Consider the following 115,343-nt stretch of genomic DNA (forward strand, 5'->3'; position numbering starts at 1 on the left):
CAAGATTTTTGGATAACAATTTAAAAAATAATCTTTCGAAAAAATAGGAGAGAAGCTTTCAGCGTAAGTTCGGAAAATATGTTGCACACAACGTTATGAGGCTTGCTCTCAGTGGCGTTGAACCAACACCAAGCCATTACAAATATAACAAAACATTCCATTCAGCAGCGGATTTTCCGTAGGAAAATCCGGAAGTAGCCATTGAAGCAAACCGCTGTTAGTGGCTGGCTTTTAATATTGGATTTACAATTTCTAATATTTTTCCAGTTCCAATTATATTTGAGCCTTCTCGAAAATCAAATTCCAAATTCTCGAATAGTTGACCTTTAAAATATTCCGTCGCGATGATTTTAATTTCCGCTCTGACACTTTCTCCAGGGAATACCTTTTCTTGATCAATAAAAGTTTGAAAACCACACGTCAACATATTGTCAAATGGAAATTTTATATCTGGTCTATATCCAGAATATATTGCAGTTTTTCGACCCCCTTCTTCAGCAGTTCTGTATTTCAAGATTGCTATAAAATCAGGTTTGATTTTTACGCTTAAGTTGTCTAATTCCGGACTCGCATTTACTCTTGACATAAACCAAACCGTTCCTTTAGTTCTCCATATTTTATTTGCGAAAAGTATTCCTATAACAACTCCAACAAAACATATGCAAAGTGCAATTATTAAATTAGTCAAGTTTTGATTTCGGAAATAAATGAAAGCTCCAATTCCACTACAAATCAGAGTAGGCGATGCAACAATTTGCAACCATCCAATTACTTCAGTTATATTTTCAAAAACTTTAAAAATTTTCATTTGTGCGATTTTTGTTAAGCTTGCCACTAACTAGTAAATATCATCAAATATATGCAACTTTTTTTAACTTTAAAAACTATTCTTCAAGTTTTTTCTTACCTTTTATATCAACCATGCGATCTAGCGGACTCTGTATCCTATCAACAGCTGTTTTCGTTAAATGCGTATAAACAGTCGTAGTTTTTATACTCGAATGCCCCAAAAATTGCTGAATGTAGCGGATATCCGTGCCGTTTTCTAATAAATGAGTCGCAAAACTATGACGCAAAGTATGCACCGTAGCCTTCTTCTCTAAACCCGATAACTTTATAGCATTGCGCATCACCTGTTGCACACTTCCAGTGCTGTAAGGATCGCCCGCAAACTGACCTTCAAAAACATAATGTTTACCCTTGTAAAGTTCTCTATATAGCTGCAAAGAAGTAACAATAGAGTAGGGCAACATCACCATTCTATCTTTCTTGCCCTTAGCATTCTTAACATGAATCTTGTGTTCCTCAAATAAAATATCACTCCATTTCAAACTCACAATCTCACTCACACGCAACCCAGCTCCATAACCTATCAACAACAAAAGCTTGTGTTTCGGATTATCTACAACTTTAAAAATCTGCAAACACTCCTCCATAGTCAATACAACAGGCAACTTTTTCTCCTTCTTTGGTCGTGGAAGCACAAAACTATAGTCAATTTTTCCTAAAACTTGCTGATAATAAAATTGAACCCCATTCACCATACTATGTCCACTCGTAGCAGATAAACCGCGCTCCATTAAAGATCCTAAAAAACGAATAATTTCCTCTCTATTTATATCCTCAGGATTTCGATATTCAAAATATCGTAAAAATTGAACAAAAGCACCACAATACGTTCGCAATGTCGAACTACTGTAATTTAAAGCTAACAAAGTGTCAATCATCTTGCCCAGATAAATTTGAGCTTGCTCTGGAACCAAATCCAGTAAGCTTCTTTTCGTTTTAGATAAATCCAATTGTTTTTTATTGGGCAAATTTCGTTTATCCAAATAGTTTTTTGGAAGTAAAGACTCTATTGTAATGCCAGATGATTCAAATTGCAAAAACAACGAATCCATAACAACTGGTGCGGCAGGAAGCAAATAACAATCTTTTATTTTGCTGTAGCGCGCCATTGAAAAACGTTTTAATTTTTCATGAACCACTACCATTTTAGGAACATAAACTTCCATCCAAGAAACCGCTTCTGTGTGAGGTAAAACCTTAATTTTTCCTTTAAAAGCTATGGAATTCTTGTCAAAATAATCCGTTCCAAAAAAAGAAGCAATACCTAAAACAGTTTCCACTTGTTGTTTTACAATTTCATGTTTAAAAACCAAATAAGTCTTGTAATTTCCGTTCCAATAAACTCCTTTAATTTTCAGAAGTTGTTTGCTAATTTCATGATGAAAACGCATTTTAAAAACCCAATATTTACCAATGCTTGGCAACAATTGTAACTTCAATTTATCCGAAGTCATTTGTGTTTGTTTATGTTCAGGATTACTCAAAGAAGAGTCTAACTGAAGAGCGCTTGAAGAAGCTATGGGTGAAAGGTCACGGTTATCAATACCGGTCACCAAAGAAGCATTAGAAGATTCAGTAACAACAACCAAATCAGGAAAATGTGAACGTAATGCATGATAAGATGCTTTGGAATAATCTAAATACCAACACTTACGAGAACCGCTGTAAGTAGCGCCCAATCGTTTTAAAATGGCAATAATTTCAAAATCCTTCTCAAAAAACACCCCAATGCGATAAGCATCATGGTGAAAAATCTTTTCAATACGTATACTTTTCATGGCAAATACTAAATTTAAATGGCTTATAATCAACAAATATAAATAAAAATAAAAACATTTGATTTAATTAATGATAAAAAAGATACTAAGTAGATACTAGGTATATAATGGGTACATGGTGAATGTCAGAAGTATGTTTTAGTCTTATAAAACTGAAAGAAACAAAAAAAGCACCTCGTTAAAGGTGCTTTTGTGGGGAGAGCAGGATTCGAACCTGCGAAGATGTAATCAGCGGATTTACAGTCCGCCCTCGTTGGCCGCTTGAGTATCTCCCCAAGCCATCTTGCTTATTTGTCTAAGCGGTTGCAAATATAGAATTGTTTTTTATTCCTGCAAAGGAATTTTATACTATTTTACCGACTATTTTATAACGTTCTGTAAATGAAAAACATAAAAAAATTTCCCTAAGGAGATTTTTTTAAATATATTTTAAAGTAGGATTATTTTATTGCTAAAAGTTCTTTTACTTTAGCACGTAAAGCATCGCCTCTAAGGTCTTTTGCTACAATAACTCCTTTTGCATCTAAAATAAAAGTAGCAGGAATTGATTGAACATTATATTGTTTAGCAATAGGATCTTCCCAAAATTTAAGGTTAGAAACATGTGGCCATACTAAACCATCTTTTGCAATAGCGTCTTTCCATTTTGTTGCATCTTTATCTAAAGAAACTCCAATGATGTTTAATCCTTGAGGATGGAATTCATTGTATAAAGCTACTACATTAGGATTTTCAGCTCTACATGGTCCACACCAAGATGCCCAAAAATCAATGATAGTTACTTTTCCTAAAGATTCTTTTAAAGAAATCGTTTTTCCATCAGGTGATGGTGCAGAGAAGTTAGGAGCTGGTTTTCCAACTACAACCGCATTAAGAGCATCTAAAGCAGTTTTGATTTTTTTTCCGCTTTTTGTGTCTTGAATTTCTTTGCTTAGTCCGTTGAAATATGTTTTTACCTCTTCAGGAGTTAAATATTGTCTCATTAAAAAGTTTTCTAACAATAATACAGATAAATAAGCGTCTGGATTTTCTTTAATGAACTTTTTAGAATAGTCATTCATTTCGTTTTGAAATTTCTTGTATTCTTTTAATAGTTTATTAATGGTAACAGTGTCTTTGCTCATTTGTGCTTTTTGCATAGCAGGACCATTGTCTTTCTCAAATTTTACTACTTTTTCAGAGATAGCTCTAGTTTCTAAATTAAAGGTATGGAACTTTTCGTTATTAGGAGTTCCACCTAAAGTAGATTTGTGTAATGAATCTTTAACAATGTTGATTTCAATTTTACCTTCTTCTAAAATAATAGGTAAATTAATTTCTTCGTTTTCAATTCTAATAAATCCTATATCAATACCGTCAGTAATTCCTTTTAATTCAAATTTACCGTCTTTAACAACAGCAGTATCTTTAGCTAAAGATCCAGTTTCAGTTTGGATTTCTACAAAAACTTTTTTCCCATTTTCTACACCATTTGCAGTTCCAGAGATAAGAAATTCATTGTCTTTTAGGTTGTTGCATGCTACTATCAAAAGAGTAGATGCGATAATAAATACGATTTTTTTCATTATTGTTAGTTAAATTTTGGCAAATGTATTTAAAATAAATCAGTTACAAAACATAAAATAATGTTAGAACAAGAATAAAAACTTGGTTTCAAAGTTTTGTTAATCAAAAATATAGTTGTAATTTTGCGCACCTTTTGGCGGATAGCGTTTCCATTAGGTATCAATCATTTAAGTAAAACACTGCTGTTGTTTTCTAATTCGCATTAAGAAACGCTAGAAGCACGGCATACAAATTTTTAATCAGCATGTCTGAAATTAACAAAACACAAGAAGAGTTTTTAGCGAATTTTAACTGGCACAACTATGCAGAAGGTATTGATGCAGTTGACGAGAAAAACTTACAAGAATTTGAAGATCTAGTAACTAAAACTTTCATTTCTACAGGAGATGAGGAAGTAGTAGAAGGAGTTGTTGTAAGAATTACTGATAGAGATGCTATCGTTGATATCAACGCTAAATCTGAAGGTGTTATTTCTTTAAACGAATTCCGTTACAATCCTAACTTAAAAGTTGGTGATAAAGTAGAAGTATTAATCGACGTTCGTGAAGACAAAACAGGTCAGTTAGTATTATCTCACAGAAAAGCTAGAACTATCAAAGCATGGGATAGAGTTATTGCAGCTAACGAAACAGGAGAAATCGTTAACGGTTTCGTAAAATGTAGAACTAAAGGTGGTATGATCGTTGACGTATTCGGAATCGAAGCATTCTTACCAGGTTCTCAAATTGATGTAAAACCAATCCGTGATTACGATCAATATGTGAACAAAACTATGGAATTCAAAGTAGTTAAAATTAACCACGAATTCAAAAACGTAGTAGTATCTCACAAAGCACTTATCGAAGCTGATATCGAAGTTCAGAAAAAAGAAATTATCGGTCAGTTAGAAAAAGGTCAAGTATTAGAAGGTGTTGTTAAAAACATTACTTCTTATGGTGTATTTATCGACTTAGGAGGTGTAGACGGATTAATCCACATCACTGACTTATCTTGGTCAAGAATCAACCACCCATCTGAAGTATTAGAATTAGACCAAAAATTAAACGTTGTAATCCTTGATTTCGATGATGAGAAAACAAGAATTCAATTAGGTTTAAAACAATTACACGCTCATCCATGGGATGCTTTAGGAGCTGAATTAAAAGTAGGTGATAAAGTAAAAGGTAAAGTAGTTGTTTTAGCTGATTACGGTGCTTTCATCGAAGTTGCTGAAGGTGTTGAAGGTTTAATCCACGTTTCTGAAATGTCTTGGTCTACTCACTTAAGATCAGCTCAAGATTTCATGAAAATTGGTGATGAGGTAGAGGCAGTTATCTTAACTCTTGATAGAGATGAAAGAAAAATGTCTTTAGGAATCAAACAAATGACGCAAGATCCATGGACAGATATCACTGCTAAATACCCAGTAGGTTCTAAACACACTGGAATCGTTAGAAACTTTACTAACTTCGGAATTTTCGTTGAGTTAGAAGAAGGTATCGACGGTTTAGTATATATCTCTGATTTATCTTGGACTAAGAAAATCAAACACCCATCTGAATTTGTAAACGTAGGTGATAAATTAGACGTAGTTGTTTTAGAGTTAGACGTTGAAGGTCGTAAATTATCTTTAGGTCACAAACAAACAACTCCAAATCCTTGGGATAAGTATGAAGATGCTTTCGCTGTTGGAACTATCCACAACGGAACAATTTCAGAAATTGTTGACAAAGGAGCTACTGTAGAATTTGGTGACGATATCGTTGCTTTCATTCCTACACGTCACTTAGAAAAAGAAGACGGTAAAAAATTGAAAAAAGGAGATACTGCTGACTTTAAAGTTATTGAGTTCAATAAAGAATTCAAAAGAGTAGTAGCATCTCATACAGCTATCTTCAGAGAAGAAGAAGAGAAAAACGTTAAAACTGCAGTTGAAACTACATCAAATAGTACAGCTCAGACATCTACTTTAGGTGATAACAACGATATTCTTGCGGAATTAAAAGCTAAAATGGAAAAAGGAGGTAAATAATCTCACTTTTTTGTCACACTGAGCTTGCCGAAGTGTTATAAATCAATCCCGAAAGCAATTTCGGGATTTTTTATTGCTAAAAGGTGTGCGTTAATCTAATTGTTTAAAAAACGCATTGCAGTTTATTTTTTGTTGTAAAAAAAATTGTTAAAACATTTTTTTTTTTTTTCTTTACTAAAAATTTATACAAATGAAAAAATTGTACTTCTTTCTGTTTTTAGCTTTATTAGGTAGCATTACATTAGGGTATGCGCAACAAACCTACGTGCCAGACGACAACTTTGAACACTATTTAGAAACAACTGCTGGTATGGGTAATGGTATTGCTAATGATAATTATGTTACTACTGCTAATATTAACACGAAACTCTATTTAAATGTTAATAACAAAAATATTGCTGACTTAACAGGTATTGAAGATTTTGTGGCATTAACATCTTTAGATTGCCAAAATAATCAATTAACAAGTTTAGATGTATCTCAAAATGTCAATTTGGAATACTTACATTGTGGTTTTAATCAATTAACAAGTTTAGATGTATCTCAAAATGTTAATTTGGAATACTTACATTGTGGTTTTAATCAATTAACAAGTTTAGATGTATCTCAAAATGTTAATTTGGAATACTTAAATTGTGATGGTAATCAGTTAACAAGTTTAGATCTTTCACAAAATACTGCTTTAATAGATGTTTATTGCAATGCTAATCAATTAACAAGTATAGATATTTCACAAAGTAACGCTTTAATACGATTTTATTGTTATGATAATCAATTAACAGGTTTAGATGTTACACAAAATACAGCATTAGAAAAATTATGGTGCTTTGAAAATCAATTAACAAGTTTAGATGTATCTCAAAATGTCAATTTGGAATACTTAAATTGTGGTTTTAATCAATTAACAAGTTTAGATGTATCTCAAAATACCGCTTTGATAGAATTTGATTGTTATTATAATCAATTAACTAACTTAGATGTTTCTCAAAGTTTAGCTTTAGTTAATTTAAAGTGTGATTTTAATCAATTAACCAATTTAGATGTTTCTCAAAATTCTAATTTAACTTGGTTAGATTGCAATAATAATTCTTTAGAAGCTATAAATATTAAAAACAGAACTTATTTGTATACATTAGATTTTTCTAACAATCCAAATTTACAATATGTTTGTGCCGATGAAACAGATATTAATCAGGTACAACTAAAGATAAATGCGTATGGTTATAGTGCTACGTGTCATGTGAATAGTTATTGTTCTTTTACGCCTGGCGGAGCTTTTTATGAGATTACAGGAAACACAAAATTTGATTTCAATACAAATGGTTGTGACGCTACAGATACTAATTCTAATTTGAAATTTAATATTACTAATGGTAGTGTTGTGGGTTCTATAATTTCTAACCAAACTGGTAACTATTATATTCCTGTGCAATTAGGAAACCACACGGTAACTCCAAATCTTGAAAATCCTAACTATTTCAATATTTCACCTACGAGTTTTTCTGTAGACTTCCCTACGCAGGCTAGTCCGTTTACGCAAGATTTTTGTGTTACTGCTAATGGTATAAAATCGGATTTAGAAGTTATTTTAGTACCAATTACTCCAGCTCGTCCTGGTTTTGACGCTATTTATAAATTAGTATATAGAAATAAAGGAAATCAAATTGAAAACGGTTCTGTAAGCTTATCTTTTGATAATGCTGTTTTAGATTTCGTTGTTTCTTATCCTGTTTATTATGGTTTTACATGGAATTATTCTAATTTACAACCTTTTGAAACTAGAGAGATTATCTTAACTTTCAATGTGAATTCACCAACAGAAATACCAGCTGTAAATAACGGAGATGTTTTAAATTTTACGGCAACTATTAGTTCTGTAAATACAGATGAAACGCCTGCGGACAACACTTTTACATTAGACCAAACCGTCGTAGGTTCTTATGATCCAAACGATAAAACGTGTTTGCAAGGCGAAACAATTGAACCAAGCGAAGTAGGAAAGTACGTGCATTATGTAATTCGTTTTGAAAACACAGGAACTTTCCCTGCAGAAAATATTGTGGTAAAAGACATGATTGATTTAACCAAGTTTGATATTACTACTTTAGTTCCATTAAAAAGCAGTCATGATTTTTTCACTAGAATTAGTGGAAACAAAGTAGAGTTCATTTTTGAAAACATCAATTTAGATTTCAATGATGCAACAAATGATGGTTATGTAGCTTTTAAAATTAAAACGAAACCAACTTTAGTTTTAGGTAATACTTTTACTAACAATGCTAATATTTATTTTGACTATAATTTCCCAATTACAACAAACACTTATACAACTACTATTGCTGCTTTAAATACTCAAGATTTTGATTTTGGAAATTATTTTACCTTGTATCCAAATCCAGCAAAAGACCTTTTGCATATTCAACCAAAACAAGATTTAAATATAAAATCTGTTGAAATCTACAATCAATTAGGACAAATTGTTTTGGCAGTTACTAATACTGTAAATACAGTTGATGTAGCTAATTTAGCTTTAGGTACATATTTTGTAAAAGTAAATACCGAAAAAGGTAGTGCCAATGCGAAGTTTGTAAAAGAGTAACAATTTTGTCATGCTGAATTAGTTTCAGTATCTATAAACTAATCCCGAAAGAAATTTCGGGATTTTTTATTGTGTATTATATTTGTTTATCGTAATATTGCAATATAATAATTTAAAAAATCATGGGAGCTTCAAAATCTGATTCTTTTTCAATAGAGCAAAACGAAATGGCAACTTTGTTCAAAGCCTTGTCGCATCCTGCTCGTATAGCAATTGTAGACTATTTATTAACTGTGGATACTTGTATTTGTGGTGATATTGTAAACGAATTACCATTAGCACAGCCTACGATTTCGCAACACTTGAAAGAATTAAAAAACGCTAACATCATCAAAGGGACTATCGAGGGAACCGCAATCTGTTATTGTATCAATCCAGATACCATTGATAAAATTGAAAATCACTTTGGTATGATTCGTCATAAGTTAAAAAACAAATGTTGTTAGCTAATCACTTTTTACTAATCACTAATTACTAAAAAAATGAAATTATCAGAAATCAAAACCCAATTAAAAAAGCTTTCTCAAATAGCTTTTCAATTGCCAAATGGCGATTTAGTACCAAATCATTTTCATGTAACGGAAGTAGGTAAAATCACCAAACATTTCATCGATTGTGGTGGAGTTGTTCGTACAGAAGAAGTCGCAAACTTCCAACTTTGGGAAGCAAACGATTACGATCATAGATTACATCCTGAGAAATTGGTTCACATTATAGAGTTATCAGAAACTAAATTGCAAATTCCAGATTTAGAAATTGAAGTCGAATATCAAATGAAGGAAACTATCGGAAAATTCAGTTTAGATTTCGACGGAACCAACTTCCAGTTAAAGTCAAAATTAACCGATTGCTTAGCAAAAGACAATTGCGGCATTCCACTAGAAAAATTGAAAGTAAAAATAGGCGAGTGGAAACCGAAAGAAACTTCTTGTTGTACACCAGATTCAGGTTGTTGTTAATTTTTTAATTTAAAAAGGGCTAATCACTAATTACTTTTCACCATTCACTCAAATAATTATGTTAGAAAATTTATCAAAAACTATCGAAATTATCAAGAATATTTCAGTTTCAGAAGAACGAAAAGAAGTTTTAAAACCATTAGCTGATTATATTCAAAAGAAAGTTAATACTAACGAAGAAATTCGATTGAACTTCATTTGTACGCACAATTCCAGAAGAAGTCATTTGTCTCAAATTTGGGCACAAGTGATGGCATTTCAATTCGGAATCAAGAATGTTTTTTGCTATTCTGGCGGAACGGAAGCAACAGCAATGTTTCCAAAAGTGGGTGAAACGTTAATGAATCAAGGATTTCAAATTCAAAAAATCAGTAACGAACAAAATCCAGTTTACGCTGTGAAATTTGATGACAATCAACACCCAATCATCTGTTTTTCAAAAGCGTATTTCGATGATTTTAATCCGAAAACTAACTTTGGAGCCATCATGACGTGTAATAATGCTGATGAAGGTTGTCCAATGGTTTTTGGTGCAGAAGCCAGATTCCCAATCAAATATGACGATCCAAAAGCCTTTGATGGAACCGAATTAATGAACGAAAAATACGCTGAAAGAAGTTTACAAATTGCTAGTGAAATGTATTTTGTGTTTTCTCAAATAAAATAATACTATGAAAAAACGATTAGGATTTTTAGACCGTTATTTAACCCTTTGGATTTTTTTAGCGATGTTAATTGGAGTAGGAATAGGCTATTTTATTCCCAATTCTGCTGATTTTATCAATTCCTTTTCTTCTGGAACTACGAATGTTCCGTTGGCGATTGGATTGATTTTAATGATGTATCCACCCTTAACCAAAATCGATTTTTCTAAAGTGCCTCAAATGTTTGAAAAACCTAAGTTATTATCGGCTTCGTTTTTCATCACTTGGATCGTAGGGCCGTTTTTAATGTTTTCATTAGCGACTTTTTTCCTGAAAGATTATCCAGAATATATGATGGGATTAATCATCATCGGAATTGCACCTTGTATTGCCATGGTAATCGTTTGGAATGAATTAGCCGAAGGAAATCGTGAATTAACAGCAGGTTTAATCGGAATTAACAGTTTGTTGCAAGTGTTTTTCTTTAGTTTGTATGCTTATTTTTATTTGGAAGTCATGTTACCTTTATTCGGAATTAAAGGTTTAGAATTAAATATCACTATTTCAGAAATCGCTCAAACGGTTGGAATTTATCTCGGAATTCCGTTTGCAATGGCTGTAATAAGTCGTTATGCGATTAAAAAGTATATGGGTGATAAATTTTTTAATCAAAAGTTTATTCCTTTTGTTTCTCCAATTACACTTATAGCACTTTTATTTACTATTGTAGTCATGTTCAGCTTAAAAGGCGAAATGATTGTCGATTTACCAATAGACGTGGTTCGTATTGCCATTCCATTAGTGATTTTCTTTACTATTATGTTTTTCTTGATGTTTTTTGTTGCCAAGAAAATCGGTGCTAATTATCGTGATGCTGTGGCATTATCGTTTACAGCTTCGGGAAATAATTTTGAATTAGCCATCGCTGTTTCCATAGGTGTTTTCGGAATTAATAGCGGACAAGCGTTTGCTGGCGTTATCGGACCTTTAGTGGAAGTTCCTGCTTTGATAATTTTAGTAAATGTCGCCTTTTGGTTGAGAAAGAAATATTACAAATAAAAAAAACGCTCTAATTTAGAGCGTTTTTCGTTTTATTCTTTAATTACTTTTATCGTTTTCTGTTCCAAATCATTTTCTAATACAATTAAGTAAATTCCGCTCTCTAAACTAGCTAAATCTAAAGTATTAGAGGTTGAGTTTTCAAAAGTTTTAGTATCGATTAATTGCCCCAATACACTATAAATACTTGCTTTGGTTAAACTGATATTATCTAAATGTAAAATATCTTTAACTGGATTTGGATAATAGTTAAATGAAGTAAAACTGTTATCTCCAGTACTTAAAGTAGTAGTAATATTAAATTGATATGGTGTTTGGTAGTTGGTATTTGTTGGACTTGTACTCGTTAATCTCAAGAAGTAATCTCCCGGAGTAAGAGTTCTCGTAAAACTTAAAGTGTTTCCGCTATTATTTTGAGAAGCTCCAACAGCTGTTCCTGCGGAGTTTAAAATAGTTCCATTCATAGAAGAAGTTACAATACTAGTAACTGAAACCACTGCGTTTACATTATCAGTTACAGTAAATTTAAAGAAATCATTATCTGCACCTGTTGGGTTTTGAACGGTTGTATAACCAATGTAATCTTTGTTTGTGCTTATTCCGTATGCTAATTCTTTTACATTTGGTTCGTCTAAACCTTGCATTTGTTGGTAGTAATATCCGGGTAATTCAGTATGATTTTCAATAAAATCAAATCCCGATACATAATAAAATAATTTTGCTGGATATGTTAAGCTTGGATAATAATGGTTAAAGTTTGAAGATGGTTCAGAAACAACACCATCTGTTGTACCACCTGTAATTCTTCCAATGACACATGCGAAATCAATTAAATTGTCAATTGATTTTTGGTTTAAACCTTGAACGTTTTCTCCGATAATTCCATTGCAATTAACATCATAATTGTAAAAGTCATCTCCAGTTAAATGTTCGTTCATATTGGAAGAATTGTTAACTTCCATTCCTCCGAATAAAAATCTACCTTGATCACCACTGTAATAATAAGTTGTTTTTAAATCACGAATTGCCTCAGAACGTGTTTGAATTCCTCCAAACCAACCTAGTCCGCTATCACTTGCATTACTTCCTCCGTGTGGAGTTCCTAAAGTTAATAATTTAGCTACGTGATGTTGGTTGTCCGCTTGCCAATTGTAGGAGTTTTGAATGTATTCTCTTGAAGCCAAACCGCCCATACTATGTCCAACTAAAATCACTTTATCTTTTCCTGTAACTTCCATTACTCTTTGAACAGCAACTTTAACAGCAGCACCTTGTTTGGCAACGGCTGATTGATTACTCAAAACGGTTGTTCCAACAGCGCCATTTGGATTCACATTAAAATTCACATAATAATAATCACCATTTTGAACAAACGATTCAAATGCCGCTATATCTGCTCCGGCAGTAGGAAAAAAGTTTTTATTTGTGGTAGCATTGTTGTTGTCAGCGTTCAAGCAAAAGTCAAATCTACCCCCAAAAGCAAATGAGTATTGAGTATCGTAATAATCTGTAGCATCGTTCCAAGTTTCAGAACTCGAATTTAATCCGTGGATAAAAATAATTGGATAAGGTAATTTGCTTTCAAAAACGCGATTCGTTGTATTTTGAATTGGAGTTTTTAGTGGAAATATACTATCGTTTCGATATTCAAAATATTCAAATTCAGCTGGTCTTGGTTTGAATTCGACTCTTTGAGCTTGTGAAAAGCTTATTGATGAAATAAATAAAAAGGCAAATGATGCGACAAGAGTAATTTTATTCATACACACTATTTTTAATTTAATAATGTGCAATATATAAATAAATTGTTAAATTACTATGAATGCATATAATTTTTGTGTGATTTGAATATTAAAATGAAAAAAGCTCTATGTTTATCACATAAAGCTTAATATATTCATTCTTTTGAAATAGTATTATTTGTCTATCGAACCTAAAACTCGCTTCATAAAATCGTTTAAAGCGGTTTTTTTATCAGCTCCTTTTTTGATGGCTTGATGTACTTCAAGTGCACCATACATATTAGAAATTAATTCGGCAATTACATCTAATTCTTCATCTTTTAAAGAAGAAACTTCGCAAAGGTTTTCTAGAACTTCGATAGTTTCCACTAAATAATCTTGATCGTTATCCTCAATAAATTGAGTTAACTGTTTTATTACGGGTAATTTCATATTTATTTTTGTTTCAAGTTTAAGGTTTCAGGTTGTTTTTAGTTGTATCTACAAACTTGAAACATAAAACTTTTAATTAAATTACTTCATTAATCAATTCTGCTAAAACTTCAGCTTTATTAGTTTGTGTTTGATTAACTAATACACCATTTTTGAAAGTAGCAAACGTAGGTAAATTATCCACTTTTGCTAATTTTCTTGATTCTGGAAATTTTTCTGCATCAACCATTATGAAAGGAATTGATTCGTTTTGTGAAGCCATCATTTTGAATTTTGGTTTCATAATACGACAATTTCCACACCATGAAGCTGAGTATTGAACCACAACAGTTTCATTGTTTGCAATTACTTCCGCTAAATTATCTTGTTCTATTTCTGTAAACATAATTTGTAAATTTCAATTACAAGGGCAAGAACAAGTTCAAATCATTAATATAAAATTTGAACTTGAACTTGAGCTTGAATTTGTTATTGAATTAGTGAGAAGCTAAATAAGCAGCAGTACTGTTTCTATCAGCACTCATTGCTTCTTTTCCTTCTTCCCAGTTAGCTGGACAAACTTCACCTTTAGTTTGAACGTGAGTGTAAGCATCAATTAATCTTAAATACTCGTTTACGTTTCTTCCTAATGGCATATCGTTTACGCTTTCGTGGAATACTTTTCCATCTTCGTCAATTAAATAAGTAGCTCTGAAAGTAACGTTTGAACCTTCTAAGATTTCGTCATTTAAATCTTCGTTGTAAACCCATTCTGCATCTAAAATATCTAAAGCAGCAGCTAAGTTTCTTGTTGTATCAGCTAAAAGTGGGTAAGTTACTCCTTCGATTCCACCGTTATCTTTAGCTGTATTTAACCAAGCAAAGTGTACTTCGTTTGTATCACATGAAGCACCAATTACCATTGTGTTTCTTTTTTCAAATTCTTGTAAAGCAGCTTGAAAAGCGTGTAATTCTGTTGGGCATACGAAAGTAAAATCTTTTGGATACCAAAATAAGATTACTTTTTTCTTGTTGTTAGCCGCTTCTTCTAAAACGTTGATTCTTAAATTATCTCCCATGAAAGAGATTGCGTCTACTGTAATGTTTGGGAATTTTTTTCCAACTAATGCCATGATTTTGTATTTAAAATTATTGTTATTTTTCTGAGTGCGAAATTACAAATAGAAACAACAAAAAAACATGATATTTATTATATTTTTAGATATTGTGATAGATAAAAATTATGGAAGATTTTTCCATCAAAATTTAAAGTAATGAAATAAAAAAACCACCTGAAATTAGGTGGTTTTATTGAGCTTTATTTTGAAATTATTTCAAATCAAATCGGTCAGCGTTCATTACTTTTGTCCAAACGTTAATGAAATCATTTACGAATTTCTCTTTGTTGTCGTCTTGTGCATACACTTCTGCATAAGCACGAAGAATTGAATTTGAACCAAAGATTAAATCTACACGAGTTGCTGTCCATTTAGTAGCACCTGTTTTTCTGTTTACGATGTTGTAAAGATTATCTCCAACAGGTTTCCAAGAATAGTTCATATCGGTTAAGTTCACGAAGAAATCATTCGTAAGAACACCTTCTTTATCAGTGAAGACGCCATGTTTGGTTCCTCCAAAATTAGTTCCTAAAACACGCATTCCTCCAATTAAAGCCGTCATTTCTGTAGCGGTTAAACCTAAAAGTTGCGCTTTGTCCAACATTAATTCTTCTGGTTCCACAACATATTTCGCTTTCATGAAGTTTCTGAAAGCATCGTTTGTTGGTTCTAATACTTCGAATGATTCTGCATCTGTCATTTCTTGTGAAGCATCGCCTCTTCCGGCATGGAATGGAACTTTAACGTTAAATCCGCCTTCTTTTGCAGCTTGTTCGATTGCAGCACTTCCTCCTAAAACGATTAAATCGGCTAAGCTTACTTTTTTCGATAAACCAGCTTGGATTTCGACTAATTTATTTAAGACTTTTTGCAATCTTTCAGGTTCGTTGGCTACCCAATTTCTTTGTGGTTCCAATCGGATTCTTGCACCATTCGCACCACCTCTAAAATCGGAACCTCTAAAAGTTCTTGCGCTATCCCAAGCGGTATTGATTAATTCCGTTCTAGTTAATCCAGAATTTAATAATTTTATTTTTAAATCTTCGATTTCTGAATCTGATAAGGTGTAATCTGCTGTTGGAATAGGATCTTGCCAAATCAATTCTTCTTTTGGAGCATCGGCACCTAAATAGCGAGAACTTGGACCTAAATCTCTGTGTGTTAATTTGAACCAAGCTCTTGCGAAGACATCTGAAAAATAAGCAGGATCTTTGTAAAAACGCTCTGAAATTTCTCGGTATGCAGGGTCCATTTTCATCGCCATATCCGCATCTGTCATAATCGGATTTCTTTTTACTGAAGGATTATGTGCGTCGATTGGTTTGTCTTCTTCTTTAATATTAATTGGTTCCCATTGATTAGCACCAGCCGGACTTTTCTTTAATTCCCAATCGTAGTTTAATAATAAATGGAAATATTCGTTGTCCCAACGCGTTGGATGCGTTGTCCAAGAACCTTCTAAACCACTAGTAACGGCATTTGCACCGCCACCTTTTGGGTTTAACCAACCAAAACCTTGATTTTCAATTGGACCTGCTTCTGGTTCTGGACCTAATGTTGAGGCATCACCATTTCCGTGAGCTTTTCCAACGGTGTGACCTCCAGCTGTTAAGGCTACGGTTTCTTCATCATTCATCGCCATTCTTTGGAAGGTAACGCGAACGTCATGAGCTGTTTTTAATGGGTCAGGTTGTCCGTCAACGCCTTCTGGGTTTACGTAGATTAATCCCATCATTACTGCTGCTAACGGATTTTCTAAATCTCTTTCTCCTGAATATCTTGTGCCTTTACTTCCTGATTTAGCTAACCATTCTCTTTCTGCTCCCCAATAAATATCTTTTTCAGGGTGCCAAATATCTTCACGACCACCAGCGAATCCGAACGTTTTTAATCCCATCGATTCGTAGGCCATATTTCCGGCTAAAATCATTAAATCTGCCCAAGAAATTTTATTTCCATATTTCTTTTTGATTGGCCATAATAATCTTCGTGCTTTATCTAAATTTCCATTATCAGGCCAGCTATTTAAAGGAGCAAATCTCAAATTTCCCGTTCCAGAACCACCACGACCATCTGAAATTCTATAGGTTCCAGCAGAATGCCAAGCCATACGGATAAAAAGTCCACCATAGTGTCCCCAATCGGCTGGCCACCAATCTTGGCTTTCGGTCATTAAGTTTTTTAAATCGGACTTTAAGGCTTCTAAGTCTAGTTTTTTGAATTCCTCAGCATAATTGAAGTTTTCTCCTAATGGATTGGTTTTGGTATCATGTTGGTGCAAAATATCCAAATTCAATGATTTTGGCCACCAATCATGATTTTTAACACCATCACTTAATCCTTTTTGGTTTTGATGAAATGGGCATTTGCTAATGTCGTTTGAGTTTTCCATATTCAATAATTTTAATTTATGTTTGTAAGTGTTTGTTTTTTAATTTTTTACACTTGCTAATTTACGAATAAAAAAACCACTACCTTGTTAAAGTAATGGTTAAATTTTATTTAAGTATAAATTAAAATTATAGTAAATCTATTCTTTGATAGTATTAACTAATTGTTTAATTTTAATATTGAAAGCTGCGAAAATTAACGTCATAAATGGACTCAAAATATTAAAGAAGGCATAAGGTAAATAATCAAGAGTTGAAACACCAAGAGTTCCCGCTTGATAAGCACCACATGTATTCCATGGTACTAATACTGATGTTACCGTTCCAGTATCTTCCAATGTTCTACTTAAGTTTTCTGGAGCTAAACCTTTATCTTTGTATGCTTTGGCAAACATTTTTCCAGGAACTACAATCGCTAAATATTGGTCTGAAGCCGTAATGTTTAATGCTAAACAACTTCCCACAGTAGAAGCGAATAATCCAAAAGTTGAGTGTGCTAATTTTAGCAAGGATTCGCTAATTCTTGATAAAGCTCCAATGGCATCCATAATTCCTCCAAAAACCATAGCGCATAAAATCAACCAAATAGTAGGTAGCATTTTACCCATTCCACCAGAAGTAAATAAATCAGCAAGTGTTTTGTTTTCTGTAGGAACAATAACTTCAGTAGTTATGGCTTGCATTACACCTTTATAAGCCGATTTAAAAGTCATGTTTTCTGCACCTGTGATTCCGTTTACAATTTCAGGTTGAAAAATGATTGCAAAAATTCCAGCTAATAATGTTCCAACTAAAAGTGCAACTAAAGGTTCTGTTTTTTTAACGATTAATCCAATAACTATAATTGGAACTAAAAATAACCAAGGCGTTACGTTAAAACTTGTTGTTATTGAATTTAATAAATCATCTGTATTTGCTTCTCCTGTAACTTCTACAGAAAGTCCTAAAATGATGAATAGTATTAAAGTTATGATGTAAGTAGGTACCGTCGTTAAACTCATGTACTTGATGTGGGTAAACAAATCTGTTCCCGCCATAGCAGGAGCAAGGTTGGTTGTATCTGACATTGGCGATAATTTATCACCAAAATAAGCACCTGAAATTACAGCACCAGCCACCATACCAAGTTCAAAACCTAAAGCACCACCAATTCCAATTAAAGCAATACCTACTGTTGCTGAAGTTGTCCAAGAACTCCCCGTTGCAATAGAAATTACCGAGCAAATAATCAAAGTAGCCGGTAAAAACACAGCCGGACTCAAAATTTGTAAACCATAATAAATCATGGAAGGAATAATACCACTTACCATCCAAGTTCCCGCTAAAGCACCTACCATTAATAAAATTAAGATAGCTCCTGCAGTAGATTTGATGTTATTAGCTACTTCATCTAGCATTTTATGGAACGGAACTTTTGTAAAATATCCCATAATAGCCGCAACCCCACCACCAAGTAAAAGAATAAACTGATTACTTCCTCCTAAAGCATTATCATCGGGTCCGTTATAAGCAAAAAGCACATTGTAAGCAAGTATTCCAATTAGAGCGAAAACGGGAATTAAGGCTTCCCAAAGTTTTAACTCTCTGTTTTTTATGATTTTAGTATCCATTTAGTTTTGTTTGAGGTTGCAATATAGAAAAATGCTTTATATTTTGAAAACTTCTTAAAAAAGAAATCCGCTGATAATTCAACGGATTCGCTTTTTATTTTGTGAAAATTTATTTTTTCAAGTGTAAATCAAAGTAATCTGCAATTTTAGCATACATGTGAATGCGATCTCTTCCACCTACATTATGTTCGTGGTTTGGATATAAGAAATAATCTACTTGTTTTCCTGCTTTGATGCAAGCTTCAATAAAATTCATACTGTGTTGTTGTACTACCACAGGGTCTTGTGCTCCGTGAATAACCAACAATCTTCCTTTTAAATCTTTCGCTTTGTTTAATAAAGACGTTTTTTCATATCCTTCTGGATTTTCTTGTGGTGTATCCATATAGCGTTCTCCGTACATGATTTCGTAGTATTTCCAATCAATTACTGGACCACCTGCAACACCCACTTTAAATACGTCTGAATGATTCGTCATTAAAGAAGTCGTCATGAAACCACCATAACTCCATCCAAAAACTCCGATTTTATCAGCATCAACAAATGATTTTGATTTTAAGAATTCAATTCCTTTCATTTGATCTGCCATTTCGTTTACGCCTAAATTTCTATGCGTAACCTCACAGAATTTTTTCCCACGAGAATCACTTCCTCTATTATCTAACGTAAATACTACGTATCCTTTTTGAGCCATGTAAATATCGAAGAATCCAGCACCGCCTAACCAACGATTGTTCACTAATTGCGCATGAGAACCTCCGTAAACATAAACCATTACGGGATATTTTTTCGTAGCATCAAAGTTGCCTGGATAAATTAATCTTCCATTTAGCGGTGTTTTACCGTCAGGAGAAGTTAAGGTTACGAATTCAATTTTAGGTAAATCAATTTTTCCTGTGAAAGGATTTTCGGCTTTAACTAAAGAAGTATTCGCCATTTTATTTTTGATGTTTAAAATCGAAATTTCGTTTGGAGTAGTTAAGTTGCTGTATTGGTCTAAAATCATCGTTCCATCTGAAGAAACAGAAGCTGTGTGCGTTCCAGGAACAGTCGTTAATTGGATTGTTTTTCCTGATTTTAAATCCACTTGAAACAATTGGCGGTCTAATCCATTATTTGTTGTTCCAATGTAGTTTATTTTTGTGTTGGTAGCATCAAAACCTAATACATCTTTTACTACAACATCATTAAAACCTAAGTTTTTCAATAGTTTTCCATCGGTATTGTACAAATACATTTGGTTGAAACCAAAGAAATCCGTTTGGTAAATAAATTGAGTTGGGTTATTTGGAACAAAAGTTAATGCATGTTGTGGTTCTACCCAAGTAGCAGCTTTTTCCATAAACAACGTTTTAACAAAAGCACCTGTTGCCACATCATATTTGTTGAATTTCAAAAAATTTTGTTCACGATTTAAAATTCCAATGAAAATATGTTTTCCTGTTGGTTCCCAAGACACCATAGTTAAATATTGGTCTTTTGGTTCACCTGTTTGAATCGTTACTTTTTTACCCGAAGCTACATCATAAATTACCAAAGTGACATTCTCGCTAGTCATTCCAGCCATTGGATATTTGATGTCTTTGTTGATTGCTTCGCGCTCATTCCAATTTGTCAAAGGATAATTAGCTACCATAGTTTCATCTTTGCGATAGTAAGCCAATTGAGTTCCTTTTTCATTCCACCACATTCCTCTGTCGATACCAAATTCTTGACGGTGAACATAATCAGAACCGTTTACAATTGCTTTATTTTCGTCGTTGGTAACTTCAATAACTTGTCCCGATGGAGTTGTAATTCGAATGTTATTATCTTGTAACCAAGCTATATTATTATTAGAAGCGAATTTAGCTTGAGATCCTTCAATCGCATAACTAATCACAGAAGTAATTTGCTTTGAAACTACATCATAAGTTACTTTGTAATTGTTTTTCTTACCCGCAACTTCCGTTTCAAATGTATTTACAGTTTTCCAATTAATTGAAAATGGAAACGTTCTAATCGTAAACTCATCATTTGAAATTTTCGATTTCAAAGCGGTTTCAAATTCAGCTTTTGTAGCTAAAGTTGAAGCCGTCCAACCGTTTGCAGCACTTTTTTCAACTAGTGAAGAAAAGTCAGTGCTTAAATAGGTGATGGATTTTGAATCTTTACGCCATTGTTGGGCAGTTTGTGTTGTTGGAGCATATTTTCTTGGTCCTAAAACGGTTTCTTCAATGGTTAAATTTTGCGCAACAGCAAAACTTCCAACCAATAGAAAACTTAAAATATATTTTTTCATTACAGGTAAATTAATTGTGTATTAGAGTTCAAAGTTACGTATTTGTTACAAAAAAATCCGATTCATTGCTAAATCGGATTTGTTACATTTATTTCGATGGAATTATAAAATCCTTAATTCTACCATACATTGTTTCATCATTTCGTAGGTTCTTTCGATATCGTTATCTAAACCTATTGAAAAACGAATTAAACCATCAGTTAAGCCCATTTCTGCTTGTTCTTCTAAAGGAATTTCTGATGAAGTTGAAGTTCCAGGTGCACTGAATAATGTTTTGTAAAAACCTAAACTTACAGCTAGGTAACCTAAGTTTCTTTCTTGCATTAATTCCATTAAAGCGTTGGCTTTGTCTAAACTTCCTACGTCAATCGTCATCATTCCTCCAAAACCATATTCTGGATTAATCATGGTTTTGTAAATTTCATGACTTGGGTGACTTGCTAAACCTGGATAAACGGTTTTAATTCCGTCAGCTTCAAATTTGTTTGCCAAATACATTGCATTGTGGCTGTGTTGTTTCATTCTGATGTGTAACGTTCTTAAGTTTTTCATCACAGAAGCCGAACGCAAACTGTCCATTGTTGGACCTAAAAGCATACTTGCTCCGTCGTTTACATTTTTCAAGCTGTTGATGAATTCTTGAGAAGCACATGTTACACCACCAACCGTATCGCTACTTCCGTTGATGTATTTTGTTAAAGAATGAATTACAATGTCAGCACCTAATTTCGCTGGAGCAACTGATAAAGGTGAAAACGTATTGTCAACTACTAATTTGATATTGTGTTTTTTAGCAATTTTAGCCAATGAAGCAATATCCGCAACTTCCAACAAAGGATTACTTACTGTTTCGCAGTATAAAACTTTTGTATTTGGAGTAATAGCCGCTTCAACTACGTCTAATTTTGTAATGTCAACAAATGTAGTTTTGATACCCATTCTTGGAACGAAATTTTTCAAGAAGGCATACGTTCCGCCGTAAATAGTTCTACTTGACACGATATGGTCACCATTTCCACATAATTGCAAAAGAGTAGGAGTGATAGCACCCATTCCAGAAGCAGCTACATTTGCCGATTCTGTTCCTTCCATTGCTGCTAGTGCTTTATCTAAATATAAATTACTTGGCGATGAATGACGCGAATATAAATAACAACCTTCAGCATTACCTTCAAAGGTATCAAACATGGTTTTTGCTGAAAGAAATGTGTATGTTGAACTATCTGAAATCGATGGATTTACACCACCAAATTCTCCGAAATATTGTAAATCTTGAATACGATCTGCCGGATTAAATTTTTCCATAATTTTAAAGTTTAGTTGTTTATTTTAAATCAAAAATATAATTTGACAAACTATTATTCAATACTTGAAATTAAAATTAGATTTTTATTCTAAATTTAGTTAAAGTTGTAGTTTTTATTTCTGTTATTTATTCGTTTTAGTTACATTTGCTGACAACTAAAAAACAAACAACACAACTAACCAATGGACGCAATCGACAAAAAACTTTTAGGTTTTCTGCAAGAAGACTCTAAAAGGACAACTAAGGAGCTTTCCCTATTATTAAATCTTTCCGTAACCGCTGTTTACGAACGTATTAAAAAATTAGAGCGTGAAGGAGTTATTACCAAATACGTAGCGCTTTTAGACCGAGTTAAGTTAGACAAATCTTTCGTAGTTTTTTGCCACATCAAGTTAAATCAACACACTAAAGATTTTATTACCACTTTTGAAAACGAAGTAGTGAAATTAACTGAAGTTTCAGAATGCTATCACGTAAGTGGCGATTATGATTATATTTTAAAAGTGAACGTTAAGGATATGGAAGAATATCGTGAGTTCATGGTTACGAAACTTACCGGTTTGCAACATATCGGAAGTACACACAGTTCTTTTATGATTGGAGAAGTAAAATATACAACCGCTTTTACTTTAAACTAAGCTATAATAATTTACCAAAAAAGTAACAAATAATTAATTCAAAAAGCGTTACTTTTGTATCCGAATTTAAGTCAAACAACAAACTTTATATAAAATCATGAGTCAATTTGATGTAACCATTATAGGTTCTGGACCTGGAGGATATGTTTCAGCTATCCGTTGTGCCCAATTAGGTTTTAAAACTGCTATTATTGAAAAATATTCAACTCTTGGAGGAACGTGTTTAAATGTAGGATGTATTCCATCTAAAGCGTTATTGGCTTCTTCACATCATTACGAAGAGTTACAACATTTTGCTGACCACGGAATTGAAGTTTCTGGTGATGTAAAAGTGAATTTAGAAAAAATGATTGCTCGCAAACAAGCGGTTGTTGATCAAACTTCAGGTGGTGTGAAATTCTTAATGGATAAAAACAATATTACCGTTTTTAACGGAGTGGGTTCATTTGAAAGCGCTACTTCTGTAAAAGTTACTAAAGAAGATGGTTCTTCGGAAATCATCGAATCAAAAAATATTATTATTGCTACAGGTTCTAAACCTTCAAGCTTACCATTTATCAAATTAGATAAAGAAAGAATCATCACGTCTACTGAAGCTTTGAAACTGAAAGAAGTTCCAAAACACTTAGTAATTATCGGTGGTGGTGTTATCGGAATCGAATTAGGTCAAGTTTATTTACGTTTAGGAGCGCAAGTTTCTGTAGTAGAATTCATGGACAGAATTATTCCTGGAATGGACGCTGCTTTATCAAAAGAATTGACTAAAGTATTGAAAAAACAAGGAATGAAATTCTACACGTCTCACAAAGTACAATCGGTTGAAAGAGCTGGAGATGTGGTAACTGTAAAAGCAGAAAATGCTAAAGGAGAAATCATCACGTTAGAAGGTGATTATTCATTAGTTTCTGTAGGTCGTCGTCCTTATACAGATGGATTAAACGCTGAAAAAGCAGGAGTAAAAGTTGCCGATAGAGGTCAAATTGAAGTAAACGATCATTTACAAACTTCAGCTTCAAATGTTTATGCAATTGGTGATGTAGTTCGTGGAGCTATGTTAGCACACAAAGCGGAAGAAGAAGGAGTAATGGTAGCTGAAATCTTAGCAGGTCAAAAACCTCATATCGATTATAATCTAATTCCTGGTGTAGTGTACACTTGGCCAGAAGTTGCCGCTGTTGGAAAAACAGAAGAGCAATTAAAAGCAGAAGGTGTAGCGTACAAAGCAGGAAGTTTCCCATTCAAAGCTTTAGGAAGAGCAAGAGCAGGTGGAGACACTGACGGATTTGTAAAAATCTTAGCCGATGCAAAAACAGATGAAGTTCTTGGAGTTCACATGATTGGAGCAAGATGTGCCGATTTAATCGCAGAAGCTGTTACAGCTATGGAATTCAGAGCAAGTGCAGAAGATATTTCAAGAATGTCTCACGCACACCCAACATTTGCAGAAGCTATCAAAGAAGCCGCATTAGCAGCTACTGATAACAGAGCATTACACGTGTAAATAGAAAAGTTATTATATCAAAAATCCCAAATTCAATTGAGTTTGGGATTTTTTTATTTGAAGTTTTTAATATTATGGTTTTACAATTTCTTTAAAACCATCCCAATTAGCATAAATTAAAAACACATTAGCAAATAAAATTGCTACAGCCATTGGAATATCGGTACCTGTTACAACTACGTGAATTAGAAAAATATTGATGCTTATGGGTAACAAAATGATAGTTCCTAATCGAACAAATTTACCACTTACTAATATTAATCCTGCTATTAATTCAATAGCTTTTGCTACAGGAAAAATGTATTTTGAAGCCATAAAACCAGCCATTAGCGTGGCTAAATCTCCTGTTGGTTCTGGTTGCTCAGGACCAAGTTTGAAAAAATAAGAAATAGAAGCAAAAAGCATCATAGCTCCTAAAAGTACTCGAACAATAATAGTTGCAATTTTCATAATTTAAATAGTTTTTGGTTAGTTATTTCAAAGATAATGAAATTATTAAACAAAAAACCATCAGTTTCCCGATGGCTTATTTCTTACTTTTTTAAAAACTTTTTATATCCCAAAAATCCTAAAAACCCAATTAAGGCAAATGGCCAAAGCACCACTACAAATGAAATAATATGTTCTAACATAAACCAACCCGTTTTTACACTATCCCAAATTTGTAAGCCAATATTTGGTCGGTAAGCGTTGATGCTTTTTTCATTAGCTACCATTTCTTGTTTGATGCTTTCGTCTTGGTAAATGTTTAGCGTTAAAGTACTAAAATTTACTTGATCTTGTAACGATAAATTCTGCAATTTTGAAGCGTCATTTTGTTCTTTTTTAGCATCTAACGTTTCTTCTGCTTTTACCACTTGATTTAGTTTCTTTCCCTTCGAATCAATTGCATTTGCCAAACGTTTTTCAGATGAATTGCTTCTTTTTTGCGCTAATTCATTGGATAACATTTGTAACGAAACATCATCCGCTTTAATGATGCGATAATCTAAAAAATGAATTTGTTTCGCAATAGTTTTAATCACCGTATCCATTTTCGTATTTGGAACACGAATCGTTATGTTGTTATCTACTTTATATTTTGTAGTTACTAAAGTACTATCCTGACTCACTTTGGTTCGGTCTTCACTGTGAATGTTGCTTTGAAGATTGGTATAGGTTACAAATCCACCAAATTTCGTAGTTGCATCTTCAATCGCATAAGTCGATTTTGCAACATTCTTGACTTTAAATTTTACATCGGCGGTTCGAACAAATTTTCGATTGCTGTTTTTGTTTTCAACGGCTGCGGAAGAAGAAATAACGCTTGTGCTATCAGTTACAGCATTTTCTGAATAATCTGCTGATTCTTCTGCAACTCTCTCTTTACAAGATAAGACCATGCCAAGAGCTAGCAAAGTCAATACGATTTTGGTGTTTTTGTTCATAAAAATTCATTTTTAAAGTTATTGATTAATTGTTTTTAATACGTGTAGTTTTAGAATCAATACAAATGAATTTTTAATTAGGTTAGTTGTTGAGGCAAGAATAAAAACCGTGCCAAATTTTAACATTTGCCCCATTTTTCAACAACTATTTTTTTGTTGTACTTTTACGAAGTAAATTTTCCAATTTGAGAACAGTAATTACAAAAGATATTTCCCAGTTTTCCGACTTTAAAAACCAACTTTTGAATTGGGCGAACCAACACAGAGAAGTCGTTTTTTTAGATTCGAATGCCTATCATCAAAAGTATTCGAGTTACGATGCGGTTTTGGCGGTAGATGCTTTTACTTCGATTAAAACCGATTATGAAAATGCGTTTCAAGATTTGTATCAGTACCAAAGTCAAACGAAAGATTGGTTGTTTGGTTACTTATCCTACGATTTGAAAAACGATACCGAAGCTTTACATTCCAACAATTTCGACGGATTAGATTTTCCCGATTTGTTTTTCTTCCAACCCAAAAAGTTATTTTTAATCAAAGAAAATGAACTCGAAATTCAATATTTACGATTATGCGATGACGAAATAGATTCAGATTTCGAAGAAATCCTTTCAATAACAACCAACACCCATCACCCATCATCCATCACTATAAAACAACGCATCTCAAAAGAAAATTATCTTTCCAAAGTTTCCAAAATGCTCGAACACATTCATCGTGGCGACATTTACGAAGCCAATTTTTGTATGGAATTCTATGCTGAAAATGCTCAAATCGAACCTTTGGAAATCTATCAAAAACTAAATGCGATTTCAGAACCACCTTTTGCAGTGTATTTCAAAAATAATTTTCAGTATTTGCTTTCCGCTTCACCAGAACGATATTTACGAAAAGATGGAAATAAAGTCATTTCCCAACCTATAAAAGGAACAGCAAGAAGAAGTTTTGATATAGAACAAGACGAACAATTAAAATCAGATTTAGCTCAAAACGAAAAAGAGCGTTCAGAAAACATCATGATTGTCGATTTAGTTCGAAACGATTTATCGCACACAGCCACAAAAGGAAGCGTTCAAGTAGAAGAATTATGTGAGATTTATACGTTTAAGCAAGTGCATCAAATGATTTCGACTATTGTTTCGGAAGTAGAAAATACCACTTCACCCATTGAAATTCTAAGAACCACTTTTCCTATGGGAAGCATGACAGGAGCACCAAAGATTTCGGCCATGCAAATCATTGAAACATTAGAAGAAACCAAACGCGGTTTATACAGTGGAGCAGTAGGTTATTTTAATCCAAATGGCGATTTCGATTTTAATGTCGTGATTCGAAGTATTTTGTACAATTCGAAAAATCAATATTTATCTTTTTCTGTCGGAAGTGCTATAACTTCTCAGTCTATATCTGAAAATGAGTACGAAGAATGTTTGTTGAAAGCAAAAGCAATGTTTGAGGTGCTGCAATCCAAATAATTCCTTATTTTTGGTCATGCTAATAAAATTCCAAAACCATATCGAACAAAATTTTTCCCAGCTAAAAGACAAGAAATTGCTCTTAGCGGTTAGTGGTGGAATTGATAGTATGGTTTTACTGGATTTGTTTTATAAGTTGAGGTTTGATATTTGCGTAGTACATTGCAATTTTCAACTTCGTGGAATAGAGAGTAATGGAGATGAAATGTTAGTAAGGGAAACTTGCCAAGACAGCTATATTCCTTATTTTATTGAGTCGTTTGATACGCTCGAATTTGCTAAAGAAAACAAACTTTCCATTCAATTAGCCGCTCGAAAGTTACGTTATGATTGGTTTCAAAAACTTTTATCTGAAAACCAATTGGATTATTTGGTTACAGCACATCATTTGGATGACAATGTCGAAACGTTTTTAATCAATTTTACTAGAGGAACAGGTTTAGAAGGGTTGACAGGAATTCCAGCTCAAAATGGAAACATTATTCGCCCGTTGTTGCCGTTTTCAAGAGAAGAAATTGAAAATTATGCATTAGAAAATAAAATCCAATGGAGAGAAGATTCGAGTAATACATCAGACAAGTATTTTAGAAATAAATTGCGTCATGACATTGTACCTATTTTAAAAGAATTGAATACGGGATTTTTAGATTCGTTTAAAAATACTTTACATCATTTGCAACAAGCGGAGTCTTTAGTTAGCGATGCTTCAAAATTGGTTTTTGAAAAAGTAGTTGAAGAGAAGAAAAATCAATTAGAGATTCATCTAAAACCGCTGCTTCAATTCCAAAATTACAAAGCGTATTTATATCAATGGCTTAAAAATTATGGATTTTCGGCTTGGAATGATATTTATGATTTGGTCAAAGCACAATCAGGAAAGCAAGTGTTTTCCGAAACGCATGTTTTATTGAAAGACCGAGAGAAATTAATCCTTTCCGAAAAAAAATCAACAGATAAATCAGAAGTTTTCATCATTGAATCGTTGGATAGTAAAGTTAATATTCCCTTAAAACTTAGGTTTTGTAAAACAGTTAACATTTTTGAAACAGATTCCAATTGTATATTTGTAGATGAAAATAAGATCAAATTTCCATTAACAATTAGAAAATGGCGAGAGGGAGATTATTTTTATCCTTCAGGAATGAACGGAAAAAAGAAATTGAGTAAGTATTTCAAAGACGAGAAATATTCGCTTTTAGATAAAGAAAATCAATGGTTGTTATGTTCGGAAGACCAAATTGTTTGGGTAATAGGAAAACGAGCAGATAACAGATTTATAAGTAAAGAAACAACACATAACAGTATAAAAATCGTATTAGAAGAATGAGAAAATATTTTGCCTTAATCGCCTTAATTTTTGGATTTTTTGGAAATGCACAAATTATAAATCCGGTACAATGGAAAACTAAAGTAGTTCAAAAATCGGCTACCGAATTTGAATTGGTCATGGATGCTACTATCGAAAACGAGTGGCACATGTATTCGCAGTTTACTCCAGAAAACGGACCACTTCCAACGGTTTTTGATTACAAAAACGCAAAAGGAAACTTCGATTTAGTTGGAAAAACCAAAGAAAGTCCATATAAAAAAGTTTATAACGATATTTTTGAAGTAGACGAATATTACTTTGCAAAAACGGCTCAGTTCAAGCAAATCATAAAAGTTACCAATCCAAAAGTAAAAGAAGTAAAAGTTTATGTGGAATACCAAGTTTGTAAAGAACAATGTATTCAGCAAGATGCTACGTTTACGTTTAAATTGCCAGAAATTAAGGTGGAAGAAGTTACTTCAACGAATGTAGTTTCTAATGATACAACTTCTGTTAGTGCCGATACAACATTGATTACAGCTACAGATTCTGAAAAAGCTACAAAAGAAATTGTTCCGACTTCAACTTCAAACGAAGAAGAGAAAAGCTTGTGGGGAATTTTCATTTTAGCCTTTTTAGGTGGATTTGCTGCTTTACTTACGCCTTGTGTGTTTCCAATGATACCAATGACGGTAAGTTTCTTTACAAAACAAAGTAAAACCAAAGCAGCAGGAATTCGTAATGCTTTTATTTATGGAATTTCTATCATTGTTATTTATGTAGGTTTAGGAATGATAATAACGGCTATTTTTGGAATAGATTCATTAAATGCTTTATCTACAAATGTTTGGTTTAACTTGATATTTTTTGTAATTCTAATCGTTTTTGCGGCTTCATTTTTAGGAGCATTTGAAATCGTTTTACCCAATTCATTTTTAAATAAAATAGACAGACAAGCTGATAGAGGTGGAATCATCGGAATCTTCTTCATGGCGTTAGCCTTAGCTGTTGTTTCTTTTTCATGTACTGGACCAATTGTAGGATCATTATTAGGAGAATCAGCAAGACAAGGTGGAATAGGACCAATAGTTGGAATGTTAGGATTCTCTTCTGCAATTGCTTTGCCTTTTATGTTGTTTGCTATGTTTCCAGGTTGGATGAATTCGTTACCAAAATCAGGTGGATGGTTAAATACGGTTAAAGTTTCATTAGGATTCTTAGAATTGGCTTTTGCTTTTAAATTTTTATCTAATGCTGATTTAGTTTTACAAACGCATTTATTAGAAAGAGAAGTCTTTTTAGCCATTTGGATTGCTGTTTTTGGAGCTTGGGCATTATATCTTTTCGGAAAATTAATTTTGCCTCACGATAGTCCAATGATTCATATTTCTGTAGGTAGATTATTCATAGCTTTATTTGTTACCACATTCACTATTTACTTAATTCCAGGTTTATGGGGAGCGCCATTAAAAATATTGAGCGGATTTACACCACCTATGACTTACAGTGAAAGTCCGTATGGAGTTGGTTATCAAAATACAGTAAGCTCTGGAGTTTCTTCTGAATCTGCTTTACCAGAAAATGCGCATATTGGACCATTAGGAATAACAGCATTTCATGACTATGAAGAAGGTTTAGCTTATGCAAAAAAAGTAAACAAACCTGTTTTATTAGATTTCACTGGACATGCATGTGCGAATTGTAGAAAAATGGAAGAAAATGTGTGGTCTGATGCTGAAATTTTAAAAATCTTAAAAAATGAGATTGTACTGATTTCGTTATACGGTGATGACCAACGTGAATTACCAAAAGAAGAACAATACGTTTCAAAATCAGGAAGTGAAGTGACTACCATTGGGAAAAAATGGAGAGAATATCAAATTGAACGATATAACATTAATGCCCAACCTTATTATGTTGTTTTAGATGCTGATGGAAAAGATATTTCTAAACCTGTTGGTTACACGCCAGATGTTGAGGAATATAAAACTTGGTTACAGGATGGTGTGACGGCTTTTAAAAAATAATTTTTCAATAAAAAATCCCAATCAAACGATTGGGATTTTTTTATTCATAGTAACTAAAAGATATTTATCAATAATACGAATTATTTTATCAATCGCATTTCTAAATATTTATTCGTAAAACCAAGTTTTTCATATAAAGCTTTTGCAGGATTATTGGGTTCAACGTGAAGTGCAATATTTCCTTCAACAGAAGAAATGGCTTTTTCCATAAGTTTTTTTCCATAGCCTTTTCCTCTTTGTGAATTATTAATGGCAATATAAACCAATATATTTTCAGGAATATAATCTTTCATCCCTGTATTATTTAGGATAACAATTCCAACAATTTTATCTTCATCAGTACCAATGATAATTTGTCCGCCTTTATTTGGATTTAGAACATAATCTATACATTTTTGAATGTCTTCTTCGGTATCTCCAAACTCTTCAAGATGCGTATGTAAAAAGTGGGTAATTGTTTTGTTAGTAAACTTTTCCGAAGTACCTGTAGTTGCATTGATATATGTGAAATTCATAAATAAAACTTTAATAGTAAATACAAAGTACAAAAGTATTGAATTGCCAACAGATTGTCTAATTCATAAAAAAGTTATTTTTTTCAATACTTTTTCTATATTTGTATCAGTATAAGCCATTTAAAAAGTATAAGCCATGTTAGTAAAAGTATTCGGAAGTGCCGTTTTTGGCGTTGAGGCCACCACAATCACAGTAGAAGTAAACACAGAGAAAGGAATCGGTTATCATTTAGTTGGGCTTCCCGATTCGGCCATAAAAGAAAGCAGTTTTCGTATTGCTGCAGCACTTAAAAACAATTCCTATCAATTTCCCGGTAAAAAAATCATTGTAAATATGGCGCCTGCCGATTTACGAAAAGAAGGTTCGGCTTATGATTTAACGATAGCGGTTGGAATTTTAGCTGCTTCTTCTCAAATTACCTCAAAAGAAATCGAAAATTACATCATCATGGGCGAATTATCGCTTGATGGAACTTTGCAACCTATAAAAGGAGCTTTATCTATCGCTATTAAAGCCAAAGAAGAAGGTTTTAAAGGGATTATGATACCAATCCAAAACGTTAAAGATATTGCAATTTCTTAATTAAGGGAATAAAAAAATTATTCTATTGAAATTAATTGAGGTTCAATATTAACACCTTCTGATGAAATATTCTTGATGATTTCATCTATTGCACTGATTACTTTTCCATAATTTTCAACATTGAATTCACCAGATAGATTTAAGTTATTAATAATTTTTTGTCCAGTTATACCAATTACATCAATACTAAATTGAGCTTCAGCTTCTTTATAATTTACAGCGGCTGCAAGTTTTGGTAATGAAGAGATATCAACCTTTTTCTTTTTTGAAGTTATTTTCATTTTTAAATCTATTCCAACACCCCAAATTACTTTTTTAAGTTTACCATCTATTATACAGCTTCCTTTTTTATATTGAACAAATTTATAATTAACAATTGTATTTGAATTTTCTGAATTAACATTTGCTAAAAATAAATTTCCATCAGCTTCTACAAGTTTGTTACTTGAAACATAAAATACTTTGTAGCCACCCGTTAGTTCTTCTAATCGTGTTGGCGAATTTTCACAAATTTCAGATTTTACATTTATACCCTTAATTTCTTCCAATTCATTATATGTATCTAAGAAAAAACTTTTACTTATACCAGATAAGTTATTTGAAGTATTTTCATAAATATCTATTTGAGATGATGGAGAACCAACTTCCATCGAATTTTTTTGTATAGCCTTATATAAATCATTTAAAATATTTTTTTCATTTTCCAATTGTATTATTTGACTTTTAATAATACTGGTTTGTTGTTGACATTCTGATAACTTATCTTTTAATTCTAAATTCTCAGCAATAAGTTGTTTTTTGGTTTGAGAAAAAATTAATACAGAAAAGATAAACATTAAAAAAGTAAAATATTTTTTCATAACAGTTTGATTTAGTATTGGTTTGTAATGTAAATTTAGTTTATTTTTAATTATTAACAATTTAAAATTCAAGTTTTTAATTAGATAACTTTGTAAAATCAAATTAAAAAAATGTACGCTTTAATCGATTGTAATAACTTTTATGCATCTTGTGAAAGGGTTTTTCAACCTCACTTGAATGGTAAACCTATTGTTGTTTTAAGTAACAATGATGGGTGTGTTGTTGCACGTTCCAATGAATCAAAAGCATTAGGTGTTAAGATGGGTGTACCATTATTTGAAATTAAAGATTTGGTTCAGCAACATAACATAAATGTTTTTTCAAGTAACTATGAATTGTATGGTGATTTATCCAATAGGGTTATGACCATATTACAGACCTATTCACCAGATTCAGAAGTTTATTCAATAGATGAATGTTTCTTAAAGTTTGATGGGTTTAAATACTTCAATTATCAAACAATGGGATTGGATATGATTAAAAAGGTAGGTAAGTGGTTAGGTATTCCAATTAGTGTTGGATATGCACCAACTAAAGCATTAGCCAAAATAGCAAATAAGATTGCTAAGAAGTACCCAGAAAGAACCCAATCTTGTTACATTATTGATGATGAAGAAAAAAGAATTAAGGCTTTAAAATGGACTGCAATTGAAGATGTTTGGGGTATTGGTAGACAGCACGCAAAACGATTAAAAGCACTTCAAATAAACAATGCTTATCAGTTTACCCAAATGGATGATGCTTGGGTTCGTAAAAATATGACCGTTGTTGGTTTAAGACTGAAGCACGATTTAATGGGTATTCCTTCAATTGAACTTGAAGATATCCAACCAAAGAAAAATATAGCTTGTACCAGAAGCTTTGAAAAAATGTATAATAACATCAATGATATAGCAGAAAGGGTATCAACATTTTCAGCAGTACTGGGTGAAAAGCTACGTAAACAGAATAGTCATTGTAATATGATAACGGTGTTTATTACCAGTAATTATTTCAGAAAGGATTTGCAACAACATAGAGCCTTTTTAAACATCAAAACTGATTTTCCTACTAACAGCACATTTGAAATCAATAGACTTGTTCAAATGGGTTTAAAATCGATTTATAAAGAGGGTATTTATTATAAAAAGGCTGGTGTAATTGTTGGTTGTTTAACTCCAGCTGAATCACATCAGCTTAAAATCTTTGGTGGTGAGAATCCAAAGCATATTGATATAATGAAATCATTGGATTCTTTGAATAAACGTTATGGAAATAAAGTAAAATTTGGGCGTAATGACCTTCAAAGAAGGCATAAAATGAAGCAAGAAAGGCTTTCACCTTGTTATACTACTAGATTAGAAGATATTATAACCATTAAATTGAAGTAGAATGTGTTTTTATATGCAATTAAGATTTCCTTTTAAGGATGTTGAAGATAGATTTGATGCTGAAATTGATGATGATACAGCTTATTTACAATCAGAAGATATAAATGGTTTCACTTATCCCAATGTTCCAATCATTTTAAATGAAAATCCAAAACAAATAAGAACTGATTATTCTTGGGGTTTAGTTCCAGAGTGGTCAAAGAATACTGATTTCAGAAAGAATACTTTAATTGGTAGGGTAGAATCTATTGAAGAAAAACCAACATTTGCTGAAGTAACACATAATAGATGTTTGGTAATTAGTTCTGGCTTTTATGAGTGGCGTTGGTTGGATGAAAAAGGTAAGAATAAAGAAAAGTATCTTATAATCAATCAAGAAAGTGAAATATTTACATTCGCTGGTTTGTATTCAACTTGGAAAAATCCAGCTAATGATGAGGTTTTAAATAGCTTTTGTATTATGACTACAGAAGCAAATAAAACAATGGAATACATTCATAACTACAAGAAACGGATGCCAATTATCTTGAACAAAAAAGATGAGAATGATTGGTTAACTGGTAAGTTGGATTTTAAGGATATTACTTATCCAAAGTACGATACACTTTTATATGCAATGCAAGTAGGTTAGTAAAGAAATACTTCAACATCTTTACCATCATTTCTTACATCTTTAATTTCGTTTTCATTGATGGCTTTGGTTAGGATTTCAATTACTTCTTGATTATCAGCTTCAAAATTTGGTTCATCTGAAGATTCCAAATCAAAATGAAAAGTGTGAAATGAATGATTATTAAAATCTTGTTCCATTTCTTCATCCATATAATCAGCTTGGTTATCTAGTTCACCACCAAAATATTCAATTTCAAAAGGATTGTTATTGATTAAATAAATCAACCTTTCTTTTGTAATTGCTGTTAAAGTATCAAAATTATTGAACTTCAAAATCACTGTGTATGTTATTGTTAACTTTGCTGTCATATATCAAAGATAATAAAAAAGCTAATCTAAGGATTAGCTTTTTATATTATTCGAATATTTTTTCAACTTCATTTGCTCTAAATAATTTTGTCACGTGTACTGTTTTATCAAAATAACTACAAGCAATATCACCATTAACAAAACCTTGTCTGTTATACAATTCATTTAATTTTATCGGACTATTACTGTCTTGAATTTGTCCTACAACCCAAGTTATAGTCATTTCAATATCAGATAGTTTGTGTTTTACAACATTTCCAACACTTAAATTTTGATTTTTAACTGGAATACGGTTTTGTAAATTGTCAATTAATGTATTAGCTGGTAAAGTTAGTTTTTCTTCATTATTTTTATTAAAATATTTTATTGAAATATCACCAACAATATAATTAGGTCTATCCATTAGGATTTTATTAATATCGATTGGAGAATTGTTTGGTGTTACACCAACTAACCAAGTAATCATTAATTTTGGACTACCAGACTTTAGAAACACAACTTCATCTACATTCATTTTTTTAATTTTTTTTTAGTTAATAGAAAACAAATTTATGTAAGATATTTAATTCAAACTAAATTGTTTTGAAAAATTAACTTTTATCTTAAAATATTAACTAATTGATTATTGATTTTGAAATTACAAAATGATTGATTTTTAAATTCTTCAGTAACATCATCCAATGATTTGAAATGATTTTTCATTATTCCAATCACCATCCCAAATTTTACCATATCAAGATATGAACCATACTTAATTATCATTCTTCGTTCATATTCATCAATGCTTATTTCTTTATTGTTTTCTTCGATTTCAGCCACTTTAATTGGTTCTTTGATATCAATGCTGTAATCGAAATTTAAACCCTCAAAATAAGATTCAATTAGCTTAATAACTTCAACTTTGTTTTCTTCTTTAACAATTAAACTATCGTGTTTAGTTAAAGCAAATAATTTCTTTTTTTTCAGTTGGTTATAAATATTATCAATAAACATTGTTGATTCTTTACGTTGCATTTTAATTGCAAACATTGCATCACCATTTTCCTTTTTGTAGTTATCAATAAATTCAATTACACTTGGAAATAATTCTTTCAATTTAGCTTTGTTTTTGGTTCTATTCTTATGGCTACTGAATAGGATTTCAAACGCTACATTTTTACCTTCTTTTCTTGTGTTTAAGGCAAGTTTATCTTGAATGTATTCATATAGATTACCAGAAGCTGTTAAGCTTTTAAATAGCTTAAAATCGGGTGTATTTAATTTATCTTGTAGCATCAATGAAAGGATTGCAAACTGGCTGTTTTTTAAATCAATTTGAATCAAATCATTCTGGTTACAAATTTCATCTACAAGTTCAGAACACATATTAGTAAAGTTAGTATCAAGTCTTCTATTGGTATCATTTCTTTTTGCTCTTAGATTTCCATTTTGAAGATTTAATAAAGCTTCACCATACATTATTCTAATCATTTCTTTTTTCTTTGATATAAATGAATCTGGTTGTTCAATAACAAATCTTTTACCATCTTTTATTAAATTCATTTTCATTTCTTTTGCCTTTTGAATAGCATCACTTCTTTTTATCCACATTCCAGATTTATTTAAAGTTAGGTAGAATGATTCATCAAGAATATCTTCATTCATAGCAAAAGCATCAATGGTTATTTCATTGATTCTTCTTTCAATAATTTCTTCAAGTTTTGAATAATCTATTGTTAAGCTTTCAAAATCATTTTTGAAGTAATTTAAGTATAGATTATCTTCTTTAGATTCTTTTATAATATCTCTGAAAGCTACTATTGATAAGGGTTTAGAGTGATTATCACCACATAGTATAATATCTATATTATTATGATTATAATATAAATTATTAATAGAATAATTATAACAAGTATTAGTAATATCAGAATAATAATTACTTCTAATAACTATACCAGAATCTAATAATGGTTGTAACCAATTTAGATATTTATTATCATTAAATGATTTCTTTATGTATTCAACTGGAATTGCTGTTTCTTCAAATAAATCTTTATAATCAATGAAATTATTTCTTTGAATAATTCCAATGAATTTGAAACAGTAAGATTGATAATCTTTTGATAAGTTTAATTTTCTAACATCTTCAACAAGTGCTGTTGGTAGTTTTAAGTAAGAGGTTGTTTTTCTTTTGTGTACTGTTTGTACATTGTTTTTCTTTTTCAAGTTTAAGTTAATATTTTGCCTTTCGTTATTTTGCCTTTTGATTCACTTCGGTGGCAAAACCTATGGGAGCAACCCCATAGGATACCGAAGGCAAACTATTTATTTAATAGCTTACATTTATAAATATGTTAGAATTATAAAAAGTTATATTTTTTATTAAAAAAATATTTATATGATATAATTTAAGATATTATATCAAGAAGTAAACAGTATTTAAACCTTTTTTATACTTATAATGCAAAGATACGATTTTAACAAATCGGTTGCAAGTAAACTACATTACTATTTTTAGTATTTCTTCAATTATTTATTTATCTAAATATCTTCTTATCTCTTATCAATAAAGGCTTTATAAGTATTGTCACCACATAGTATAATATCTAATATTATGTAATTATTTAATAATAAATTATAAGAATATTATAGAATAATTATTGGTATTACCTAAGAATAATTAGGTGCTATTTACAAATGATATCACCACCAGTATAATTTCTATGTATGAACATAGGAAAGATATATATAAGTGGTGAAATAGGTGTGGATTGCACTTTATTAGATGTTATCAAACAAGTAAAAGCACAACCAAATTCAGATTCATTTGTTGTTAAAATTGATTCTGTTGGTGGTTTTGTTGATGCTGGTACTGATATCTACAATTATTTAAGAAACTTAAAGAAACCAATCACCACAATTACTACAAAAGCTTATTCAATTGCATCAGTAATTTTTATGGCGGGTGATACAAGAATTATCCCAGAAGGTGCAGAAAACGCTTTTATGATTCATTTGCCTTGGATGGAAGCGGTTGGTGATACAAGTGCTTTGGCTTATTACTTAGATGAGTTAAAAACGGTTGAAAATGACTTAGTAAAGTTCTATTCAAAATTACTTGATATTGATTCTGATACAATCCATTCATTACTTAGAAATGAAACATACTTAAATGCTACTCAAGCATTAGAATTAGGAATTGCAACACAACTACAAAAGCCACAAATGGCTGTTGCAAAATTACATAACATAGAAGAAAAAGAAGAAGAAGGTTTAATGAAGAAATTGAACAAAAAACTTGATAGCATAATGAATATGCTAACTGGTAAAATCAAAGCTGAATTGATTCTTCAAGATGGTACTGGTATGGAAATTATATTTCCAGAATTATCAGAAGGTGATATGCCAGAAGTTGGTGAAAAAGCAACTGTTGATGGTAAAGAAGCTAATGGTGAATTCTTAATGCCAGATGGTTCAACAATGGTATTTGAAAAAGGTTTGTTAACTGAAATCAAACCAGAAGAATCAGATGCTTCAGAAGATGATACAGCACCACTTGATGCTGAATTATCAAGTATTTTATCAGAAGATGGAAATTCAACTTACTTTTTTGAAGGAACAATGTTAACTGTTGGTGGTGCTGTTTATGCTGATGCAGAAAAGACCTTTTTACCAGTTGGTGAATATCCACTTGAAACCAATTTAATATTGGTTGTTGTTGAAGATGGTGTTGTTGCTGAATTAAAAGAAAAAGAAGGTGATGATACATCAGAATCAGTTGAAGATTTAAAAGCTGAAATAGCTGATTTAAAGGCACAATTAAGTGAATTAACATCAAATGAAGAAGTAAATACATTGCTTGAAGTAATGCAAGCTATGGCTGAAAAAACTAATGAAATGGAATCAAAATACATTGCATTAGCAAAGCAAATTGGTAGTGATTTTTCAACTGAAAATAAGGGTAACAACCCATCTATCAAAGCTCAAAATGAAAACTTATCAAGAGCTTATCAAATTTTGAACTCAAAGTTCTAATTACATAACACAACTATAAAAAGAAAAACAAAAAATGGCATATAATGTAAATGCTTTAACGGATTACGTTAACGAACAAAAATTACCTATCATCAAAAGTTCTTTGATGGATAGCAAAACAATGAGTTTATTTTCTGGTAATATCCAAGTTGGTATTAAACACGCAGAAGCTTTAAACTTAATGAGTGTTGACCCAAAATTACAAGATGATTCAGTTGGTAGTTCTACTGATGGAAATTCAGATGTAAAATTCACACAAAGAATTCTTCAAGTTGCACCAATTGCAGTAAGAGAGTTTTTAGACCCTAAAGTGTTAAACACTAAATGGATGAACTCACAAATCAATGCTGGTTCTAAAGATGATGCTTTAGTATTTGAGCAAGATTTAATGACTGAAATCACATCAAAAGTTGCTATTAAGAATGAGAAGGCTTTATGGCAAGGTGATACAGCATCATTAAATGATGATTTAAACAAATTCAATGGTTTCTTAAAAGTTATTGATGCTGAAACTGGTACTACAGTTGTTACAGCTTCAACATTTACTTCAGCAACAGCATTAGGTTTAATAGATATGGTTTATTCAGAAATTCCAATGGATATCTTAAACCAAGCTGATACAGCAATCTTTATGGGTTGGGATTATTTCAGAATCTATACAACTGCATTAAAGAATGCAAACTTATTCCACTATGGTGTTGATGCTGTTGATGGTGAAATTGTGGTACCTGGTACTAACATTAAAATCTATGCATTAAACGGATTAAATGGTTCAAAAAGAATTGTATCTGGTAGAATTTCAAACTTCTATATCGGTACAGATTTACTTGATGAAGCTGATACAGCAGAAGCAATTTACTTACCACAAATTGAAAGAGTTAAAGTAAAAGTAGCTTTCAAATTAGGTACTCAAATAGCATTACCAGAAGAATTGGTAGTATTACAAGTAGCATAATAATTTCTTTAAAGAATTGGGTGGTTGAATAGTCAGCCATCCAAGGCTTTAAACCAAAAATAACAAGATTATTAATTTAAAAATATAAATGTGTGTAAACAAATTAACAGCTAATATTTCTTATGATTGTTCAAGTGCAAACCGTGCTAAAAGCGGTTTAGAAACTAAAGCAGTTATTATAAATGTTGCTGATTTAGATAGAACATCAATTACTGAAACTGGTTCAACAGTTACTAACTTATCATTGAATTCTGGTGCTACTGGTTTTTCAATTAGTTGGATAAAACAATTGGGTTCAACTGGTTCAGAAGTTGCATTAAATGATTCTGGTGTTGATACTTTTTCACATTCATTCGCTTGTAGAGTGTTTGGGCAAAGTGCAGAAGATGCAGAAAGAATAAAAGAACTTTTAGAAGGTGAATTTGTGGTTGTTGTAGAAACAAAATTCAAAGGAACTTCAAATGCTGATGCTTATAAAGTTTTCGGTTTAGAAAATGGTTTAAAAATGGCTGAAGGTTCATTTACTTCTTTAGAAAATGATGGTTCATTCATTTTCACTTTAAAATCACAAGAAGGTTTTGGTGAATCTTATCCTTACAAGATTTACTTAGAAACTGATTATGCTACAACTAAAGCTAAAGTTGATTCATTATTTGCATAATTAGGTTTACAAAATAGGGTTCTAACAGTATAATTAAGGTAGATGGTTTAAAAAGCTATCTACCTTAATTTTTTATAAAAACAATAGAATATGAATAAAGAAAGATTAGAAGAATTACTTCAAATTGGATATGAACAGATAATGAATGATGAATCATTAAGAAATGAAATGATGGATTATTACAAGTTCTTATTTCCAAATTCTGGTTGTTCAAATTGCAAGAATAAGCATAAGAAATATTTTGATAAACTTCAATCTGAAGGGGTTGAATTACTTAAACCACAAGTTGAAAATAGTGGTTTCAAATTAAGAAATAATATTGGTGTATTAGGCATCAATTTCGGGGGTGGTAAATCAATAACAATTGATAATGCACCAGATGAATTATGTATTGAATTTCTAAAAGCAAATCCAAATAGAATATCACTATTTGAAGTATATCCAGAAAATTGGGTTGAATTAATCAATAACGAAAATGATAATGCTGATGAGGAATAATGAAGATAAGATTAATTGATGTTGATAATAGATTATCAATAAAATACAACAAGGTTGAAGGTATTTATAATTGGGGTGCTGATAATGCTTATCCGAGCCTTGTTAAGAGTTTAACCAATTCAAGTGTTACAGCAAAACAATGTGTTGATATTAATTCAAAATACATTTATGGTAAAGGGTTTGAATTCGCTAAAGAGAATGCACCAATTATCAATAAGAAAGGATTAACAATCAATCAACTTTATAGAATTGTTTCAAGGGAGTTTTCGGAACAAAACAACATCTTTTTACACATTAATTACAATGCACTTTATGAAGTTATTTCAGTTGATTTAATAAGTAGTGAACAAGTTAGAATTGGTTCAACTGATTCAACTGGTTACAATGGTAAATTCATTGTTTATGATAACTGGGATAAATCAAAAGGTAAGAAGATTGAAAAAAAAGATTTCAAGATAATTGACCGTTTCAATCCAAATCCAGCAATAATTGAAAAACAAGTTGAAAGTGCTGGTGGATGGTCAAAGTATAAAGGTCAAATCTTACATATCAATAGTGATTTCAGTTCAACTTATTCACTTTCTGATATTGATTCAGTTTTATATGATGCTGATTCAGAATATCAAGCATCAGTATTTAAAAATAGTGGTTTAAGAAAAGGTTTCTTTGGTGCAAAACTATTTGTAACTAAACCATTTCAAGATGATTATGAAAGAAATGATTTTGTTAATACAATCAATGATTTAAAAGGTTCAGATAATTCATCTGGGGTTCTTTTGTTGGAAGCAAATCTTGAATCTGATAATCTAGCTGAACATATTTTGATACAAAATATTGATTCAAATATTGATGATAAGAAGTTTGAAAGTACTGAACAATCAACAGCAAGAAATATTAGAAAAGCTTATGGTATTCCTTCAATTTTAATTGATAATTCTGATAATTCAATATTTGGTAATTCTGGTGAATTGCTTGTTCAAGCTAAATTTATGCATTGGGAAAATAAACAAGAAGAAAGAAGTATTATATCAGATGCATTTAAAGCTGTTTTCAGCAAGTTTCACGAACCAATTAACCCAAATAATAACTGGAATATAATTCCATTGGTAGAACCAAAAAAAACAACAAATGAATAAGATTATAACTGCAACCGAAATCAAAAATTATAAAGATATCGGTAATAAAGTCGATGAAAATAAAATCAATCCAATCATTGAACAAGCACAGTTAACTGAATTGAAAGATGTATTGGGTTCAGAATTTTATTTTGATGTGTTGAACAATCTTAATAATCCAATTTATCAAGATTTGCTTTCTGGTTCAACTTTTACATACAATGATATTGTATATCATCAAGATGGATTAAAGGCTTTAACAGCTGATTATTTTATGGCAAAGTATGTAATGCAAATAAACACAAATATTACACCATTTGGAGCAACCATAAAGCAATCAAATGATAGTGTTCCAGCAGAAAGAAATTCATTAAAGGATATTTCAACAATGCAAATGCAGTTGGCTGGTTCAAGATGGGAACAAATCAAAAAATACTTAGATGCAAATAAAGAAATATTTCCAAAATGGAAATCATTAAACTGCACATCATCACCATCTGGTGAAAGAATAATGAGAATTAGAAAGATATAATTAATGCACATAATTAATAATATAAATGCAAAGACTTTTTCACACAATGGTAGAAACTATGTGAAGAATTTCATTGTTATCAAACAAGGTGAAAATAACATTGCAATTCATAATGCTTATGATACCAAGTTTCAATTGGTAGGTAGTACCCATTTTAGCCAGTTTCAAGTTAATGGCGTTGTTTATACTAGTCAAGCTGATTTGATGGCTAATTTGGTTAATATTCTATTCGTTAAAAATTTGGGTGCTGGTGCTATTTCAAACACATCTGAATTAATTAATGATGGTGCTGATGGAATTAACCCATTTGTTACAACAGCTGATTTACCAAGTGCTAATAAAATACTTAACCAAACTGGTTATAACTTATCTGGTGAAACATTAACCATAAACGCTGATTGGGTTTGGTTGATTGCAAATCAACAATACACAAATGATGATGTTGTTGAAATCAATGTTCCTTTGGCATCATCTGGAATGACCAGAATTGATTTAATTGTTGCTGATAACAACAATACATTTCAAAGAATTGCTGGAACAGAAGCGGTTGATAATGCAATTGCGCCACCAGTACCAAATAACACAATTCAAGCAACATTAATTGTTGTTACTGATGGTATTATTGAAGTTGAACCAACACCAACTGGTGATTTGTATCTTGAAAAAGCTGATGAAACAATTGCTTATATTGGTTCTTCTTCTGGAATTATTACAATTTTTAAACTTAAAAACTATACAAATTACATTATCAAAGATTCATCATCAGTAACACAAATTAATTCAGCTGGATTTGTATCACCAGTTTTCAGTTACATAGGTAAAAGAATCAGAATAACAAACCAACAATCTACACCAATTGTTTTTAAACACAATTTTGGTGCTGGTGAATTGAAGTTTGATTTGATTAATGATAATGATTTTATCCTTGGTACAGATGAAACAATAAATTTCATTATTCAAGATGATTATACATTATTGCACGTTGCAGAAATCAATATTAATAGTTTATCTACACCAACTTTACAAGAAGTTACTGATGCTGGTAATACAACATCAAATGTTATTGTAGGTAATAATGGATTTACAACTTCTGACGCACATTCAAATTTTGAAATTGCTACAAATTATACAACTGGAACAAGACAGTTAAATTTTTATATAGAAGGTGATGAAGTTGATTTTCCAACTTCAACTTCAGCACAAATATCAACTAATCTTGATAATGGAACTATTATAACAAGTACGGTAAGTGGTAATACAACTGGTTTCTTTGTTAATGGTTTTGACCAAGGTGTTACAATTGGTGGTACTTCTGGAAAATTCGCATTATTAAAGACTGGTTTAATATCTGGTGGTACAAAAAGTTTTGAATTTCCTAATCAATCTGGAACGTTGGCTTTAACAAGTGATTTATCTTCAGCTACAACATCAGTTTGGAAAAAGTCGGGATTAATAAATAATGCTAATTTAGTTAATGAAAAAATATATAGACAGAATAGTGCTGGTTTAATTGGTAGTATAGTGAGTTTTGGTACCGCACCAACACAAAGTGACCTTGATAATGAGATATTAGGTTCACAATTTGGACATATTTTTGGTGGTGGAACTGTACCATTTATTCAGTTATTAGGTAATGGTGGAAATGGTTCAGCTGGACCAAATCAATTTATATCAAGAATGGCTGGAGCTCCAACAACAATGCAGCAAATGACATTCTCAGCAATAAAATCAACAAATTATGATGCTTGGGGTGATGCTGGTAGATTATTATGGAGATTCCAAGATGGTTATTTATATCCACAAGCTAAATTTGATATTGGAACTGATTATGTAAGATTGCATTCATATCCATCAACTAGAAATGATACTGGTGATACAATGAATAATGTTTTATTCACTAATTCAAATGGTACTTTAAGAAGTAAATCAGTAGCACAATCACCTTTCATAAACAAACATACTGGTACAACTTATACAACTAATGCTTTGCTTACAGTAACACAAGCAGAATATGATGCAATTGTAACAAAAGACCCAACAACAATCTATTTTATAATTTAATGAAACTTGGAAATTTAAATATAAACAATGTGAAATTAGGTAATACCCAAATACAGAAAGCATATTTGGGTAATAACCTTGTGTGGGAATATTTCAATAAAATATCAAACAGTGATGGTGTTTATTCATATACTAAATTAAATCAAAATTACTTAGGTAATTGTGTTAGAATTAGAAATGAATTTAACAATAATGAACAAGATTTTGGTTTTAGTGGTGATACTGTAGATATTAACGCAATAAAAACATTCTTAGGTAAAAATCAAATACCATATAGTGAAGATTTCACACACGCATCTTGGAATTATATTAGTAATATAACTAGAACAGCTAATGTTGCAATTGACCCATTAAGCGGTTCAACAGCTGATAAATTAATTCCAACATCTAATGGTAATTATATTGGTGTAAATAATACAGTTTCACCGCAAATTAAAGGTAAAGAAATAACTATTTCTGTTTATGCCAAAGCTGGTGAAATGGATGAAATTTGGGTTGGGGGTATTTTTGGTAATGAAGCTTCAAGATTTAATTTAACATCTGGTACTATAGTAAGCGATGGTTCAAATGTTACTTCATCTTCAATTGAAAATATTTCAAATGGTTGGTATAGATGTATTGTTACTTATATTTTTCAAAATACTATTGGTAATAATTATTTATACACTGGTTTTAGGGTTGCAACATCAAGTGCAAATGGTTCAGATGGTTTATTTGTTTGGGGCGCACAACTTGAAGTTGATGGACTAACAGCATATCAATCAACAAATGGTTCAAGATATGGTGTTGGTAGAATAGTTAAAATGTATGACCAATCTAAAAAGAATTTAATTGAAGTTTCAGAACCAACATCAACAATTGGTTTGGCTGGTAATGTTACTTATGAATCATTTAGTGGGTGGACTGGATTGCCATTTACCAATTGTGTAAGATTTAATGATGGTTCAACAAGCCGTTTTATTTATAATGGTAATGTTGGTGTACAAGGTCAACCATTAACTTATTCATTTTATATAATAATGGATGATTTATCTGAACCTCAAATTGGTGAACCAAATGATTCAAATGCTGATTTTATTATTTTTAATTCACTTAATAATAATACAAGTCGTCCAACCAGCACTAAAACTGATTTAGGTAATGGTGTTTGGAGAATTGAAGCCTATCGTTCAAATTGGGAATATGGTAATACTGGTATAGTTAAATATAACACACAATCCCCTAAAGGTTTTAGAGTAACTGGATTTCAATGTGAAGTTGGTTCAACAGCTACTACATACCAACAAACAAAAGGTGCATTTAAACAAACCACAGCAAATTCACAACCTTATCTTGTTTGGGATAATGATGATAATTGTTATTCTGGTTTTTTTGCTCACGATTTAAGGCTTTTAAATTACAGTGGTTTAACTGGTACAACTGGTTACACTATTTATAATGAGGTTCTTAACAACCAAACAACAACTAGTAGTGCAAAAGGTATTGTAACAATATTTGGTGGTGTAATTGGTGATGTAAATTATTTATCAAGACATAGAGTTTCATCAACAAATTTAATTTTAACTGAAACAAGATTTGGCGGTTCAATTACTAGTGCTATTTCATCACCCACATCATCATTTAATTTAAATGTTATTAATAAGATTGCTTCTACATTTCAAACTGATAATGTTAAAAGTTATTTAAATGGTGTTTCAAGTGGTAGTGATATTTCAGCTGGCGTAACTAATTCTTCAAATATTATTTTAGGTGCATTTAATTTAACAACAGAACCATTTAATGGTTTTATAAAAGAAACTATTATCTATACTGAACCAAAAAATAATGATTTTTTAGAAACTATAACAACTTAATTATGTGGTATAAGGGTACGCAACAAGAATGTATTGATTACAATCAACTAGTTATTGAAAATGAAAATTATCAAGAAGGTACAGATAATTGGAGTGATATATATTATAATGAAATAACTGATGAATATTTTATATCAGTTAATTTTAAATATCCATCAAGTATGGAAATAGTTTTTCAAATTAATGGCTAATCAGTAAAATCTGAATTAATAGCAAAACCAATAACAAAAAATAAATATACTTATGAGAATTAATGAACACCGAAATATCTTACTATTCATTAACATTTTTAAAACTAGCTTTAATAAGCACAATCACATTCCTATCACCAATTAAAGGATTTTTAATAATCATTTCTTTGGCAGTCGGATTTGATACTTTATTTGCCATTTACACAACAATCAAGTTAAATGGATGGAAATCATACCAATCAACAAAACTATTCAATATAGTGGTTAAAACGTTCTTCTATATGGGAACAATTGTTTTTGCTTATTTGATTGATTACTTTATGATTGAAAAAAATTTAATCTGGGGTATTCCAAATTTAATAACCAAAATAACCACAATGCTATGGATTTATATTGAAATGAAAAGCTGGGATGAAACATCACAAAAATTGGGTAATCCACCATTTTTAACCATTGTGAATAACATCATCAAAAAAGCAAAAACTTTCAAAAAAGACCTTAACGAATTAAAAAAAGATGAATAATAAAAACCACCAATTTAGGTGGTTTTTTTTTAAGGCTATTTACAAAACACCTTATTACCAGTATAATTAAGAAAATAACATAAATGTAAAATAAAACTTTAATGAATGAAAATAATGGTGTAGGAAGTGGTAACTGGTCAAAAATGGAAAAATGGGTGGAGAAACTTGAAAATGTTCTTAATAATGAAAACATCATATTCTTAACTGATAATGATTTGATTTTCTTAGTTAATAAAGAATTATCAAAAAAAGATAGAATAACAAGGCAAACATTTCATAATTGGAAAAATGGAAAATTTGGTGCTTTGGATAAAGAAATTGGTGAACAATTTGTTGAAATGGTTCACGGTGCAATGATAACACAAAAGAACAATTTATTAGATAAGCTACTTAATACCAATGATAAGAATTGGACAAAAATGGCTTGGATTCTTGAAAGAAGATTTGAAGAATGGAATCTTAAACATATAAGTGAAAGTGTAAACAAAAATGAAAAAACTGTTGTAAATATTGTTGCTGGTAGTAATGAACAAAAAGCATTGATTGATTCAATTATAAATGGAATACCACAAATTGAAGCAAAGGATGTGTTGTATTACGAAGTACCACCAACACCAATTGAGTTAAAAAAAGAAGATACAAACAACCCAAATAACGAGAATGAAAACTTGCCATTCTAATGTTTTCACCTACAACTGCATTTTCAAAAATTGGGGGAATGCAAGCACCAATAAGAGTGGTGCAAGGTGGTACAAGTGCTGGTAAAACTTATTCAATACTTCAGTACTTAATTCTTTATGGTTTAAACCGTAATCTTCACATTTCAATAGTTGCTGAAAGCATCCCAGTACTTAAAAGAGGTGCTTATAAAGATTTCATTGATATCATCACAAAAATGGGATTATATGATGAATCTAAACACAATAAAACAGATAGAATATATCAGTTGAATGATACAATATTTGAATTCTTTTCAGCTGATGACCATTCAAAATTAAGAGGTTCAAGAAGGGATATTTTGTTTGTCAATGAAGCAAACAATGTTTCATTTGAAGCATTCCAAGAATTAAATATTCGTACAAAACAATTCACATTTCTTGATTATAATCCAACTTCACCATTTTGGGCGCATTCTGAATTAATAGGTAAAGAAGGTGTTGATTTTCTAATTGTAACCTTTAAGGATAATGAATTTCTTGATATCAAGATTAAAGAAGAAATTCAAAGCTGGGAACAAAAGGCACAAAAATCTGATTATTGGTTAAACCGTTGGAAGGTTATGGGATTGGGTCAATTGGGTGTTCAATCTGGTGCAATCTTCAATGATTGGAAGGAAATAGAATCATTGCCCGAAAATGCTGAATTAATTGGTAGTGGTCTGGATTTTGGTTTTACTAATGACCCCACTTCATTAATTTCAGTTTATAGATATGATGGTGAAATAATTGTTGATGAAGTGATTTATCAGAAGGGATTATTGAATAGTCAGATTGCAAATCTAATAAAACAATCACCAGCAAGATTTGGAATTATATATGCTGATTCAGCTGAACCAAAATCAATTGCTGAACTTAAAAGTTATGGTTTAAATGTTTTACCAGTTGTAAAAGGAAAAGATAGTATCAATTATGGTATTCAGTTAATCCAGCAACAACCATTTAAAGTTACTTCAAGAAGTTTAAACCTTATCAAAGAACTTCAAAATTATGTATGGATGAAGGATAAGGAAGGTAAAGAATTGGGTATTCCAATAGATAATTATAACCACGCATTGGATGCATTAAGATATTTATTTTTAATGAAATTCAGTAAGAAAAGCAAACATTTTGGTTTGAAATGGAGAAGATAACGAATTATAAATTTAAGGATTTTATTCAATTAGATGATGTGAATTTGATTGATGAATATATGATGATTTTGGAGTATCTAAAACCAATAACTGAAATTAAAAATCCAAAGTATAATAAGTTTAAATGGTGGTCAAAAGAACCTATTAAAATACAATTACCTTCATTTATGATGCTAACCTTTAGTGAAGTTATTGAAATTAGAGATTCATTTAATAATGCTTCAATTGATTCAATTTTAGATGTAATGGTGATTGTAACCAAACTTGAAAAAAGATACATTGAAAGGTTTACAATAACGCAATTCTACGGTATAATTAATTACATCAAAGAACAATTAGAATTCATTACCAATATCGAAATGAATGAATTAAATGATGATGAAGAAGATATTGATTTGATTACAGTTAATGCAAATGAAAGAATGGCAAAATTTGGGGTGATTAACACAATTGATTCATTAGCAAATGGTGATTTAACCAAATGGGATGATATTCAAAAAATGCAATATTCAGTAGTTTTTACCAAACTTAAAATGGATAAAGAAAAGAATAAAATACAGAAAGAAATTTCTGAATTACAGAAAAAAAGATTGAAAAATTAATGTATGAATTTTTAAAGAATTTAGCTGAAGATAATGATTGGGTGTTTGAATATTCAAGAAGTGATTATCAAAATCTATATGATGAAATGACCAATGATAAAATCCATTTGTTTGTTGACCCAATAACAACTTCATCATCATTTAGTGATTCTGGATTTGAAGAAAAATCAAGCTATGGTAAATTAATGATATTGGTTTCTTCTGATGTGGATGAGGACTATAAACAAAAATATGATAACCATATAAAACCAATAATTGATGGTGCTTTACAAGTTTTAAAAGATACACTTGTTTGTGCTGATGCTAATATTCAGAAGTTTGAAACTATTGAAGTAATTAACTTATTTGATTTCAATCTTGATGGTGTTCTTGTGAATTATAATGTGATTTTAAATGATTAATTCAAAGAATGTTTGATGATAATGATAGAATTATAAAAGAAGAATTTGAAGCCATTAAAGCTGATATAATAGCACTTTATAATGCTGGTGGTAAAAGAACATCTGGTGAGTTTGAAAACGGCTTACAAGTCGATTATAGAACTGATGGTGCAACCTTATCTGGTTATGTTTATTTGGCTGGTAGAATAGCTGGAAAACAACCACCAACAAAAGCAATTGAAGATTGGTTAATTCAAAAGGGTATTCAACCAATTGAAGAAAAAATGAAGATAAGCACACTTGCTTATTTGATAGCTCGCAAGATAGGGCAAAAGGGTACAAAAAAAGAAAATCATCAATATGTTTATGATGAGGTAATAACACCAGAAAGAATACAATCTATACTGGATAGAATAACAAAGATTAATGTTACAGCTTTCATTAATGAAGTAACGGTAGCAATAGAAAAATTAGTAACCAATAAATGATAATTTTTAATAGTGATTTACTATCAACATATAACCCAGCTTATAATGATTCAATTGTAAATTTTGAATCAACAATGACTGGAATCACAAATTGTTCAATTACAATTGGAACAAATGATTTTGTGGTTTACCCATTTAACAATGTTTTTAAATTCAATTTTAAACCAGTTGTTACAACTCTTATCAATCAAAATGGTTTTAAAGATTCCATTTTACCAGATTTATCTGGTGGTGATTTTATCTATAATGATGCTTCATTACAACTTACAATTACACCAGAATTTTTTGTTTATAATGCAACAACTGGTGAAACAATAAACAAAGAATATAAGTTCTTAAAATGTGTTGAACAACTACCATTTTACAATCAAAAAGTAATGGCTGGTAATGATATCAAAGTATTACTACCATCATCAAATGGTGTAGATTATCATCTAACTTACTTTGAAGGTTATCCAGCTGATTTTGCAATTCAAGGTTTAGAAACTGGTTATACTTATTCAATCAAAAATTCAAACACTGGAATTGTTTCAGATACTTATACAGCAACAACTGCTGATGTGAAAAGAATCTTTTTATCTGATGGTGGTAATGATACAACGATTGATGGAACATTAATAACAACAAGTAATTTAAACAATCTTGAATTATGGGTTAATGGATTTTTCAAATGCAATATCAAGGTTAAAAAAATAGAATCAAGATGTGGTGTTTATTTGAAATGGTTTAATTCAAATGGTGGGTATTCATATTGGTTATTTGATAGATATTTCAATGAAGTGATTAAAACCAAAGATTTGGATGATATTCAAGGTGTTTGGGATAATCTTCAAAATATTACTTCAACATCAGAATCATTGGGTAAAACTGCAACTGGAACACTTCAAGTGAATACACAATATACAACACAAGAAAAAGAATATTTATTGGATTTACTAAAATCACCAAAGGTTGAAATGTACATTAATCAAGAACCATTTATTCAAGTGGATGCATTCAATTTTATTGGGGTTAAAGTTAGTGATGCTTCAACAACTTATAATTCCAAATCAAGAAATAACAAATTAAGGGTAACAGTAGAATTACCAAGTATTAACACCATAACTTATTAATGAATGAAGAAAGATTATACATTAACGGTCAAGAACTAAAATTAAAGCCTTCAGCACCGCTTGCATATACTTTGCAAGTGAATGATATTTCTGGTGTGGCTAATCGTCAAGCTTCATTTACAAGAACTATTTCAATCCCTAAATGTCCAGAAAATAACATAGCAATGAATTTTCTGGGTGTTGCTGGAAATCAATCTATATCACCATACATAAAGAATAAAATCAATTACTACGTTGGTAATGATTGTGTGATTTATGAAGGCTGGGGTGTTATCAGTGAAACAACAGATGATGATTATAAATTGAATATTTATGATGGTGTTATTGACCTTTTCAAAGCAATTGAAAATAAAACACTTGACCAGTTAAATTTAACTGAAATCAATCACGATAAATCACTTTCTGGTGTAACATACACTTGGAATAATGATTTAAACTACAAGTACATTCTTGCTGATTATAATGGTAAATTAAAATATAGTGGTGATACAATCAACATTGATTATTTAGTACCATCAGTTAAAGTAAGCTATTTGTGGGATAAGACATTTTCAAATTATGGAATGACTTATGAAGGTAGTGTTTTTTCTGGTGCTGATTTTCAAAATCTTTGGATGACTTATCCCAAGGGAACATTTACACTTTTACCAGAAGTAGGATTTTTTGAAAGTTCAGATATTAATTTCTCAACCAATGCTGGTGCTGATTCAAAAAGAAGATTCATAACTTATAATACATTTTCAACATCATCTGGTACTACTGTAATTAATAACGTTCACGTTCAAGTACCAGTTGATGGTAATTACAGAATAAAAATATCTGGAAATTTTAAATATAGAAGTAATCCATCAACAGTTAAGTGTTATACAAAATTGCATATTGCGTATAATAAACAGCCAACTACAAACCCCGATACAGTAGGTTTAGGAGCAAGTACTGAATTAAGTTCATTCCAAAATTATGGAACTGCATTTGATTACAATTTCATTAAACCCTTAACAGCTGGTGAAACATTTTGTTTAATTGTTCAAGGTAATGCACCATTGGTATCAGATGATGGTTCAGAATTAAGTATAGAAGTTACAAAGATTGATAATTTAGCTATTGATTTCAATGAAGCATTAAGCCAGTTCAAAGTAACTGATTTCTTGAAAGAAATACTTTGGCGTTATTCACTAACTATTTTCAAAGATAAATACACCAATAACTACAAATTTTTAACCCTTGATGAAAGGATTGCAACGGCTGATAAAGTTGATTGGAGTGATAAATTTCAAAGGGTAAAAAGTGAAAAATATATCTATGGTGACTATGCACAAAAGAATAATCTTAAGCATAAGTATAATGATGAGAATTCAAATTATAATGATGGTTCAATATTCGTTTTAAATGAAAATTTGGATGATGAAAAGAATATAATTGAATCCAAAATATATACACCAGAAAAAGAATTAAATGCAACGGAACTACCATTTCAAAGCCACGTTTATAAATTATGGAATAAAGAAATAAATGAAAATGAAGGTGTTCAAGAAGTTGAATATAAGGTGCTTGATAAAAGATTTTACTTTTTAAAAGCTCAAGATTATACTTTTTCATCACCAGTTACAATTGGAAGTGAAGCATTAATTCAAGCAACCACAGCAACCACAGCACCAATTGAATCTTATTCTGGTGTAAGTTATAATGAAGTAGTGACAAATTACTATGGTCAAATTGGAAATATAATTTCAACCGCAAATATCACAACTGCTGAATTTAATTTAACCAGTACAGATATAGCAACCTTTGATTTTAAAAAGCAATATTACATTGAACAACTTGGTAGTTATTATTTAGTTAATAAAATCAATAACTGGACACCTAACAAATTGGTTGAAGTTGAACTTATCAAAATCGATAATGATTTACCAAGACCAGATTTAACACCACCAACAACAGAAGAATTATATATCACAATAACTGGACAAACTATAACAAATGCTGATGCTTGGACAAGAATAATAAATATCTTCTTTGAAACAAACATAACCACACCATATTTACAAGCGGTAATTAATGATGGTTCACCAGTAACAATTCTAAATAGTTCACCTTATTCATTATTGGATATAATCAATCCATTAGGTGGTACAACTACATTGAAATTACAATCAATGGATGGAACTGTTATATCTAATACCACAAGTTGGTGGGGTTAATAAAAACAAACAATAACATAAAAAGATAATACTATGAAATAAGAATGGCTAAAAAGGTTGAAATTCTTGATTTGGATATAAACACTTCAGCATTGATTGCTAAAATGACCCAAACAAGAACTGAAATTGATAGATTAAAATCTTCACAAAAAGCACTTGCTGAACAAGGAAAACAAAATACTGATGCTTTTTCAAAAAATGAAGTTGAACTTAAAAGACTTCAATCAAGTTATACACAACAAAAAAATGTAGTTGAACAATTAACCAGTTCAACCAACAAATTTTCAACTGCAACAGAAGCAATATCATCAGCACTTCAAACTGAAATCAATTCAATAAGTTCAGCAAGAAATAACAATACCCAATTATTAAGATTAAGAAATGAACTTAATCTTGCAACAGAAGAAGGTGTAAAAGCACTTAATGATATCAATGCAAAACTTAATGAAAACAATGAATTCATTAAACAAAATGCATCAGCATATGAACAACAAAAAATAAACATTGGTAACTACAAAGAATCTATTTCTGAAGCATTGGGTGAACTTAATTTATTCAATGGTGGAATAGGTGGTTTTATCCAGCGTTCACAAGAAGCTGGTGGTGTTGGTAATCTATTAAAAACATCACTTGCTGGTGCTGGTCAAGGTTTTATGGGATTAACTAAAGCATCACTTTCATTCATTGCAACACCAATTGGTGCTGTATTAGCTGTTTTAGTTGGTGCATTTGCACTTATCCAATCAGCAATGAAAAGAAATGAAGAAGCAACAAATAAATTGAAAGTTGCATTCGCTTCAGTTACTGGAATAATTAACAGCGTTTTAAAAGCACTTCAGCCATTGGGTGAATTCATTATTGATGGTATTGTAATGGGATTTGAATTAGCTGGTGAAGTTGCTGAAAAAACTATGGGTTTAATTGCTGATGGTTTAGATATGTTAGGTTTTGAAAGTGCATCAAAAGGTGTTAAAGAATTTACCAATGAAATTAAAGCTGGAGTTAAAGAAGCACAAGATTTGGCAAAGGCTGAACAAATACTTGAAGCTTCACAACGTAAATCAAGATTAACACAATTACAATATCAAAAAGATGCTGAAAAGTTCCGTCAAATTAGAGATGATGAAACCAAATCAATTGGTGAAAGAATTAAAGCAAATGATGATTTAGGTAAAGTTCTAAAGCAACAATTGAAAGATGAACTTGCAATTGCTAACCAAGCTTTAATTGTTGCTAATCTTAGAATAAAAGCTGAAGGTAGAACAAAAGAAACACTTGATGCACAAGCACAAGCTTTAACTGAAATTGCTGATATACAAGAAAGGATTACTGGTCAAGAATCTGAACAATTAGTAAATAGGGTAGCACTTCAAAAAGAAGCCAACGATAAAGCAAAAGAATTAAATCAAAAAAGAATTGATGAAGCAATAAGACAAAGCAAGGCTGAAATTGATTTATACATAGCCCAATCTGGAGTTAAAAAGAAATTACTTGAAGATGAATTGAAGTTTGAAGAAGGGTTAATGAAAAAGAAGTTAGCCTTAAATGAACAAGAATATAAGGCTGGTAAAAAATCTAAAACAGAATATGAAGCTGAAAAGTTAAATATCCAAAATGAATATTTAGGTAAACAAGCTAATTTATTAGTTGCTAATGCTGATAGAGAACTTCAAATATTTAAAGAAAATATTCAAAAGAAAATAGCAGAAGAAGGTTTCTTTTCACAAGCAAGACTTGAAGAAACTATTAAACTGAATAATGAATTAGCACAAAAAGAAAGGGATAATTTTCTTCTTAAACTTCAACAAGGTGTAATTAATCAAACTGAATACAATGATGCAATTAACAAGGTTAATGAAGAAAATAGAATTGCAAATGAAGATGCTGAAAAAGTAAGAAAGGAAGCCAAAAAAGAGCAAGAAGCAATTGACCTTGAAAATAAACGTGCATCAGAAGAATTAAGCTATTCAGAAGCAGTTGAATTAGAACTTCAAAGAAATGAAGAAGCAAGATTAAGAGAGGTTGAACAAGCAGAAAAAACTGGTGCATCGGTTGCTTTAATTAATGCAAAGTATAAGCAGTTTGAAACCGATATCAACAAGAAAGCCGAGATGGCAAAACTTGCAATGGCTGAATCAACACTTGGTAGATTAGCTGAATTATTAGGTGAAAATACAGCAATGGGTAAAGCGGCTGCACTTGCTATGGCTACAATAAATATGTACCAAGGGGTTACAGCAGAATTAGCAACCAAAGCCGTAACACCTTACGAAATTGGTTTAAAGATAGCAAACGTTGCAATTGTAACTGCAACTGGTTTAAAGAACATTCAAAAGATAGCTTCAACCAAAACACCAAAATTTGCTGATGGTGGTGAAGTTCCAACGCTTCAATCTGGTAGTGTAATTGATAATGGTGCAAACCTTTCAGTTCCATTATCAAATGGTGATAATACACTTGCTTATGTTAAACAAGGTGAAGTTATTCTAAATAAAGAACAACAAAGAAAAGCTGGTGGTGCAATGTTCTTTAGAAGTTTAGGTGTTAAAGGATTCGCTGGTGGTGGAATAGTTGGTGGTAATACCAATATACCAACACCAGTTAACGGAATCAAAATTGATTATGATATGTTAGCCAGTGCAATGGCTTCAGCTAATCAATCATTACCAGCACCAGTTGTTTCAGTTCAAGAATTTACAAACGTATCAAATCGAGTTAAAACAATTGAATCTGGTGCAAACTTCTAAAGATTTATAAAAATAATAAAACCCCTTACATATTGAATGTGAGGGGTTTATTATTTAAAGTAAAAATATTTTCATTTTTTTTTAATAAAAAATGAACTTTTTCAATATCCCAGATATTTATTAGAAAGAACAATAACGAAAACATAATTGAAATGAAAATTGAACCAGATTTTTAGAAATGATTTAAAGAAATATCCACCATTAAATAATTTAGAATTACTTGAATTATTCCATAAGTACAAAGATGAAAATGATAATTCAGCCTACGAAAAATTAATCAACCACAACCTTAGATTGGTTGTTCATTATGCAAACCAATATTCATTTTTAGTCAAGGATATTTTAACAATTGATGATTTGATTGCTGAAGGAAATATTGGATTAATAGAAGCCATTAAAAACTTCGATATAAGCAAAAATGTGAAGTTCAGCTATTACGCTTCATTCTGGATAAAGAAGTATATGATTGAATTAATTAAGATGCAAGATGTGAACACATTTCAATCAGATGAAATTGAAATCATTGAAGAAGAAGTTGAAGATAATTCAGATATCAAACTGAAGCTTAAAAAAGCCTTGAACCACTTAAAAAAGAATGAACAGATAGCAGTGATGTATTATTTTGGTTTTGGTGGTGATTCATTAACACTTGAAGAAATTGGTGAAGAAATGAATTTAAGCAAACAAAGAGTTGGACAAATAATAACTAAGGCAAAAGAAAAGCTAAAAGCACTAATAAAATTATAATGAAAAGAGAAAAATTTATGAAAGCATTACTTGATTTCTTCAAAGATATAGATGAAGAAGAATTAAACGAACCAATGGAATTGGATGATGAAATTAAAGAAAGAATAAAGGCACTTAGAGCCAGAGCAGAAAAGAATATTAAAAATGAATCAGAATAAATTTATACAAGCCAGCAAGAAAGAAAGACAGCTAATGAAAAAGTTATTCCAACAGAATAACGTTACTTCATTCATCTTCACACCAGAAGATGGAATGGATAGGGAAGAAGGGTATTACACCGCAACCACCACTTCAACACCATACATCTTTGAAGTGAAGAATCGTAACATCAGCACCACTACCTATAAGACCATTGCAATTGAAGAATCAAAAGTTAAATATCTATTGGAGCAAGCCAAAGAAAGAAATGAACAAGCAATTATATTCTTCTTCTTCAATGATGGTTATTGGATGTGTCAACCGCTTTATCAAGATGTATATTACCACACCACCAATTTCTGGATGCCAGTAACCACAATGGGATGGAATAACGAAAAGGTGCTGAAACCTTGTGTTGAATTTTTAATTGAACCAAGTAAGCTAAAAAGATATGAAGCTTAACTATTTACATCTAAATAATCTATAGGTATAATTAAATAAAAATGAATAGATATCAACTATTAAAAGAAAATGAAGAACTGATATTTCAATTTGTTAAGAATGGAATCTTATCATACCAATGCATAAGGGATATGCAAATATTTGAAGAATTCAATGATATGAATGAACTAACAAATGAATTAAAATATATTCTACTTGGTGAACAATTTGAACTTTCAGCCAAAAGGATAGAACAAATAACAAGAAGTATGAACAATGAAGTTAAATGAAAATCACATCAATCAATGAAGAAGGATTAAAACTAATTATGAAGTATGAAGGCTTTTCAGCAACACCTTACTTATGTCCAGCTGGAGTACCAACAATAGGTTACGGAACAACAAGATACAGCGATGGAACAAAAGTAACAATGAAAGATGAAGCCATAACAAAAGAACAAGCCATTGAAATATTAAAAGAACAAGTTAAAAACTATGAACTTGCCGTTGATGCAATGACAACTGATAAGGTAAATCAAAATCAATTTAACGCATTGGTTTCATTTGCTTATAACCTTGGGGTTAATGCATTGAAGAAATCAAATCTATTAAGGGTAATCAATCTAAATATCTGGGATGGAAAAATTGAAAGAGAATTCAATAAATGGGTATATGCAAACGGTAGGGTATTGAAAGGACTTCAAAAAAGAAGAAATGATGAAAGCAAAATGTATTTCAAAAAGTAAATTAAAAGCTGGCTTAAAGCTGGCTTTTTTGTTTGATTGAACTGAAATCACCCCAAAAACACATTTGCCGAGGTTAACAGAAAAAACAACAAAATTTAATAATAGAAACTTAATTACTTATTACGATTTTTATAAGAATCATTATAACCACTATTCTTTGCAGTTTCAATTGCTTTAAACAATATCCATACACATAGAATAATAAAAGGTATTGATAATAAGATTTCAATTAATGACATAGGTAAATAATTAGATGTTAAAGTATGTGAAAATGTATATAAAAATATTGTATATAATATTTTTTAATTACTTTTGTATGTACATTTGTACATAATAAATATGAAAGGGTGCGTCAACACCCCTTCAATTTTTCTAAATGTTACCAAATAATGGTAATAGCAATTTTAATAAGTTCTCTAATGAATTGTGCCGTAAAGACACTTTTCAAAAACTTAATAAAATCTTTTAATCTGGAACCCTTTTCAATTCTTTCCATTTTGTAAAGATTTAAGTTAATATTCAGTTAACACTCTAAAACCAACAACGCCAATTGTTGGTTTTTTTATTTTCTGTACTTATATAACGAAGTACATTAAAAGTTTTACATTTTTTAATTGCATTTATCATTTCATCAAAGAACTAAACCATTTGTTAATGGATGTAAGCAAAGTTAATTTATATGTTATTTAATCCCAATTTAAGTTATTAACACCTAAAATTCTTATCTGGAAAATGTCTAAATAAGTGGTGAAATGTGGTAAAAAATTATTTTTAAAGATAATAATATGTACTATTTTGCTTGTTTTGGCTGTTAATAACTTTTGTTGAATTTGCTTTCTAAAGCCTTAAATTTGGTTGATATCACCCTAAAATTACTTGATATCTTAGCCAAACCGCATATTTTATTTTACTTTAAAAAAGGTTGACAAGGTGAACCACCACCAATTCAATGGAAATACCACCACATCCACCAACAAAATCAATCAATACATTCCTTTGTTTCTCATTACTTTGGTAAAGATATTAATTATTTTAAGGTTTAAAAAGTCCGTACATTTTTGAAATGTTTTGTAAGTGTGCAACAATAGACTATAATCTAACTGCAAACGAATTCTATTTCAACAAACCTTTGTTGAACCCCAAAAACACTATTGAAAAATATTTTAAATATTGTGCAAAATATACCACCCTAAATTTGCACAATAAAAATATTAGTTATATCTTTGACTTGTTCAAATGAGGAACACATTATAAGTTATTTGAAATATTGAGATTATCACCAGAAATAAAAAAAGGATGGTGTGGCTACCATCCTTAATTTATGATTCAATCCTTGCGAATTAAATACATACATACTTATGGCAAATTTAAACAAAAAATTTGATTATCTTGAAAATTTATGTCAAAGGGATTTTGATATATCTGAAACCGTTGCACAATTAAAACTACCAAACATTCAAGTGTATTGGAGTTGGGGTGTAGAAAGATTAGTTAACTTTCAAAACAAAGGATTGTTAATCCTTGTTAATGGACACCATCACAAAGGGTGGTTGTTTATAAGATTAAGTTGGGATGATACTTATTCCTACTTTCTTTTAGAGGGTAATAAAACAATCAAGAAAGAAGTTCACAATGTATATTGTGACCAACTTCAAGAACTGATTGATTTAGATATTGAATACATTGAAGATTATAAATAATTAATAACCTTGTAAGGGTTGAATCGGCTGGTGATACTTCAATATAATTATTAATCATTTTAAATCGATTTAAACCAATGAAAAAAGCAAGGTATATAAGAATTAGCACACTTAACAAAGGGCAAAAAACAGATAGGCAAGATGCACAAACCAAATCAGATGAATTAGTTTTTACTGATACAATTTCTGGTTCAACACCATTTGCTAAAAGACCAGCTGGAATCAAGTTAATTGAAGCAATTGAATCTGGAATAGTTACCTATGTTTCAACATCACAACTTGACCGCTGGGGGCGTTCCGCAAGTGATATACAAAGAACATTGGATTACTTTAAAGAAAAGGGTGTAACAGTTAAAATTGATAATCTGGGTATTGAATCATTATTACCTAATGGCAAGGTAAACCCATCATTTAAAATGATAACAGATATCCTTGCCAACCTTGCAGAAATGACCAAAGAAAGTATATTGGAAAATCAAAGGCAAGGAATTGAAACAGCTAAAGCTAAAGGTAATGTTTATAAGGGGCGTGTCAAAGGAACAACAGAAGATGTTAATGATACATTAGCCAAATATCCAGATGCTGTTAAAGCCATCAAGAAATATCCAGAAGGTAGCTTAAGAGAATTAGCAAAACTATCAGTTTCAAAAGATGGTAAAAAAGTAAGTATGAATACAATCAAGAAATTAAAAGCTATATTAGATAAAAAATTATGAAAGAATCACTATCACCTTGCATTGTATCTTGGGCAAAGTATGCAATCGGATTTAAAAAGAATATTCCATTAAACAGTAAGAAAGCTTCTTTGGATTACTGGGTTAAGGTAATTGATTATTTGTTAAGTCAAAATAAGTATCATCATCTTAAAAAGAATAGAGAAAAAGCAATTCAACAATTTAATTTGGTTGATTCAAAATTTAAAGGATAACTTAGCGGTTATCCTTTTTTTATTTATTTTTGATTTATGGATAGAGTTAAAAAAGTACTTCATTTAATTAAAGAGAATATCAATCTTCTGATATTAATACCAACTGTATTGGGTGGATTCTGGCAGTTGTTAGAACTTGTTAGAATTGAAATTTCATTTATCAGATTTTTTTCTTTAACACAAGTTGTTTCTGATGGATTAGTTGTTTTGTTTCTTTTATTGATTTTTGTCTTTATTAATTTGAGTGTATTTGTAAAAGAAAAAAAAGATGATAATACACTAAGTCCTTATGAAGAATATTTGGCTGTTAAATTATTGTTATTGGGTTTGTTTGTGTTAGGTTTTGGGTATTCGCTTTATGTTCTAAGTCATAAAGAATTTACAACACCACATCTAATAATTTTGTATACATTTTTTATTTCATCAATTAAAGTGATTAGGGATATCATTATTAAAAAATATGGTGATATTTTTAAAGACTATTATAGTTTGATTGTTTTACTTGTATTTCAAATTAGTTTGTACTTTATGAATAGCATATTCACTAAATTTCATCATCTTTATTATGTACCTTCCAACATCAAAAACATTGAATACTTGGAATGTTATACTGGTAAAAAACAAAAGGATTTTGAATTACTATATTTTAATGATAAGTATGTTTTTGTTAAGGATATTAAAAGTAAACAGATTGAAATTATCAACTTTGAAGAAATGCTTAATAAAGATAACTGCAAATAAAAAAGGGTGCTATCAGCACCCTTTAAATTTTAATTTATCACCAATAGATGAATATTCTCATCAATATCATCCTTGAATGAAGCTTCACCAATGTATGGTCTGAATAGTGCTTTTATTGAATACTGCGATTCATATAAGTAATGATTTATATCTGAAAGCAAATTTTCAATTGATTCAGAAGAAAAATTTCTAATTTCAGTAAATGTATCATCAACAAGTGTTGCATAAAAAAAACTATTAACACCTTCTGTATAGGATGGGATTTCACAAAGTAAAATTCCCATTGGTTTTAATTTCTGTTTGTATAAAACGTTAATTTTAATAATCATAATTTAATTTTTTGTTTTTAATTTAACTTCAATTTACTAATCAACTCTATTAATTATTTGCCATTTGTCTTTGTCGTTATTTTTGATATAAATTTCATTATCCTCACCTTCACCAACTTGATAAATATTTAAACTGAAATCTTCATCTTCAAGAAGGTTTATAATAGTTTGATGGTTTGCTTTATCAAAATAGTCTTTACAAATGCTTTTAATTTCTCTATTTGAAAATTGGTTAAAGTTGGTTACAAATCCAGTTGTTATGTTTGGCTTCTTACCCATATGTTTTATTTTAAATTTCGTTATTGAACCTACTTATAAATACCATCAATTTTCAAAAAGTATAATTATTTCATATAATTAATTTCTATTGAATTTTATATTATAATAAATACAATCTATTTTTATTCGATTTAAGACACGATTTAACACGAAATGATACAGATGTATCAAATCGTATTAAAAGTGCTTTAAATGTATTGGAAATGCCTTAATCGGCATTGATTTGATTAATCTATAAAACCAGATTTATATTCCTCAAAAAAGGTGATATTTTGGTTTTTGATTTTTTCAGTTAGTTGTAATGCATCATCATTAATAACGTATTCGTCAAATGATAAATCTGAATAAAGATTATTGAATTTCATTACATTAACTTCACTTGTATAATCAGTTATCCATTGAATTGCATCAACTGAAAAGTGATAATCAATCAATAATTCGTTTTCTGATTTAAAGAATTTTGGGTATTGTCTTACTTTTAAATCTTCTGGTATTTCTTGCTTCTTATCGATTTGTTTGAAGAAGTACGGAACGTTACGTTCTTTACAGATATCTCTTAGTGTACGCCCCCAATCTGGGTCAAACGGTCTTTTGCCGTGTCCAGATTCACCACCTTGAATAACCCAATCAATACCAGTTAAATCGATATTGGTAATGTTTTCAAGTTGAGGTTCAACAGATAGGAATTTGTAACCATTAACCTTTTGCAATTGTTTGATAAGACCTTTTGCAGTTTTGGTGTTAACTGGTGAAGTTCCAAACATTACGTTTTTTGGTGGATTGGTTAGCCATTCCTTAGGTATCATTTTATTGATGTTGCTTGGTCGCTTGGTTAGCAACAAGAACATTAGGTTTGGACTTGCTGGAACAACTTCATTAAAGAATTTGTCTCTTAGGATTCCAGTTGAACCTTCAATTGGATTTCCTTTGTGGTCAACCATATTATCTTTTGATTTTTCGAAGATATCCATCATAGACGCTACAAAAACACGGTGGATTTCATTTGCTTTCTTAGCATTATTTTGCCAAGTTTTCAGATTATCCCATACATCAGCTACCATTCTTCTGGGTTTATCATCACCCCAGATATCATTTCCAATTCGTTTTGAGAAAGAAAGAGCATAACAATTATCGCATCCCTCGTGTACTTTTGTGCAACCCCACCAAAGATTTGCGGTGTGATTTGTCCATTCAATTTTACTGTTTTTAGCCATACATTATTTAATTTAAACATTAATAAAAAGCAATACCAATCCTAATGGCTTGTTGGTAAAGCCGTTAAAACTCATTTTGAACCATACGGTTCGTTAATAAATAATTTTGATTAAATGTATAGCCAGCTGTGCTATGAATCTTGATGAGATATATTATCCCGAAAATTACAGTACAAAGTAACGAATTAAAAATGACATATGCAAATTTTTTTATATAAAAAATTAAATTAATATATTTAACATAATTTTAACATATTTTATTTTGAAATAAAAAAAGTGGCTGGAAATGCCACTTTGCAGATTATTCTTCAAATAAATTATCAAATTTCACAATCTTGATTTTTTCATTTTTCTTTTTATCTGTAATTGAATAGAAAATGTATTTATCATTAAGGTATTTTAGTTTTACCGTAGTGTTTGGATATTTTGTTTTAATATCATTTTCAACTTTTTTAATGTTTACCAGATTATTTGGGAATAACATTTGTTTATTGAATTCTGAATAATATTTTAATACAACACTCATTGTAAAAAATCCTAAAATACTAAATAGAAAATATCTAAGTGGTTCTAATATTTTCTTTTCTGAATATGGTTTTAGATTTTCGATAGATATTATTTCAAGATAGAAAATTAGCACAAAAATTAAAAAATTTAATGGTACAGCCAAAAAAAATGAAAATGACTGATTAATGTTATCTAAGAAAAAGTTTGTGATTTTTTCATACCAAACCCCCATAATTAAAAACGAGATTATTATAAACAATATACCTAAATATTTTTTTGGTTTTTTAACATCGAAATATGTTGTTGTTATTTCCTTATTTTCAGTATTTATTTCTTCACTAAATATTTCTTTTGGTGTATAAATTATCCATAAAAAAAATAACAATATTACAACTAATGTTAAAATACCATCTGGTATTAATTGACTTACAGAAAAAAATCTAATGTAAGATAATGACATTTTAGATAATTCAATCAATTGCCATATTGCACCAAAAATTGGTGGTATGGCAATTATTAAACTGAAATATTTTAGTAATGATTCTAAGAATTTTTCCATTTGAAATTTTATGAGTTAAACAAATATAATTATTTAGGATTGATTGAAAGCCAATTTTCTTCTGGAACAATATCAATTGTATCTGGTAGAATATTTTGATTAACATCTTTTACTTTTTCAGCCAATTCAAATAACTTTTCAACTTCTTCTTCAATATCCTTCAAATCATTCATAAGAACATTATTCTTGAATACTGGATTGTTTTCCATTTTTGAAACTGCAATGTATTGATAAGATTTTACTTTGTTATGTCCACGTCTATGTGATTTCTTTACATCAATTATCAGCTTCAAAGTATTTGGAATAATTACACCGTTAATCTTAATTTCAAGTGTTATAAGAGCGAATCTTTTATTAAGAGTATTGATGTATATTTTATTAATAAACTGTTTGAAGATGGTCTGTAATTCAGTCCTATTATTCTTTGCATTTATTAGCATTTCTTTTGTTGCAGTTTCTTTATCATAATTTGCAACAGTTAACTGTTTATCAAAGATTTGTTTTTTAAGAATAGATATCTTTTTATTCAAAGCTTCAATTTCATTTGATAGTTCCTTTTCTTTATTTTCAAATAGTTCTTTTTTGTAACTTGGATTTGATAGATACAAATCAAGAAGCCTTTCAAGTTCTCTTTCTTTTGATGCTAATACATTAGATTGCAATTTGAACTGTAATTCAATATCAGATAATTCAGCCTTTATTTGATTTAGGATATCATTTGGGTTATCCAGATATTTCAGAAGGTTTTCAGATTGAATTAACTGGTGATAAATAACACTTTCAATAAGGTTGATGTTGATACCAGCATTTCCACATTGTTGACCTTTTTTAAGAAATGAAACACATCTGTAAAATTCGTGTGATTTCTTTAAATTAAAAGTTCCTAAATACTTTTTACCACATTTACCACAATAACAAAAGTCTTTCAGTAGGTAAGTGTAAGATGTTAAATAATTACGATGTGTTTTTGTGGTTCGCAAAGTATTAGCTTGTTCCCAAATTTCTTCTGAAATGATTTGTGGTGTAGGTATTTTTTCACCTTTGAAGATTCTTGTTCCCTTGTATATTGGATTTTTAATCATTTGAAGTATTGTGTTACCATCCCAAAGAATATCAGCACCCGATTTTTCAATTCCAGTTTTTTCAAATGAAACCGTTTTATCCTTATGGGTTTTTGCAAGTCTTGTTGGAATCTTCATATCATTAAGTATTCCAGCAATTACCCTTGTTCCTTTACCTTCAAGATACATCTGAAAAATCTTTTCAACCACCATTGCTTCATCTTCATCAATAACTTGCATTTTATCCACATTAGCATATCCATAAGCTTGATTGTTACCAGCAACTTTACCACTTTTAACGGCTTCAAGTTTGCCAGATTTCATTCTGGTTTTCATTGTTTCGGCTTCTGAATGTGCAAATTCCATCAATACTTGAAGGATGATTGACATTATAGTATTTCTTGAACCATCTGGGTTAAGTGTTGATTGACCAATGGACTGAATATAAATTGGAATATTTTTATCAGTTAAATCATCAATAATTTTTCTTGTATGTGATGGGTCACGTCCAAGGCGTGAGATTTCAGAAATGTAGATGCATTTATAATTTGAAGCTTCTGAAATTAGTTTATTTAACTGGGGTCTTTCTTTATCATATCCAGATAACTTTTCAGCAAATATTTCTATTTGATTAATATTATATCCGTGATTATTAATAACTTTGGTTAAATCTGATATTTGACGGTCATAAATTTGATTATCAACCGTTGATACCCTTGCATAAATTGCCACTTTATTCATAGTATTGTATTTAAGTATGTATGGCAAATGTATTCCATATATTCCGAAATTGCAAAAGAAGCCGCTATAGTTGAAAATATTGATGTTTATGGAATTTCAAATGTTACCGAAGTAATCGAATTTTTTGAAGGAAAAGGAAATTTAGAACCCACAAGAATCGATACAACCGAAGAATTTTCAAAAACCTTAAACTTTCCAGAACACGATTTTGCCGATGTCAAAGGACAAGAAGGAATAAAACGTTGTATGGAGATTGCAGCGGCTGGTGGTCATAATATTATTTTAATTGGTCCGCCAGGTTCAGGAAAAACAATGTTGGCAAAGCGATTACCAAGTATTTTACCTCCAATGACGATGCGAGAAGCCTTGGAAACCACTAAAATTCATTCGGTAGCAGGTAAAACTAAGGATGTTGGATTGATGGCACAACGCCCTTTTCGTAGTCCGCATCATACAGCCTCAAGTGTAAGTTTAGTTGGAGGTGGAAGTTATCCACAACCAGGTGAAATTTCTTTGGCACATAACGGCGTTTTATTTTTAGATGAATTACCCGAATTTAAACGAGAAGTTTTAGAAGTAATGCGCCAACCTTTAGAAGATAGGGAAGTTACGATTTCAAGAGCGAAATTTACGATTACGTATCCATCTTCTTTTATGTTGGTCGCAAGTATGAATCCGAGTCCGGGAGGTTATTTTAATGATCCAAATGCTCCTGTGAGTTCATCTCCTCAAGAAATGCAACGTTATTTGAGTAAGATTTCGGGACCATTGTTAGATCGAATTGATATTCACATTGAAGTTGCGCCAGTTCCGTTTGAAAAACTAACTGAGACTCGAAAAGCAGAAAGTAGCGTAGCTATCAGAGAACGTGTTACGAAAGCACGACAAATTCAATCACAACGCTTTGAAAACTTTGAACACATTCACTATAATGCCCAAATGAGTAGTAAATTAATACGTGAGTTTTGTGTTTTAGATGAGGTTTCGTTGCAATTACTAAAAACTGCGATGGAACGTTTGAATTTATCCGCAAGAGCTTATGATAGAATTTTAAAAGTTTCCAGAACGATTGCCGATTTAGAGAATTCTGATTCTATTCAATCGCATCATATTGCAGAAGCGATTCAGTATAGAAGTTTGGATAGGGAAGGATGGTTAGGTTAGTTAAATAGTAATTATTGAATTCTTCTAATTGCTTCTAGAAGAATTCAATAATTTAAAAAATATCGTTTTTGGAATCTATTTGAATCCATTTTTTATTGCTATTCAGTTTAAAAGAACCAATATGTTCTTTATTCCAAAAATCGGGATGAATTAATGACAGAAAATTGGAACCATCTTTTGCTAAATACAAATGATACGTTTCACCAATTATAGGTTCAAACGAATATTTGGCATTGTATAAAATTTCATTCCATTCGTATTCTTGCATTAATTTTTCATACTCGGCTTTGAGTTCGTTAAACTTGCTTTCAAATTCTTTGTTTACGTTTCTAATACCAATATTTTTCCAATCTACAACGTTATCCAATTTAATTGCTGGCGCGCCAACACTCGTAGGATAAGCGAGAACATTAGCATTATATCCGTTTTCTTCTGAAAAAACTACATTATCAGGAATTTTGCTTTTCATCTTATCTTTTTGAAATTTTGTTGTTTGTAATGGCTCTTTGAAGTTTGCATTTGAATCTATCAATACTTTCAACTCGTTTTGCTAAATGTTTTGTTTTGCAATTTTCAACCCTATTTCTCCACAATTTATAACTGCTGAATTTGAGTTCTTTTTTCATTAAAGCCTTAACATCTGCTTCACTCAAACCAAATTGAAATTTTATTGCATCAAAAGGAGTTCTGTCTTCCCAAGCCATTTCTATTATTCTATCAATTTCAATATCGGTGAAGTCTTTTTTGGATGAAACATTCATTTTGTTTAAAAAAAAATTAAAAATATTAAACAAAATTACAAAAAAAAATAGTTTAAAAGGGAATAGATTAGAATTATTTATGTTTTTTCCAATATTTAGCTCCATAGCTACAAAAAATCTCTTGTTGGGATTTGATTTTCTTTGTAGCTACGATGCAAACATTATCATTATCGTCTAATGTGATTTTGGAATTATTTTTGAATGTGATTTAGAGAAAGCTTCGGCATCATTGGCATACTTGGCAAAGCAATCAACATTCATTGAATCTAATATTGAACCGTCTAGCATGTTAATGAAATAGCGGTCATTTCCTTCAGAAACTCTTTTTTGAGCTTCTTTATTGGATAAAATTTCTCCTTTAAAAAGTGAGATAATTTCATTTGGATAAATGTCAATTGCTGTAAACAAACCTTTTCCAGCATTTGGTATTTGAGAATCTTGAATATATAAATAATCAGATTCGGGTGCTTCAATTTTCAACACAATTAAAGTTCTTCGGCAAAAGTATCTCCTAAACGAATATCGCCCGATTTAAAGCCTTTCATAAACCATTTCATACGTTGTTCAGACGAACCGTGAGTAAATGAATCAGGAACAATATGTCCTTGCATTTTACTTTGAATAGCATCGTCACCTACAGCATGTGCAGCACTTAAAGCTTCTTCAATATCGCCTTCCTCTAAGTATTTTTGGTTGTAATGCGCCCATAATCCGCCATAAAAATCGGCTTGTAATTCTAAGCATACAGAAAGTTTATTAGCTTCGGCTTCACTTTTAGATTGTTGTAATTGTCTTACTTTTCCCGAAGTTCCAAGAATTGTTTGCACATGATGTCCTACTTCGTGAGCAATTACATAAGCTATAGCAAAATCGCCACCTTTAGCACCAAAACGGGTTCGTAATTCTTCAAAAAAAGCTAAATCCATATATACTTTATGATCGCCAGGACAATAAAATGGACCTGAAGCAGAACTTGCGCCTCCACAAGCAGTTTCTACAGAACCTGTGAACAAGACCATTTTAGGTTGTTCGTATGTTCCTAAATTATTTTCTTCAAATATTTTGGTCCAAATATCTTCTGTGTCAGCAAAAACAGTTGAAACGAATTCGCCCATTTCTTTTTCTTCTGGAGTAAGTTCTCTTTGTTCTACTTGTTCGGTTTGTTGTGCACCTTGACTTTGTTGAATGGTATCAACAAATGGAGCTGCTTCGGGAAAAAACATTTTTACGAGAAAAAATACGATTGCGATGGCTCCACCACCTGCAATAACTTTTCCTCCGCCCGACATTCCTCTTCTGTCTTCTACGTTGTCACTTTGACGTCTACCTCTCCATTTCATATAAAATATTTTTTAAATTATTAAAATCCGAAACGAACTCCTAAATATAAATCGGCTTGTTTTCCACTATCAGCTAAAGCTGTAAAAACACTGTTTGATCCTATGAAAAATCCAGCTAATCTAAAACCAATTCCACTTGTAAATCCTGAAATTTCATTTGCTGCCAGTGGGGCATAAGCTTCAAACCATTTTGCTGTAAATCTTGGTATTAAAGTATATGAATTTTGAGTAGTTATAATGTCGCTTTCACTATCATCGCTAACTTTTTGATTGATGCTTCCTGTTACAAACCATTTTTTAGTTAAACGAACATCAGCATAAGCATTAATGACGGTTGGTAATTTCACAGTATAATCTGCTGTGCTTGATGTTGATTGAAAATATGCCGCATTTGCAGGATCGTTCAAAATTGCTTCAATTTCAGATAAACTTTCTGCATTTTCAAATTGATTTAAATCTAAACTTTCAAAATCATCAACATTTAAGATGTAGTTTTTACTTAAATTATTATCCGATTTAAAAGTCATTGAACCTATATTTTTTATTGAAAGTCCGGCATTTAATCGGTAACTGTTTGCGTCATTTTCATCTTTCCAGCGATAGTTTACTGCAATATCAGTTGCAAATCCGTTAATTCCTTGAGAGAAAAATTCGTTATAGTTTCCTTGGTCGTTATAATCATCCGCTAAAACACCAGCATAAGCGATATTAATATTAGCAGAAGCATCAACAAGTGAAATATCTCCAAAATTATTTACAATAGTTCCATTTAGATTATCTGCAGAAAAGTTGGCATAAGCTCCTGGAAATAATAAACGTAAATTAGCTCCAACATTCAATTTATGTTTAGGTAAATCGATTAAGTTTCTGGCAATTGTAAAACTAAGTTCTCCCCAAGTGGTGGCATTTAATCTTTGATTGTCATTTGAAGAAATAGCGGTTTGAGAGAAAATATCACTTAAATTACCATTCTGAATAGCATCTCCTAATTTTGAATCTACATTAATAGCATTTGCTTTTATGTTTGCTACAGAGGTAATTCCAAAACCCCATTTTTGATATTTAAAAGCAAAAGAAGGACCAAGAATTTGAGCATCTAATCTTAAGTTTACTGCTTCATCTCCTTCAAAAATTTTATCTTCTAAGTTATCTCCACTAACTAAATCGCTAAAAGTTAGTTTGTTATTAGCCATTCCTAGCGAAAAATTAAAAAGATTCGCTTCATATTTAGTGTTCATATTAACTAATTCGGCTGGATTGTTATTTGCATTTAACAAACCACCTCTTTTAGATGTTGAAATTCCACTAAAATGTTCTTGAGAGAAGGAGTAACAAGCTGAAATTAATGTTAGAGAAAGAATTAATTTTTTCATAGATTTTAGATATTAGAGTGTATTCCAAATGCTATCTTTTGGTGTTGGTGCATTAAATATAATAATTTCTTTTGAAACAGGATGTGTTAGAACTAATTTTCTAGCATGTAGATGTATTCCTCCATCTGGATTACTTCTATCAAAACCATATTTTAAATCGCCCTTAATTGGGCAACCTATTGCTTGTAATTGGGCTCTAATTTGATGGTGTCTTCCTGTATGCAAATCAATTTCTAAAACAAAATAATTATCTAGTTTTTTTATAATTTGATAACTTAAGCTAGCTTTTTTACTTTCAGGAACTTCTTTTAAATGGGCTTTTGAAGTATTGCTTTTAGTATTTCGTTTTAAGAAATGAATTAAAGTATCTTTTTCTTTTGGAGGACAATTTTTTACCACTGCCCAATACGTTTTTTGTGTTTCTCTATTTTTAAACGTTTCGTTTAAACGTGTTAAAGCCTTAGAAGTTTTTGCAAAAACAACAATTCCAGTAGTTGGTCTGTCTAAACGATGAACGACTCCTAAAAAAACATCGCCAGGTTTATTGTATTTTTCTTTGATGTATTCTTTTACCACATCCGAAAGTGGTTTATCTCCGGTTTTATCTCCTTGAACAATATCGCCTACACGCTTATTAATGACAATGATATGGTTGTCTTCGTGAAGGATTTGAAGATTATCTTTTGTTGAAATTTCTTTAGTAGACACAATTAATATTGTTCGTTAGCATTTGGAAAATCTTGTGATTTCACATCCGTAACATATTGCCCAATGGCTTTTGTCATTTGATCGTACAAATCTAAATAACGACGTAAGAATCTTGGGCTGAATTCATTATTCATTCCTAACATGTCGTGAATTACCAAAACTTGTCCATCAACGCCACCACCTGCGCCAATTCCAATTACAGGAATAGAAATACTTTTAGCTACTTTCTCAGCCAAAGCTGCAGGAATTTTTTCTAAGACTAAGGCAAAACAACCTAGTTTTTCAAGCATTTTTGCATCTTCTAACAACTTTTCTGCTTCTGCGTCTTCTTTTGCTCTAACGGTGTATGTTCCAAATTTATAAATAGATTGAGGTGTCAAACCCAAATGTCCCATTACAGGAATTCCAGCATTTAATATTTTTTTTATCGAATCTTTTATTTCGCTTCCACCTTCTAATTTTACAGCATGTCCGCCACTTTCTTTCATTATTCTGATAGAAGAACGCAACGCTTCTTTAGAATCTGATTGGTAACTTCCGAAAGGTAAATCAACCACGACTAAAGCTCTTTCACAAGCTCTAACCACACTTGATGCGTGATAAATCATTTGGTCTAGTGTTATTGGAAGAGTTGTTTCATGTCCTGCCATAACATTACTTGCCGAATCACCTACTAAAATAACATCAACTCCAGCTGAATCTACAATTTTTGCCATTGTAAAATCATATGAAGTTAGCATGGAGATTTTTTCTCCATTTTCTTTCATATCTATTAAGGTTCTTGTTGTAATTCTTTTATAATCTTTCTTAGCTACTGACATGTTTTATCGTATTTGAAACACAAAGGTAGTAAATGTTATTTTCTTTTTTAAAAAGGTGAAAAATATTTATCAAATATTAAATTAATGTTAAATTAATGTTTTAATTTAGTGCCGTTTTAAAAATAAAAAAATGATCCCTATATTACTCTTCGTTGCAATTCTTGGCTATTTATCAGTTATTTTAGAGTCTCCTATTCGAATAAATAAAACAATTACCGCATTACTTACTGGAACAATTTGTTGGGTTGTTATTGCTTTATATAGTAACGATGATCAACATTTGGTTACAGAAAGATTGATGGAATATTTTGGAGAAATTTCTGGCTTGTTGATATTTTTGATGGGAGCAATGACTATAGTAGAATTAATCGACATACACAAAGGTTTTACGGTAATTACAAGCAGAATTAGAACAACATCGGTATTGAGGTTATTATGGATTGTTGCTTTTATAACCTTTGTTCTTTCTGCTTTACTAGATAATTTGGCAACCGCTATCATTATGGTGACACTTTTGAGAAAGTTAATGCCAAAAGGAGAAATTAGAATGGTATTAACAGGAATTGTTGTTATCGCAGCTAATGCTGGAGGAGCTTTTAGTCCGATTGGTGATGTTACTACAACTTTATTATGGATTGGCGGACAAGTAAGTTCTTTTGGAATTGTGAAAGCCCTGATTTTGCCTTCTATCATGGTGTTGTTAGTTCCTGTTATAATCGCAAGTTTTAGTATGAAAGGATTTGCTGTTCTTCGTGCTCAAGTTTCGATGGCTCAGGTGCGTCAGGAAGAAAAAATGAGAGGAAGTATGAGTGTTTTCATTGCTGGTGTGGTAGGTTTAGTAATGGTTCCTGTAATTAAAACTTTAACTGGATTACCTCCATTTATTGGTGTTTTAATTTCATTATCAATGGTTTCTTTAGTTTCGATAATGTATCACAGAAAGAAAACACAAGAAGAAAAAGACAAATTCTCAGTAGCTTATGCCTTAACCAAAGTAGATATTAGTTCAATTCTTTATTTCATGGGAATCTTATTAATGGTATTTGCTTTGCAAGAAGTAGGTGTTTTGAGAGAAATGGCAGATTTCTTAATTAAAACTTTACCAAATACAGATTCTATGATTGTTGCAATAGGAGTTTTATCTTCAATTGTAGATAACGGAAGTTTAGTTGCTGCAACGCAAGGAATGTTCTCATTAGCAGATTATCCAATGGATCACACTTTATGGGAATTTATCGCTTTATGCGCAGGAACAGGAGGAAGTATGTTAGTAATTGGTTCTGCTGCAGGAATAGCCGTAATGGAGAAAGAAAAAATCACATTTATGTGGTATTTAAAAAAGATAACACCTTTAGCTATTGCGGGTTATGTTGCTGGAATTGTAACATATTTAGTTCAAGTGCTACTAATGCATTAAAATGAATTAATATGAAACCTCTATTCTTGTTGATACTTTTTAGTTTATCAAGTTCTATTTTTGCTCAAGATTCCAATCCAAAAAAAGTGGTAGATGATTTTTTTACAGCTTTCCATGCAAAAGATACTGTTGCATTAAGAGAATTATGCCATCCTGAAATTGTAGTGCGAACAGTTGCTAATACAAAAGAAGGTTATAAATTAAAAGACGAAAAGTTTGATGAGTTTTTAAATTCAATTGCAACAATTCCTGCGAATTTAAAGGTTTTTGAAAAACTTATCGATTATAAAGTAGAAATTGATGGCAACTTAGCACACGTTTGGACTCCGTATGAATTTTACGTAAATGATAAGTTAAGCCATATTGGTGCCAACGCTTTTACTTTGTATAACGACAATGGAAAATGGCAAATTATTCATTTAATTGATACCAGAAGAAAGAAATCTTTATAAAATCTTTATACTTATTAGCACTTCTTTTATACGCTATTTATAAAACCCAACTTATCTTTGCCAAGTAATTCAATGGTAAAGTTTTAAAGCGTGTTTAGTAGAACATCAAATCTTAATAATCAATATATTTTCAGCATAATATTAGTGGTGCTGATTTCGCTTGCATGCTTTGCATTTAAAGAAATTATTGGTTATAAAGTAATAGCATTTATCCTTTTGGTTACCGTTTCTTTTGTAGCCATGTTTTACAGAATTGTTCCTACATTATTAGCTGCTGTTTTGAGTGCTTTAATTTGGAATTTCTTTTTCATCAAGCCTTATTATACGTTTCATATCGGAAATACTGAAGACAAATTTATGTTCTTTATGTATTTTGTAATTGCTTTAATTAATGCTGTTTTGACGTTCAAAATCAGACAAATTGAACGAATTGCGAATGAAAAAGAGTCAAAATTACAATCCATAAAACTCTACAACACCCTTTTAGATAGTTTATCTCACGAATTAAAAACGCCTATTGCAGCCATTATTGGTTCAACCGATGCGCTTCAAAGCAACGCAATTATGTCCGATAATCAGAAAGAAAAATTATTGGAAGAAATTTCAATTGCTTCGTTGCGACTGAATAATCAAGTTGAAAATTTATTGAATATGTCGCGATTAGAATCGGGTGTTATTGTTGCAAAAATGGATTGGGTTGATGTAAATGAAATTGTTTATGAAGTAATTAGAGCGCTGAAAATTAAATCATACACACAAAAAATAGTAGTTACTGCTCCCGAAAATCTACCGCTTTTTAAATTGGATTACGGTTTAACAGAACATGTTATTTACAATTTATTGAACAATGCCATAATTTATACGCCTGAAAAAAGCACTATAACAATCAATTTATCATATACCGAAGCTACTTTGCAAATTAAAATTTTAGATGAAGGAAAAGGTTTTCCAGAAGATGAAATTGCCTTTGTTTTTGATAAATTTTACCGACTTAAAAATTCGCGACCAGGTGGTTCTGGTTTAGGATTGTCTATTGTTAAAGGTTTCGTTGAAGCGCAAAACGGAACTGTAACTTTAGAAAATAGAGTAGAAGATGGAGCCAAATTCGTAATCAAAATTAAAACTGAAGTTTCAAAATTTAATCCGACAGAAAATGAATAAGCGCCAAATTTTAGTCATAGATGATGAATCGCAAATCAGAAAACTTTTAGAAATTACTTTAAGTACGAATGATTTTGAGGTAAAATTAGCCGAAAATGGCTTAGAAGGGATTCGTTTTGCAGCCACTTATCAACCGGATTTGATTATGCTTGACTTGGGTTTACCCGATGTTGACGGTCAAAAAGTATTGCAACAATTGCGAGAATGGTATTTGAATCCCATCATGATTTTATCGGTTAAAAGCGAAGAATCAGAAATTGTAAAAGCGTTGGATAATGGAGCGAATGATTATTTGATAAAGCCTTTTAGAACACAGGAATTATTAGCAAGAGTGCGTTCTCACATGAGAAATCACATTAAAGAAGCTTCAGAGCCAATAATTAGTTCTACTAATTTTTCAATTGATTTGGTAGCTCGAATTGTAAAAGTGAATAATGAAGAAGTTAAACTAACACAAACCGAGTTTAATTTGTTAGCCATTTTGGCAAAAAACGAAGGAAAAGTATTAACTCATCAATACTTATTAAAGGAAATTTGGGGAAAAAGTTATAGCGACCAAACCCAATATCTACGGGTGTTTGTAGCACAATTAAGAAAAAAAATTGAGAAAGATGCCAATCATCCCGAAATGATTCTCACCGAAAGCGGAATTGGTTATCGATTTATTCTGACATAAAAAATCATTACATATGGAAAATTCAGATAGCAACACAGCTAATGTGCCAAGCAACAGCGATAGTTTGTCTTTAAATAACGCAATTTGTCCACCACAATCTAACTCAAATTCAGATTATTGGCTTCGAGAATTTATCAAAATTAATCAATGCCCTCAACGAGATGACGCCTTAGAAAATCAGCTCAACGATTTGGGTTTAGTAGCTGAAAAACTCGGATTAGTGCATGCTTCGCACTTTATTAAAAACTATTATAAATTTAAAATTGAAAAATAATAATGCCTAAAACTTTATTTCAAACCGTAAGACGCGAATACTTAAAATTTCATTTGCGATTAAATCCACAACAGAGTTTGTTTTTTGGATTTTTCATGTACATGGTCTTGGGTTGGATTTTTCTATCCTTACCCTTTTCTCAGAAAATCCCAACAGATTTTATTGACACTCTTTTTACATCCACATCAGCGCTTTCCACCACAGGATTGGCAACGGTAAGCACGTTTGATAATTATACTTTTTTTGGACAATTCATAATTCTAACATTGATTCAAATTGGCGGAATTGGTTATATGACGTTAACGACTTATATTTTACTTTCTACCACAAAACAGATTACACATTGGCATAAAAAAATCTTACATAATGAGTTTACTATGCCAAAAGAATTCAAAATTCAGGATTTCTTAAAATCGGTTATTGTATTCACGTTTACCATCGAAATTATTGGAGCTATTTTGTTTTATTTCGCTTTTAGACCTATTCATTCCGATACTTTTTTTACAATTTGGACTAGTATTTTCCATAGTGTTTCTTCTTTTTGTACCGCTGGATTTAGTTTATACAATACTAGTTTTGAAGCTTATGCAACCAATACTTTTTTAAATGGAATTGTACTCTTTTTAACTATTTCAGGAGGATTAGGGTTTATTGTGGTAACAGATATTTGGTATTATTTTTCAAAAAAATCTAATTCCATTTCGTTTACTACAAAAATGATTACTTTATCGTTCTTTGGTGTTTTGTTTATTGCAACAGCAATTACTTTTTTTGGAGAAAGTACCATACAACATTATTCAGTTTTTGAACGATTAGAAATTGCAGCTTTTCAAACGGTTAATGCTATTTCAACTGCAGGATATAATTCAATTCCGTTAAGTAATTTGACTTTAGGAGTTTTGCTAACTATTATTTTTTTAATGTACGTTGGTGCAGCACCATCAAGTACTGGTGGTGGTATGAAAATAACAACTTTAACGGCTGTAATTGCTATTGTAAAGAGCAAAGTAAGAAATCAAGCAAAAGTGACTTATTTAGGTAAAAAAATTCCAGCAGACCGACTAGAAATGGCAGTTTCGACCTTTATTTTTTATACAGCAATTTTATTTTTTAGTGTATTTTTGTTGAGCTTTACTGAAAATCAATCGTTAGAAAAGTTACTATTTGAAGCTACTTCAGCTATTGGAACAGTTGGTTTAAGTATGGGAATTACCGGAAGTTTATCGGTTTGGGGAAAAATAATTTTAATTAGCATAATGTTTATTGGAAGGGTAGGAGTTATTACTTTTGGATTAGCCATTTTAGCTAAAAAACAACATAAAAAAATTGACAATGAAACAGATTTGGCTGTATAGTGTAGTGCTTTTATCCTTTTTAGGAAACGCTCAAGAAAAAGATTCCTTAAAAATTAAAGTTTCTGGTTTTTTAGAAACGTATTATGCATACGATTTTAGTAATCCAACTACAGATGCTAAACTGCCATTTATGTATAATTACAATAGACATAATGAGTTTAATGTGAACAATGGTTTGATTCGTACACAATTACAATACGGAAATGCCTATGCTTCAATTGCGGTTCATGCAGGAACGTATGTAGATGATAATTACGCTTCGGAAGATATAAAATTAGTAAGCGAAGCTTATGTGGGAATGTATTTGAATGACAACAAAAAATCATCCATTGAAGTTGGAATCATGCCAAGTTACATCGGCTTTGAATCGGCAACAACGGCTACCAATTTGACTTTAACACGTTCTATTTTAGCTGAAAATTCGCCTTATTTTATGACAGGAATCAAATACAATTATAAGCCAAATGACAAATGGAGTTTTTCGGGATTGGTAACTAATGGTTGGCAACGCATCAACAAACCACAAAAAGACGTTGCTCCAGCTTTAGGGACTCAAATTATTTACAAACCTTCAGAAAAAACCACTTTTAATTGGAGTACTTTTATCGGAAAAGAGTTTTATGGAACTGAATTGGCAATGCGTTATTTCAACAATTTATATTGGGATAATACATGGAATTCAAAATGGCGCACAATTTTAGGATTTGATTTTGGCATTCAAGACAGTTCGTCTTTAAATGACAAACATTTGTATTGGATGAGTCCCGTTTTGATTACTCAATATTCGATTAATTCAAAATGGCAAACTGCGGTTAGATTTGAATATTATCAAGATGAAGATAATGTGATAATTGCCACTTCAGATACTTTTAAAACCTCAGGAGCTTCCATAAATTTAGATTATTTACCAAATTCAAAAGTAAAATTAAGAACCGAAGCTCGTTATTTCGATTCAAAAGAAGCTATTTTCTTCGATAATAAATCCAATAACTTTTTTGTTACAACGAGTTTAAGTTTTGAGTTTTAATAAGTTTCTTATCTATTAGAAAAGCCATAAAAGTTCCCATTATATAGCAAAGTAAATCCGACCAAAGGAAACCTTCGCCCAAAATGTAATAACCTAAAGTGGTTTTTCTAATAGCTATTAACCAATCGATTTGAACCAATTGTAAGATTTCAATACTAAAACAAAAAAGTAAACTCAGTAGGAGCGAGGTTGATTTTTTTGAATCCATAATCAAAAATCGAAATCCGAAATAAATCAAAACAGCATACAAAATATCTCCAATAAATAACGGAATGCCTGATATTTTCCTTGAAAGTATTCCAAGAATTAAAACCAGTACAATAAGAAAAAAATAATTTAGTCGATTACTTTTCATTAACAATCCGCCAATCCAACAGCAACCGCCAATCCACCTTCTGAGGTTTCTTTGTATTTGGTATTCATGTCTTTAGCTGTTTCCCACATCGTATTGATTACTTTGTCTAATGGCACTTTTGCATTTAAAGCATCGGTTTCTAAGGCTAATTCGGCGGCATTAATGGCTTTAATTGCACCCATTGTATTTCTTTCAATACACGGAATTTGTACCAAACCACCAATCGGGTCGCAAGTTAATCCTAAGTGATGTTCCATTGCAATTTCAGCTGCCATGGTAACTTGAGCTGGAGTTCCTCCCATTAATTCACACAAAGCTGCTGCTGCCATAGCACTTGAAACGCCAATTTCCGCCTGACAACCTCCCATAGCTGCTGAAATGGTTGCGCCTTTTTTGAAGATAGAACCAATTTCGCCTGCTACCATTAAAAATTGTTTGATTTCTTTTTCGCCTGCTTCATGATTTTCGATTACCAAATAATACATCAAAACGGCTGGAATTACTCCCGCACTTCCATTTGTTGGAGCTGTAACCACACGGCCTAACGAAGCATTTACTTCATTTACTGCCAATGCAAAACAACTTACCCATTTTAAAATCTGACGGAATTTAACTTCGGTTTGTCTGATGATTTGCAACCATGAATACGGATCTTCATAAGGTAAAACACCAATTAAATTTTTGTGCATGTCGTACGCTCTTCGTCGCACATTAAGTCCGCCAGGAAGAATTCCTTCTGAATGACAACCAATGTACATGCATTCTAACATCGTATCCCAAATGCGAAGTAATTCGTTGTGAATTTCTTCTTCGCTACGCATGGTTTTCTCATTTTCGTATACAATTTCCGATATTTTTTTATTTTCGGCTACACAAAAAGCCAACAATTCATCTGCTTTTTCCACTGGAAATGGAAAAGTATGTAAAATTTCTTCTTTGTGATGGTCTTCTTTTTCTTTTACAACAAATCCGCCACCAATAGAATAGTAGGTTTCTGAATAAGTCTCGGTATCAGTTTTGGCTGTAAAAGTTAATCCGTTGGCATGAAAAGGTAAAAAGTTTCGGTTGAAAACAATATCAGTTTCAAAACAAAACGGAATTAAGATTTCATTTCCTAAGAAAATTTCTTTCTTGTTTTTGATGGCAGAAATAATCACATCGATACTTTCCACAGGAATATATTCTGGGTCAGCACCGCTTAAACCAAGCATTACAGCTAAATCTGTCGCATGCCCTTTTCCGGTTAATGATAAAGAACCGTATAGATCCACTTTGACACCAATTACGGTATCAATTAGATTACGTTCGCGCAATTCCTTTAAAAATTGTTCGGCAGCACGCCATGGTCCAAGGGTGTGAGAACTCGAAGGTCCAACACCAATCTTTAACATATCAAAAACAGAAATACATTCCATAAATAGTTCTTTAGTATAGCAAAGATAGTTTTTAAAATTGAAATTATGCAACACGTAAAACAGTTCAATCGTTATAAATCTTTTGAATTAATAACATAAAATTGGGATTTGGTTTCCTTCTTTTTTAGTTCTTTTGCAAAAAAAAGTAATGCCAATAAATAAGTATTTTTTAGCTGCTCTTGTTGCCTTTGTTATTTGGGGATTTTTCAGTTTGGCTTTGAAGCCTTTAACAGATTATCCTTCATTAGATATTTTATTCTTCCGAGTTTTTATTGCTACGGCTTTCTTATTGGGAATTAATTTATTTTTTAGAAAATCAGTGGTTATTGAAGCGAAGAAAACGTTTAAAGAACTTTCAAAGAAAAAACAAAAATCAGCTGTAATCATGACGCTTGTTGGCGGACTTTTGCTAGTATTGAATTGGTTTTTATTTATTTATGCTGTGAATCATGTGAGTTTACAATCGGCTTCGTTTGCTTATATAATTTGCCCAATTTTAACCACCGTTTTAGCTTTTATATTATTGAAAGAAAGAATCGATGTTTGGCAGTGGATTGCAGTAGGATTATGTGTAATTAGTTGTATAATATTGTCTTACGGAAATTTCAAAGATTTGATTTACAGTGTGATAATCGCTTTAAGTTTCGGATTATATTTAGTTTCCCAAAGAAAGAATAGTGATTTCGATAAATTCTTGATATTAACCATTCAAATGGTGATTTCATCAGCTATTTTATTACCGTTTTATCCGAGTTATGGTGGAGCAGTTCCAACCGAATTTCTGTTTTATTCACTACTTCTAATCATTGTAATCGTCTTCACGATTATTCCTTTATTTCTTAATCTTTATGCTTTAAAAGGATTGAATTCTTCAACTGTTGGGATTTTAATGTACACTAATCCCTTGATTCATTTCTTTTTAGCGATTTTCTATTTTAAAGAATCGGTTTCTGTTGCTCAAATCGTTTCTTATTCCTTGATTTTGATTTCTATCTTAGTTTTCAACATGGCTAATTTTAGAAATTTAAGTCAGAATAGAATAAAAAAAGCAGCATAAAACGACATTTTGTCAGTTTTAAAAACCTGACAAAAGCAGTTTTCTGTCAATTTTCTGTATTTTTCGTTATGGCACAATCATTGAATTAGAGTCATCGAGTTTAAAATTGAAATTTAAAATCTAACAAGTATAAAAATGAGCAAAATTATTGGAATCGACTTAGGAACAACCAACTCATGTGTGGCTGTAATGGAAGGTGGAGAACCTGTTGTAATTGCAAACGCAGAAGGTAAAAGAACAACACCATCTGTAATTGCATTTGTAGAAGGTGGAGAAATTAAAGTTGGAGATCCGGCAAAAAGACAAGCAGTAACTAACCCTACAAAAACGATTGCTTCGGTAAAACGTTTTATGGGTAACAAGTATACTGAAAGTGCAAAAGAAGCTTCAACAGTAGCTTACAAAGTGGTAAAAGGAGACAACGATACACCTCGTGTTGATATCGATGGTCGTTTATATACACCACAAGAATTGTCTGCAATGACACTTCAAAAAATGAAAAAAACAGCTGAAGATTATTTAGGTCATTCAGTTTCTGAAGCAGTTATTACTGTTCCAGCTTACTTTAACGATGCGCAACGTCAAGCTACGAAAGAAGCTGGTGAAATTGCTGGTTTAAAAGTAATGCGTATCATCAATGAGCCTACAGCAGCAGCTTTAGCTTATGGATTAGACAAACAAGGAAAAGACCAAAAAATCGCAGTTTACGATTTAGGTGGAGGTACTTTTGATATTTCTATCTTAGAATTAGGAGACGGAGTTTTTGAAGTATTATCTACAAACGGAGATACTCACTTAGGTGGAGATGATTTTGACCAAGTAATTATCGATTGGTTAGCAAACGATTTCAATGCTGCTGAAGGTGTTGATTTACGTAAAGATCCAATGGCATTACAACGTTTAAAAGAAGCAGCTGAAAAAGCTAAAATTGAATTATCAGCTTCTGCTCAAACAGAAATCAACTTACCATACGTAACAGCTACGGCATCTGGACCAAAACACTTAGTGCAAACTTTAACAAGAGCTAAATTCGAGCAATTAGCTGAATCTTTAGTAAAACGTTCTATGGAACCAGTTGCTAAAGCGTTAAAAGATGCTGGTTTATCAGTTTCTGATATTGACGAAGTTATCTTAGTAGGAGGTTCAACTCGTATCCCAGTTATCCAAGAACAAGTAGAGAAATTCTTCAATAAAAAACCATCAAAAGGAGTAAATCCTGATGAAGTAGTAGCAATTGGAGCTGCAATTCAAGGTGGAGTTTTAACTGGTGAAGTAAAAGACGTATTATTATTAGACGTTACACCACTTTCATTAGGTATTGAAACTATGGGAAGTGTAATGACAAAATTAATTGAGTCTAATACAACTATTCCAACAAGAAAATCTCAAGTTTTCTCAACAGCAGCAGATAACCAACCATCGGTAGAAATCCATGTTTTACAAGGAGAAAGACCAATGGCTAATGATAACAAAACAATTGGTCGTTTCCATTTAGATGGTATTCCACCAGCACCAAGAGGAGTTCCTCAAATTGAAGTAACTTTCGATATTGATGCGAATGGTATCATCAAAGTTTCTGCTACAGATAAAGGAACAGGAAAATCACATGATATTCGTATCGAAGCTTCTTCAGGATTAACTCCAGAAGAAATCGAAAGAATGAAAAAAGATGCTGAAATGAATGCTGAAGCAGACAAATTAGCTAAAGAAAGAGTAGAAAAAATTAATGAAGCTGATTCGATGATTTTCCAAACAGAAAGTCAATTAAAAGAAATTGGTGATAAATTAACTGCTGAGCACAAAACAGCTATTGAATACGCTCTAACTGAATTAAAAATGGCTCACGAAAACCAAGATTTAGAAGCTATTCAAAAAGGTTTAGACAACGTAAATGCAGCTTGGAAAACAGCTACAGAAGAAATGTACAAATCACAAGAGCAAGGAGCTTCTCAAGCTGAGCCACAAGCGGCTGCTTCAGGAGACCAAACGCAAGATGTAGATTTCGAAGAAGTGAAATAATTTACAAATTGTAAATAAATTTTAAAACCGAATCAGCAATGATTCGGTTTTTTTATTTCATAAAATTCAATCGTATCTATTTTTTTGTATATTGGTAACCTAATTAACAACCTACTATTATGAAAAAACTATTTTTACTTCTTATTTTATCAGTATCAACAATCGGATTCGCTCAAAAAGGAAAAACAAAAGCAAAACCAGCAGCTTCAAAAAATGTTGTTTTAACAAAAGTAGATAACATTTCTGCTGAAGTTATTTCTGAAAAATCAGGAAAACGCGTTGTCCTTTTTGTGAAAAATGTAGATAAAGTAGATACATTAGAAGTGAAAAAACTTGAAAAAACTGATTTTAAACCAACAGGTTTTGTTGTAAAAAGTTTTTCAGCGCAAGGAAAAAAGTTTTATCATGTAAATTGGAAAGAAGAAATTAAAATTGATACCAAATTAAAAAAGGAAAATGGAGTAGTTACCGAAGACCAGCTTTGGGATACTGAAACTAAAACACTTTTGTTAGGAAATACTCAAAAGTCAAGTCATATTAAGGAAACTATTTTTTTAGATGCCAATAAAACCGCTTCACATGATGTTGAAAAAAATAGAAATGAAGGTTTTGAATTTATGTTGAACGCTGATGGTAGTTTTAACTTAAAAACAAAAACTCAAAATAGTACTTATGTTTACAATGTAGCTACAAGTAAGTATGAAATTAAAGGGGCTCCAAAAACTTCTGGAACAAAAAAGAAAATGTAATTAATTTAAAATATAAAAAAAGGGATGACTTAATTGTCATCCCTTTTTGTTTAAACTTATTAGTTTATTTAGGTTTCATTGCATTTTCAATTCTTGCAACTAAATCGTTTAGGTGAAATTTAGTTAAACGATCTGCAGAACCAGCTGCAGCAGCTTTTAACTGATTTTTCAATTCATTTAATTGCCCACGAGCAATTGATGGAATATCGGTATCGGCTAAAACAATTCTTCTACCACTAAAGAAAGTAACATTTGTTTTTTCTGTTGACATGGTTTCAATCAATTTAGAAACAAATAGTTTTTGTAAATTTCTTCTATAAATATCAATAGGTGCGTTAGCTCTTATTTCAGAGAAAATTCCTTTTCTTAAATCGCTCATTAATTCATCAACAGAATAATTTGTTTTGTTTTGAGATGAAGTTTCTAATAAACGAACTAAACGATCTCCAGCTAATAAACTAGAAAGTGTTCCGTCTTGAATTGATTTGATAGCTTCAACTCCGTTTTCAGGTTTAATTTTAGATAATACGTTTTGGTCTAATAACCATTTTGGAGTTTTGAATAATTGCTCATTTAAGAAAGCAACGGCTTCATTTTGAATAGCTGAAGGAACCACTTCGTATTTATTTCCTTCCATGTCATACGTTTTTGGAGTTTCGTAAATACCACCAACATTTTTGGTAACGTGACCCATATAACGTCTGTACTGACCTGTCAAAGAGTTGTATAAACCATTTAATTCATCATAATCTTCACCGTTTTCTTTACTCCATTCAATTAAGTTAGGTAAGATTCTTTTTAAATTTTTAATTCCATAATCAGAAGCTTTCATAGCGTTATCACCTAAATCTTCCGTTTGATAACGTGGGTCATACGGATTTGTTTCGGTACCAAACCATAAACGACGATTTTTATATGCTTCTTTCGTCATTTCGTTCAATAATGCTTTTTCAGCATCTTCGTCTTTGGCATCTTTAAAGTATGAATAACCCCATTTAATTGCCCATTTATCATAATCACCAATTCTTGGGAATAAATCAGTTACACCGTCTTCTGGTTGTGCTACATAATTAAAACGAGCATAATCCATAATTGATGAAGTATGACCATTTTGTTTTTGGAATTCCTTATCACGAAGTTTTTCTACTGGAGTTGCAAAACTAGCTCCCATGTTGTGGCGAAGACCAAGAGTATGTCCTACTTCATGAGCAGCCACAAAGCGAATTAATTCACCCATTAATTTATCGTCAAACTTTTTGTTTCTTGCTTGTGGATCAACTGCTGATGTTTGAATTAAATACCAATCGCGTAATAAACTCATAATGTTATGGTACCATCCAATGTGACTTTCCATGATTTCTCCTGTTCTTGGATCATGAACATTTGGACCATAAGCATTTTGAATTTCAGCTGCAAAATATCTCAATACCGAAAAACGAGCATCTTCTAAACTCATTGTTGGATCATTTTCTGGCCAATATTCGCCTCGAATTGCATTTTTCCAACCAGCAAATTCAAAAGCTTCTTGCCAATCATCGATTCCTTGTTTGATGAATGGTTTCCATTTGTCTGGAGTTGCTGGGTCTAAATAGTAAACGATTGGTTTTTTTGGTTCAATTAGTTCACCTCTTTTTTGTTTTTCAGCATCTTCAGCATTTTTTGGTTCTAAACGCCATCTCACAGCAAAAATATCGGTATCTGCTTTTTGAGAATCTTCTTCAAAAACATCGTATCCGTTAGCAAAGTATCCAACTCTTTTGTCAAAAGCACGTTTACGCATTGGATTTTCAGGAAGTAAAATAAAAGAAGTGTTTAATTCCATTGTAACTACACCTGCATCTAATCCCGCAGGTAAATCTACCCCAATTTTAGGTGTTGGATTTCTTGATAATTGTGGTGCAACGGTAGTAAATGTTTTTGTAGTTCTAATTTCAGTATTAATTGGAAAACTCTTTACAAACTGAATAAACGATTTGTCTTTCTGAAAAGCTTGAATGCTTAACATTTGTTTGTTAATTGAATTCAGAGAGAAAGTTTGCATGTCAGATTCGAAAGCAGCAGTCATATCAATAACGCTAGCAATATTTTCTTTCCCCGATTTATCTTTCTTATAAGCTAGAATGTCATAAATTCCAATTATTGGATCTGCACTTGAATTTTTAACTGATTTTGTAATTGGTTTGTCTTCATCTGGTGTCATAATTACATACGTAATCGAACGAAGAAGTATAGTGTTATTTTGTCCTTTTTCAAAACGTACAACTTGACGATTTACTTCTTCACCACCAAATATTCCACCTCCAGCCGGAGTTTTAGAATATCTTGTAATTGTCATAATTTCTTTCCCAATTAAGGAATCTGAAATTTCAAAAAGGTATTTTTCTCCTACTTTGTGAACATCAATAAGTCCATCTTGAGTTACAGCAGTTGAATCAATTACCTTTTTATAAGGTTTTGGTTCTTTTTTAGCATCTGGTTTTTTAGCATCCGATGCAACGGTTTCCATTTTGGCTTTATTTGTTGTCTTCTTCTTGCTCTTTGTTGCACTGCAAGAAAATAGAAATAATACCAAAATACTACTTAGAAGTGTAAGTTTGTTTTTCATTATTAAGTTAGTTTGCTCAAATTTATTTTAAATCAGTGTTTTCTCTTATTAAATTAAGTTTTTATTAAGAATTTTAACAATTGTTATCACATTTTTAGTCTAAAACAGTAAAATAATAATTTTTATATGCGTGCATAATATTTTTATTTTTCATATATTTGAAAATAAATTCAAATAAAATGGAAAAACAATCGTTGACTTCGCTTTTACAAATTACACATCCTGTAATTATGGCTCCAATGTTTTTAGTGTCAAATACTAAAATGGTTATTGAAGGAATGAAAAGTGGCGTTGCAGGTTGTATTCCGGCTTTGAATTATAGAAGTTTAGAAGAATTAAAATCTGCAATTCACGAATTAAAAGCAGCAAAAGTTCCAGGAGGAAGTTTTGGATTTAATTTAATTGTTAATAAGTCTAACGTAAAATACAAAGAGCAATTACGAATTTTATGTGAAGAAAAAGTTGATTTCATACTAACTTCATTGGGTTCTCCTGAAGAAACTATAAATGAAGCACATAAAGTTGGAATCAAAGTTTTTTGTGATGTTACCGATTTATCTTTCGCCAAAAAAGTAGAAAGTTTAGGAGCTGATGCATTAGTTGCAGTAAACAACCAAGCTGGTGGTCATAGAGGAAATATTAGTCCAGAAGAATTAATAAAATCTTTAAATGAAAATACTTCTTTACCTGTAATTTCAGCTGGTGGAGTAGGAAGTAAGGCTGATTTAGATAAAATGCTAAGCTATGGAGCGGTTGGCGTTTCTGTTGGAAGTCCGTTTATTGCTTCTATTGAATCAGGAGTTTCTCAAGAATATAAACAAGCTTGTGTGGATTATGGTGCTAAAGACATCGTAATGACAGAGCGAATTTCGGGAACACCATGTACAGTAATCAATACGCCTTATGTTCAAAAAGTAGGAACTAAACAAACTTGGTTAGAAACTTTATTAAATAAGAATAAAAGCCTTAAAAAATGGGTCAAAATGATTCGTTTCTACATCGGAATGAAAGCTACTGAAAAAGCAGCTACGCAAGTAACTTATAAAACCGTTTGGGTTGCCGGACCAAGTATTGAAAATACGAAAGCAATTTTACCAGTTTCTGAAATTGTTTCGAAATTAGTTAAGTAGTTCATTTATACTTACATTTGCAAAAATAATTCAATTGAAAAGAGCCGCTCATTATATTGTTACCGCTTTAACCGTTTTCGTATTCGGTTATCTGTTGTTGCATAGTAATGATACTTTGGCTGTTTCTCAACCAATAAAAAAAGAATCTACAAAAGAAATTTCTTTACATTTTAATCAAGGAAAAATTGATTTTAATCAGGAAGGAATTCAAAAAGAATCGATTTCACTAAAAACGAATCAAAATTATTCAGGTTCGAGTGAAATTGTTAGAAAACAAATTCCTTCGTTTTTATTGCCAACTTCTTTAGTTCAATTGGAATTATTCAATAAAAATAGTTTTGAAGTTTTCTTTGTTAAAAAGAACTTTTTAAATCTGTTTTTAAACACATCTAGAATCATTTTTCCATTTCATTATTTCTGGTAAAATTTATTTTAAGTTTTGTTAATCCCTTGTAAATAGTATACTTGGGAAGTCTTATTATACACTTAATTTAAAATAAATTCAAAATGGACATTACCAACACTATTATAGGAATCGTATTTTTTTCATTAATCATTATTCCTATTTTCATCATCAATAATAACGTTAGAAAAAGAAAAAATCAATTATTAAACACGTTAAACGAATTATCGTCCGATAAAAACGCCAAGTTCACAGATACCGATTTTTGGGCAAACAATTCAGGAATTGGATTAAAAGGCGATATGATAGCTTTCTTTAGAAAAGGAGAAGAAGCTCAAATTAATGAAGTTGTTAATTTGAAAGAAGTTAAAAAATGTACCTTAGTTCAATTCGACAAACATGGAAACGTCCCAAAAAACAATCATGAAATCAACAAATTGGCATTGCATTTAACCTTAAGTAACCACAAAGAAATTCATTTAGTTTTCTTTCATGCCGATGCTAAAAATTTCATCATCGGAGAAGAGTTTAGAATTGCTAAAAAATGGTTAGATGTTATTACCAATAAAATTTAAAAGTAAAAAAGCCTCAGAAATGAGGCTTTTTTTGTGTTTTTTGTATAAAATTATTCAACTGTTATCTCAAATGTTTTATCCCAATTTTTACCTGTTACAAAATACGTTTTCGTAGCAGAATTATAAGCAATTCCATTAAACGCATCTAATTCTTGGTGTTGTGTTACTTTGCTTCTTAAATCATGACAATTGATTACGTTCTCTACAGCTCCTGTTTTTGGATTAATCACCGCAATAGCATCTTTCTGATAAATGTTTGCCCAAATTTTTCCATTAATCCATTCCATTTCATTTACGGCTTCAATCTTTGCACCATTGGTATAAACATTAATAAAATCTTCAACTTTAAAAGTTTCTGGATTTAAAATGTAGATTCTTTCTGATCCATCACTCATATATAATTTTTCGCCATCATTAGTAATTCCCCAACCTTCGGTTTCAAATGAAAATGTTTTTTCTAATTTGAAAGTTTTTGCATCATACACAAAACCCGTTTTTTCTTTCCAAGTCAATTGATAGATTTTGTCTTTTAAAACTGTAATTCCTTCACCAAAATATTTGTCTTCTAATTTAATTTGTTCGGTAACTTTTCCGGTTTTATAATCGGTTTTTCTTAAAGTCGATTCTTTATATTGTCCTGTTCCTTCTAATAAAACACCATTATAAAATTCAAATCCTTGCGTATATGCATTGATATCGTGAGGATAGGTGTTCACAATTTTATAATTCAAAATTTTTGGTTCAGCACTTGCATAAATTGAAAATCCAGAAGTAATATCAATATTTTGTCCTTCAAAATAAACTAAAGCTTTAATGGTTTGGTTTCCTAGTTTCTGATTGTTCAAGGCGAAAGGTAATTTCTCGTTTCCTTTTACCGAACCAATTTTAACTTCGTTAATGTAGTAAACAACAGAATCAATTGTTTTGTTTTCTTTGTTTTGTAAGACCAAATCAATGCTTTCTTCAAGCTTAAGAATCGGTTTTATGGTAGGATTTTCAATCGAAAATAAATTTTTTAATGTATTTTCATCATCTTTACATGAGGTAGAAATTACACCTAAAACAATGAAAGCGAATAGCTTAACTTTTAACATGGTTGAAATATTTAATAAGGTAAATATACAATGATTTTTTATACTCACAATTGCCTTGCAAAAATATAAAAAGGTTGTATATTTGCACCGGCAAGTCCTACACGACCAGCTCCTGCAGACTCCTCCAGGGTGGGAACACAGCAAAGGTATGTGGTTGTAGCGGTGCGATGTAGGTCGCTTGCCATTTTTTATTTCTTTTGAATTGTGGTCCCGATTGTTCGGGATTTTTATTTTTACACCAATTCTAATTCCTATGCACATCACTTGGCAAATTGTTCGCTTACAACTAAAAGAAACGTTTTCAATTAGTTATGGAAGTTACTCGTTCAGAGAAGCCTTAATTGTTTCGCTTTCCAAAAACGGTAAAACAGGTTTTGGCGAATGTACAGCGATTGATTACTACGGAATTAATTTAAACGATTTCACTCAAAAATTAGCCGAAATTCAAGCTCTAATCGAAAAACAATCCATAAATTATCCTTCCGAATTTTATGCTTTTTTAGAAAGTTTACAATTGCATTCTTTTTTGCGTTCGGCTTTAGATTGTGCGTATTGGGATTTATTTGGGAAGTTAGAAAACAAAAGTTTCTTAGAATTAAATTCGATTGAAATAAAACAATTACCAGAATCTTCCATCACGATAAGTGTAGCGCCAATTGAAGAACAACTGCAAAAAATAGCAAAATCCGATTGGAATAAATTCAAAGTCAAGTGGAATCACTTCGATGAAAAAGCGTTGGATTTATTATTGAACTGCGAAAAAGAAATCGCTTTAGATGCGAACGGAAGTTTCTCTATTTCCGAATGTCAGCAATTAGAAGAGAATCCTGCATCAGTTCAATTTACTTATATTGAACAACCCATGAAAATCGGAATTTCAAATTATTCCCATTTGAATGCTTCTAAATTTGCCAATTGGATGGCCGATGAAGATTGCCAAGAAAAAACTAAACTTTCCGATTTAAAATCACATTATAAAACCATCAATATCAAATTAGTCAAAACAGGCGGATTAACTCCAGCTTTACAACTAATTAGAGAAGCAAGAGCAAACGATTTCAAAATCATGATAGGTTGCATGACCGAATCTACCGTAGGAATTTCAGCCGGAGCCGTTTTAGTTCCGTTAGTGGATTATGTAGATTTAGATGGTGCGAATTTAATTGCTAACGACATCGCTTTTGGAAGCACCATCGAAAAAGGAAAAGTGCTGCTTTCGGAGAAAGTTGGGTTAGGAATTTCCTTGAAATAATATAAAGCCGTATTTTCGCACTATAATTCACACTAAAATGAGTAAAGTAGTATTAATTACAGGTGGTTCATCAGGAATTGGAAAATCAATTGGCGAGTTTTTACATCAAAAAGGTTTTGTCGTATATGGTACAAGTCGAAATCCTGAAAAAATCACGAATTCGATATTTCCATTAGTAGCTTTGGATGTTCGCAACAAGCAAAGTATTGTAAATTGCGTTGCCGAAGTTATCCAGAAATCAGGACGATTGGATATTGTAATTAATAATGCTGGAGTAGGAATTACAGGTCCAATCGAAGAAATTCCAACAGAAGAAATCCGAAACAATTTCGAAACGAATTTATTTGGACCAATTGAAGTGATGAAAGCGGTTTTACCTCAAATGCGAGAACAAAAATCGGGTTTAATTATTAATATTACCTCTATTGCTGGTTATATGGGATTACCTTATCGTGGGATTTACTCGGCTTCAAAAGGTGCTTTAGAATTAATTACCGAAGCTTTACGAATGGAAGTAAAATCCTTCGGAATCCAAATTACGAATGTAGCTCCAGGCGATTTTGCTACTAATATTGCAGCAGGACGTTATCATGCTCCGGTTGTTAAAGGTTCGGCTTACGAAGTTCCTTACGGAAACACTTTAAAAGAAATGGATTCACACGTTGACAGCGGTAGTAATCCAAACGAAATGGCAGAAGCAATTTTTGCAATCATTCAAACCGATAAACCAAAAGTACATTATAAAGTTGGGGCATTCATGCAAAAGTTTTCTATTGTTTTAAAACGTATTTTGCCTGATACAGTTTATGAAAAAATGTTGATGAATCATTATAAGTTGTAGATTGGTAAAAGGTTATGGGTGAAAGGTGTTGTAAAGCTTAACTCGTTTCAGCTTCTAAATTAATATTGTCCTTATAAAATATTTAATCATGCAAAATATCTCAATCGCGAAAGCCGAATTACAAGATATTGAAAAACTTCAAAAAATAGGAAGACAAACTTTTTTTGAAACATTCTCGGAAAGTAATTCAGAAGAAAATATGCAAAAATATTTGAATGAAGGCTTCTCAATAGAAAAATTAACCACCGAACTTACCGATACAAATGCAGAATTTTATTTTGCTGTTTTTGATGCGGAAGTAATTGGTTATTTGAAACTTAATTTTGGCGAATCTCAAACCGAATTAAAGGATAATAAAGCTTTAGAAATTGAACGAATTTATGTTTCTAAAGAATTTCATGGTAAAAGTGTAGGACAATTGTTGTACGATAAAGCTATTGAAGTTGCTAAGCAGAAAAACGCTGATTATGTTTGGTTAGGTGTTTGGGAAGAAAATCCGCGTGCAATTAGTTTTTATAAGAAAAATGGTTTTGTTGAATTTGACAAACATATTTTCAAATTGGGAGATGACGAACAAATTGACATCATGATGAAATTGAATTTGAAGAATTAAATTTCACCTTATTTTGAATTTGATTTTGAACTTGTCCTTGCCCTTGAATTTGGAATTTTTTATTCGTACTTTTGCATTTCAAAACAACACACAATACTTTAAAATTTAAAAAAGATGAAATTTTTTATTGACACAGCTAATTTAGAGCAAATTAAAGAAGCACAAGAATTAGGAATTTTAGATGGTGTTACTACAAACCCATCGTTAATGGCCAAAGAAGGCATTACAGGAAAAAACAATATCCTAAAACATTACGTAGACATTTGTAATATTGTTGACGGTGATGTAAGTGCAGAAGTAAATGCAATGGATTTGGAGGGTATGATTAGAGAAGGTGAGGAGTTAGCTGACTTGCACGAACAAATCGTAGTGAAATTACCAATGACTAAAGAAGGCGTTAAAGCTTGTAAATATTTCTCTGATAAAGGAATTAAAACCAATGTAACGTTAATTTTCTCTGCTGGACAAGCTTTATTAGCTGCAAAAGCGGGAGCAACTTATTGTTCTCCTTTTTTAGGAAGATTAGATGATGTTTCTACAGATGGTTTAAATTTAATTGATGAAATTCGTCAAATTTATGATAACTACGGATTTGAAACACAAATTTTAGCGGCTTCTGTACGTCACACCATGCACGTAATTAACTGTGCTAAAATTGGTGCTGATGTTATGACTGGACCTTTATCTTCAATCACTGGATTATTAAAACATCCATTAACAGATATCGGAATTGCTCAGTTTATTGCAGATTACGAAAAAGGGAATAAATAATTTCTGAAGAATATAAAAAGCAAAAAGCGTTCTAAATTAGAACGCTTTTTTAATTAGTAATGGTTATCCAAAAAACAATACTAATTTTATTTCAAATTCTGTTCAAAATTCACGTCAAACAAATTCGCAAATCCATTTTTAATAGTTCCATCTGCATTTAAGATGATAATTCTGTGAATTTTTGTGATGACCCATTGTTTTCTTATTGTTTCAAAATCAACAGCGTGTAATTCTTTTACGCCTTCAAAATTGTATTTTTTTAATGCGTTTTTCCAATTAGCGACATTATCATTTACATTGATAGCAATAAATTCATAATCTGGATATTTTGCCTGTAATTCCATTACTTTTCTATGAGAAGCTGCAAAATGCGATTCAGCATGACTCGTCCAAAAGAATAAAACGGTTGGTTTGTTAATAACAGTATTTATGTCTAACGGTTTATAAACAGTATCTACCAATTCAATTTTAGGTAAACGATTACCTACTTTTAAATTCTGAACGGAATTGTAAATCTCTGTAATTTCTTTTTTGTTTTCCTTGTCAGTAGTTAATTGTAAGTAGCGTTCAATAAATTTTTGGTTGTTGTACATGTTTTGATCTTCTAACAAGTACATCATTGCTACATTGTTTAATACCACATTTTTAACCTTCTGATTTTTGATTAAAGTATCAGTAATATTTAATTTCTCAATATTGTTTTCTAATGAATTCTCATTTAAATCAAGATGATCTTTTTGTAAGGCAACATTGTTTAACATTACGCTTACATATTTAATAAAAGGAGAATAATTGGTTAAAAGGGCATTTTCAAAATCAACATCTTTTCGATGTTCATAGTAGTTAGAAGGTAATTTTGTTCTGATATTTTCACCTGTTCTAAATTGATGAGCATACGGATAAATTTCTTTTTTGGTAATATGATGAAAATCTAGACAAGCTTTCGCAACTACATCAAAATTTTCATCCCAACCAATTTCTGCTTTGCGTTTTAAATAAAAAGATTTACGAATAGCGAAACTAGAATCGATATTCTTGATAAAACTTTTTACGTCTTTATCAAAATTGTCATACATTTTATCTTTGTCAGCTTCGTTTTTAAGATACAATTCCATTAAGAAATTATTCTTTTCATCACCACGACCACAAAAGACAACTGAATTATCAAAGTCAAACGTATTTACACGAACCATTAAACTATCGTTCTTGTCAAAATAAACATATTGATATTCAGGATTATGCTTAAAAGTATATAAACCAGGAGCTAACGAATCAAATTTGTGCATGAAACGATTATTTTTATCCAAATAAATCGTATCAATAACTTCATCATCTTTTAAAAACAATATATATTTCTCTTGAGGATTTAAGATTTCTCCTCCAAAATACGAAACATAATCATCTTCCTTAAAGACTCTTTTACAAGAAGTTAAAGTAGAGAAAAGGACGATAGATAGGGGTAAAAAGTATTTTATGTAATTTTTAATCATGTACTTGATTATTAATTCTGAACAAATGTATCAGTTATATTCAAATCTTGTTGTTAATGTACAGTTAAAATAAACCTATATTAATTCTAAATTATTGTGTTCAAAAATCTACTATTTTTAGTACTTTTGCAACAGTTTTATAAAAAAATACAAAAATGTTAACAGTTTCAAATTTATCGGTTCAATTTGGGAAACGAATTTTATTCGATGAAGTAAATACAACGTTCACACAAGGTAACTGCTACGGAATCATTGGAGCCAATGGTGCGGGGAAATCTACCTTCATGAAAATTATTGCAGGTGAAATGGAACCAACGTCTGGTAGAGTAATTCTTGAGCCAGGAAAACGTATGTCGGTTTTAAACCAAAATCACAATTTATTTGACGAGCACACTGTTTTAGAAACAGTTTTAATGGGAAATAAAGTATTGCATGCTATTAAAACAGAAATGGATGCTTTGTATGCCGATTATACAGATGAAAACGCCAACAGAATTGGAGAATTGCAATTGCAGTTTGACGAAATGAACGGTTGGAATGCAGAGAGCGATGCCGCAACTATGCTATCTAATTTAGAAATTGGTGCTGAACATCACTATACTTTAATGGCTGATTTGGATGGAAAACTAAAAGTTCGTGTGTTATTAGCGCAAGCTTTATTCGGAAATCCAGATGTGTTGATTATGGATGAGCCTACCAACGACTTGGATTTTGAAACCATTGGTTGGTTAGAGAATTTCTTAGCGAATTATGAAAATACGGTTTTAGTGGTTTCGCATGACCGTCACTTTTTAGATGCGGTTTGTACACACGTTTCTGATATCGATTTCGGAAAAATTACACATTATTCTGGAAATTATACGTTTTGGTACGAATCTTCGCAATTAGCGGCTCGTCAAAAAGCACAACAGAATAAGAAAGCTGAAGAGAAAAAAGCGGAATTAGAAGAATTTATTCGTCGTTTTAGTGCGAATGTGGCAAAATCGAAACAAGCTACTTCTCGTAAAAAAATGATTGAAAAATTAAATTTAGACGAGATTAAACCTTCAAGCAGAAGATATCCAGCAATTATTTTCGAAACCGAAAGAGAAGCTGGAGATCAAATTTTAAATGTACAAGATTTAGCCGCTTCAGTTGATGGAGAAACATTGTTTAAAAATGTAGATTTAAACATGGCTAAAGGCGATAAAATTGTAGTTTTCTCTAAAGACTCAAGAGCAACAACTGCTTTTTACGAAATCTTAAACAATAAAATGACTCCAGATGCAGGAACATTTGATTGGGGAATTACCACAACACAATCGTACTTACCAGTTGAAAATCACGAATTTTTTGATGGAGTAGATTTAAATTTAGTGGATTGGTTACGCCAATGGGCAAAAACAGAAGAAGAGCGCGATGAAGTTTATGTTCGTGGATTCTTAGGGAAAATGATTTTCTCAGGAGAAGAAGCGTTGAAAAAATGTAACGTCTTATCTGGAGGAGAAAAAGTACGTTGTATGTTATCAAGAATGATGATGATTAGAGCTAATGTTTTAATGTTAGACGAACCAACGAATCACTTAGACTTAGAATCGATTACAGCTTTTAACAATTCATTAAATAATTTCAAAGGTTCGGTATTGTTTACTACGCATGACCACGAATTTGCGCAAACCGTAGGAAACAGAATCTTAGAATTAACACCAAATGGCGCCATCGACAGATACATGACATTTGACGAATATTTAGAAGATGACAAAATCAAAGAGTTAAGAAAGAAAATGTATTCTTAATATCAATCCCGTTGCTGTTTTTAGTAACGGGATTTTTTTTAGATAGAAGCCACTGATTTAACTAATTATCACAGATTTTTTCTAATTGTAATCCTTTTAAATCCATAAAATCCGTGGCAAATAACATTTTAGTTAAGCATGAATTTTCTCTTTTTTTTAGATTACAATTGCTATTAGAAATATAAATTCTAAATTTGTACAAACAACACACTATGAGTCAAAAAGTTTTGCTCACTTCAAAAGAAGTACACATTATCTTGCATCGATTAGCTTGTCAACTAATTGAAAATCATTTAGATTTCTCAAATACAATCTTAATCGGTTTACAACCAAGAGGTAAATTTTTAGCCGAAAGAATCAAACAAATTTTAGAATCAGAATACAAAGTTTCTAACATTCAATTGGGATTTTTGGACATTACGTTCTTTCGTGATGATTTTAGAAGAGGCGAAAAATCATTAGAAGCCAATAAAACCCAAATTGATTTTTTAGTAGAAGATAAAAAAGTAGTCTTCATTGACGATGTTTTATATACAGGAAGAAGTATAAATGCCGCTTTAACAGCGATTCAATCCTTTGGAAGACCATCAGAAGTAGAACTTTTAACGTTAATTGACAGAAGATTCAGCCGTCATTTACCAATTCAACCCGATTATAGAGGAAGACAAGTAGATGCCATAAACAATGAAAAAGTATTAGTAAAATGGCTTGAAAACGATGGAGAAGATGCCGTTTACCTAATCACAAAATAAGTTTTTCATCCATCATCAATCAACTAACACCCAGCAACAACAAACACAACTACATATAAATGAAAGAATTATCAGTAAATCATTTAATCGGAATAAAACACATTACCAAACAAGATATCGATTTAATTTTCGAAACGGCTGACCATTTCAAAGAAGTTATCAATCGGCCAATTAAAAAAGTACCGTCTTTGCGAGATGTTACCATCGCTAACATTTTCTTTGAAAACAGTACGAGAACTAAATTATCCTTCGAATTAGCTCAAAAGCGACTTTCAGCAGATGTGATTAGTTTTTCAGCAGCACAATCTTCGGTTAAAAAAGGAGAAACTTTAATTGATACAGTTAACAACATATTATCGATGAAAGTAGATATGGTGGTAATGCGTCATAGCAGCCCAGGAGCAGCTCATTTCTTGTCGCAAAATATTGGAGCAAGTGTTGTAAATGCTGGAGATGGCGCTCACGAACATCCAACACAAGCTTTATTAGATAGTTTTACGATTCGTGAAAAATTAGGCGATGTTGGCGGAAAGAAAATCGTAATCGTAGGTGATATTTTACACTCAAGAGTAGCCTTATCCAATATCTTCGCTCTCCAAATGCAAGGCGCAGAAGTAAAAGTATGCGGACCAAAAACGTTAATTCCAAAATACATTGAATCACTTGGAGTTACGGTTGAACCGAATTTACGTAAAGCTTTAGAATGGGCAGATGTAGCGAATATGTTACGTGTTCAAAACGAACGTTTAGATGTAAGTTATTTCCCTACGACAAGAGAATACACGCAACAATACGGCGTAACCAAAGAATTATTAGATTCGCTGAATAAAGAAATCGTAATCATGCATCCTGGACCAATTAACAGAGGAGTGGAGATTACTTCAGATGTTGCTGATTCACAACAATCAGTGATTTTGGAACAAGTAGAAAATGGAGTTGCGGTACGAATGGCAGTGATTTATTTATTGGCAAGTAAGATTAAAAATTAGTATCTTAGCATAAAATCAGAAATTCAATTGAAATGGTTGAAATGAAGTATTTAAAATTTGAAATAAAAATTCATGATGATTTTTCTGAATATGAAGATATAAACTCAAATATTGAATGTTTAATAAATTGTAAAACTTTCAAAGAAGCAAAATTTATAGCAGAAAAATCGGTTAAAGATTATAATTGGAAACTTGGAAATTGTATTGATGAAAAAGTATTAATTTTTGACGAAATTGAAAATGATTTTCTTAAAGAACAATATATAAGAGCAATTGAATTAGGTGAGAGTTACATAATAAATTCTAAGCCAAATAAAAAATCCCAACCAAAATGAAAGTAGATCAAAAAGGGCATACCACTATCATCAAAGACACACAGAATAATGCGGAAGCTTTTGTGGGTAAAATTACCAATGAATATCATGTGTTTCAAGGTCAGAATTTAATTTTGGATGTGTCGAATAATAAAACCCTTTCTAATGCTGATTTAGCTCATTTTAAAGAGTTGGCAAAAACTCATAAAAAAGCTAAAAAATCAATGATTATTGTTTCTGATGAAGTTGATTTTAATAAAGTTCCCAATTATTTAAACGTGGTTCCTTCTGTTTTAGAAGCTCACGACATGATTGAAATGGACGAAATTGAACGCGATTTAGGATTTTAATGATGGATGCTGGGTGATGGAAGTTGGAAGAAAAACTTGAAACCTGAAACTTGAAACCTGAAACTTTTTAACCTTGAAACTACAAATACTCGGTTGTTACGCAGCCACTCCACGAACCATAACGAATCCCACCTCACAAGTTTTAGACATAAAAAATCATATGTTTTTAATCGATTGTGGTGAAGGAACGCAAGTGCAATTGCGCAAGCATAAAATCAAGTTTTCTCGCATTAATCATATTTTTATTTCGCATTTACATGGCGATCATTTTTATGGATTAATCGGTTTAATTTCAACATTTATGTTGTTAAATCGCGAAAATGATTTACACGTTTATGGTCCAAAAGGAATCAAGGAAATTATTTTATTGCAATTACGAGCTTCGGGTTCGTTTACAGGTTACAATTTATATTTCCATGAGTTAGAATCCAAAGAAAGTGAAGTGATTTTTGAAGACGAAACGGTAATTGTAAAAACGATTCCACTAAATCATCGAGTATATACCAACGGATTTTTGTTTCAAGAAAAGTTAGGAAAACGCCATTTGAATGTGGAAGCTGTTGCGAAATATAAAATTGAAAAAGTGTATTTCGATAAAATTAAATCCGGAGGGAATGTAACTTTGGATTCAGGTGAAGTAATTCCTAATAAATTGCTTTCGTTTCCACCAGACGCTCCGATGAGTTATGCTTTTTGTAGCGATACGTTGTATGATGAATCAATAGTTCCAATTATAAAAGACGTAGATGTTTTATATCATGAATCTACTTTTCTAGATTCAGAACAACAATATACTGAAAAAACAAAGCATTGTACAGCAAAAGAGGCGGCTAAAATCGCAAAATTAGCTAATGCTAAAAATTTAATTTTAGGACATTATTCTACACGTTACGGTTCTATCGAACCTTTTAAAACCGAAGCAGAAACTATTTTTGAAAATGTACTTTTAGCTGATGATGGCAGAGAATTTGAATTCTAATTTTTTAAAACACATAGACACAATAGAAGAGTTTTAATTGTTGAAAAACTTCGAACGTTTCACTTTATTAAGCAAACATAGAATAATTCGTGATAATTCGTGAAATTCGTGTTTTTAATTTTTTTGATTAAACCAATGATACAAACAGTAATTTTTGACATGGATGGCGTAATTGTAGATACCGAACCGGTACATCATTTTGCGTATTACCAACATTTTAATGAATTAAACATCGAAGTTTCAGATGAAATGTATCGTTCGTTTACAGGTAATTCCACTCGTAATATTTTCCAGAAATTAAAAACACAGTTCGATTTACAAGAAGATGTAGAAGATTTAATTTTAAGAAAACGCCATTTATTTAATGAAGCTTTCGATTTGAAAGAAGATTTGTATTTGATTGATGGAGTAGAAGATTTAATCAAAGATTTACATGCAAACGGAATTCAGCTTATTGTAGCTTCTTCAGCTTCAAAGGTTACGATTAATAGAGTGTTTATTCGTTTTAACTTGCATCAATATTTTACACATATTGTTTCAGGTGAAGATTTTCCGAAGTCGAAACCGCATCCGGCAATTTTTGAACATGCCGCGAGTTTATCAATTGCTTCAAAAGAAAATTGCATTGTAATTGAAGATAGTACAAACGGAATTCAAGCCGCAGTTTCAGCAGGAATTTTCTGCGTGGGTTACGATAGTTTTCATTCTAAAGACCAAGATTTGTCAAAAGCCAATATCATTATTCGAAATTTCAACGAATTAAATTTTGAGAAAGTTCGAGATTTGAATTAACTCATTTCTTGATCGTGCAGCGTATGTTTAGCTAAAATGCGCTTACTATCTTTTTTAACCGATTCATTTTTTCGCATCGACCAAAAGAAATCACTTGAGAACTTTCTGGCTTCTTCCAAATTCACAATGGGATTTGGATAATCTCTTCCCAATTCAAATCCATACAACATAGATTCAATTGGAGTTAATTTCCAAGGTTCGTGAATAAATTCTGCTGGAATATTCGCTAATTCAGGAACCCATTTTTTAATGAAATTTCCATCTTCATCATGTTCGAACGAATTTTTTACGGGATTATAAACTCGTAACGTATTAATTCCAGTCACACCAGCTTGCATTTGAATTTGCGGATAATGGATTCCAGGTTCAAAATCTAAGAATTGTTGTGCCAAATGCGGGCTGCAATTTTGCCAAGGTTGAAACAAATGATGCGTGTAAAACGAAACCACCAAAGCGCGCATTCTAAAATTCAAATAGCCAGTGGTATTTAAACAACGCATACAAGCGTCAACTAGCGGTACACCCGTTTTTCCGTTTATCCAAGCCTTATGGTATTTTTCATTAACTCTTTGATTCAAATTGCGATAGCCTTTGTTTACAGCGATAAATTCCATCGAACATTCCATTTCAAACTTTTGGATAAAATGCGCCTGCCAACGCAATCGAGAAGCAAAATTGGAAATCTGACGTTTGAATTTCCCTTGCTGATGCAATTCCCAAGCTTTGGTATACACTTGTCGAATAGATAAATTTCCCCAAGCAATATAAGGCGATAAACGACTACAGCCTTTTCTAGCCAGTTCAGGTTTTGAAATGTGACTGCTGTAATTTTGAACGCGTTCTTCAAAAAATGATTTCATGTAGCGTAAAGCCGTTGGAACGCCACCTTTCTGGAAATTGGGATTGTGAATCGTTTGAATTGATGGAATTTCGAAATGATTTTCTAATTCTTCAATTTCAATATATTTGATAAAACTTCTTGGTGTAGGTTGAAACGGAAGACAATTTTTGTCCATAAAATCATACCAATCTTCTTTCCAAGTTTTTCGGTTTTTAATGCCTCGAATAACACCGTTAGTGATGTATTCGTTCCAAATAATACCTTTGTTTTTCAATAATTTAGCAACAGCTAAATCCCTATCAAAAGTTAATTTAATTCCAGTTTCTTGATGTGAGTAAATAGTAGTGATAGCAATGAGTTGGGATAGTTTTTCAAAAACTGCAACTGCTTCGCCTTGAACAATTAAGATTTGCGTGTGATATTTTAAAAGTTCTTTCTGTAATGCTTCTAAGGATTGTTTTATAAAATCAAAATGACGTTGACTGTAATGATAATCTTTCATCAACGATGGTTCGAAAATATAAAGCAATAAAGTCTTCCCCGAAGTCGATAAGGCTTCATGTAAGGCTTCATGATCGTGCAAACGCAAATCTCTCTTGAACCAAACAATTTTCATTTTAATAGTTTTATAGTGTTCAGGGCAACGCTATTTTATCCAACCGCTTCTTTATAAACTTTAAGACATTTTTCTCGTGCTTCTTTGTGGTCTACGATTGGTTTGGGATAATATTGAGTTTCCAATTCAGGAATCCATTTTTTGATGTATTTTAAGTCTTTATCAAACTTCTTGATTTGTTCTGTTGGGTTGAAAATTCGGAAATAAGGTGCGGCATCGACTCCAGAACCTGCAGCCCATTGCCAATTTCCAACGTTACTCGCCATTTCGTAATCCAAAAGGTTTTGAGCAAAATAGGCTTCGCCCCAACGCCAATCTATTAATAAGTGCTTACATAGAAAACTAGCTACAATCATACGAACGCGGTTATGCATGTGACCCGTTTTATTCAATTCACGCATTCCAGCATCAACAAAAGGGTAACCTGTTTTTCCTTGACACCATTTTTTGAATTTTTCTTCATTATTTTCCCATTGAATAGCGTCATATTTTTCCTTGAAACTTTTGTTAGATGTATGCGGAAAATGCCATAAAATTTGCATGAAAAATTCGCGCCAAATCAATTCATTCCAAAAGGTTTCGTTCTTTTCAGCGATAGCTTTCCCTATCATTTTTCGGATAGAAACCGCTCCAAAACGTATATAAATTCCCAAATAAGAAGTTTTGTTTAAAGCAGGAAAATTTCGAGTTACTTCGTAATTCTGAATTAAACTTTCAGAAACATCAAAAGGCGTAACTTTAATTTCCGATTTTTCAAAACCAATTTCAGCCAACGATAAAAAAGGGTAGGAGTGCTGCGCAATTCTATCCAATTTTTCTTCCGATGGATAATGAAATAATTTAATTTTCTTGAAATTTTCTTTCCATTTTTTCGAATAAGGCGTATACACTACATACGGACTTCCATCATCTTTAACCACTTCGCTTTTTTCGAAAATTACTTGGTCTTTTGAGGTTAAAAACGAAATTCCTCTACTTACAAAAAGTTGATTCATTCCCTTATCACGTTTGCGAGCGTAAGGTTCATAATCGTGATTGGTGTAAACTGATGAAATTGTATTTTCTGCAATTAGTTTTTCGAAAATTTCAATTGGTTTGCCATGAAAAACTGCTAATGATTTTCCGTATTTCTTCAATTCCGATTGAATCTTTTCTAATTGTTCGTGAATAAAGGTTACTCGCGCATCATTTTTTGGTAATTGCGACAGAATGTTTTCATCAAAAATAAAAATAGGTAGCACTTCTTCATCACTATTTAAAGCATGAAAAAGTCCAATGTTGTCATCTACTCTTAAATCGCGTCTAAACCAAAAGATGTTCATATTTTTTTGTTTCAGGTTTCAAGTTTCAAGTTTGATTTTTGAGTTTGAACTTGAAGTTGTTTTTTAATTTTTTATCCGTTTACTAATAATGTTGACATTCCGCCATCAACGTGGAAAATTTGTCCCGAAATCCAACTGCTTTTATCGCTTAATAAAAAGGTTGCCATTTGCGCGCTGTCTTCTGGTTTTCCAAATCGTTTTAAGGGATGGCGCTCTGCTGATTTTTCTTGTTTTGTTTCATTATTCAAGAATTTATCAGCTAAAGGTGTATCCGTTAATGATGGTGCAATTACGTTTACTCTAATTTTTGGCGCATATTCTGCGGCTAATGCTTTTGCAAAACCTTCAATTGCTCCTTTTGCTGCGGCAACACTGGTATGAAATGGCATTCCCATAGAAGCAGCTACACTACTAAAAAGTACAATACTCGATTGTTCTCCGGCAGTTAAATTTGGTAAAACGGCTTTAATTACTTTAATCAAACTTATGAAATTAATTTGTAAATCAGTTTCAAAAGCTTCAGGTTTTAATCCTTTGAAAGGTCTTAAATTAATGCTTCCAGGACAATAAACTAAACCATCAATAACTGCAGGTAATTTTGATGTATCTAAAATATCAGTATATGCATCAAATGGAATGTGTGTCACATTTAAACCTGATAAATTTTCATTGGTTCTAGAAGCGACAAAAACATTGTTTTCGTTTTGGATTTCTTGTGCTATGGCTAATCCTATTCCGTAGGAACCGCCTATTAATAGTATGTTTTTCATGATATTATCCTTTAAATTCACCAAACATTTCGATTAATTTTTTTCTTCGATATTCGAAAATTTCATCTAATTTGGGTTTTACTAATATTGGATGAACCAATTGACCCAAAATTCCCATAGGTACCTTATAATCTACAATATCTTCCATTTCAACACCACCAGGAATTTCTTTGATGAAATGTTTGTGATGCCAAAGCGCATAAGGTCCAAAACGTTGTTCGTCTACAAAATACTGTTTATCCACCACATGAGTAATTTCTGTAACCCATTTCGTTGGAATTCCTAAAACTGGCGTAACTATATATTGAATGATTTGTCCTGGAAACATTGGTCTGTCTGCTCCTGAAAGAATTTTAAATCCCATGTAGTCTGGTGTAATTTTCTGAAGATTTTTTGGATCAGATAACAAGTTCCATGCTTCATCTAAGCTTATCGGAAGATTTTGTTTGGTATGTAATCTATATATTTTCATATTATTTTTTTTGTAAAGATATAAATTTGTTTAATCTTTTTTATTATTAATTAAACAAAAATTATTCATTTAAGTTTATATTAACATTTGATTCTAATACAATTTGTAAATTTGAAATTCAAAAACATAACCTATGAGAAAAATTATTGTAATGTTGGCTGTAGTATTAGCCAATTTCATGGTTGAGGCACAAGTAAAAACACCTCAATCGAGTCCGTTAGCAAAAGTTGAACAAGTTGTTGGATTGACTACAGTTCAAGTTGAGTATTCTAGACCAAGTGCAAAAGGAAGAACCGTTTATGGAGATTTAGTTCCTTTTGGAAAAATGTGGAGAACTGGTGCAAATGCAAATACCACGATTTCTTTTAGTGAAGATGTAAAAGTGGCAGGTAAAGACCTTAAGAAAGGTAAGTATGCTTTATTTACAACTCCAAAGGCAGATAGTTGGGATGTAATTTTTTATACAGACACTAATAATTGGGGATTACCTGAAAATTGGGATGATTCAAAAGTGGCTTTGAAAGTTACAGTTAAACCAGAAACTTTAAACAAATCAATTGAATCATTTTCAATCTTTTTAAACAATTTAACAAATGATACAGGTGTAATTGAATTATCTTGGGAGAGAACAATGGTATCTATTCCATTTTCTGTTCCTACACAAGATATGGCAATGAAAAGTATTGAAAAAACGTTAGCAGGTCCATCTGCGGCAGATTATTTTTCTTCTGCACAATATTTTTATCAATCTAATGGCGATTTAAATAAAGCTTTAACTTGGGTAAATTCTGCTATTAGTAATTCACCAAAGGATAGAGACGTACCTTTTTGGTATTTGAGATTAAAATCTTTAATCCAAGCTAAAATGGGAGACAAAAAAGGAGCTATTTCAACTGCAAAAGAATCATTAGCATTATCTGTGAAAGCAGGAAATGGGGATTATGAAAAAATGAATAAAGATAGCATTGCAGAATGGTCTAAATAATTGTTTTAAAATGTATAATAAAAAAGCCTTGAATTTCTTCAAGGCTTTTTTTGTTTTTCATAGCAAAGTTTCCCAGTTCAATTAGAATACTAATTTCACTTTTAATTCGAATTCGTCGTTGATTGTTTTGTCTCCTAAGTTGTCAAAGAAGCTTCCAGAACCATATTGAATTCCGTATTTTGTTCTATCTACTTTTAAATCAGTTGTAGCAGTATTTCCAGCAACAGTTAAGTCAAATTTAATAGGTTCTGTTTTTCCTTTGATAGTTAAATCTGCAGTTACCGCATAAACTCCTTTACCTTTTTCACCAATAGTTTTGAAAACTAAAGTAGCTGTTGGGAATTTTTCAACACCAAAGAAATCATCTGATTTTAAGTGTCCATCTAAATTTGTTTTTCCTTTTCCGTCTAAATCTGTAGTATTGATAGTTGTCATATCAACAGTAAAGTTTCCGTTTACTACTTTTTTACCTTTGAAAACTAAAGCGCCTTCTTTGAAAGTAATTGTTCCTTCGTGAGCACCTGTTACTTTTTTACCTACCCAATTGATAGTACTTTTATTTACATCAACTTTTTTTGATTGTGCATTTACTGCGAATGATACAAAAGCTACAAGAGCTAAAGCGATTGATTTGAAATTTTTCATGTTTAAAATTGTTTTAAATGTTAATGGTTATAATTAAATAGTAGTAAATAATTCTTGTTTTGGTTTTCTAACTTTTGCATAGTGTTGCGTTGCATCTTCTTCATGACGGTATCCTACAGCTGCTACTAATGAAGCGTTTAATCCTAATGCATTTAATCCTAAAATTTCATTGTATTTTTCTGGTTCAAAACCTTCCATTGGAGTAACGTCGATTTTTAATTCTGCAGCAGCATTTAAAAGATTTCCTAAAGCTAAATACGTTTGTTTTGAAGTCCAAACTGCTTTTTGTTCCACTGGTAAAGGAACAATTTTCGATTTCATAAAGTCTGAATATCCTTTTAAATCTTCAACTGATAAACCTCTTGTATCTGCAATGTTTTGAACATAAGCATCAATATCATTTTCTTTAACATCTACAATGTTAGCAAAAACTAATAGGTGAGAAGCGTCAACAATCTGCGATTGTCCCCAAGAAACAGGTTGTAATTGCGCTCTTACTTCAGGATTTTCGATGATGAATACTTTGTATAACTGTAAACCATAAGAAGAAGTACTTAATTGGATAGCTTCTTTTAAAGTTTCTAAATCTGATGCTGATACTTTTTTGTTAGCATCGAATTTTTTAGTAGCATAACGCCATTTCTGATTTTCTATAAAATTTGTCATAGTAATTTTAGGGTTTTAATTTCTAAATTTTTCAAGCAATTCGTTTAATAATTCTAATTCTGCAACACTCAAATTCTTAGAAAAAGATTGCTCATGAGCTTCTACTAAAGGATCCAATTGTAGTAAAAGTTCCAAACCTTTCTCCGTAATAGTAATCTCCATCTTACGGCGATTGATTGGGCAAACTTCTCTAAGCACTAATTCTTTTAATAACAATTTGTCAACTAAACGTGTGGTGTTACTGGTTTTCGCAATCATGCGTTCTTGTATCATACACATATTAGCAGGCTTTCCTTTCTGACCTCTTAAGATGCGTAACACGTTAAATTGTTCAGGGGAAAGGTCAAATGGCTTTAATATCTCATTAAACTTTTCCGAAATGACATTTTGAGTATACAAAACATTCAATAATGTTTTCTTCTCCATTGCCATAGGAGTATTAGGTTTTATGATTTCTTCTATTCTCATTTGATGTTGTAAAATTTGTATGTACAAATGTAGTAAATATTTTATTTGTATGTACAAATGTTTGATAAATTTTTGTTAAAGTTTTAAAATTGCATTTTTTGATAGTACTTTTGGAAAAAAAGTACAATGACAAACTTAGATCAAAATACGTGGTGGAGCCAGTTTTCGCAAGATGAAAACGGCGTTATATTAGATGTTCGTACCGAAGACGAATTTAACGCAGGTTATATTCCAGGAGCGATTAATATTGATATCTATAAAGGACAAGGTTTTATCTATAGAGTAGAGGAGTTAGACAAATCGAAAAACTATTATGTGTATTGTGCCGCTGGAGTACGTAGTGCCAACGCTTGTAAAGCCATGGAACAATTAGGTTTTGAAAACACTTTTAACTTAGTAGGTGGTTTTTCTAATTGGGAAGGATCAACAGAATAAAAAGAAATCCGCTGAAAAGCGGATTTTTTTGTGAATGAATATGATTCAGTACTATTAGATTTGGCAAAAGTTGCCTCTATTGAATGAAGTTTTTTTTGAATTCTTGAATTTCTTTATAATCTGTAATGTTCAGAATATCGATTAAATTTAAAAAGTGTAATTTACCTTGTTTAGAGTATTCAATTAATGTATCCTTAATATTTAAGATGTTGTGTTCAAAATCTTGTTGAAAGTTATATTTAAATTTTTCATTATTATGAAGAATTATTTCAATGAAATTAGTTGTTCCGTTTTTAACGCTACCATCTGGATCAACATATCCAGATATTTCTAATTGACCATTATAATCACCTGCGTTGATTTCTATTTTCTTTATTGAATCTATTAAAAATGTCTTATTACCTGCTATTATTTTGTCACTATATAATTCTAGGTAACCATCAAACTTTCCAATAATTGGTTTTTTTCTCAAAAAAGATGTCAGTTTCAGTAGAAATAAAATAAATATTGTAATAACAACACATCCCAATATTAATTCTTTAAAAAAAGTTAATTGACTTTCGTCTGTTAATGATGAAATAGTCCAATAAATCAATATAAGTAAAGACATTAGTGCAAGCAATATGTCTACTTTTGTAAAGTAATTTTTCTTTGTCTTTGTAAATATTTTGAATTTATTCATTTCGAGTATTGAATTTTGAGATTCTAAGCTAGTGATGCGATTAGATTGTTCAAAGTATCTCTCTTCAAATATACTAAAAAAATCTTACAATTTCACCCAACAAAAAATCCGCTTTTCAGCGGATTCTCTTATGTTAATCGTTTTAATTTATTTTTATCTAAAAGTTTGATTTTCTTTCCAATCAACTCAATATATTCTGATTTATTTAATTCAGAGAGCAATCGAATACAACTTTCAGTAGCAGTTCCAATCATTCCCGCTAATTCTTCTCTTGATAATTGGATGCGTAAAGTGCCGTCTTCGTTTTTACCAAAAGTATCTTCTAAGTAAATTAAAGTTTCGGCTAAACGTTGGCGAACGGTTTTCTGTGCCATGTTTACCATGTGATCGTCGGCTCCTTTTAAGTCTTCGCAAATCGTTTTCATCACATTCATCGAAAACTGGTTGTTTTGCGTAAAAAACTGCATCACTTCACTTCTCGGAATAAAACAAACTTCCATATCTTCTAAAGCAACAGCACTTAAATTCGCAGGTTCGTCACTAATCATCGAACGTTGCCCTAATAATTCGCCTGGTTTAACCAATTTTACAATTTGGTCTTTCCCGTTGTCGCTAAGTTTAGAAAGCTTACAAACGCCGTCTTTGATGCAATAAATTCCATTGGTAACTTCGCCTTCTTCAAAAATAGGTTCGCCTTTTTTTATGGTGTAGGAAGTTTTGCATTCGGCCATTCTTAAAAGTTCGTCTTTATTCAACGCTTTTAACGAACTAAATTGCCTCACGATACACTGTTCACATTTATTCATAGAGTGAAAATTTTTATTGCGTTTACAAAATTACAAAATTGTATGACAAATATCATATTTTGTTCTACATTTATGTGTGACCTTTGTTACAGGTAAAATGAGCAAATTTATGGACGCAGAAAATTGTTTCCATTGTGGTAATGAAATTATAAAAAAAGACGAGATTGTATATGACGAAAAGAAGTTTTGTTGCAATGGTTGTAAAACTGTGTACGAAATCTTTAGTCAAAACGACCTAACGTGTTATTATGATTTTCAGGCAGCACCCGGCGCCACTCCACAAGACATTCAGGGCAAATATGACTTTTTAGACAATGAAGAAATTGTTACTAAATTATTGGAATTCCAAGAGCGTACAACACATATTGTTTCACTCTACATTCCTCATATACACTGTAGTTCGTGTATTTGGATTCTGGAAAATCTACAAAAACTTCAACCAGGAATAAACGCATCGCAAGTTAATTTTGGAGAAAAGAAAGTCCGAGTTACGTTCAATCCTGAACAAACTTCTTTAAAAGATATCGTCTATTTATTGAGTTCGATAGGTTACGAACCTTATATTTCGTTAGAAAATTTTGATGAAGGCAAGAAAAAAATCGACCGAACTTTAATCTACAAGATAGGAGTGGCGTTTTTCTGTTTTGGAAATATCATGTTGCTTTCGTTTCCCGAATATTTTGAAGTAGAAGAATATTGGATTGATCAATACCGCGGATTTTTCCGTTGGTTGATTTTCGGATTATCGCTTCCTACATTTATTTATTCCGCTTCTGGTTATTATGTTTCCGCTTGGAAAAGTATGAAATCAGGTTTGTTGAATATTGATATTCCAATCGCTTTAGGAATCGTAGTAATGTTTGTAAGAAGTACGGTGGATATCGTTTTCGATTACGGACAAGGTTTCTTTGATAGTATGGCAGGATTGATTTTCTTTATGTTATTAGGAAAGTTATTTCAGAAGAAAACATACGATTTCCTTTCATTTGAACGCGATTATAAATCGTATTTTCCAATTGCAATTACGAAAGTATTGCCAAATGGAGATGAAGAATCGGTTCAAGTATATGATATTCAAAAAGGAGACAGATTGTTAATTCGAAATCAAGAATTAATTCCTGTAGATGGAATTTTAATTTCCGAAAAAGCTTCAATTGATTACAGTTTCGTAACAGGTGAAGCGGTTCCGATTGAGAAAAAATCAGGTGATAAAGTCTTCGCTGGCGGAAAACAAATGGGAAAAGTCATCGAAATGGAAGTGCTATTTTCGGTTTCCCAAAGTTATTTAACTCAATTATGGAGTAATGATGTCTTCCAAAAAAGAGTAGAGCAACAACACAAAAACATTACCGATAGAATTAGTCGCTATTTTACGCCAGCTTTATTGGCTTTAGCGGTCGTTTCCTTTACTTATTGGATTTTCATAGATGTTCAAACCGCTTTTAATGTTTTCACTGCGATTTTGATTGTGGCGTGCCCGTGTGCTTTGGCATTAACGGCTCCGTTTACATTAGGAAACGTGTTGCGAATTCTAGGCAAGCGAAAATTATATTTGAAGAATGCTTTAGTTGTAGAACAATTGGCTAAAGTAGATACGATTGTTTTCGATAAAACAGGAACGATTACAACTAATAAAAAAACAGCTATTACTTACGAAGGAACGGAATTAAATGCTTCCGAATTAAGATTGTTGAAAAACGTTTTACGTGGTTCGAATCATCCATTAAGTAGAAGATTGTACGATTTTATTCCAAATCAAGAAAAAATAGAAACTACAAGTTTTGAAGAAATCATTGGAAAAGGAATTTTCGCTGAAATCGAAGGAAATACCATAAAATTAGGTTCTTCACAATTCCTAAAAACTATGACCGAAAACACGCATAAGAAAACCAAAGTGCATGTGGAAATCAATGGTGTTTACAAAGGAAGTTACGTGTTCAATAATCAATACAGAAAAGGATTAGAAGAATTGTTTTCCGATTTAGCTAAACATTACAATTTGGTTGTTTTATCTGGTGATAATGATGGTGAAAGAAGAATTTTAGAGAAAATGTTGCCTTCGAAAACGACTTTAGTTTTCAATCAAAAACCCGAGCAAAAACTACAATACATTGAACAATTGCAAAAAGAAGGTAAAAACGTCATGATGGTAGGTGATGGGTTAAACGATGCTGGCGCATTAGCACAAAGTAATTTAGGATTATCCATTTCAGAAAACGTAAATGTATTCTCACCGGCTTGTGACGGAATTTTAGATGCAACACAATTCGATAAAATCGCCTTTTTTATGCGCTATTCTAAAAATGCCATGAAAACGATTTATATGAGTTTTGGACTTTCTTTATTATACAATGTTGTAGGACTAAGTTATGCCGTAACTGGGGCTTTAGATCCTATTGTAGCAGCTATCATTATGCCGCTCAGTACAATAACTATTGTAAGTTTTGTAACAATTCTTACAAATTTGTATGCTGGAAAGAAATAAATTGATTAAATTTAAGAAAATTTTAATACATGATAAAAGTCATGTTTTATAAAAACGAGTGGAAGTAACTTTGTTAACACAATTTAAGGTATGAGTGTCATTTATTTATTAATCACAATTAGTATAGTAGTAGCGATTGTCTTTTTAGGTGCTTTTATACAAGCAGTTAAAAGTGGACAGTACGATGATGACTATACACCATCGGTCAGAATGTTATTTGATGATGAAATAGTGAAAAAAGAAAATCCTAACAAATTAATACAAACAGAAAAACAAAAATCAATCTAATTATGGAGAAGCAACAATTTTATTACGACAACAAAATTGTAAGGAATTTCCTCTACGCTAGTATAGTCTTTGGTGTAGTAGGGATGTTAGTGGGGCTTATTTTAGCTTTCCTATTTTTGTTTCCAAACTTAACCAGCGGCATATCGTTTTTAAGTTTTGGACGCTTAAGACCTTTACACACCAATGCAGTTATTTTTGCCTTCGTTGGAAACGCAATGTTTGCAGGTATTTATTACTCAATGCAGCGTTTATTAAAAGCAAGAATGTTTAGCGACCTTTTGAGTAAAATTCATTTTTGGGGTTGGCAGTTAATTATAGTTGCTGCAGCCATTACTTTACCATTAGGTTATTCTACTTCTAAAGAATATGCCGAATTAGAATGGCCAATCGACATTGCAATTGCTCTTATTTGGGTAGTTTTTGGTATCAATATGATTGGAACCATTATTAAAAGAAGAGAACGTCATATTTATGTAGCTATTTGGTTTTACATTGCAACATTTGTAACAGTTGCGGTACTTCACATCTTTAACAGTTTAGAACTACCTGTTTCGTTATCAGGAATGAAATCATATTCAATTTATGCAGGTGTTCAAGATGCTTTAGTACAATGGTGGTACGGACACAATGCGGTAGCATTCTTCTTAACTACACCATTTTTAGGAATGATGTATTACTTCGTACCTAAAGTAGCAAATCGTCCTGTATATTCTTATAGATTATCAATTATCCACTTTTGGTCGTTAATCTTCATTTACATTTGGGCTGGACCTCACCACTTATTATATACTGCTTTACCTGACTGGGCTCAGAATTTAGGAGTTGTTTTCTCTGTGATGTTGATTGCTCCATCTTGGGGAGGTATGATTAATGGATTATTAACCTTAAGAGGTGTTTGGGATAAAGTGCGTACAGATGCAGTATTGAAATTCTTCGTAGTAGCAATCACAGGTTACGGTATGGCTACTTTTGAAGGTCCAATGTTATCATTGAAAAACGTTAACGCTATTGCACACTTTACAGACTGGATTATTGCTCACGTACACGTTGGAGCTTTAGCTTGGAATGGTTTCTTATCATTCGGTATGATTTATTGGTTAATCCCAAGAATGACTAAAACGAAATTATTCTCTGAAAAATTAGCGAATTTCCATTTCTGGATTGGTACATTAGGTATTATTTTATATGCACTTCCAATGTATGTTGCTGGATTTACTCAAGCTTCTATGTGGAAACAATTTAAACCAGACGGTGGTGCATTACAATATGGTAACTTCCTTGAAACAGTAACCGAATTAATGCCAATGTATTGGATGCGTGCTGTGGGTGGAACGTTATATTTAGTAGGGGTAATTGTTTTAGTTTACAATGTTATTAGAACAGTAAGACAAGGTTCTCCAGTTGAGAATGAGTTAGCAGAAGCTCCAGCTTTAGCCGTGATTTCTCCTAGCCGTTTAAAAGGTGAAAAATTACACTCTTGGTTAGAAAGAAAACCAGTTCAATTCATGATTTTAACTACAGTTGCGATTTTAATTGGTGGTTTAATTCAAATTTTACCAACGATTTTAGTAAAATCTAATATTCCAACTATATCGTCAGTTAAACCATATACACCACTTGAATTAGAAGGTAGAGATTTATACATCCGTGAAGGTTGTGTGGGATGTCACTCTCAAATGGTTCGTCCGTTCCGTTCAGAAGTTGAGCGTTATGGTGACTATTCGAAAGCTGGTGAATTTGTTTACGACCATCCATTCTTATGGGGTTCTAAACGTACAGGTCCAGATTTAGCTCGCGAAGGTGTTAAAGGAAAACCATTTAATGGAGGTAGAGATGATGTATGGCATTTTAACCACATGTATGATCCTCAAGGTTTAAATGAGAAATCAATTATGCCAAGATACCAATGGTTAATTAAAAATGAGTTAGATAAATCAACAACTCAAGACAAAATGAGAACCATGGTAACTTTAGGAGTTCCTTATTCTGATGCAGATATTAATAATGCTCTTAAACATATGGACGAACAAGCTACTAAAATTGAAACCAATTTATTAGCAAATCCAGAAATTAAGAAATCATTTGGAGGT

114 protein-coding genes, 1 tRNA gene, 1 other RNA gene and 2 pseudogenes (1 of these 118 running past the window's edge) are annotated in these 115,343 nt (G+C 31.4%); 72 read left to right on the top strand and 46 right to left on the bottom strand.

Features of this window, described 5'->3' with window-relative positions; translation table 11 throughout:
- Positions 1 to 217: 217 nt before the first annotated feature.
- The 4 genes from B0I03_RS08570 to B0I03_RS08585 all read right to left on the bottom strand — a co-directional run bounded on the left by B0I03_RS08570 (position 218) and on the right by B0I03_RS08585 (position 4,192).
- A complete protein-coding gene (locus tag B0I03_RS08570) occupies positions 218 to 808 on the bottom strand; it encodes an EF-Tu C-terminal domain-related protein (RefSeq protein ID WP_146603279.1) in 591 nt (196 codons plus the stop codon).
- A 76-nt stretch (positions 809 to 884) separates the two neighbouring features.
- Entirely contained in the window at positions 885 to 2,627 is a 1,743-nt protein-coding gene (locus B0I03_RS08575) for a tyrosine-type recombinase/integrase (protein ID WP_111567033.1), read from the bottom strand.
- A gap of 193 nt (positions 2,628 to 2,820) precedes the next feature.
- A tRNA-Tyr gene (locus B0I03_RS08580) sits at positions 2,821 to 2,902 on the bottom strand.
- 165 nt (positions 2,903 to 3,067) lie between these two features.
- A complete protein-coding gene (locus B0I03_RS08585; RefSeq protein ID WP_111567034.1) occupies positions 3,068 to 4,192 on the bottom strand; it encodes a TlpA disulfide reductase family protein in 1,125 nt (374 codons plus the stop codon).
- 245 nt (positions 4,193 to 4,437) lie between these two features.
- Between B0I03_RS08585 and rpsA the strand changes: the two genes are divergently transcribed.
- The 6 genes from rpsA (at position 4,438) to arsB (ending at position 11,465) form a co-directional block, all read left to right on the top strand.
- The gene (gene rpsA / locus B0I03_RS08590) at positions 4,438 to 6,204 is read left to right on the top strand and encodes a 30S ribosomal protein S1 (protein ID WP_111567035.1); all 1,767 of its coding nucleotides are present in this window, start codon (positions 4,438 to 4,440) and stop codon (positions 6,202 to 6,204) included.
- Between the two features lie 190 nt (positions 6,205 to 6,394).
- Positions 6,395 to 8,803 carry a T9SS type A sorting domain-containing protein gene (locus tag B0I03_RS08595; protein ID WP_111567036.1) on the top strand — a complete coding sequence of 803 codons (2,409 nt, stop codon included), beginning with the start codon at positions 6,395 to 6,397 and terminating at the stop codon, positions 8,801 to 8,803.
- A 122-nt stretch (positions 8,804 to 8,925) separates the two neighbouring features.
- Positions 8,926 to 9,249: an ArsR/SmtB family transcription factor gene (locus B0I03_RS08600; protein ID WP_026726706.1), complete on the top strand. Its 324-nt coding sequence runs from the start codon at positions 8,926 to 8,928 to the stop codon at positions 9,247 to 9,249.
- 36 nt (positions 9,250 to 9,285) lie between these two features.
- A complete protein-coding gene (locus B0I03_RS08605; protein ID WP_111567037.1) occupies positions 9,286 to 9,762 on the top strand; it encodes a DUF6428 family protein in 477 nt (158 codons plus the stop codon).
- A 58-nt stretch (positions 9,763 to 9,820) separates the two neighbouring features.
- Positions 9,821 to 10,429, top strand: a complete 609-nt coding sequence (locus tag B0I03_RS08610) for an arsenate-mycothiol transferase ArsC (RefSeq protein ID WP_111567038.1) — start codon at positions 9,821 to 9,823, stop codon at positions 10,427 to 10,429.
- Positions 10,430 to 10,433: 4 nt separating this feature from the next.
- Positions 10,434 to 11,465, top strand: coding sequence for an ACR3 family arsenite efflux transporter (gene arsB, locus B0I03_RS08615; RefSeq protein WP_111567039.1), 1,032 nt, complete (start codon positions 10,434 to 10,436; stop codon positions 11,463 to 11,465).
- 32 nt (positions 11,466 to 11,497) lie between these two features.
- Here the strand turns inward: arsB and B0I03_RS08620 are convergent, their stop codons facing one another.
- From B0I03_RS08620 to B0I03_RS08655, 8 genes are all read right to left on the bottom strand, one after another.
- Positions 11,498 to 13,228, bottom strand: a complete 1,731-nt coding sequence (locus B0I03_RS08620) for a T9SS type A sorting domain-containing protein (RefSeq protein ID WP_111567040.1) — start codon at positions 13,226 to 13,228, stop codon at positions 11,498 to 11,500.
- A gap of 153 nt (positions 13,229 to 13,381) precedes the next feature.
- Entirely contained in the window at positions 13,382 to 13,639 is a 258-nt protein-coding gene (locus B0I03_RS08625) for a DUF6952 family protein (protein WP_111567041.1), read from the bottom strand.
- A 76-nt stretch (positions 13,640 to 13,715) separates the two neighbouring features.
- Positions 13,716 to 14,024 (bottom strand): thioredoxin family protein, encoded by a 309-nt coding sequence (locus B0I03_RS08630; RefSeq protein WP_111567042.1) that lies wholly within the window; start codon positions 14,022 to 14,024, stop codon positions 13,716 to 13,718.
- A gap of 91 nt (positions 14,025 to 14,115) precedes the next feature.
- Positions 14,116 to 14,751, bottom strand: a complete 636-nt coding sequence (locus B0I03_RS08635; protein ID WP_111567043.1) for a peroxiredoxin — start codon at positions 14,749 to 14,751, stop codon at positions 14,116 to 14,118.
- A gap of 196 nt (positions 14,752 to 14,947) precedes the next feature.
- The gene (katG, locus tag B0I03_RS08640; RefSeq protein WP_111567044.1) at positions 14,948 to 17,128 is read right to left on the bottom strand and encodes a catalase/peroxidase HPI; all 2,181 of its coding nucleotides are present in this window, start codon (positions 17,126 to 17,128) and stop codon (positions 14,948 to 14,950) included.
- A 138-nt stretch (positions 17,129 to 17,266) separates the two neighbouring features.
- Positions 17,267 to 18,736 (bottom strand): Na+/H+ antiporter NhaC, encoded by a 1,470-nt coding sequence (gene nhaC, locus B0I03_RS08645; protein WP_111567045.1) that lies wholly within the window; start codon positions 18,734 to 18,736, stop codon positions 17,267 to 17,269.
- A gap of 109 nt (positions 18,737 to 18,845) precedes the next feature.
- Entirely contained in the window at positions 18,846 to 21,017 is a 2,172-nt protein-coding gene (locus tag B0I03_RS08650; RefSeq protein ID WP_111567046.1) for a S9 family peptidase, read from the bottom strand.
- A gap of 102 nt (positions 21,018 to 21,119) precedes the next feature.
- Positions 21,120 to 22,322, bottom strand: coding sequence for an aminotransferase class I/II-fold pyridoxal phosphate-dependent enzyme (locus tag B0I03_RS08655; protein WP_111567047.1), 1,203 nt, complete (start codon positions 22,320 to 22,322; stop codon positions 21,120 to 21,122).
- 183 nt (positions 22,323 to 22,505) lie between these two features.
- Between B0I03_RS08655 and B0I03_RS08660 the strand changes: the two genes are divergently transcribed.
- Together B0I03_RS08660 and lpdA are read left to right on the top strand one after the other, a co-directional pair.
- Positions 22,506 to 22,961, top strand: a complete 456-nt coding sequence (locus B0I03_RS08660) for an Lrp/AsnC family transcriptional regulator (RefSeq protein ID WP_111567048.1) — start codon at positions 22,506 to 22,508, stop codon at positions 22,959 to 22,961.
- 97 nt (positions 22,962 to 23,058) lie between these two features.
- Complete coding sequence (gene lpdA, locus B0I03_RS08665) at positions 23,059 to 24,462, top strand: dihydrolipoyl dehydrogenase (protein WP_111567049.1); 1,404 nt, start codon at positions 23,059 to 23,061, stop codon at positions 24,460 to 24,462.
- A gap of 72 nt (positions 24,463 to 24,534) precedes the next feature.
- Here the strand turns inward: lpdA and B0I03_RS08670 are convergent, their stop codons facing one another.
- Together B0I03_RS08670 and B0I03_RS08675 are read right to left on the bottom strand one after the other, a co-directional pair.
- Complete coding sequence (locus B0I03_RS08670) at positions 24,535 to 24,912, bottom strand: DoxX family membrane protein (protein ID WP_111567050.1); 378 nt, start codon at positions 24,910 to 24,912, stop codon at positions 24,535 to 24,537.
- 83 nt (positions 24,913 to 24,995) lie between these two features.
- Positions 24,996 to 25,889, bottom strand: coding sequence for a DUF4349 domain-containing protein (locus B0I03_RS08675; RefSeq protein WP_111567051.1), 894 nt, complete (start codon positions 25,887 to 25,889; stop codon positions 24,996 to 24,998).
- A gap of 185 nt (positions 25,890 to 26,074) precedes the next feature.
- Here B0I03_RS08675 and B0I03_RS08680 point away from each other — a divergent pair, with 185 nt between their 5' ends.
- The 3 genes from B0I03_RS08680 (at position 26,075) to B0I03_RS08690 (ending at position 30,700) form a co-directional block, all read left to right on the top strand.
- Positions 26,075 to 27,364, top strand: a complete 1,290-nt coding sequence (locus tag B0I03_RS08680; protein WP_111567052.1) for an anthranilate synthase component I family protein — start codon at positions 26,075 to 26,077, stop codon at positions 27,362 to 27,364.
- 76 nt (positions 27,365 to 27,440) lie between these two features.
- On the top strand, positions 27,441 to 28,691 hold the full coding sequence (gene tilS / locus B0I03_RS08685; protein WP_317048050.1) for a tRNA lysidine(34) synthetase TilS: 1,251 nt from the start codon (positions 27,441 to 27,443) through the stop codon (positions 28,689 to 28,691).
- Positions 28,688 to 30,700, top strand: coding sequence for a protein-disulfide reductase DsbD family protein (locus tag B0I03_RS08690; RefSeq protein ID WP_111567054.1), 2,013 nt, complete (start codon positions 28,688 to 28,690; stop codon positions 30,698 to 30,700). Before tilS ends, B0I03_RS08690 begins: the two co-directional genes overlap by 4 nt.
- Before the next feature lie 80 nt (positions 30,701 to 30,780).
- On the opposite strand, the gene B0I03_RS08695 is transcribed toward B0I03_RS08690, so the two are convergent.
- Positions 30,781 to 31,215, bottom strand: a complete 435-nt coding sequence (locus tag B0I03_RS08695) for a GNAT family N-acetyltransferase (RefSeq protein ID WP_111567055.1) — start codon at positions 31,213 to 31,215, stop codon at positions 30,781 to 30,783.
- Positions 31,216 to 31,351: 136 nt separating this feature from the next.
- On the opposite strand from B0I03_RS08695, the pseudogene B0I03_RS08700 reads away from it, so the two are divergent.
- Positions 31,352 to 31,792 (top strand): annotated as a pseudogene (locus B0I03_RS08700) (magnesium chelatase domain-containing protein); the annotation flags it as partial.
- A gap of 23 nt (positions 31,793 to 31,815) precedes the next feature.
- On the opposite strand, the gene B0I03_RS08705 reads toward B0I03_RS08700, so the two are convergent.
- A complete protein-coding gene (locus B0I03_RS08705; RefSeq protein WP_111567056.1) occupies positions 31,816 to 32,658 on the bottom strand; it encodes a hypothetical protein in 843 nt (280 codons plus the stop codon).
- Positions 32,659 to 32,769: 111 nt separating this feature from the next.
- On the opposite strand from B0I03_RS08705, the gene B0I03_RS08710 reads away from it, so the two are divergent.
- Both B0I03_RS08710 and B0I03_RS08715 read left to right on the top strand, forming a co-directional pair.
- Positions 32,770 to 34,029: a Y-family DNA polymerase gene (locus B0I03_RS08710; RefSeq protein WP_111567057.1), complete on the top strand. Its 1,260-nt coding sequence runs from the start codon at positions 32,770 to 32,772 to the stop codon at positions 34,027 to 34,029.
- 13 nt (positions 34,030 to 34,042) lie between these two features.
- Positions 34,043 to 34,660, top strand: a complete 618-nt coding sequence (locus B0I03_RS08715; RefSeq protein ID WP_181452375.1) for an SOS response-associated peptidase — start codon at positions 34,043 to 34,045, stop codon at positions 34,658 to 34,660.
- Here the strand turns inward: B0I03_RS08715 and B0I03_RS08720 are convergent.
- From B0I03_RS08720 to B0I03_RS08730, 3 genes are all read right to left on the bottom strand, one after another.
- Complete coding sequence (locus B0I03_RS08720) at positions 34,657 to 35,010, bottom strand: hypothetical protein (RefSeq protein WP_111567059.1); 354 nt, start codon at positions 35,008 to 35,010, stop codon at positions 34,657 to 34,659. The genes B0I03_RS08715 and B0I03_RS08720 overlap by 4 nt on opposite strands.
- Before the next feature lie 46 nt (positions 35,011 to 35,056).
- Positions 35,057 to 35,524: a hypothetical protein gene (locus tag B0I03_RS08725; protein ID WP_111567060.1), complete on the bottom strand. Its 468-nt coding sequence runs from the start codon at positions 35,522 to 35,524 to the stop codon at positions 35,057 to 35,059.
- A gap of 83 nt (positions 35,525 to 35,607) precedes the next feature.
- Complete coding sequence (locus B0I03_RS08730; RefSeq protein WP_111567061.1) at positions 35,608 to 37,215, bottom strand: hypothetical protein; 1,608 nt, start codon at positions 37,213 to 37,215, stop codon at positions 35,608 to 35,610.
- 501 nt (positions 37,216 to 37,716) lie between these two features.
- Here B0I03_RS08730 and B0I03_RS08735 point away from each other — a divergent pair.
- From B0I03_RS08735 to B0I03_RS08860, 27 genes are all read left to right on the top strand, one after another.
- Positions 37,717 to 39,024: a Clp protease ClpP gene (locus B0I03_RS08735; RefSeq protein ID WP_111567062.1), complete on the top strand. Its 1,308-nt coding sequence runs from the start codon at positions 37,717 to 37,719 to the stop codon at positions 39,022 to 39,024.
- 34 nt (positions 39,025 to 39,058) lie between these two features.
- Entirely contained in the window at positions 39,059 to 39,979 is a 921-nt protein-coding gene (locus B0I03_RS08740; RefSeq protein ID WP_111567063.1) for a hypothetical protein, read from the top strand.
- An 88-nt stretch (positions 39,980 to 40,067) separates the two neighbouring features.
- Complete coding sequence (locus tag B0I03_RS08745) at positions 40,068 to 40,640, top strand: hypothetical protein (RefSeq protein ID WP_111567064.1); 573 nt, start codon at positions 40,068 to 40,070, stop codon at positions 40,638 to 40,640.
- A gap of 90 nt (positions 40,641 to 40,730) precedes the next feature.
- Positions 40,731 to 41,138 carry a hypothetical protein gene (locus tag B0I03_RS08750; RefSeq protein WP_111567065.1) on the top strand — a complete coding sequence of 136 codons (408 nt, stop codon included), beginning with the start codon at positions 40,731 to 40,733 and terminating at the stop codon, positions 41,136 to 41,138.
- Positions 41,138 to 42,274, top strand: coding sequence for a hypothetical protein (locus B0I03_RS08755; protein WP_111567066.1), 1,137 nt, complete (start codon positions 41,138 to 41,140; stop codon positions 42,272 to 42,274). Before B0I03_RS08750 ends, B0I03_RS08755 begins: the two co-directional genes overlap by 1 nt.
- Positions 42,267 to 42,785, top strand: a complete 519-nt coding sequence (locus tag B0I03_RS08760; RefSeq protein WP_111567067.1) for a DUF6712 family protein — start codon at positions 42,267 to 42,269, stop codon at positions 42,783 to 42,785. Before B0I03_RS08755 ends, B0I03_RS08760 begins: the two co-directional genes overlap by 8 nt.
- Before the next feature lie 3 nt (positions 42,786 to 42,788).
- Complete coding sequence (locus B0I03_RS08765; RefSeq protein ID WP_146603280.1) at positions 42,789 to 44,846, top strand: phage upper tail fiber protein; 2,058 nt, start codon at positions 42,789 to 42,791, stop codon at positions 44,844 to 44,846.
- 29 nt (positions 44,847 to 44,875) lie between these two features.
- Positions 44,876 to 46,699 carry a phage head spike fiber domain-containing protein gene (locus B0I03_RS08770; RefSeq protein WP_146603281.1) on the top strand — a complete coding sequence of 608 codons (1,824 nt, stop codon included), beginning with the start codon at positions 44,876 to 44,878 and terminating at the stop codon, positions 46,697 to 46,699.
- A 2-nt stretch (positions 46,700 to 46,701) separates the two neighbouring features.
- Positions 46,702 to 46,890: a hypothetical protein gene (locus tag B0I03_RS08775; RefSeq protein WP_111567070.1), complete on the top strand. Its 189-nt coding sequence runs from the start codon at positions 46,702 to 46,704 to the stop codon at positions 46,888 to 46,890.
- Between the two features lie 62 nt (positions 46,891 to 46,952).
- Positions 46,953 to 47,414, top strand: a complete 462-nt coding sequence (locus tag B0I03_RS08780) for a phage holin family protein (RefSeq protein ID WP_111567071.1) — start codon at positions 46,953 to 46,955, stop codon at positions 47,412 to 47,414.
- A gap of 101 nt (positions 47,415 to 47,515) precedes the next feature.
- Entirely contained in the window at positions 47,516 to 48,094 is a 579-nt protein-coding gene (locus tag B0I03_RS08785) for a hypothetical protein (RefSeq protein ID WP_111567072.1), read from the top strand.
- Between the two features lie 38 nt (positions 48,095 to 48,132).
- Complete coding sequence (locus tag B0I03_RS08790; protein ID WP_181452376.1) at positions 48,133 to 49,263, top strand: PBSX family phage terminase large subunit; 1,131 nt, start codon at positions 48,133 to 48,135, stop codon at positions 49,261 to 49,263.
- Positions 49,251 to 49,865, top strand: a complete 615-nt coding sequence (locus B0I03_RS08795) for a hypothetical protein (RefSeq protein WP_111567074.1) — start codon at positions 49,251 to 49,253, stop codon at positions 49,863 to 49,865. The genes B0I03_RS08790 and B0I03_RS08795 overlap by 13 nt, the downstream gene beginning before the upstream one ends.
- Positions 49,865 to 50,266 (top strand): hypothetical protein, encoded by a 402-nt coding sequence (locus B0I03_RS08800; protein ID WP_111567075.1) that lies wholly within the window; start codon positions 49,865 to 49,867, stop codon positions 50,264 to 50,266. The genes B0I03_RS08795 and B0I03_RS08800 overlap by 1 nt, the downstream gene beginning before the upstream one ends.
- Positions 50,267 to 50,274: 8 nt before the next feature.
- Entirely contained in the window at positions 50,275 to 50,733 is a 459-nt protein-coding gene (locus B0I03_RS08805) for a hypothetical protein (protein WP_111567076.1), read from the top strand.
- Complete coding sequence (locus B0I03_RS08810; RefSeq protein WP_111567077.1) at positions 50,730 to 51,845, top strand: hypothetical protein; 1,116 nt, start codon at positions 50,730 to 50,732, stop codon at positions 51,843 to 51,845. The genes B0I03_RS08805 and B0I03_RS08810 overlap by 4 nt, the downstream gene beginning before the upstream one ends.
- Positions 51,845 to 54,046 (top strand): hypothetical protein, encoded by a 2,202-nt coding sequence (locus B0I03_RS08815; protein WP_111567078.1) that lies wholly within the window; start codon positions 51,845 to 51,847, stop codon positions 54,044 to 54,046. The genes B0I03_RS08810 and B0I03_RS08815 overlap by 1 nt, the downstream gene beginning before the upstream one ends.
- 44 nt (positions 54,047 to 54,090) lie before the next feature.
- Complete coding sequence (locus tag B0I03_RS08820; RefSeq protein ID WP_146603283.1) at positions 54,091 to 56,793, top strand: hypothetical protein; 2,703 nt, start codon at positions 54,091 to 54,093, stop codon at positions 56,791 to 56,793.
- Positions 56,794 to 56,952: 159 nt separating this feature from the next.
- Positions 56,953 to 57,540: a sigma-70 family RNA polymerase sigma factor gene (locus tag B0I03_RS08825; RefSeq protein WP_111567080.1), complete on the top strand. Its 588-nt coding sequence runs from the start codon at positions 56,953 to 56,955 to the stop codon at positions 57,538 to 57,540.
- Entirely contained in the window at positions 57,540 to 57,698 is a 159-nt protein-coding gene (locus B0I03_RS13220; RefSeq protein WP_181452377.1) for a hypothetical protein, read from the top strand. Before B0I03_RS08825 ends, B0I03_RS13220 begins: the two co-directional genes overlap by 1 nt.
- A 34-nt stretch (positions 57,699 to 57,732) precedes the next feature.
- Positions 57,733 to 58,140, top strand: a complete 408-nt coding sequence (locus B0I03_RS08830) for a hypothetical protein (protein ID WP_146603284.1) — start codon at positions 57,733 to 57,735, stop codon at positions 58,138 to 58,140.
- Between the two features lie 41 nt (positions 58,141 to 58,181).
- A complete protein-coding gene (locus tag B0I03_RS08835; RefSeq protein ID WP_111567082.1) occupies positions 58,182 to 58,409 on the top strand; it encodes a hypothetical protein in 228 nt (75 codons plus the stop codon).
- The gene (locus B0I03_RS08840; RefSeq protein ID WP_111567083.1) at positions 58,406 to 58,864 is read left to right on the top strand and encodes a lysozyme; all 459 of its coding nucleotides are present in this window, start codon (positions 58,406 to 58,408) and stop codon (positions 58,862 to 58,864) included. Before B0I03_RS08835 ends, B0I03_RS08840 begins: the two co-directional genes overlap by 4 nt.
- A 1,358-nt stretch (positions 58,865 to 60,222) precedes the next feature.
- Positions 60,223 to 60,564: a hypothetical protein gene (locus tag B0I03_RS08845; RefSeq protein ID WP_111567084.1), complete on the top strand. Its 342-nt coding sequence runs from the start codon at positions 60,223 to 60,225 to the stop codon at positions 60,562 to 60,564.
- 77 nt (positions 60,565 to 60,641) lie between these two features.
- Positions 60,642 to 61,280, top strand: a complete 639-nt coding sequence (locus tag B0I03_RS08850) for a recombinase family protein (RefSeq protein WP_111567085.1) — start codon at positions 60,642 to 60,644, stop codon at positions 61,278 to 61,280.
- The gene (locus tag B0I03_RS08855; RefSeq protein ID WP_111567086.1) at positions 61,277 to 61,492 is read left to right on the top strand and encodes a hypothetical protein; all 216 of its coding nucleotides are present in this window, start codon (positions 61,277 to 61,279) and stop codon (positions 61,490 to 61,492) included. Before B0I03_RS08850 ends, B0I03_RS08855 begins: the two co-directional genes overlap by 4 nt.
- 36 nt (positions 61,493 to 61,528) lie before the next feature.
- Positions 61,529 to 62,233, top strand: coding sequence for a hypothetical protein (locus B0I03_RS08860; RefSeq protein ID WP_111567087.1), 705 nt, complete (start codon positions 61,529 to 61,531; stop codon positions 62,231 to 62,233).
- Positions 62,234 to 62,262: 29 nt separating this feature from the next.
- Here B0I03_RS08860 and B0I03_RS08865 read toward each other — a convergent pair whose 3' ends face one another.
- The 5 genes from B0I03_RS08865 to B0I03_RS08885 all read right to left on the bottom strand — a co-directional run bounded on the left by B0I03_RS08865 (position 62,263) and on the right by B0I03_RS08885 (position 66,923).
- Positions 62,263 to 62,562, bottom strand: coding sequence for a hypothetical protein (locus tag B0I03_RS08865; RefSeq protein ID WP_111567088.1), 300 nt, complete (start codon positions 62,560 to 62,562; stop codon positions 62,263 to 62,265).
- 36 nt (positions 62,563 to 62,598) lie between these two features.
- Positions 62,599 to 62,841, bottom strand: coding sequence for a hypothetical protein (locus B0I03_RS08870; protein WP_111567089.1), 243 nt, complete (start codon positions 62,839 to 62,841; stop codon positions 62,599 to 62,601).
- A gap of 227 nt (positions 62,842 to 63,068) precedes the next feature.
- Positions 63,069 to 64,055, bottom strand: a complete 987-nt coding sequence (locus tag B0I03_RS08875; protein ID WP_111567090.1) for a DUF5131 family protein — start codon at positions 64,053 to 64,055, stop codon at positions 63,069 to 63,071.
- A 301-nt stretch (positions 64,056 to 64,356) separates the two neighbouring features.
- Positions 64,357 to 65,121: a hypothetical protein gene (locus B0I03_RS08880; RefSeq protein WP_111567091.1), complete on the bottom strand. Its 765-nt coding sequence runs from the start codon at positions 65,119 to 65,121 to the stop codon at positions 64,357 to 64,359.
- Positions 65,122 to 65,150: 29 nt separating this feature from the next.
- The gene (locus B0I03_RS08885) at positions 65,151 to 66,923 is read right to left on the bottom strand and encodes a recombinase family protein (RefSeq protein WP_146603285.1); all 1,773 of its coding nucleotides are present in this window, start codon (positions 66,921 to 66,923) and stop codon (positions 65,151 to 65,153) included.
- Positions 66,924 to 66,974: 51 nt separating this feature from the next.
- Between B0I03_RS08885 and B0I03_RS08890 the strand changes: the two are divergent.
- Positions 66,975 to 68,087, top strand: a pseudogene (locus B0I03_RS08890) (YifB family Mg chelatase-like AAA ATPase); the annotation flags it as partial.
- Positions 68,088 to 68,139: 52 nt separating this feature from the next.
- Here B0I03_RS08890 and B0I03_RS08895 read toward each other — a convergent pair.
- From B0I03_RS08895 to panB, 8 genes are all read right to left on the bottom strand, one after another.
- Positions 68,140 to 68,556, bottom strand: a complete 417-nt coding sequence (locus tag B0I03_RS08895) for a DUF2452 domain-containing protein (protein ID WP_111567277.1) — start codon at positions 68,554 to 68,556, stop codon at positions 68,140 to 68,142.
- 1 nt (position 68,557) lies between these two features.
- Entirely contained in the window at positions 68,558 to 68,848 is a 291-nt protein-coding gene (locus B0I03_RS08900) for a TIGR03643 family protein (protein ID WP_111567276.1), read from the bottom strand.
- Positions 68,849 to 68,921: 73 nt separating this feature from the next.
- Entirely contained in the window at positions 68,922 to 69,056 is a 135-nt protein-coding gene (locus B0I03_RS13365) for an SET domain-containing protein-lysine N-methyltransferase (protein WP_394338071.1), read from the bottom strand.
- Positions 69,023 to 69,331, bottom strand: a complete 309-nt coding sequence (locus B0I03_RS08905; RefSeq protein WP_245902987.1) for an SET domain-containing protein — start codon at positions 69,329 to 69,331, stop codon at positions 69,023 to 69,025. The genes B0I03_RS13365 and B0I03_RS08905 overlap by 34 nt, the downstream gene beginning before the upstream one ends.
- A 2-nt stretch (positions 69,332 to 69,333) precedes the next feature.
- Positions 69,334 to 70,188, bottom strand: a complete 855-nt coding sequence (ypfJ, locus tag B0I03_RS08910) for a KPN_02809 family neutral zinc metallopeptidase (RefSeq protein ID WP_111567093.1) — start codon at positions 70,186 to 70,188, stop codon at positions 69,334 to 69,336.
- A 20-nt stretch (positions 70,189 to 70,208) separates the two neighbouring features.
- Entirely contained in the window at positions 70,209 to 71,561 is a 1,353-nt protein-coding gene (locus B0I03_RS08915) for a hypothetical protein (protein WP_111567094.1), read from the bottom strand.
- A 12-nt stretch (positions 71,562 to 71,573) separates the two neighbouring features.
- Positions 71,574 to 72,269, bottom strand: a complete 696-nt coding sequence (locus tag B0I03_RS08920; protein ID WP_111567095.1) for an RluA family pseudouridine synthase — start codon at positions 72,267 to 72,269, stop codon at positions 71,574 to 71,576.
- A gap of 2 nt (positions 72,270 to 72,271) precedes the next feature.
- On the bottom strand, positions 72,272 to 73,090 hold the full coding sequence (gene panB / locus B0I03_RS08925) for a 3-methyl-2-oxobutanoate hydroxymethyltransferase (protein WP_111567096.1): 819 nt from the start codon (positions 73,088 to 73,090) through the stop codon (positions 72,272 to 72,274).
- Between the two features lie 130 nt (positions 73,091 to 73,220).
- Between panB and nhaD the strand changes: the two genes are divergently transcribed.
- The 7 genes from nhaD to B0I03_RS08960 all read left to right on the top strand — a co-directional run bounded on the left by nhaD (position 73,221) and on the right by B0I03_RS08960 (position 79,452).
- A complete protein-coding gene (gene nhaD, locus B0I03_RS08930) occupies positions 73,221 to 74,507 on the top strand; it encodes a sodium:proton antiporter NhaD (RefSeq protein WP_111567097.1) in 1,287 nt (428 codons plus the stop codon).
- Positions 74,508 to 74,518: 11 nt separating this feature from the next.
- Positions 74,519 to 74,959, top strand: coding sequence for a nuclear transport factor 2 family protein (locus B0I03_RS08935; protein ID WP_111567098.1), 441 nt, complete (start codon positions 74,519 to 74,521; stop codon positions 74,957 to 74,959).
- 90 nt (positions 74,960 to 75,049) lie between these two features.
- Positions 75,050 to 76,120: a sensor histidine kinase gene (locus B0I03_RS08940; RefSeq protein ID WP_245902989.1), complete on the top strand. Its 1,071-nt coding sequence runs from the start codon at positions 75,050 to 75,052 to the stop codon at positions 76,118 to 76,120.
- Positions 76,113 to 76,796: a response regulator gene (locus B0I03_RS08945; protein ID WP_111567099.1), complete on the top strand. Its 684-nt coding sequence runs from the start codon at positions 76,113 to 76,115 to the stop codon at positions 76,794 to 76,796. Before B0I03_RS08940 ends, B0I03_RS08945 begins: the two co-directional genes overlap by 8 nt.
- Before the next feature lie 13 nt (positions 76,797 to 76,809).
- Positions 76,810 to 77,070, top strand: coding sequence for a hypothetical protein (locus tag B0I03_RS08950; RefSeq protein WP_111567100.1), 261 nt, complete (start codon positions 76,810 to 76,812; stop codon positions 77,068 to 77,070).
- A gap of 2 nt (positions 77,071 to 77,072) precedes the next feature.
- Positions 77,073 to 78,425: a TrkH family potassium uptake protein gene (locus tag B0I03_RS08955; protein ID WP_111567101.1), complete on the top strand. Its 1,353-nt coding sequence runs from the start codon at positions 77,073 to 77,075 to the stop codon at positions 78,423 to 78,425.
- Positions 78,403 to 79,452 (top strand): outer membrane beta-barrel protein, encoded by a 1,050-nt coding sequence (locus B0I03_RS08960; RefSeq protein WP_111567102.1) that lies wholly within the window; start codon positions 78,403 to 78,405, stop codon positions 79,450 to 79,452. The genes B0I03_RS08955 and B0I03_RS08960 overlap by 23 nt, the downstream gene beginning before the upstream one ends.
- On the opposite strand, the gene B0I03_RS13300 is transcribed toward B0I03_RS08960, so the two are convergent.
- Both B0I03_RS13300 and B0I03_RS08970 read right to left on the bottom strand, forming a co-directional pair.
- Complete coding sequence (locus tag B0I03_RS13300; RefSeq protein WP_111567103.1) at positions 79,424 to 79,807, bottom strand: ribosomal maturation YjgA family protein; 384 nt, start codon at positions 79,805 to 79,807, stop codon at positions 79,424 to 79,426. The two genes, B0I03_RS08960 and B0I03_RS13300, sit on opposite strands and share 29 nt — an antisense overlap.
- Positions 79,807 to 81,222 (bottom strand): L-serine ammonia-lyase, encoded by a 1,416-nt coding sequence (locus B0I03_RS08970; RefSeq protein WP_111567104.1) that lies wholly within the window; start codon positions 81,220 to 81,222, stop codon positions 79,807 to 79,809. The genes B0I03_RS13300 and B0I03_RS08970 overlap by 1 nt, the downstream gene beginning before the upstream one ends.
- A gap of 148 nt (positions 81,223 to 81,370) precedes the next feature.
- On the opposite strand from B0I03_RS08970, the gene B0I03_RS08975 reads away from it, so the two are divergent.
- From B0I03_RS08975 to B0I03_RS08985, 3 genes are all read left to right on the top strand, one after another.
- Positions 81,371 to 82,279 (top strand): EamA family transporter, encoded by a 909-nt coding sequence (locus tag B0I03_RS08975; RefSeq protein ID WP_111567105.1) that lies wholly within the window; start codon positions 81,371 to 81,373, stop codon positions 82,277 to 82,279.
- Between the two features lie 135 nt (positions 82,280 to 82,414).
- Positions 82,415 to 84,298: a molecular chaperone DnaK gene (dnaK, locus tag B0I03_RS08980; RefSeq protein ID WP_111567106.1), complete on the top strand. Its 1,884-nt coding sequence runs from the start codon at positions 82,415 to 82,417 to the stop codon at positions 84,296 to 84,298.
- Between the two features lie 119 nt (positions 84,299 to 84,417).
- Complete coding sequence (locus B0I03_RS08985) at positions 84,418 to 85,047, top strand: hypothetical protein (protein ID WP_111567107.1); 630 nt, start codon at positions 84,418 to 84,420, stop codon at positions 85,045 to 85,047.
- A gap of 64 nt (positions 85,048 to 85,111) precedes the next feature.
- Here the strand turns inward: B0I03_RS08985 and B0I03_RS08990 are convergent, their stop codons facing one another.
- Complete coding sequence (locus B0I03_RS08990) at positions 85,112 to 87,553, bottom strand: zinc-dependent metalloprotease (protein WP_111567279.1); 2,442 nt, start codon at positions 87,551 to 87,553, stop codon at positions 85,112 to 85,114.
- 278 nt (positions 87,554 to 87,831) lie between these two features.
- Between B0I03_RS08990 and B0I03_RS08995 the strand changes: the two genes are divergently transcribed.
- The 3 genes from B0I03_RS08995 (at position 87,832) to B0I03_RS09005 (ending at position 89,760) form a co-directional block, all read left to right on the top strand.
- Positions 87,832 to 88,782, top strand: coding sequence for an NAD(P)H-dependent flavin oxidoreductase (locus B0I03_RS08995; protein ID WP_111567108.1), 951 nt, complete (start codon positions 87,832 to 87,834; stop codon positions 88,780 to 88,782).
- Positions 88,783 to 88,816: 34 nt separating this feature from the next.
- Entirely contained in the window at positions 88,817 to 89,206 is a 390-nt protein-coding gene (locus tag B0I03_RS09000; RefSeq protein WP_111567109.1) for a hypothetical protein, read from the top strand.
- An 83-nt stretch (positions 89,207 to 89,289) separates the two neighbouring features.
- Entirely contained in the window at positions 89,290 to 89,760 is a 471-nt protein-coding gene (locus B0I03_RS09005; RefSeq protein ID WP_111567110.1) for a hypothetical protein, read from the top strand.
- 50 nt (positions 89,761 to 89,810) lie between these two features.
- On the opposite strand, the gene B0I03_RS09010 is transcribed toward B0I03_RS09005, so the two are convergent.
- Positions 89,811 to 90,854: a glutaminyl-peptide cyclotransferase gene (locus tag B0I03_RS09010; RefSeq protein WP_111567111.1), complete on the bottom strand. Its 1,044-nt coding sequence runs from the start codon at positions 90,852 to 90,854 to the stop codon at positions 89,811 to 89,813.
- 88 nt (positions 90,855 to 90,942) lie between these two features.
- Here B0I03_RS09010 and ffs point away from each other — a divergent pair.
- The 5 genes from ffs to fsa all read left to right on the top strand — a co-directional run bounded on the left by ffs (position 90,943) and on the right by fsa (position 94,331).
- An RNA gene (gene ffs / locus B0I03_RS09015) (signal recognition particle sRNA small type) lies at positions 90,943 to 91,040 on the top strand.
- 67 nt (positions 91,041 to 91,107) lie between these two features.
- Positions 91,108 to 92,106: an enolase C-terminal domain-like protein gene (locus B0I03_RS09020; protein WP_111567112.1), complete on the top strand. Its 999-nt coding sequence runs from the start codon at positions 91,108 to 91,110 to the stop codon at positions 92,104 to 92,106.
- A 37-nt stretch (positions 92,107 to 92,143) separates the two neighbouring features.
- Positions 92,144 to 92,947 carry an SDR family oxidoreductase gene (locus B0I03_RS09025; RefSeq protein WP_111567113.1) on the top strand — a complete coding sequence of 268 codons (804 nt, stop codon included), beginning with the start codon at positions 92,144 to 92,146 and terminating at the stop codon, positions 92,945 to 92,947.
- An 88-nt stretch (positions 92,948 to 93,035) separates the two neighbouring features.
- Positions 93,036 to 93,560: a GNAT family N-acetyltransferase gene (locus B0I03_RS09030; protein ID WP_111567114.1), complete on the top strand. Its 525-nt coding sequence runs from the start codon at positions 93,036 to 93,038 to the stop codon at positions 93,558 to 93,560.
- 114 nt (positions 93,561 to 93,674) lie between these two features.
- Entirely contained in the window at positions 93,675 to 94,331 is a 657-nt protein-coding gene (fsa, locus tag B0I03_RS09035) for a fructose-6-phosphate aldolase (protein WP_026726663.1), read from the top strand.
- Between the two features lie 86 nt (positions 94,332 to 94,417).
- Here fsa and B0I03_RS09040 read toward each other — a convergent pair whose 3' ends face one another.
- On the bottom strand, positions 94,418 to 95,821 hold the full coding sequence (locus tag B0I03_RS09040) for a TlpA family protein disulfide reductase (RefSeq protein WP_111567115.1): 1,404 nt from the start codon (positions 95,819 to 95,821) through the stop codon (positions 94,418 to 94,420).
- 155 nt (positions 95,822 to 95,976) lie between these two features.
- On the opposite strand from B0I03_RS09040, the gene B0I03_RS09045 reads away from it, so the two are divergent.
- The 7 genes from B0I03_RS09045 (at position 95,977) to B0I03_RS09075 (ending at position 101,772) form a co-directional block, all read left to right on the top strand.
- Positions 95,977 to 97,596, top strand: coding sequence for an ABC-F family ATP-binding cassette domain-containing protein (locus B0I03_RS09045; protein ID WP_111567116.1), 1,620 nt, complete (start codon positions 95,977 to 95,979; stop codon positions 97,594 to 97,596).
- A gap of 212 nt (positions 97,597 to 97,808) precedes the next feature.
- Positions 97,809 to 98,348 (top strand): bifunctional pyr operon transcriptional regulator/uracil phosphoribosyltransferase PyrR, encoded by a 540-nt coding sequence (pyrR, locus tag B0I03_RS09050; protein WP_111567117.1) that lies wholly within the window; start codon positions 97,809 to 97,811, stop codon positions 98,346 to 98,348.
- Positions 98,349 to 98,407: 59 nt separating this feature from the next.
- Positions 98,408 to 99,337: an aspartate carbamoyltransferase catalytic subunit gene (locus B0I03_RS09055; protein WP_111567118.1), complete on the top strand. Its 930-nt coding sequence runs from the start codon at positions 98,408 to 98,410 to the stop codon at positions 99,335 to 99,337.
- Between the two features lie 41 nt (positions 99,338 to 99,378).
- A complete protein-coding gene (locus B0I03_RS09060) occupies positions 99,379 to 99,672 on the top strand; it encodes a hypothetical protein (RefSeq protein ID WP_146603286.1) in 294 nt (97 codons plus the stop codon).
- A complete protein-coding gene (locus B0I03_RS09065) occupies positions 99,669 to 100,001 on the top strand; it encodes a ribonuclease Z (RefSeq protein ID WP_111567120.1) in 333 nt (110 codons plus the stop codon). Before B0I03_RS09060 ends, B0I03_RS09065 begins: the two co-directional genes overlap by 4 nt.
- Positions 100,002 to 100,074: 73 nt before the next feature.
- Positions 100,075 to 100,980, top strand: a complete 906-nt coding sequence (locus B0I03_RS09070; RefSeq protein WP_111567121.1) for a ribonuclease Z — start codon at positions 100,075 to 100,077, stop codon at positions 100,978 to 100,980.
- A gap of 135 nt (positions 100,981 to 101,115) precedes the next feature.
- A complete protein-coding gene (locus B0I03_RS09075; protein WP_111567122.1) occupies positions 101,116 to 101,772 on the top strand; it encodes an HAD family hydrolase in 657 nt (218 codons plus the stop codon).
- Here B0I03_RS09075 and B0I03_RS09080 read toward each other — a convergent pair.
- The 4 genes from B0I03_RS09080 to B0I03_RS09095 all read right to left on the bottom strand — a co-directional run bounded on the left by B0I03_RS09080 (position 101,769) and on the right by B0I03_RS09095 (position 105,793).
- Positions 101,769 to 103,229: a cryptochrome/deoxyribodipyrimidine photo-lyase family protein gene (locus B0I03_RS09080; protein WP_111567123.1), complete on the bottom strand. Its 1,461-nt coding sequence runs from the start codon at positions 103,227 to 103,229 to the stop codon at positions 101,769 to 101,771. The genes B0I03_RS09075 and B0I03_RS09080 overlap by 4 nt on opposite strands.
- A gap of 35 nt (positions 103,230 to 103,264) precedes the next feature.
- Positions 103,265 to 104,551 (bottom strand): cryptochrome/photolyase family protein, encoded by a 1,287-nt coding sequence (locus tag B0I03_RS09085; protein ID WP_111567124.1) that lies wholly within the window; start codon positions 104,549 to 104,551, stop codon positions 103,265 to 103,267.
- Positions 104,552 to 104,622: 71 nt separating this feature from the next.
- The gene (locus B0I03_RS09090; RefSeq protein WP_111567280.1) at positions 104,623 to 105,321 is read right to left on the bottom strand and encodes an SDR family NAD(P)-dependent oxidoreductase; all 699 of its coding nucleotides are present in this window, start codon (positions 105,319 to 105,321) and stop codon (positions 104,623 to 104,625) included.
- A 4-nt stretch (positions 105,322 to 105,325) separates the two neighbouring features.
- Positions 105,326 to 105,793, bottom strand: a complete 468-nt coding sequence (locus B0I03_RS09095; RefSeq protein ID WP_111567125.1) for an SRPBCC family protein — start codon at positions 105,791 to 105,793, stop codon at positions 105,326 to 105,328.
- Positions 105,794 to 105,926: 133 nt separating this feature from the next.
- Here B0I03_RS09095 and B0I03_RS09100 point away from each other — a divergent pair, with 133 nt between their 5' ends.
- Positions 105,927 to 106,778 (top strand): DUF2911 domain-containing protein, encoded by an 852-nt coding sequence (locus tag B0I03_RS09100; protein ID WP_111567126.1) that lies wholly within the window; start codon positions 105,927 to 105,929, stop codon positions 106,776 to 106,778.
- A gap of 81 nt (positions 106,779 to 106,859) precedes the next feature.
- On the opposite strand, the gene B0I03_RS09105 is transcribed toward B0I03_RS09100, so the two are convergent.
- From B0I03_RS09105 to B0I03_RS09115, 3 genes are read right to left on the bottom strand one after another with little or no spacing between them, the layout of a single operon-like run.
- Complete coding sequence (locus tag B0I03_RS09105; protein ID WP_111567127.1) at positions 106,860 to 107,423, bottom strand: YceI family protein; 564 nt, start codon at positions 107,421 to 107,423, stop codon at positions 106,860 to 106,862.
- Positions 107,424 to 107,456: 33 nt separating this feature from the next.
- Entirely contained in the window at positions 107,457 to 108,089 is a 633-nt protein-coding gene (locus tag B0I03_RS09110; RefSeq protein WP_111567128.1) for an NAD(P)H-dependent oxidoreductase, read from the bottom strand.
- 15 nt (positions 108,090 to 108,104) lie between these two features.
- Positions 108,105 to 108,557, bottom strand: a complete 453-nt coding sequence (locus B0I03_RS09115; protein WP_111567129.1) for a MarR family winged helix-turn-helix transcriptional regulator — start codon at positions 108,555 to 108,557, stop codon at positions 108,105 to 108,107.
- Positions 108,558 to 108,683: 126 nt separating this feature from the next.
- On the opposite strand from B0I03_RS09115, the gene B0I03_RS09120 reads away from it, so the two are divergent.
- Positions 108,684 to 108,992, top strand: coding sequence for a rhodanese-like domain-containing protein (locus B0I03_RS09120; protein ID WP_111567130.1), 309 nt, complete (start codon positions 108,684 to 108,686; stop codon positions 108,990 to 108,992).
- Between the two features lie 76 nt (positions 108,993 to 109,068).
- On the opposite strand, the gene B0I03_RS09125 is transcribed toward B0I03_RS09120, so the two are convergent.
- Both B0I03_RS09125 and B0I03_RS09130 read right to left on the bottom strand, forming a co-directional pair.
- A complete protein-coding gene (locus B0I03_RS09125; protein ID WP_111567131.1) occupies positions 109,069 to 109,674 on the bottom strand; it encodes a hypothetical protein in 606 nt (201 codons plus the stop codon).
- A 128-nt stretch (positions 109,675 to 109,802) separates the two neighbouring features.
- Positions 109,803 to 110,480: a Crp/Fnr family transcriptional regulator gene (locus B0I03_RS09130; protein WP_111567132.1), complete on the bottom strand. Its 678-nt coding sequence runs from the start codon at positions 110,478 to 110,480 to the stop codon at positions 109,803 to 109,805.
- A 109-nt stretch (positions 110,481 to 110,589) separates the two neighbouring features.
- On the opposite strand from B0I03_RS09130, the gene B0I03_RS09135 reads away from it, so the two are divergent.
- From B0I03_RS09135 to ccoN, 3 genes are all read left to right on the top strand, one after another.
- Positions 110,590 to 112,965, top strand: coding sequence for a heavy metal translocating P-type ATPase (locus B0I03_RS09135; protein ID WP_111567133.1), 2,376 nt, complete (start codon positions 110,590 to 110,592; stop codon positions 112,963 to 112,965).
- Positions 112,966 to 113,055: 90 nt separating this feature from the next.
- A complete protein-coding gene (gene ccoS / locus B0I03_RS09140) occupies positions 113,056 to 113,253 on the top strand; it encodes a cbb3-type cytochrome oxidase assembly protein CcoS (RefSeq protein WP_111567134.1) in 198 nt (65 codons plus the stop codon).
- A 2-nt stretch (positions 113,254 to 113,255) separates the two neighbouring features.
- Positions 113,256 to 115,343, top strand: partial view of a cytochrome-c oxidase, cbb3-type subunit I gene (gene ccoN, locus B0I03_RS09145; protein WP_111567135.1) — the 5' portion only. The gene runs 90 nt beyond the window's last position; the window shows 2,088 of its 2,178 coding nt (coding positions 1–2,088); the start codon lies at positions 113,256 to 113,258; the stop codon falls past the right edge of the window.

This window comes from Flavobacterium aquaticum, assembly GCF_003259835.1.
GTDB classification, from domain to species: Bacteria; Bacteroidota; Bacteroidia; order Flavobacteriales; family Flavobacteriaceae; genus Flavobacterium; species Flavobacterium aquaticum.

Excerpts from the sequence above, each read along its gene's own strand:
- B0I03_RS08655 (WP_111567047.1), bottom strand. The coding sequence starts at position 22,322 with ATGGAAAAATTTAATCCGGCAGATCGTATTCAAGATTTACAATATTTC.
- B0I03_RS08865 (WP_111567088.1), bottom strand. The coding sequence starts at position 62,562 with ATGATTATTAAAATTAACGTTTTATACAAACAGAAATTAAAACCAATG.
- B0I03_RS09115 (WP_111567129.1), bottom strand. The coding sequence starts at position 108,557 with ATGAGAATAGAAGAAATCATAAAACCTAATACTCCTATGGCAATGGAG.
- B0I03_RS08805 (WP_111567076.1), top strand. The coding sequence starts at position 50,275 with ATGTTTGATGATAATGATAGAATTATAAAAGAAGAATTTGAAGCCATT.
- B0I03_RS13220 (WP_181452377.1), top strand. The coding sequence starts at position 57,540 with ATGAAAAGAGAAAAATTTATGAAAGCATTACTTGATTTCTTCAAAGAT.
- B0I03_RS08785 (WP_111567072.1), top strand. The coding sequence starts at position 47,516 with ATGAATGAAAATAATGGTGTAGGAAGTGGTAACTGGTCAAAAATGGAA.
- B0I03_RS08950 (WP_111567100.1), top strand. The coding sequence starts at position 76,810 with ATGGAAAATTCAGATAGCAACACAGCTAATGTGCCAAGCAACAGCGAT.
- B0I03_RS09105 (WP_111567127.1), bottom strand. The coding sequence starts at position 107,423 with ATGAAAAATTTCAAATCAATCGCTTTAGCTCTTGTAGCTTTTGTATCA.
- B0I03_RS08810 (WP_111567077.1), top strand. The coding sequence starts at position 50,730 with ATGATAATTTTTAATAGTGATTTACTATCAACATATAACCCAGCTTAT.
- B0I03_RS08725 (WP_111567060.1), bottom strand. The coding sequence starts at position 35,524 with ATGAATGTAGATGAAGTTGTGTTTCTAAAGTCTGGTAGTCCAAAATTA.
- B0I03_RS08795 (WP_111567074.1), top strand. The coding sequence starts at position 49,251 with ATGGAGAAGATAACGAATTATAAATTTAAGGATTTTATTCAATTAGAT.
- B0I03_RS08745 (WP_111567064.1), top strand. The coding sequence starts at position 40,068 with ATGTGTGTAAACAAATTAACAGCTAATATTTCTTATGATTGTTCAAGT.
- B0I03_RS09030 (WP_111567114.1), top strand. The coding sequence starts at position 93,036 with ATGCAAAATATCTCAATCGCGAAAGCCGAATTACAAGATATTGAAAAA.
- B0I03_RS09135 (WP_111567133.1), top strand. The coding sequence starts at position 110,590 with ATGGACGCAGAAAATTGTTTCCATTGTGGTAATGAAATTATAAAAAAA.
- B0I03_RS08880 (WP_111567091.1), bottom strand. The coding sequence starts at position 65,121 with ATGGAAAAATTCTTAGAATCATTACTAAAATATTTCAGTTTAATAATT.
- B0I03_RS09130 (WP_111567132.1), bottom strand. The coding sequence starts at position 110,480 with ATGAATAAATGTGAACAGTGTATCGTGAGGCAATTTAGTTCGTTAAAA.
- B0I03_RS08800 (WP_111567075.1), top strand. The coding sequence starts at position 49,865 with ATGTATGAATTTTTAAAGAATTTAGCTGAAGATAATGATTGGGTGTTT.
- panB (WP_111567096.1), bottom strand. The coding sequence starts at position 73,090 with ATGTCAGTAGCTAAGAAAGATTATAAAAGAATTACAACAAGAACCTTA.
- B0I03_RS08675 (WP_111567051.1), bottom strand. The coding sequence starts at position 25,889 with ATGAACAAAAACACCAAAATCGTATTGACTTTGCTAGCTCTTGGCATG.
- katG (WP_111567044.1), bottom strand. The coding sequence starts at position 17,128 with ATGGAAAACTCAAACGACATTAGCAAATGCCCATTTCATCAAAACCAA.
- B0I03_RS08600 (WP_026726706.1), top strand. The coding sequence starts at position 8,926 with ATGGGAGCTTCAAAATCTGATTCTTTTTCAATAGAGCAAAACGAAATG.
- B0I03_RS08765 (WP_146603280.1), top strand. The coding sequence starts at position 42,789 with ATGCACATAATTAATAATATAAATGCAAAGACTTTTTCACACAATGGT.
- fsa (WP_026726663.1), top strand. The coding sequence starts at position 93,675 with ATGAAATTTTTTATTGACACAGCTAATTTAGAGCAAATTAAAGAAGCA.
- ccoS (WP_111567134.1), top strand. The coding sequence starts at position 113,056 with ATGAGTGTCATTTATTTATTAATCACAATTAGTATAGTAGTAGCGATT.
- nhaC (WP_111567045.1), bottom strand. The coding sequence starts at position 18,736 with ATGGATACTAAAATCATAAAAAACAGAGAGTTAAAACTTTGGGAAGCC.
- B0I03_RS08985 (WP_111567107.1), top strand. The coding sequence starts at position 84,418 with ATGAAAAAACTATTTTTACTTCTTATTTTATCAGTATCAACAATCGGA.
- B0I03_RS09100 (WP_111567126.1), top strand. The coding sequence starts at position 105,927 with ATGAGAAAAATTATTGTAATGTTGGCTGTAGTATTAGCCAATTTCATG.
- dnaK (WP_111567106.1), top strand. The coding sequence starts at position 82,415 with ATGAGCAAAATTATTGGAATCGACTTAGGAACAACCAACTCATGTGTG.
- B0I03_RS13300 (WP_111567103.1), bottom strand. The coding sequence starts at position 79,807 with ATGAAAAGTAATCGACTAAATTATTTTTTTCTTATTGTACTGGTTTTA.
- B0I03_RS08625 (WP_111567041.1), bottom strand. The coding sequence starts at position 13,639 with ATGAAATTACCCGTAATAAAACAGTTAACTCAATTTATTGAGGATAAC.
- lpdA (WP_111567049.1), top strand. The coding sequence starts at position 23,059 with ATGAGTCAATTTGATGTAACCATTATAGGTTCTGGACCTGGAGGATAT.
- B0I03_RS08660 (WP_111567048.1), top strand. The coding sequence starts at position 22,506 with ATGGACGCAATCGACAAAAAACTTTTAGGTTTTCTGCAAGAAGACTCT.
- B0I03_RS08715 (WP_181452375.1), top strand. The coding sequence starts at position 34,043 with ATGCAATTAAGATTTCCTTTTAAGGATGTTGAAGATAGATTTGATGCT.
- B0I03_RS08755 (WP_111567066.1), top strand. The coding sequence starts at position 41,138 with ATGAAGATAAGATTAATTGATGTTGATAATAGATTATCAATAAAATAC.
- B0I03_RS08830 (WP_146603284.1), top strand. The coding sequence starts at position 57,733 with ATGAAAAAGTTATTCCAACAGAATAACGTTACTTCATTCATCTTCACA.
- B0I03_RS08775 (WP_111567070.1), top strand. The coding sequence starts at position 46,702 with ATGTGGTATAAGGGTACGCAACAAGAATGTATTGATTACAATCAACTA.
- B0I03_RS08975 (WP_111567105.1), top strand. The coding sequence starts at position 81,371 with ATGCCAATAAATAAGTATTTTTTAGCTGCTCTTGTTGCCTTTGTTATT.
- pyrR (WP_111567117.1), top strand. The coding sequence starts at position 97,809 with ATGAGTCAAAAAGTTTTGCTCACTTCAAAAGAAGTACACATTATCTTG.
- B0I03_RS08845 (WP_111567084.1), top strand. The coding sequence starts at position 60,223 with ATGGCAAATTTAAACAAAAAATTTGATTATCTTGAAAATTTATGTCAA.
- B0I03_RS09085 (WP_111567124.1), bottom strand. The coding sequence starts at position 104,551 with ATGAACATCTTTTGGTTTAGACGCGATTTAAGAGTAGATGACAACATT.
- B0I03_RS09120 (WP_111567130.1), top strand. The coding sequence starts at position 108,684 with ATGACAAACTTAGATCAAAATACGTGGTGGAGCCAGTTTTCGCAAGAT.
- B0I03_RS09055 (WP_111567118.1), top strand. The coding sequence starts at position 98,408 with ATGAAAGAATTATCAGTAAATCATTTAATCGGAATAAAACACATTACC.
- B0I03_RS08570 (WP_146603279.1), bottom strand. The coding sequence starts at position 808 with ATGAAAATTTTTAAAGTTTTTGAAAATATAACTGAAGTAATTGGATGG.
- B0I03_RS08820 (WP_146603283.1), top strand. The coding sequence starts at position 54,091 with ATGGCTAAAAAGGTTGAAATTCTTGATTTGGATATAAACACTTCAGCA.
- B0I03_RS09010 (WP_111567111.1), bottom strand. The coding sequence starts at position 90,854 with ATGTTAAAAGTTAAGCTATTCGCTTTCATTGTTTTAGGTGTAATTTCT.
- B0I03_RS08895 (WP_111567277.1), bottom strand. The coding sequence starts at position 68,556 with ATGAAAAGCAAAATTCCTGATAATGTAGTTTTTTCAGAAGAAAACGGA.
- B0I03_RS09040 (WP_111567115.1), bottom strand. The coding sequence starts at position 95,821 with ATGATTAAAAATTACATAAAATACTTTTTACCCCTATCTATCGTCCTT.
- B0I03_RS08990 (WP_111567279.1), bottom strand. The coding sequence starts at position 87,553 with ATGGAAACCGTTGCATCGGATGCTAAAAAACCAGATGCTAAAAAAGAA.
- B0I03_RS08885 (WP_146603285.1), bottom strand. The coding sequence starts at position 66,923 with ATGAATAAAGTGGCAATTTATGCAAGGGTATCAACGGTTGATAATCAA.
- B0I03_RS08840 (WP_111567083.1), top strand. The coding sequence starts at position 58,406 with ATGAAAATCACATCAATCAATGAAGAAGGATTAAAACTAATTATGAAG.
- B0I03_RS08605 (WP_111567037.1), top strand. The coding sequence starts at position 9,286 with ATGAAATTATCAGAAATCAAAACCCAATTAAAAAAGCTTTCTCAAATA.
- B0I03_RS08720 (WP_111567059.1), bottom strand. The coding sequence starts at position 35,010 with ATGACAGCAAAGTTAACAATAACATACACAGTGATTTTGAAGTTCAAT.
- B0I03_RS08960 (WP_111567102.1), top strand. The coding sequence starts at position 78,403 with ATGAAACAGATTTGGCTGTATAGTGTAGTGCTTTTATCCTTTTTAGGA.
- B0I03_RS09045 (WP_111567116.1), top strand. The coding sequence starts at position 95,977 with ATGTTAACAGTTTCAAATTTATCGGTTCAATTTGGGAAACGAATTTTA.
- B0I03_RS08585 (WP_111567034.1), bottom strand. The coding sequence starts at position 4,192 with ATGAAAAAAATCGTATTTATTATCGCATCTACTCTTTTGATAGTAGCA.
- B0I03_RS08710 (WP_111567057.1), top strand. The coding sequence starts at position 32,770 with ATGTACGCTTTAATCGATTGTAATAACTTTTATGCATCTTGTGAAAGG.
- B0I03_RS08900 (WP_111567276.1), bottom strand. The coding sequence starts at position 68,848 with ATGAATGTTTCATCCAAAAAAGACTTCACCGATATTGAAATTGATAGA.
- B0I03_RS08595 (WP_111567036.1), top strand. The coding sequence starts at position 6,395 with ATGAAAAAATTGTACTTCTTTCTGTTTTTAGCTTTATTAGGTAGCATT.
- B0I03_RS08735 (WP_111567062.1), top strand. The coding sequence starts at position 37,717 with ATGAACATAGGAAAGATATATATAAGTGGTGAAATAGGTGTGGATTGC.
- B0I03_RS08855 (WP_111567086.1), top strand. The coding sequence starts at position 61,277 with ATGAAAGAATCACTATCACCTTGCATTGTATCTTGGGCAAAGTATGCA.
- B0I03_RS08695 (WP_111567055.1), bottom strand. The coding sequence starts at position 31,215 with ATGAATTTCACATATATCAATGCAACTACAGGTACTTCGGAAAAGTTT.
- B0I03_RS08760 (WP_111567067.1), top strand. The coding sequence starts at position 42,267 with ATGAATAAGATTATAACTGCAACCGAAATCAAAAATTATAAAGATATC.
- nhaD (WP_111567097.1), top strand. The coding sequence starts at position 73,221 with ATGATCCCTATATTACTCTTCGTTGCAATTCTTGGCTATTTATCAGTT.
- B0I03_RS08870 (WP_111567089.1), bottom strand. The coding sequence starts at position 62,841 with ATGGGTAAGAAGCCAAACATAACAACTGGATTTGTAACCAACTTTAAC.
- B0I03_RS09025 (WP_111567113.1), top strand. The coding sequence starts at position 92,144 with ATGAGTAAAGTAGTATTAATTACAGGTGGTTCATCAGGAATTGGAAAA.
- B0I03_RS08690 (WP_111567054.1), top strand. The coding sequence starts at position 28,688 with ATGAGAAAATATTTTGCCTTAATCGCCTTAATTTTTGGATTTTTTGGA.
- B0I03_RS08630 (WP_111567042.1), bottom strand. The coding sequence starts at position 14,024 with ATGTTTACAGAAATAGAACAAGATAATTTAGCGGAAGTAATTGCAAAC.
- B0I03_RS08815 (WP_111567078.1), top strand. The coding sequence starts at position 51,845 with ATGAATGAAGAAAGATTATACATTAACGGTCAAGAACTAAAATTAAAG.
- B0I03_RS08935 (WP_111567098.1), top strand. The coding sequence starts at position 74,519 with ATGAAACCTCTATTCTTGTTGATACTTTTTAGTTTATCAAGTTCTATT.
- B0I03_RS08970 (WP_111567104.1), bottom strand. The coding sequence starts at position 81,222 with ATGGAATGTATTTCTGTTTTTGATATGTTAAAGATTGGTGTTGGACCT.
- B0I03_RS08650 (WP_111567046.1), bottom strand. The coding sequence starts at position 21,017 with ATGAAAAAATATATTTTAAGTTTTCTATTGGTTGGAAGTTTTGCTGTT.
- B0I03_RS09020 (WP_111567112.1), top strand. The coding sequence starts at position 91,108 with ATGCACATCACTTGGCAAATTGTTCGCTTACAACTAAAAGAAACGTTT.
- B0I03_RS09110 (WP_111567128.1), bottom strand. The coding sequence starts at position 108,089 with ATGACAAATTTTATAGAAAATCAGAAATGGCGTTATGCTACTAAAAAA.
- B0I03_RS09060 (WP_146603286.1), top strand. The coding sequence starts at position 99,379 with ATGAAGTATTTAAAATTTGAAATAAAAATTCATGATGATTTTTCTGAA.
- B0I03_RS08670 (WP_111567050.1), bottom strand. The coding sequence starts at position 24,912 with ATGAAAATTGCAACTATTATTGTTCGAGTACTTTTAGGAGCTATGATG.
- B0I03_RS08620 (WP_111567040.1), bottom strand. The coding sequence starts at position 13,228 with ATGAATAAAATTACTCTTGTCGCATCATTTGCCTTTTTATTTATTTCA.
- B0I03_RS08635 (WP_111567043.1), bottom strand. The coding sequence starts at position 14,751 with ATGGCATTAGTTGGAAAAAAATTCCCAAACATTACAGTAGACGCAATC.
- B0I03_RS08740 (WP_111567063.1), top strand. The coding sequence starts at position 39,059 with ATGGCATATAATGTAAATGCTTTAACGGATTACGTTAACGAACAAAAA.
- B0I03_RS08915 (WP_111567094.1), bottom strand. The coding sequence starts at position 71,561 with ATGAAAAAATTAATTCTTTCTCTAACATTAATTTCAGCTTGTTACTCC.
- B0I03_RS08750 (WP_111567065.1), top strand. The coding sequence starts at position 40,731 with ATGAATAAAGAAAGATTAGAAGAATTACTTCAAATTGGATATGAACAG.
- B0I03_RS09080 (WP_111567123.1), bottom strand. The coding sequence starts at position 103,229 with ATGAAAATTGTTTGGTTCAAGAGAGATTTGCGTTTGCACGATCATGAA.
- B0I03_RS08945 (WP_111567099.1), top strand. The coding sequence starts at position 76,113 with ATGAATAAGCGCCAAATTTTAGTCATAGATGATGAATCGCAAATCAGA.
- B0I03_RS09075 (WP_111567122.1), top strand. The coding sequence starts at position 101,116 with ATGATACAAACAGTAATTTTTGACATGGATGGCGTAATTGTAGATACC.
- B0I03_RS08860 (WP_111567087.1), top strand. The coding sequence starts at position 61,529 with ATGGATAGAGTTAAAAAAGTACTTCATTTAATTAAAGAGAATATCAAT.
- rpsA (WP_111567035.1), top strand. The coding sequence starts at position 4,438 with ATGTCTGAAATTAACAAAACACAAGAAGAGTTTTTAGCGAATTTTAAC.
- B0I03_RS08955 (WP_111567101.1), top strand. The coding sequence starts at position 77,073 with ATGCCTAAAACTTTATTTCAAACCGTAAGACGCGAATACTTAAAATTT.
- B0I03_RS08780 (WP_111567071.1), top strand. The coding sequence starts at position 46,953 with ATGAACACCGAAATATCTTACTATTCATTAACATTTTTAAAACTAGCT.
- B0I03_RS08875 (WP_111567090.1), bottom strand. The coding sequence starts at position 64,055 with ATGGCTAAAAACAGTAAAATTGAATGGACAAATCACACCGCAAATCTT.
- B0I03_RS08790 (WP_181452376.1), top strand. The coding sequence starts at position 48,133 with ATGCAAGCACCAATAAGAGTGGTGCAAGGTGGTACAAGTGCTGGTAAA.
- B0I03_RS08705 (WP_111567056.1), bottom strand. The coding sequence starts at position 32,658 with ATGAAAAAATATTTTACTTTTTTAATGTTTATCTTTTCTGTATTAATT.
- B0I03_RS08835 (WP_111567082.1), top strand. The coding sequence starts at position 58,182 with ATGAATAGATATCAACTATTAAAAGAAAATGAAGAACTGATATTTCAA.
- B0I03_RS09090 (WP_111567280.1), bottom strand. The coding sequence starts at position 105,321 with ATGAAAAACATACTATTAATAGGCGGTTCCTACGGAATAGGATTAGCC.
- ypfJ (WP_111567093.1), bottom strand. The coding sequence starts at position 70,188 with ATGAAATGGAGAGGTAGACGTCAAAGTGACAACGTAGAAGACAGAAGA.
- B0I03_RS09125 (WP_111567131.1), bottom strand. The coding sequence starts at position 109,674 with ATGAATAAATTCAAAATATTTACAAAGACAAAGAAAAATTACTTTACA.
- B0I03_RS08850 (WP_111567085.1), top strand. The coding sequence starts at position 60,642 with ATGAAAAAAGCAAGGTATATAAGAATTAGCACACTTAACAAAGGGCAA.
- B0I03_RS08995 (WP_111567108.1), top strand. The coding sequence starts at position 87,832 with ATGGAAAAACAATCGTTGACTTCGCTTTTACAAATTACACATCCTGTA.
- B0I03_RS09005 (WP_111567110.1), top strand. The coding sequence starts at position 89,290 with ATGGACATTACCAACACTATTATAGGAATCGTATTTTTTTCATTAATC.
- arsB (WP_111567039.1), top strand. The coding sequence starts at position 10,434 with ATGAAAAAACGATTAGGATTTTTAGACCGTTATTTAACCCTTTGGATT.
- B0I03_RS08610 (WP_111567038.1), top strand. The coding sequence starts at position 9,821 with ATGTTAGAAAATTTATCAAAAACTATCGAAATTATCAAGAATATTTCA.
- B0I03_RS08575 (WP_111567033.1), bottom strand. The coding sequence starts at position 2,627 with ATGAAAAGTATACGTATTGAAAAGATTTTTCACCATGATGCTTATCGC.
- B0I03_RS09065 (WP_111567120.1), top strand. The coding sequence starts at position 99,669 with ATGAAAGTAGATCAAAAAGGGCATACCACTATCATCAAAGACACACAG.
- B0I03_RS09095 (WP_111567125.1), bottom strand. The coding sequence starts at position 105,793 with ATGAAAATATATAGATTACATACCAAACAAAATCTTCCGATAAGCTTA.